The organism is Roseburia hominis (assembly GCA_040702975.1).
GTDB lineage: Bacteria > Bacillota > Clostridia > Lachnospirales > Lachnospiraceae > Allocoprococcus > Allocoprococcus hominis_A.
Window position 1 is genome coordinate 2,710,142 of the sequence record CP159990.1, and the last position, 115,343, is coordinate 2,825,484.

The following is a 115,343-nucleotide window of genomic DNA, read 5'->3' on the forward strand; positions in this document are numbered from 1 at the left end:
TGGTGTGCGTGATATTTTCCATCCAGATTTTAGAATAATTATGTATCTGTGGATATTTGGTGATCAGTTCCCGGGACATCAGGGCAATATCACGGGCCGTCGTCAGATGTCCGTCCGTATCCAGGCCATTGCAGTTCACAAAGTGGGTATTCTCCATACCAAGTCCGGCGGCTCTTTCATTCATCTTTTCCACAAATGCTTCTTCGCTTCCGGCGATCAGTTCCGACATCGCCACACAGGCATCATTCGCGCTTGCAACGGAGATACATTTGATCATGGTATCCACGCTCTGCGTCTCCCCCGGTTCCAAAAAGACCTGGGAACCACCCATGGACGCCGCGTATTCCGAGGTCGTCACCATATCATCCAGCTTGATTTTTCCCTCGTCTAACGCATCGAAGATCAGCAGCAGCGTCATGATCTTCGTCACACTGGCCGGCGGGCGCTTACTGTCCGCTTCCTTCTCATATAGGACCTTGCCGGAGCTGGCCTCCATAATGATCGCCGACTCCGCCGAGATGGCAAGTGCCTCCTTCTCCTCAGTACCCTCCGCCGGTTTCTCTTCCGTTACCGGATCTTCCTGCTCATTGGTTTCTTCAAACAATACCTTTGGCGCCTCAGGCATGGCATGAACTACCTGAGAGACGCAAGCTGCACACAGCAAAATTGCCAGATATTTTCGCATGATCCTGCTCCTCTTTCCAAATTCGTCTACTACTATTTATAAGAGAAGTCCCTCGAAAATATGACCGATTCCGGGCGGATTTCCATATTCTTCCCACCTCAAATGTTCCTGACATTACTTTGCCGTGTTATACCGTTTTCCCTGCTCCTCAAACCATTCCAGCGCCTGGCAGATCCCTTCCTCCGCAAACGCGAACTCTTTCGTCTCCTTTACCTCATCAGGCGTGGCGTCATAGCAATAGGGGCCTTTCCACACCGTTCCCTTAAGGATCGTCTCCGTGTCCTCCCCGGACGTGCGCTCCGCTTTTTCCAACCGGAAATTCATCTTTCCGATACTTCCGTTGAACTTCTCTTTCTTGTAAAAATTTAAGGGAAATAATTGTATTCGTTTTAACATATCATCACCTCTTGTTGATATATGTGCATGCCTGGCAATAAAAACGCCGCATACACCGGGTACACGACGTTCTTGCCATTTAACAATACGAAAAAGAATCCTGCACTGCAGGATTCTCCGCCTGCGGCGGGTCGCTTTAGCGACATAATTCCTCTCCGCCACAGTGCGCTCCCCGCGGAGCGTTTTAATTTCATAGGACGCATTTTCCTATGAAATTAAAAAATCGTTCCGATCCGCTCCTTCACATTCTCGATCCGGCACCTGATCCCTTCCGGCACATCGTCCTTCTTCTCACGATAAAATGCGGTAAGGAAATCGATGCTAAAGACAAACAACAGTACACTTCCCACTACATGTCCGATGGATTCCGGTATCATGGCCACGATCCCTGCCACGATATTCTGCAGGAACATGAACAGGAACACCGTATAGAATCCCCAGGCGATCGAACTTTCCAGACAGATGATCCCTTTGTAATTGAACGGTTTCTCATTGTAATCCCACCAGATTTCCCCGAACACCTTCTTCATCAGAAGTGCCGTCAGAAATTCCAGCGTTGTGGCAAAGAGAGATCCCAGCGCGAACAGCGCAAAGTTATTGCCGCTGTACGGACGCAATACGAAAAACACCATCAGCGCTCCCACTCCGTAAATCGGGCAGAAGGGGCCTCTTGCAAATCCCCGGTTCGTGAGTTTTCGGTTGCAGAACGACATATAGATCGACTCTACCACCCAGCCCATAATGCTGTAAGTCAGGAACCACATTAATACCTCATACCCTCTGAATCCTAAAATCACTTTGTCCCAAAACATCGCAAATCATTCCTCATCTATACACAATCAACAATATCTCAAATCTGACAATTCATATAAAATGGAGTGTTTACCGAGATAAACACTCCATTATTCTGCACATATTAGTTATATTTACGTTTTCTGGCAGCTTCGGATTTCTTTTTACGTCTTACGCTTGGTTTTTCGTAATGCTCTCTCTTACGAATCTCCTGCTGAATTCCTGCCTTTGCGCAGTTTCTTTTGAATCTGCGTAAAGCGCTGTCCAACGTCTCGTTTTCTTTAACGATTACATTTGACATAGTCTCACACCTAACCTCCCCTCCAGTCTGGTATTGTGCATCATACGACTGTTCGGGTATTTTTATTGCACTACATAGATTATAGCATAATTTTGTCTTCCGTCAAGAATTTTCTAGAAATTTCCCGCACTTTTGTGAAATATTTGTGTCCACGGTTCGCAGATCGTCCTAAAAGTCGGCAGATTAACCTTGTTTTACGGCTCCCGCATTCCCGCTTCGTTCCGGATATCAGTGAATCTGAGAAGCCAGTACTTCTTTCACTTTTGCCAGTGCATCCGGGATTCCAGCCGGGTTCTTGCCGCCGGCCTGAGCCATATTCGGGCGTCCGCCGCCGCCACCTCCTACACAGGAAGCGATTGCTTTGATCAGGTTGCCTGCATGCGCTCCTTTCTTCATGGCTCCATCGGTCGCAGTTGCCATCAGGCTGACCTTGCCGCCCGTGCAGGATGCGATCACGACCACGCCGTCGCCCAGCTTCTCCTTAAGCTGATCTCCCAGATCACGCAGTCCGTTCATATCCATCTCTTCCACGCTGACAGCCAGAAGCTTCACGCCGCCAACCTCCTCTACCTGGTTCATCACATCGCCCATGGCATCTTTGGCCAGCTTGCTCTTAAGACTCTCCACCTCGCTGCGCAGCTCTTTATTCTCTGCCTGCAGATGACTGATCTTCTCCGCCAGGTTATCCGGCGTCGCCTTCACAAGCTTCGCTGCCTCATGGAGCTTCATCTCGGGAGTTTGACAGTTAAATAATGGAAAAAGTACTTGCAGGCCCCATAAAGCCTGTATTTTTTTGTCAAATCTTATTCGTTTTGTTGTGGCTATTTGTAGCTATATGTGGTATAATAAGGATTAGGAGGTGTTTGCCATGAAACTTACAGTAAGCAAATCGAAAAATTCTGCATCCTTTTATGTACAGAAAACAATCCGAAAACCAGATGGCCGTGTGACCACTGTCACAGTTGAAAAACTTGGCAACCTGACAGAAGTCACCGCAAAAGCCGGTGGTAAGGATCCCTATGTATGGGCACAGGAGTATGTCAATGAATTAAATCGCAAAGAGTATGATGAGAACAAAGAAATCCTTATCAGCTATTCTCCTTCAAAGCTCCTGAAGAAAAATGAACAGAAGCTTTTTAACTGCGGTTATCTCTTCCTGCAGAACATTTATTATAGTTTGGGGCTGGACAAAATATGCAGGGATATTTCCTCCCGTCATTCTTTTGCTTATGATTTGAATGATGTCCTTTCGAAGCTTATTTATACAAGAATTCTTTATCCATCTTCAAAACTGTCCTCCAACAGACAGGCCACGAAATTTATTGAGCAGCCCACATTCGAACTGCATGACATCTACAGGACCCTTTCTGTCCTTTCGGAAGAAAATGATCTTATACAGGCACAGCTTTATAAAAACAGCCAGAAGGTCTGCGAACGCAGGAAAGATGTCCTTTATTATGACTGTACGAATTACTTCTTTGAGATTGAAGAGGCAGATGATCTGCGCCGCTATGGAAAATCCAAACAGCACCAGCCCCTCCCTATCGTTGGTATGGGACTGTTCATGGATCACGACGGCATTCCGCTGGCCTTCGATATTTATCCCGGAAACAAAAATGAACAGCCCACTTTGAAACCACTGGAGCAAAAAGTACTCCGCGATTACGGACTTGACCAGATCATCGTCTGTACAGATGCAGGGCTTTCTTCCAAGACAAACCGGAAGTTCAATGACAGAAAGATTAATGGTGTACAGCTCCGTAGTTTTATTACCATACAATCCATAAAACAGCTGCCTGACTATCTCAAGGATTTTGCACTTGATCCAGACGGATGGCACCTGCCAGGTTCTGATGAAACCTTTAATCTCAACGAGATCGATGAAGCAAAGAATTATAAAAACATTTTTTATAAGGATCGCTGGATCAAAGAGGACCTCTCCCAACGGAAGATCAAAAAAGGAGCCCAGCCATTAGAACAACATCTGGTCGTTTCTTTTTCTCCAAAATATAAAGCTTATCAGAGGAAGATCCGGAACGGGCAGGTCGAGCGTGCACAGCAGCTTATTAATGATGGGAAGTATAAACAGCGTCCCAAGAACCAGAATGACCCGCACAGATTTATCTCCAGAGAGAAAGCAACCAAAGATGGAGAAGTCTGCTCAGAAGAGATCGTGTATCTTAATACAGATGCAATCCGGGAAGAAGAACGTTATGATGGTTTCTATGCTGTATGCACGAACCTGGATGATATGAGTGTAGAAGAGATCGTAAGAATCAACAAGAAGCGCTGGGAGATTGAAGAATGTTTCCGGGTCATGAAAACGGAATTCAGGGCCCGCCCCGTATACCTTCAGACAGAAGACCATATCCGTGCCCATTTCATCACTTGTTTTATAGCACTTGTTATCTACAGGATTCTGGAAAAGGAACTCAAAGAAGCCTATACATGTGAGGAAATCATAGATACTTTAAAGAACATGATGATGGCCCGCCCCGGTGAGAAACTGGGGTACACACCCGTTTATACAAGGACGGATCTGACGGACAGACTACACGAAACAGCCGGATTCCGTACCGATTATCAAATCATAACTGATGTAAATATGAGGAAAATAATACGAGCCTCAAAGAAGAAAAAGTAATAATATATAGCTACATTTTGAACAACAAAAAAATCCGTAGAAAGCTTGATTTTACAGCAATCTACGGATTTTTACTGTCAAAGATGGGATTATAGCATAATTTTGTCTTCCGTCAAGAATTTTCTAGAAATTTCCCGCACTTTTGTGAAATATTTGTGTCCACGGTTCGCAGATCGTCCTAAAAGTCGGCAGATTAACCTTGTTTTACGGCTCCCGCATTCCCGCTTCGTTCCGGATATCAGTGAATCTGAGAAGCCAGTACTTCTTTCACTTTTGCCAGTGCATCCGGGATTCCAGCCGGGTTCTTGCCGCCGGCCTGAGCCATATTCGGGCGTCCGCCGCCGCCACCTCCTACACAGGAAGCGATTGCTTTGATCAGGTTGCCTGCATGCGCTCCTTTCTTCATGGCTCCATCGGTCGCAGTTGCCATCAGGCTGACCTTGCCGCCCGTGCAGGATGCGATCACGACCACGCCGTCGCCCAGCTTCTCCTTAAGCTGATCTCCCAGATCACGCAGTCCGTTCATATCCATCTCTTCCACGCTGACAGCCAGAAGCTTCACGCCGCCAACCTCCTCTACCTGGTTCATCACATCGCCCATGGCATCTTTGGCCAGCTTGCTCTTAAGACTCTCCACCTCGCTGCGCAGCTCTTTATTCTCTGCCTGCAGATGACTGATCTTCTCCGCCAGGTTATCCGGCGTCGCCTTCACAAGCTTCGCTGCCTCATGGAGCTTCATCTCCAGCTCGCTATAATAGTTCATAAGTCCCTTGGAGGTCAGGGCCTCGATACGGCGCACCCCGGCTGCCACGCCACTTTCGGACAGGATCTTAAACGCACCGATCTCTCCGGTATTGGTAACATGTGTACCGCCACAGAACTCAATGGAGTAATCCCCCATATTGACTACGCGGACGATATCTCCATATTTCTCACCGAACAGGGCCTGAGCGCCTGTCTTTCTCGCTTCCTCGATCGGCATATTCTTTATTACAACGTCAAGGGAACGGGAAATGCTGTCATTTACCAGATCTTCTACTTTTTTCAGTTCCTCCGGCGTCATAGCGGAGAAATGCGAGAAGTCGAAACGCAGCCTGTCCTCATTCACACTGGAGCCTGCCTGCTCTACATGTGTTCCAAGAACTGTTCTGAGGGCCTTCTGCAGCAGATGCGTTGCACTGTGGTTTCTTGCAGAAAGCGCACGCTTTTCACTATTTACCGTCAAGGTCACGGTATCCCCTGTTTTCATCATGCCGCGGGTCATATGGCCGATATGGCCAATCTTGCCGCCCATCAGTTTTACCGTGTCTTCCACTACGAATTCTCCGTCGCCGCAGGAGATCACGCCGGTGTCCGCCTCCTGTCCGCCGCTGGTAGCGTAGAACGGAGTCTTCTCAACGAACAGAGTTCCCTTCTCCCCATCGGCAAGGGCGTCTACCACCTCTTCCTCCGTGGTCAGCACCGTAATCTTAGAATCATATGTCAAATGGTCGTAGCCGACAAATTCAGATGTAATGCTCGGGTCAATGGACTCGTATACCGTCACATCGGCTCCCATATAATTGGTGACCTTGCGCTTATTTCTGGCCATCTCCCTCTGTACGTCCATCGCAGCCTTGAAGCCTTCCTCGTCGATATCCATGCCTTCCTCTTCCAGAATCTCTCTGGTCAGATCAAGTGGGAATCCATAGGTATCATACAGCTTGAATGCATCTGCACCAGGCAGGGTCTTCGTGCCCTCGGAAACCATCTTCTCTTTCATCTCGGAGAGAATGCCAAGTCCCTGATCGATGGTCTTGTCGAACTTCTCCTCTTCCTTGCGGATCACGTTCAGAATGAAATCCTGTTTCTCCTCCAGCTCCGGATATCCGTCCTTGGAGCCTGCGATCACCGTCTTTGCCAGATCCGTGAGGAATCCGCCTTCAATATTCAGAAGTCTTCCATGACGGCAGGCACGTCTGAGCAGACGGCGCAGAACATAGCCGCGTCCTTCGTTGGACGGCATAATACCGTCAGAAATCATAAAGGAAACGGAACGGATATGATCGGTGATCACGCGCAGTGATACGTCCGTGTTCTCATTTTCCTTATACTGCACGCCTGCAATCTCGCACACCTGATCCCGGAGTGCCTTCAGGGTGTCGATATCAAACATGGAATCCACATCCTGCACGATACATGCCAGACGTTCCAGTCCCATACCGGTATCAATATTCTTCTGCTCCAATTCAGAATAATTGCCATGTCCATCGTTGTCAAACTGGGTAAATACATCATTCCAGATCTCCATATACCGGTCGCATTCGCAGCCTACGGTACAATCCGGCTTTCCGCAGCCGTATTTCTCTCCACGGTCATAGTAAATCTCAGAGCAGGGACCACAAGGACCTGAGCCATGCTCCCAGAAGTTGTCCTCTTTTCCAAAACGGAAGATCCGCTCCGGCGCGATACCGATCTCTTTATTCCAAATCTCAAATGCCTCATCATCATCTACATAGACAGACGGATACAGACGATCCGGATCAAGTCCTACTACCTCTGTCAAAAATTCCCAGGACCAGTGGATTGCCTCTCTCTTAAAATAATCTCCAAAGGAGAAGTTACCCAGCATCTCGAAGAACGTGCCGTGGCGGGCCGTCTTACCTACATTCTCAATATCTCCTGTACGGATACACTTCTGGCAGGTGGTCACACGTCTTCTCGGCGGGATCTCCTGTCCGGTAAAATACGGCTTCAGCGGCGCCATACCGGAATTGATCAGCAAAAGACTGTTATCGTTGTGCGGCACCAGGGAAAAGCTCTTCATCTTCAGATGCTCTTTGCTCTCGAAGAACTCAAGAAACATCCGTCTTAATTCATTTACTCCGTATGCTTTCATTGTCTGATTATCCTCCTTGCATATATCGCTCTCACACCTTTATGTTCAAAGTGCTGCTATTTGCTCCTCTCACAGCAAATGTGCTTCGCAAAATCACAGCGTGCGAACAATCACTTTAAGGTCTGTATCTGCTTTCTTTGCCTAATGCTTAATTATAATTAGAAACCGCACATTTGTCAATGAAGCGCAAAAAAAATCCTATGAAATAAAAATTCCTATAAAACAAGAAAAAGAGGTGCTGCCCCATACAGTACCTCTTGTCTCATTTTTTCTTCTCAATGTTATTTTTCTTCCGCTGCCTTCTTCGCATTCTTATTCTCACGGAGCTTTTTGCCCGTCATAATTCCTGCAAATGCAAAAACTGCAACGATCACCATCTTAATGATCATTGAAATGAACGTAGAAATAAATGCCATATCCATCCGCCTCCTAAATTTAGTATTTCCCAACTTTTATAAACTATATCCATGATAACATACTACAGGAATTATTTCAAATTAATTATTTTCAGAAAACAATTCCTGGGCGTAATGGACAGACTGCATTGCATCTTTTCCGTAGAAATCGGCTCCGATCATATCCGCATAATCCTGATTTAACACCGCACCACCCACCATGACCTTGCAGTCCGGCTTTTTTTCTCTTAACTGTCTGATCGTCTCTTCCATACTCACAACCGTCGTGGTCATAAGCGCGCTAAGTCCTACCAGGCGGATATCTTCTGCGATCGCTTTTTCCACGATCAGCTCCGGCGCCACATCCTTTCCCAGATCCAACACCTCAAACCCGTAGTTTTCCAGCAGGACCTTGACAATATTCTTGCCAATATCGTGGATATCGCCCTTCACCGTCGCCAAAATGATCTTTTCTTTCGCTTCCTCCTCCTGGCCACAATCCGCCAGAACATCCTTGATCACGGCAAATGCAATCTTCGCCGCATCCGCACTCATCAGAAGCTGGGGAAGGAAAACAGTTCCCTTCTCAAATCCATCGCCCACCACATTGAGCGCCGGAATCAGTTCTCCCTGAATGATGTCCAGAGGCTCCCTCACCATAATGAGCTCCGTAGTCACCCGATGAGCCTCCTCTTTCAGGCCTTTCTCGATCGCATGTTTTAAAGTCATGGTGCCGCCGTTTTGTCCCGGCGCCGCATTTCCGCTATTTGCAGATTTTGCCGTATTCGGCACACTTACCGGAGCAGGCACAGGCATGGCTGCATATTTTTCAATATAGGCGCTGCAATTCTCATCGTATCCCATCAATGCACAATAGGCATCATAAGATTTCATCATCTCCTCCGAGCCCGGATTGATGATTCCTGCCGAAAGGCCGTTATGCAGGGCCATCGTATAGAAATGACTGTTCACCACCGGTCTTCTCGGCAGGCCAAAGGAAATATTGGATACTCCCAGAACAGTCGCCACGCCATAGAGCTCTCTTACCTTTTTAAGAGCTTCCAGCGTCACCTTTGCCCCGTCTTTTTCTGAACTGATGGTCATCGTGAGCACATCGATCACAATGTCTTTTTTGTCAATTCCGTATTTTGCTGCTTCCTTTATGATCTTCCCGGCGATCGCCGCCCTCTCATCCGCCGTCTGCGGAATTCCCCCTTCATCCAGGGTCAGGCCCACGACCACGCCGCCATACTTCTTAATCAGCGGGAAGACTAAGTCCATGGATTCCTGTTTTCCGCTGACGGAATTCAGCATCGGTTTGCCGTTGTAGATCCGCATAGCCGCCTCCATTGCCCCGGCGTCCACGGTATCAATCTGAAGCGGCAGGCTTAAAACGCTCTGCAATTCTTTCACCACGTCCAGCATGAACGCCTTCTCATCAATGTCCGGCAGTCCTACATTTACGTCAAGAATATGTGCGCCATTCTCCTGCTGCGCTATGCCCTCTTTCAGGATATAATCCATATCATGATTCTTCAGAGCTTCTTTGAATTTCTTCTTCCCGGTGGGATTGATCCGCTCCCCGATGATCACAGGCTTCTCGCCCAGAAGCACCGCCTGGCCGTAGGAGGATACGATGGTATCCTGTTTTTTTGTCACCGGAAGCACTTCTTTTTTCCGGCACCGCTCCGTCATCGCGCGGATATGCGCTGGCGTGGTTCCACAGCACCCGCCAATGACGCAGGCGCCCTCCTCCACAATTTGCTCCATGATACGTGCAAAGGCTTCCGGCTCAACATCATAACAGGTCTGGCCGTCTCTTTGCACCGGAAGTCCTGCGTTCGGCTTCACGATCAGAGGCAAGGAGGAATACCGGCGCAGCTCTTTTAATACCGGCAGCATCTGCTGCGGCCCCATGCCGCAGTTGATTCCCAGCGCGTCCACTCGTAATCCCTCCAGAAGCGCAACGACAGAAGGCACGTCTCCTCCCGTCAGAAGCTTTCCTTTTTCGTCAAAGATCATGGTCGCAAAGACAGGAAGCGCCGTGTTTTCTTTTACTGCCAGAACTGCCGCCTTCACCTCATACGTATCGCTCATCGTCTCAATATGGACGAAATCCACGCCGTATTTTTCTCCCAGAATAGCGGCCTCCCGAAACGCCGCGTAAGCCTCCTCAAAGGCAAGATCCCCGAGGGGCTTAAGAAGCTTGCCGGTCGGTCCCATATCCAGGGCCACATAGGTCTTTCGCCCGTCTTTTACCGCTTTTTCCTGCGCTCTTCTCGCATTTGCCACGGCACTACATATGACCTCCTCCAGCGTATAGTTGGCGTCATGGAACTTACAGGCATTGGCGCCAAAGGTATTGGTGAGTACCATGTCGCTGCCCGCCTCATAATACATACGGTGAATCTCCTCTATCGCCTCCGGGTGCTCGATGTTCCAGACTTCCGGCAGTTCACCCGGCAAAAGTCCTCTTTCCTGCAAAAGTGTCCCCATTCCTCCGTCAAAAAACAGAAGTTCTTTTCCCAACCGTTCTGTCAATTTCATCTCTCTAAAACTCCTTTATTTTCTTCTGTATGGACAATCCTGTTTCCCACAGGCTTCACAGCCCTTAATATGGCAATTCTCCTTCGTGGTACTGATACCGATCAAAGCCGTGACCGATTTGGTCGGGGTCAGCATATAGCTGTCCGTCATAGTCAGCCCGATCTTCTTCGCGGTATCCAGCATGCGAAGGATATCTTCCTGATGGTGAATATCAAAATCGCCATATCCCGGGCTGAACCGGGGACGCAGATATTTTCCTTCTTTTGCCAGCACTTCACCGATTTCTTTCTGAATCTGGTCGCAGTATTCCTCTAAAAATGCAGCGGCACACGCCTGCAGCACCACCGCTCTTGCCATCTCAGTGAGCGAATAACGACGGATCAGAACGTCCACCGCCGGGCCTAATGTGGCACCGAATATGACGACTTCACGGCACCCCAGCAGATTCCGCGTAAGGCTGCGGCTTTCTGCCACCATCGTTCCGATTTGGAGACGTCCTGCGTCCTCTTTTTCAGGCTGATGCGCACCCGTCTCCCTGCGGCAAACTTCCAGATCAAAAATGCGATAGACCGAACGCGCTACGGCGCATCCATCCAGCTCCCGGAAGGAGTCGGCGATCAGCGCCAGAACGTTCTCATCCACCGCACTTCTCCCATAACCCAGGTAGCGGATTGCTTCTCGTGTCCTTAAATCAGTCATGATCCTACCTTCTTTATTATTTCACGATCTCTGACAAATTCCGCATGATCGCAGAGGCAACTTCCGGTTTATTCATAGAGTAAATATGGATATTCTGAATTCCATTTGCGATCAGGTCAATGATCTGGTCTGTCGCATAGGCGACGCCTGCCTGCGTCATGGCCGCCGGATTATCTCCGAAACGATCTACGATATCGAGGAAACGCCGGGGCAGGGCCGTACCGGATAAAGCGCAGATTCTCTCAATCTGCTTGCCGCTCGTCACCGGCATGATTCCCGGAAGGACCGGAACCACGATTCCCTTCTCCCGAATCCGATACAGGAAATTATATAAAATAGAGTTGTCAAAAAACATCTGTGTCGTGAGGAAATCCACTCCGCAGTCCACCTTCTCTTTCAGATGCAGGATGTCCTCGTCCTTGTGCTCCGACTCCACATGCCCCTCCGGATAGCAAGCCGCACCGATGCAGAAATCACCTTGCGCCTTGATATCCTGTATCAGCTCTGACGCATGCCGGTACTGGTCCGGAAGCGGAAACTGGGCATCTTTAGGGATATCGCCTCGCAGCGCGAGAATATTCTCGATTCCATTCTCCTTTAACTGCCCGATGACTGCTGCTACCTCCTCTTTGGTAGAAGACGCACAGGTGAGATGCGCAAGACTTGGAACTCCTAAGTCGTTCTGAATATGCGACGCGATCTTAACCGTATTCTTACTCGTACCGCCGCCGGCCCCGTAGGTCACGCTGATGTAGGACGGCTTTAGCTTGGCAATCTGCTCCGTTGCCTCGAGTACAGATGCATAACCGGCATCCGTCTTCGGCGGAAAGATCTCAAATGAAATATGTACTCCCTCTTCTCTTATTCTGTCAATAATCCGCATAATTCTGCTCCTTCTCTTATGTTATCTTATTGCCGGGCTAACGGTCCACCGAACCTTCACTTAAGTACGCCTGGCAATCAACATAAATCTCCTTTGTACGTTATATGCACGGCAGTCCGCCGGCCCTTCACTTAAGTATGCCTGGTAATATATTACGCGGCATACACTGCTCTTTCAAGCAGTGTACACCGCGCATCCTCGCATGTTCCTTAACATTCACGATGTATAAGAATAAGTATAATCCAATTCCTACTATCCCGCTATACAAAGTATTTACAAAATCTTACATGCTTTCATACAATTCTTCGTACAATTTTGCGGAATTCTTCCAGGAGAAATCCTGCTGCATGCCGCGTTCGACAATCTTGTTCCAATCGCGTTTCTTGTCATAGTAGATCTGCTCCGCATAGCGAATCGTGTTCAGCATCTCATGTGCATTGTAATTGGTGAAGCTGAATCCGGTTCCGGTCTTCTCATACTCATTGTACGGCTCTACCGTATCTTTCAGTCCGCCGGTCTCACGCACGATCGGTACCGTACCATAGCGCAGACTCATCAGCTGGCTAAGTCCGCATGGTTCAAACAGAGACGGCATCAGGAATGCGTCGCAGGATGCATAAATCTTATGCGACATCGGCTCGGAATAATAAATAAGTGCCGCCACCTTATCCGGATACTTCCATGCAAAATAGCGGAAGCTGTTCTCGTACTGTTCTTCTCCTGTACCAAGTACAACAAGCTGTACTGCGTCCTGACACAGTTCATCCATCACATAATTCACAAGATCGAAGCCCTTCTGGTCTGTCAGACGGGAAACAACGCCGATCATCATCTTCTTCGGATCTTTTTCAAGTCCCAACTCTTCCTGAAGCGCGATCTTGTTCTTCACTTTCTCTTTTCGGAAATTCTCTACAGAATAAGTTCTCACAATATGCGGATCGGTCGCCGGGTTAAAGTCTTCGTAGTCGATACCATTTACGATACCGGACAGGCAGTTCGATCTGGCGTTCATAAGGCCGTCAAGTCTCTCTCCATAGAACGGAGTCTTGATCTCTTCCGCATAGCTTGCGCTAACGGTCGTTACACGGTCTGAGTATACAATACCGCCTTTCAGGAAGTTCGCATCTTTATATGCTTCCAGCTTATCCGGTACAAAATAGTATTCCGGAAGTCCTGTAATATCTTTTATGGTCTTCTTATCCCAAACGCCCTGGAACTTCAGGTTATGTATCGTAAATACCGTCTTAATCCCGCGGAAGAATTCATTCCCGTAACGGAAGTTATCCAAAAATACCGGAACGAGTCCTGTCTGCCAGTCATGGCAGTGGATAATATCCGGACGGAAATCCAGAAGCGGCAGAGAACTCAGCGCTGCTTTGGAGAAGAATGCAAATTTCTCGATATCATATGCAATATCACCATACGGTTTTGATCCGTTGAAATAATACTCGTTATCTACGAAATAGAATGTGATTCCTTCATGCTCCAGTTCCAGAATCCCTACATACTGCTGTCTCCAGTTAAGATCCATGTAAAAATGCAGCTTATAGCTGAGCTTATCCTTCCACTCATCCTTCATGCACATGTATTTCGGCAGCATAACGCGCACGTCATACTTCTTACGGTCAAAATACTTCGGCAGGGAACCTGCTACGTCCGCAAGCCCTCCCGTCTTTATAAACGGCACTGCCTCTGATGTTACAAATAAAATCTTTTTCATGATACGGCCCTCCTTGCACATTCATGGCTTTCTCATAATTATACAGCATAAATTGCATTTTGAAAAGAATTATCTGCGTTTTGTCCGTAATCTGATCGTATCGGCCACAAGTGCTATAAATTCTGAATTGGTCGGTTTCCCTTTTCCGTTGCTTACCGTGTAACCAAAAAGCTGTTCCAGCGTATCCAGTTTTCCTCTGCTCCATGCCACCTCAATCGCATGGCGGATCGCGCGCTCCACTCTGCTGGACGTGGTCTGATGTTTTTTGGCTACCGTGGGATAAAGCACCTTCGTAATCGCATTCAGCACGTCCATATCGTCAATGGCCATCAGGATCGCATCCCGCAGATAGTGATATCCTTTGATATGCGCCGGAATCCCGATCTCATGAATCATCTCTGTCACCATGTGTTCCAGGTCTTCTTTTGTTTCCGCCTCCTCATTCATGCTCACCGGTTCCTCGGCCCGCGGCACCGGAGCCTTCGTTCTTCCAATGCTTCGGATTCTCTGCAGCACTGTCTCATTGTTAAATGGTTTTAGTATATAATAAGCTGCTCCCTTTGCAAATGCATCTTCCGTGATTCTCTCCTGTCCGATTGCCGTGACCACAATAAATTCCGGCTGTTTTCTCATCGTTTTATCCGCATGTACTCTCTCCATCACACTAAGCCCGTCCATCTTCGGCATAATCAGATCCAAAAGGACCACATCCGGCTTGGCGTCGCGGATAATATGACACATATCTTCTCCATTCTTCGCTTTTCCAACCAGCTTTAAGTCCTTTTCATTTGCAATGATTTCGCTCAGCAGTTCCAGCATTCGTTCGTTATCGTCGGCAATCGCTACGTTAAGTTGCTCCATAAGCTATACCCTCCTTCATCCAGCCTGCATTCCCGAGTTGTCACGGGCAACATTATAGGCTCTGCAAAATTGTGGATTCAAGGTAACGGTATCGTAACAATTTGACAGCATTTTAGTTCTGATTATTCGACAAGATTCTCCAGCATATTTCCGATAAAAATGCCGTAGCCTTTTGTCGAATCCTGTACAAAAACGTGTGTGACGGCGCCGGCAAGTTTTCCGTCCTGAAGAATCGGGCTCCCGCTCATTCCCTGCACGATCCCCCCGGTTAACGCAAGCAGGTCCGGGTCCGTTACCCGAATCTCGATCCCCTTGTTAACCTCTCTCGGACTTAAGTCAACTTTTGTTATTTCAATTTCATACTCTTCTACCTCCCCGCTGACTGCACAGCGTATGGCAGCTTTTCCTGTGTGTACCTCCTCTCCTTTGGCCGCGGGAACTGCATCCTGGTTTTGAAATACCCGGTCCACCCGGTCTATTTTTCCAAATATGCCACAGTCCGTATTTTTAGAAATACTTCCCAGAACGTTATAGTGATTGTAAACGATAATTCCTTCCATACCGCCCGGATTTCCGCTCTTGCCTTTTTTAATATTCTGGATACTGGTCTCATACAGGGTTCCCTCGGACATTTCCAGCAGATTCCCGGTATCCGTATCGTGGATTCCGTGTCCCAGCGCACCAAAGCGGCTGTTCGCATTTAAAAATGTAACCGTCCCAAGCCCCTGCACATTGTCCCTGACCCAAATCCCCAGCTTGTATGAACCATTCTCATCTCTGGCCGGCCATACTTTAACATCAATATACTCTTCATTTCTTCTCAGGTGCAGAATCACCGTCTTTTTCGACAGATTTTGTACTACTTCGATAAGTTCCTTTTTGTTCTCCACCTTCTCATCATCGACGCCGACAATATAATCTCCATCCTTCACAAGATGCCGGGACGGCGCCCGTCTTTCGCCGCCCGCACTTTCTATCTCTTCGGTTCCCAGAACCATCACACCGTCCGTTTCCATGTAGATTCCAACCGGCATTCCCCCCGGAATCAAAAGAGCGCCGGACGATGTGGCAGCATTTACCTCCTGCTCCAGAGCCTCTTTTTTCAGTTCCAGGAAACAATACCCTCCGCCCAGTGTGATTGTAAGCACTAACAAAATAATAAGCATACGTCTGTACCACCTGACTGCCATAGTATCTCCCCTTTCCCCGTCTAATCAAAAGAAAAAGACAGGAATTCAATTCCTGTCTAGTATGTGAAGATTTCGATTATTTTAAACCGGATGCCAGAATTTTCATTTCTTTCGCATTTTCCAGTACCTTATCGGTAATCTGCGCTCCACCCAATATTCTCGCCAGCTCTCTCACTGAAGCTTCCTCGTCCAGTTTTCGTATGCTGGTCGTCGTTTTTTCTGATTCCGCATGTTTTTCAATCGCAAAATGTGCATCCGCCATCGCTGCGATTTGCGCCAGATGCGTGATGCAGATGACCTGATGACGCTTTCCGATCACTCCCATTTTTTCGGAGACCTTCTGGGCTGTCCGTCCGCTGATTCCCACATCGATCTCATCAAAAATCAGCGTCTCAATCTCATCCTTATCCGCCAGCACCGCTTTGATAGCCAGCATGATCCTGGAAAGTTCTCCGCCGGATGCCACCTCAGCAAGAGGCTTAAGCGGCTGGCCGGGGTTCAGGGAGATCATGAATTCCACCTCATCCGTCCCTTCCGGGGTATATCCCTTCGTGTCTGCGAAAGCGATATCAAACTGTACGTCCAAAAAGTTCAGGTCCATAAGCGCCGCTTTGATCTGCTCTGCCAGCGTTCGGGCGCGTTCTTTCCGCATTCTACTGAGGACGGCGCATTTTTCTGCAAGCTGCCTTTCTGAATCGCGCAGCCTCTTTTTCAGTCCTTCCAGATATTGGTCATAATCCTTCAAGACCTGCAATCTTTGTTCCTTTTGGTCGAGATATGTCAAAATATCTTCGACAGAATTTCCATATTTCGCCTTTAATCGATTTATTTCATTCAGCCGCGTCTCTACTTCATAGAACGTTTCCGGTGAAAAAGAGAAGGAATCCGTGTAATCACGCAGCTCCCGTCCCACATCGCTAAGCAGGCTTTCCACCTCAAGGAGCTGTCCATAGAGTTCGCCTGCTCTTTCATCCAGTCTCTGAATCTCTGCAACCGACCGAACCGCACGCCCCACCGCCTCGGCCGCACTTGCATTTTCCTCCCCTGCAAGATACGCGTAGGCTTCTTCCAGATTCTCCACCATCTGTTTCCCGTTTGTCATTTTACGGTAAGTTTCTTCGATCTCTTCCTCCTCCGCGACGGAAAGTCCGGCGTTTTGAATCTCCTGAATCTCAAATTCCAGAAAATCCATCTCCTTCTGGCGCTCACATTCATCGGTATCCGCTTCTTCCAGTTCCTTTTTATCCGCACGATAAATGCGGTATGCTTCCTTTACTTCCTCACGGATTCGGGCAGCTTCCTGTGCAAATGCGTCCAGGATCGTCAGATGATTCTTCTTGTAGAGCAGGGATTGATGCTCATGCTGTCCGTGAATGTCGATCAGCACCTGTGCCGCCGCTCTCAGCCTTGACGCCGTCACCGTCTCGCCGTTAATGCGGGCCGTACTTCTTCCCTCCATCAACCGTCTGCTGATGATAACCTGCCCATCTTCCGGAAAAATATCCATTGTTTCCAGTTTTTTTCTGGTTTGCTCGCTCTTTACCTCGAAAGTCAGCTCCACAAGACCGCTTTTTTCTCCCTTTCGCAGCAAATCCGCTGTGTACCGCCCTCCCAGGGCAAGGTTCACACTTCCCAGCACGATGGATTTTCCCGCTCCGGTCTCGCCTGTCAGTATATTCAGTCCTTCCGAAAAATCTACTTCCGCCTCATCAATCAGCGCAAGATTTTTTACATGTAAATTCAGTAACATGCTTCCTCCTGCTATTCACCCAATAGCTTCTTCATCTTCTCTATCAAAAGAATCGTATCATCCACAGTACGCACCGCACACATAATGGTATCATCTCCGGCGATGCAGCCCACGATTTCTTCCCACTGCATGGCGTCCAGAGCTGCGGCCACAGCCATAGCCATACCGGAGACCGTCTTGATCACCAGAATATTCTGCGCCATATCCATGGATATAAAACCGTCTTTTAAAATACGGATATATTTTTCCTCCGGTACATTCTTCTCATTTTGAAGCACCGCGTACTTTTGTCTCCCATTTTCAGCAGGTACCTTCGTCAGCTTCAGATCCCGGATGTCCCTGGATACCGTCGCCTGCGTCACCTTGAAGCCTGCCTCCACCAGCCTTTGGGCCAGCTCTTCCTGCGTCTCAATCTGGTACTGATGGATCAACTCTACAATTTTTGCGTGTCGGTTGCCTTTCATCTCTAATTTCCTTTCATCTTTTCACGCAAGGTCTCCAGGAAGCTGATCTTGCTGAGTTTAATGATCTTTGCCGTATCGCGCGATTTCTTGACGCGTACTCTGTCTCCGGTGCGAATCGTGGTAATGTCTGTTCCGTCAAACGTGATAGCCGCTTCCTCCGGCGTCCCGTCTCTCCTTGAACCGATCTCGATTTCGATCTCATCCTGATCCGAAAAAACAATACTGCTGGAGTTCAGTGCGTGAGAACAGATCGGCGTAACCAGAATAAGGGAAGCCGTCGGCTCCACGATCGGTCCCCCCGCCGACAGATTGTACGCCGTAGATCCGGTCGGGGTCGAGATGACCACGCCGTCCGCCTGGTAGGAATTCAAGTATTCTCCATTGACATACAGATTGAAATGTAGGATCTTGAGGGACCCATTCCGCCCCACCACAATATCATTCAGCGCCACATCGCTGGTACCGCCTGCTACAGAACCATACAGCATCATTCTTTCTTCCACGGCGTATCTTCCCTCTATGAGCTGTTCGATCGCACTCTCCACGTTCTGCACTTCCACCTCAGTCAGATACCCCAGCGTCCCCATGTTGATACCAAGCATCGGCACGTCCATTCCCAACAGCTTCCGGGAAGCCTGAATAAAGGTTCCGTCTCCGCCGAGCACCAGCGCGCAATCCATATGTCCGGGCACCTCCCCGCCCTCATACAAAAAACACTTTTTTCCATGCGCTTCCAGACAGGTGATGATCCTGTCCGTAATCGCATAGTCCGTATCCTTCATACTATTTGTAATAATATAAAAATAATTCATCTTGTCCTAGTTCCTTTGCTGCAATCCTATTTTGCCAGTGTCTCAAAAGCGGCATCCGCCACCTTTGACGCACTTACCTCTTCCGCAAGAGCTGCCGAGCCCGTCACACATTTTTTCAAATGTACCAGATATTCGATATTTCCTTCCGGGCCTTTGATCGGCGAAAATTCCAGTGCTTTTACGGAAAAACCAATCGAGAGCGCGTAGTTTATCACCTTTTCGATCACCTCGATATGCGTACTCTTTTCCCACACCACGCCTTTTTTCCCGACCTTCTCTCTTCCCGCTTCGAACTGCGGCTTGATGAGCGCCACCACTTCTCCTTCATCCTTCAGATAATTCCGGATAGGCAACAGCACCTTGGTCAGCGAAATAAAGGACACGTCTATGGAAGAGAAATCGATCGGTTCGCCCAGATCCTCCGGCGTCACATAACGGATATTCGTTTTCTCCATACACACCACACGCTCGTCCTGACGCAGCTTCCAGTCAAGCTGGCCGCGCCCCACATCGATGGCAAACACTTTTCTTGCGCCGTTCTGCAGCATACAATCCGTAAAACCGCCGGTGGAGGAACCCACATCCGTACACACCTTCTGATCGACCGTCAGGTCAAAATTACGGATCGCTTTCTCCAGCTTCAAGCCGCCGCGGCTCACATAGGGAAGCGCATGTCCCCTGACTTCGATCTGCACCGTATCCTCAAAAGCCGTCCCTGCTTTATCCTCTCTCTGACCGTCCACAAATACATTTCCGGACATGATGATTGCCTTCGCCTTTTCCCTTGACGCGGCCAGATTTCTTTTTACCAGTAATACATCTAACCTTTCTTTCATCTTCTATTCCTTCTTTTCCCCAGCTTCTATACATTTGCGGGAAAGATATTCCGTTACGACGCGGGTCGTGATCGAATCCGCATCCAGCATCACTTCCCGGCGAAGCGCCTCCACGCTGCCATGTTCAATATAATCGTCCGGGAGCGCCATATTCAGCACCCGGCAGGACAGACATTTCTTTTCTGCGATCTCCCGGACCTTCTCGCCAAATCCGCCGCTAAGTACGTTCTCCTCCAGGGTGACTATAAGCCGGTGATCCCGCGCGAGACGAAGAAGCATCCCTTCGTCCACCGGCTTTACGAACCGTGCATTGACCAGGGTACAGTTATACCCGATCTCTTTTAGATTTTCTCTGACCTTAACACCGGTCTCAAACATATGACCCACCGTTAAAAGGGCGATTCCCTCCTCGTCAAAGATGACTTCACTCTTCCCGTACTCGACAGACGCCCTGAACTCTTTGAACCCGTCATAGGCCGTTCCCCTCGGATAGCGGACGGCAACCGGAGAGCCCAATCTTACCGCGAACCGCAGCATATCGGCAAATTCCCATTTATTTTTCGGTGACATGACCGTCATGTTCGGAATCATGGACAAATAGGACAGATCGAACACACCCTGGTGCGTCTCTCCGTCGGCACCCACAAGCCCGGCCCTGTCAATGGCAAATACGACCGGCAGCTTCTGAAGACAGACATCATGGATCACCTGATCGAACCCTCTTTGCAGGAACGAGGAATATACTGCAAATACCGGGTGCATTCCCGCCGCCGCAAGTCCGGCTGCAAAGGTCACGCCATGTCCTTCCGCGATTCCCACATCAAAGAACCTCTCCGGGTATACCGCATGGAAGGCGGAAAGTCCCGTTCCGTCCTCCATCGCCGCCGTGATCGCCGTCAGCTTCTCGTCCTTCTTTCCGAGATCCAGCATCACTTTGGAAAATACTTTCGTCCAGGAATCCTTTCCGTCTCCGCCCACCGGCTCGCCTGTTGCAATGTCGTAGGGCCCGGTTCCGTGGAACTTTGCCGGATTGTTCTCTGCGGGGTAATACCCCTTTCCTTTTGTGGTCAGCACATGGAGAAGCACCGGGCCGTGCACACGTTTTGCCTCTTTGAACGCCCGGTTCAGTGCCTTTAGATTATGCCCGTCCACAGGGCCTAAATATTTGATCCCCATGTCTTCAAAGAACATACCCGGCACAAACAACTGCTTGATACTGCTCTTGGTCCGCCGCAGGTGTCTGACCATCTTCTCTCCGCCCAGCGGGATACTGCCCACTGCCAGCTCCACAGCATTTTTCAGATCGGCGTAGGCCTGCGCCGTGCGCAGCCCGTCCAGATACCGCGACATGCCGCCTACATTTCTGGAAATCGACATATTGTTATCATTCAGTACAATAATAAAATTGGTTTTCAAGGTCGCCGCATTGTTCAGCGCCTCATAAGCCATTCCTCCGGTCAGGGAGCCGTCTCCGATCACAGAGACCACATAATAATCGTCCTTCAAAATGTCTCTTGCGCGCACATATCCCAGCCCCGCCGAGATCGACGTGGAACTGTGTCCGGTGTCAAAGGCATCGCAGTCGCTCTCCTTGCGCTTCGGAAATCCGCTCATTCCCCCGTATTTGCGAAGTCTCTCGAAGCCCTCCCGGCGCCCTGTCAAAAGTTTGTGTGTGTAGGACTGATGCCCCACATCCCAGATCATCTTATCCTCCGGTAGTGTAAAGCTTAGGTGCATCGCCATCGTCAGCTCCACCACGCCCAGATTGGAGGCCAGATGCCCCCCTGTCCGACTGATCTTCTCTATCAAAAAATTACGGATCTCCTCCGCCAGATCATCCAGTTCATCTTCATCTAAAAATTTAATATCATTTGCTTTCTGAATCTGTTCCAGATACATATCTGCACCTCTTTATCCCCAAAATCCAAAGACACTTGATACCCCTTCCAATAAAGAATCTTGCTCCGCAGGATTCTCCGCCTTCGGTCGTCACTTTATTTTCTTCTGTGAATCAATTCCCGGATCAGTTCCGTAAGGAATGGATTCTCTCCGGGGAGATCCATCAGCAGCATGAGCGCCTCCTTTGAGAGCTTCTCCACGTCCTTCGCCGCTTCCTCCAGGCCTTTCAGTGTCACATAGGTCGTTTTCTCATTCTTTTCATCACTGTGAACCGGTTTTCCCAGTTCCTCGGTGGTACTGGTCACATCAAGAATATCATCCTGAATCTGGAACGCGATTCCCACATCGGAAGCGATCTTCTCCACCTTACGCACATCCTCTTCCCGGGCGCCCGCAAGTACAGCTCCGACCATCATCGCACATTCGATCAAAGCCCCGGTCTTCAGTTCATAGATAAAATCCAGCATTTTCTGATCAAGACCTGTTCCGCAGGAAGCTACATCCACGACCTGACCGCCGATCATTCCAAAAATGCCCGCCTTTTGGGCCAGGATCTTAAGCGCCGCGCTTATCCTTTGGCCCTCCTTTGGTTCGATCTCAAAAGCCTTAACTGCCGTCTCAAACGCATAGTTAAGGAGCGCGTCTCCCGCCAGAATGCCCATGGCCTCTCCATACACCACGTGCGTCGTTTTTCTGCCGCGGCGGTATTCATCGTTATCCATAGCCGGAAGATCGTCATGCACCAGCGAATAGGTATGAATCATTTCCACCGCCGCCATAAACGGCTCCACGACTCGTCCTTCCCCGCCGAATAAGCGAAAGGTCTCGCGCATCAGCATCGGCCGCAGACGTTTTCCGCCTGCCATCACGCTGTACTCCATCGCCTCCATGATCTCTTTCTGATATCCCTCCGGTTTTGGTAAGTATTCTTTCAGGATTTCTTCTATATTCTGTACCTTCTTCTGCTGTTCTTCTTTAAAATTCATGCGTCTCTCCATTCTCCTCCAGGATCAAAACCTGTTTTTCCACCGCGTCGATCTTCTCGCTGCATTTCTTCAGCATTTCCATTCCTGCCTGATAGAGCCGGAAGGATTCTTCCAGGGAGGTATCCCCCTGCTCCAGTTTCTCCACTACATCATCCAAACCTACAAAAAGGCTCTCCAGACTCTCCTGGTCCTTTGCCTCTTCCCGGGCCCTAACTTTTTCTTCCATACTCTGTCTCCTTTCCTGCCAGGGTATTCTAAACAGACTGCCCTTCCAGGCTTCCTTTCGTCTGCCGCGTTTCCTTCACCTCGGCTATGATCTTGCCGTCTCTTACATAAATTTCAAGTGTATCTTCTTTTTGCACATGGCTGATACTGCTTATATTCCTGCCTTGTTGATCCTGTACATAAGAAAATCCCTGATTCAGCTTTGCGAGCGGAGACAATCCCCGCATTCTTTCTATATAAATAGCAAGCCGATGCCTGTTATCTTCTATCTTTCTATCCATGAGCAGCGAAAGAATCTTTTTGCACTCCTCCTGCTCCTTTTTCTTAAGCTCCAGTTTCTGATCCATCAACTGGGGAAGCCGTTCCTCATAATCGGCCAGCCTTTGGCGATACTCTCTGAGTTTTCCCGAAGGGCTTAAATACGAAAGTTTATCGCGATATTTTTCAAACCGCAGTCTGGAAAAACGAAGCCGTGCATCCATACTGCGCTCCATGCGGTCGGCGTATCCCCGAAGGAGGGAGGCCACTTCCCGGTATTCATATACTGCAAGCTCTGCCGCCGCGGACGGCGTCGGTGCGCGCAGATCCGCCACATAGTCTACGATCGTCGTGTCGGTCTCATGTCCCACGGCGGATATGATCGGAACGGTCGAGTCAAACACGGCTCTTGCCACCGCTTCCTCGTTAAAAGCCCAAAGGTCCTCAATAGAACCGCCGCCTCGTCCCACAATCATCACATCCACGCCCTTTGCTTCCAACGCACGGATGCCGCGGACGATGCTGGCCGCCGCTCCCTCGCCCTGGACCAGAGCCGGATATAAAATAATCTGCACAAAAGGATTTCTCCTGCGCGTAATATTGATAATATCGCGGATCGCAGCTCCGGTAGGCGCCGTGACCACTCCGACCGTTCTTACATAAGCCGGAATCTGTTTTTTATATTCCGGGGCAAACATGCCCATTTCTTCCAGCTCTGCCTTCAGCATCTGAAACTTCTCATACAGAAGTCCGGCCCCGTAGGGGCGGATTTCCTTCGCGTAGAGCTGGTATTTTCCGTCCCTTTCGTAGACGCTGATACTTCCCAGCACGATCACCTGCTGGCCTTCCCGCATACGAAAAGAAAGCCCGCCGCGCTGCCCGGCAAACATAACACAGGCAATCGTTCCGGACTCATCTTTCAAAGAAAAATATATATGTCCCGAAGTGTGATACTTACAATTTGACACTTCGCCTTTTACATAGATTCGATTCAGCATAAAGTCCTGCGCAAACATGTTCTTCACATACGCATTGACCTGCCTTACGGTATATACATTCTGCATCTGCTCTCCTGCCCGGGTGTGGGAACTACACCATCTTTCCCAGAATTCCATTCACAAAAGCCGGACCGCTGTCACCGGAGAATTTCTTCGCAAGCTCCACCGCTTCATTGATGGCAACCTTAACCGGGACATCGTCGTCCCATTTCACCTCGTACACGGCAAGCCGGAGAATGGACAGATCCACCTTATTCATACGGCTGACCTTCCAGCCCTCTGCGTGCTCTGCGATCATCGCGTCGATCTCTTCGATCTTCGCTGCCACAGCCTTCGCCTTGTTCAGAATATAGTTCCTGTCCGTATCCTTAATCTCGTCAAGCTGTTCCAGATAAAGCTCCATCTGCTCCTCGATCTCGCCTTTCTCACTGAACGCCGTGCCGAAAATGATCTTAAAAATGTGTTCTCTAAGTTCGCTTCTTCCCATAATCCTACTTCCTGCGTCTAGTCTTCTTCAGGCATATCCACGCCGGCAACACGGATATTCACGTCCGCAACGGTAAGCCCGGTCATATTCTCAATGGCTGCCTTTACTTTTTCCTGTACTTTTATTGTGGTATCCTTGATGCTCTCCCCGTATTTTAAGTTGAGTGCCAGAGATACGGTAACAATCCCTTCCAGCACATCTACCTTGACACCTTTTGAAAGGCTCTTCATGCCTAATTTGCTGATCAGTTCTCTGGTAGCATTGCCTGCCATGGAGGACACACCATCCACTTCCATTGCCGCAAGCCCTGCAATGATCGCAACGACCTCATCTGCGATCTGTACCTCGCCTAAGTTCTCATCAGTTGCGATTTTATATGTGTTTCTTTCTTCCTTACTCATGATTTCTTCCTCCTTTTTGTTTGGACCTGCCGTCCGCACATTCCTATGAGTATTGTAGCATACTTCTTTTGAGATGGAAAGGAAATAATTCGTTTTGTAAAAAGCCGGAGCAGTTCGATCCCTTACTGTTTTAACGCCCGAACTCACTTAGCCTTAAGCCTTCATTTCGCTCCAGGACCATACGAATACTCCAACTGTTCACGAACAGAAGCAGCGGACGTCCCTTCAGATCTTTGATCTTCTTCATATCAGACGTACCTTTTAGCTTGTCCATGTCGATCTCTTCATTTTCGATCCAGCGGATATGCTCATAGGGCAGGTTGTCCAGCCGGATCTCTACATTATATTCATTCTCCAGACGGTATTTCAGAACGTCAAACTGCAGAACGCCCACCACGCCCACGATAATCTCTTCCATTCCGGTATTGAACTCCTGGAAGATCTGAATCGCACCTTCCTGGGCGATCTGATTGATTCCCTTAATGAACTGTTTCCGCTTCATCGTATCCACCTGACGCACCCTGGCAAAATGCTCCGGCGCAAAGGTGGGAATCCCTTCGTAGGCAAATTTTACCGGTGAGTTCGTGAGGGTGTCTCCAATGGAGAAAATACCCGGGTCAAACACGCCGATAATGTCACCGCCGTACGCCTTATCGATTATCTTCCGCTCGCTCGCCATAAGCTGCTGCGGCTGGGAGAGGCGCACCTTCTTTCCGCCCTGAATATGGAACACGTCCATCCCCGCGTCAAATTCACCGGAACAGATCCGCATAAACGCGATCCTGTCCCGATGTGCCTTGTTCATGTTTGCCTGAATCTTAAAGACAAAGGCAGAGAAATCCTTCTCCTTCATCGGATCAATGAGCCCCTGATCCGACATTCTCGGAAGAGGCGAGGTCGTCATCGCGAGGAAATGCTGAAGGAAGGTCTCCACGCCGAAGTTGGTCAGAGCCGAGCCGAAAAATACCGGTGACAGCTCTCCCTTGCTAACCAGTTCCTGATCGAACTCGGCACTTGCGCCGTCCAGAAGCTCGACTTCTTCCTGAAGCTTTTCATACTGCTCTTCGCTTACGATCTGCCTTGCCATGTCGCTGTCGATGGGAGCCTTCTTCACCTCTCCCACCGCAGTTCCTTTCCTGGTATCAGAGAAAATCTCAAGTTCGCTGGTATTCCGGTCATACACGCCGCGAAACGCCTTACCGGAACCGATCGGCCAGTTGATCGGGCAGGTTGCGATGCCCAGCTCCTTCTCAATATCGTCCAGCAGCTCGAACGTATCCATCGCTTCCCTGTCCATCTTATTAATAAACGTAAAAATAGGAATATGGCGCATGACACAGACCTTGAAAAGTTTCCTGGTCTGCGCCTCCACGCCTTTCGATCCGTCAATGACCATGACAGCCGAATCGGCCGCCATCAAAGTACGGTAGGTATCCTCCGAGAAATCCTGATGTCCCGGAGTATCCAGAATATTGATACAGTATCCGCCATACTCGAACTGCAGCACCGACGAGGTGACGGAAATACCTCTCTCCTTCTCGATCTCCATCCAGTCAGAGACCGCATGCTTTGCCGTCGCTTTCCCTTTGACCGAACCTGCCTGGTTGATCGCGCCTCCGTAAAGCAGAAATTTCTCGGTAAGCGTCGTCTTTCCGGCATCCGGATGGGAAATGATCGCAAATGTTCTTCGTTTTTTTATTTCATTCGTAAAATCTGCCATATTCTTTAGATTCCTTTTCTATCTTTCTTTTATCTTAGTTGCCAAGCATACCTAAGTGAACGTCCGGCGGACGTTCATCTCGGTATTCTCAACAATATTTAAGTTTAACATAGCTTATAGGTATCCTGCAAATGTTTTTAGAAATATTTTCCTCTTTATTTTGCTTCTTCTTCGGTATCGGCCTTCTCTCCTGTATGTATCGGCATGATCACGATATTGGAAGCGTCCACCCCCGCCTTCCTGGTCACGATATCCTCAATCTGCGCTCTCCTTGCGTCGGACAGATCTGCGCTGTTCACCACGACATCCGCCCCCTCTTCGCTTAAACTTACCACCGCCTCCGTGAATCCTTTGCTCGCCAGCATCGTTTCAATGGCGACCTCCTTTTCGGCCATTTCTGTCATTGCTACCATCTGGGCAATAGCGTCGCTTTTCTGCTGTTCACTGATATTCTCATCATCTATGATCGCCTGCAGGGTCTCTTTATTTTTCGCCCGCACCTGCTCGCGGCTCACCTTTGCCTGCGCCACAACTCCGCTTGCCTGACTGCTGGTAAGAACGGCCTCGCCCGGAGTTCCTTCCACTTCCCCGTCAAGGCTTGCGATATCCTGATCTGCTCCGGCTACATCCTCATCAGAAATGTCAAGAAGCTCTTTTCCCGCCAGTTCGGAGCTGGTCTCCTCCGTCCCTTTTTTATCCCCGAAAATCTTTCCCGAGTAATTCAGGTAGCCCGCCACTGCAATCATCACTGCCAGCGCTGCAATAATAATCTGGTTTTTCTTTAAAATTCGTTTCAACGTCCTTCCTCCTGGTTCACATATTTTTAATTGCTCTTCATTACTTTAATCTTATGCGTGTCTACCCCAAATAATGCCTGAACTGCCTCCGTGATATTTTCCACCACCACAGGGTCGTCTCCTCCTTCCGCTACCACCAGCACTCCCTCGATCTTGGGCGAGAGCTGTTTGCTCACATAGGGCGTCTCTTCTCCTGTTCCCCCTGTATATACGGAAGTTTCTGAGGAGGTACTTCTTTTAGAAGTGTCTGTACTTTCCCTCTCTTTTATACTTTCGCTGGTCATTTCGCGATCCTTTTCCACCACATTTTCCGCAGAAGATGACAGCGTGATCATGACAGAATTCTTTCCCACACCTCTCACCTTGGCAAGTGTCTGTTCCAGCCGGGTTTCCAGCTGTTGCTCATAGGAATCCTCCTGCCACTGTCCCTCCAGAGCCAATCTCTCCTCCCCCTCTTCTTTTGTCCCCTCCTCCTTCCTTTCCGAAGTGGGAAGGGCGATCACCACCAGAAGTACGCCTACAAGGAGAAGAATCAGCCAGGAATTCTTCCGTCCTTTGATCTCCCTCCATATCTGCTTCCCATTCCATTTTTCTTCCATCCCGGACTCCCTCCTTACTCCTGAAACGGATTTTCCATATTTTCAATGTACGCGGCGGCTTCCTCCATTTCCCTCTGCAAACGCATATCCTCCGCCTCCTTGTACACCTTTTGAAACTGTGTGCCTGCCCCGAACATGCTGCAAAGCGGGGCCGCCAGAAGAATGACCAGGATCAGGCCGCAGAAGAACCGGATATATTTCTCGTAGCCGCCGCTCGGGATCACATGCATGATTGCGGTGACAAGAATCATATAAAACGCCAGGTTTTGCAGCCATTCATATAGATATTCAAACATAACATTCCTCCTCTAGCGCGCTGCGGCAGCCGCCACCGCGATCGTGATCAGGAACAGAACTCCCGTTGTGAAAACGACCTGTAAAAGCATCTGGCACCCTACCCCGACGCTGTTCACCAGTTCCACGATCCTTTTGTCCGAAATCGGCTGGATTAAAGCTGCCATCCCCCGATATAACAACGTCAGGATTCCCATATTGAGAATTGGGATCAGACAGATTCCCACCACCAGGACGGCGCCTGCCACTCCGATTCCACTTTTCAGCATCACGGCGGTTCCAAGGATAATCTCTGTCACGCCGCTGATGGCGTCCCCCACTCCCGGAATCATCTCCGCCCCTTTGGTGAGCGTACTGCGTTTTACCGCATCTACTGCAGGTCCGATCAGCCCGCGCAGGAAGCCAAGTCCTGTCACAACCGCCAGGAGAGTCTTAAGGCTCCACCCGATCAGGGTCTGCACCAGCTCCGCCAGCTTCGTCAAATACGCCTCCTCCGAAAGGAAATTGATGACCTCAAGCATCAGGTAAACATGGATCAGCGGCAGCAAAAAGTGAAGAATGAACAGTTCCACCAGATAGATCAAAAGCAAGGTAATCTGGTAGAATGAAATCGCGCTCACGCTCCCCACCGCAATGGCCATGGCAAGAAAGTATACCGGGGAAAGCACCTGCATGAAGCCGGTGAGCTGCCCAAGTTCTCTGTCACTTCCTGGACTGTGGCCTTAAATCCCTGGAGACACGTCACAACGAGCAACATATATACAATGTAAAATCCGATCTGTGCCACCTGGCCGCTTCCAAATATGGAAGAAAAATTCGAGAAAACTGCTGCCGCGATCACCAGTAACAACAGGGAGATCATGGCAGATTTATTCGCCTTCAGCACATAGAACATCGCATCGGAAACATATCCAGCCACCATCTCCTTCGGCAGCGTTTCTTCGCCATTTAACAGTGCATCTAAAAGATCCTCGAAGGTAATCCGCTCCTTTGGAAATACTTCTTTGACCGCCCGGTCCAGTTCGCCAAAGTCCAGTTCGCCCAGAATCATTTCTTCCGCCTGCTCCTGTACTTCTGCGGCTTCCTCCTGTTCTGTCTCAACCGTTTCCTTTGCCTCCTTATCCGTTTCTTCCACCCGCTCTTGTTTCTCCTCGACTTCCTCCTTTGCCGTCTGATCCGTTTCCTCTGCCTGAACCTGGTACATGCAACTGCCTATACATCTCCCTCCACAGACGGCCAGAGCCGTCAGAAGAAACACCGCCAGCCATTTTTTTCGCTTTCCGTTCACCCCTCGTCACCTCCCTTCGAACTTCGCTCATCTCTTCACCCGCAACTCTCACTTTTTTACTTTAAAAAATCCTGTATCGTTATCAAGAGCGCCTGAAAAACCGGCATACCCAGCGCGAGGATCGTAAGTTTCGCGAAAATCTCGATCTGCCCGGCGATAGTCTGGTACCCCGCATCCTTGCAGATGTCCGCGGCAAATACCGCAATATAGGTGACTCCCAGCATTTTCAGCATCACGGCAAGATACGCTTGCTCCAAGTGAAGCGTTTTCCCGATCAGGCTTACCGTCTCCAGAATGATTCCCAGCTTCCCGCTCATGGCGAAAAACAGAACCAGGCTGACGGCGATCCCCAGGTACACGCCATATTCACTTTTTGCCGATTTTAATTGCAGGGCAAGCAGCGCCCCCACAATCCCTATTCCCGCTATTTGTAAAATTGTCATTTTTCCCTCCACCTTCTGCCGCTTCGCTTATCCCTTCGCGCATTCCTTTTTCCGCCCGGTTCTGCTTCTTTTTGCATCCCACCGTCATTTCGCACTTTTCTGACTCTTTTCCCTGCCTTAAGTCATGGTCTCAAAGGGCAAACAGTCTCCGTATATTTTCGAACAGTTCATAAATGTAGGGTATGATCCAAAAAAGCACCAGAAGAAGTCCTGCGAAACTGGTCAGAAATGCCTGTTCTTCTCTTCCACTATGCTTCAGCACCTGACTTAGAACTGACACCAGTATCCCGACAGCCGCAATTTTAAATATCAGATTTACACTCATACGCTCCTCCCGCTCATATCAGTAAAATCACAAGAAATGCTCCGCCCATCACGCCCAGATACGCGAAAAGTTTCCTCTTTTGTTCCAGCACCTCCCGCATGGCTGCCTCTCTTCCCTGCATCTGATTCCCGTACCAGTCGAGCGCCATCTCCTGCATCCGTATATCCAGATACCTCATCTGGCCGCCCAGCCGAAGAAGCTCGTCCCATTCGCTCTTTGGCAGCGAAATCCCTCTTAGTTTTTCGCGCGTGACCCGCTCCCATATCTGCTGGAAGTTCTCCTTCCCACAACCTTTTAACTCCTCCGAAAGAACATACAGCCATTCCCTGTATGGATTTTTTAGCCGGCCTCCCACACGCCTGAACACATCGGGAAGCGGCGCCTTCATATAGGTGATTTCTCCCCGAAGCTGCCAGATAATTCTTTCGATCGCGCTCATTTCCTCCACCTGTCTCTTATATTCCAGCCCTTTTGCAAGCCCATACCCGGAAGACGCCGTCAGGATCGCAAGGCAGCCGATTATTTTTAAGAACATATCTGTCTCCCCCGTTCGTCATATATTCCCCGGATCTTTCCGGGACCTCCCCCGCCTCCCAGAAGAACGTACCTTTCAAAATAATGCCCCTTAGCAAGTTCCTTCAAAAACGGTTTTTCCCTGATTTCTTCAAGAGAATCCCCGTGTGCGGTAGCCAGTATGATAACCCCGCAGTGCATGGCACAGGTAACGGCCTCCACATCCCGCTGTGAGCCAATCTCATCTACCGCAAGCACCTGCGGGGACATGGAGCGGATCATCAGCATCATCCCCTCCGCTTTGGGGCAGTTATCCAGGATATCGGTCCTTAAGCCAAGCTGATTCTGCGGCACTCCCTGGTAGCAGCCGCCAAGCTCCGACCTCTCATCTACCACGCCCACATTTTTCCCCTCTATGTAACGGTTCCCATCTGAAATCTGCCTGATCATATCCCGAAGAAGCGTCGTTTTCCCGCACCCCGGCGGGGAGATGATCAAAGTATGACAAATCCTTCCATCTTGAAGAATCCCGGGAAATACCGGGTCTGCGCAGCCCAGAATCTCATGACAGACTCTGATATTTACGGAAGAAATATATTGAAAATTGCGGACCTTTCCCTCCTCCGGTATGATTTTCCCCGCCACGCCGACCCGGTGTCCTCCCTCCACGGTGATAAATCCCTGGCGCAGCTCGTGTTCGTATGCATATAAGGAATATTCCGCAAAATGCTCCAGCGTATCCCTCAATTCCTCTTTCGTCACTCTATGCGGAAGCAGGACCTCCTTCCCTCCCTCGCATACGATAAGAGGCCTGTCTTCCCGCAAACGGATCTCCTGTACCTTGTCCGGGAGAATCCCACCATGTTCCAGCCGCTGCCTGATCGCCTGCGGAAGCATATCCATCATTTGTCGTCTCTTCTTATTAACCATTTTGTCCACCTCTTTAGACAATATATGGGACAGGAAGGCGATTTATTCTAAAAAAAGAACTCCTGCTACAACAGCCTGAGCCGTCATACAGAAGTTCTTGTCCATATTTTCTTATCTAAAACCAAATGCGTTCAAAATTCCAATCCGCTAAAACCACATCGACAACTGGAAGTTAAAAACCTTTTATTAACCTACTCATTTCTTTCATGGCGCGAACTACTGCACGTAATACTTAATAAGCGCCTGGGTCCCCAGATCTCCCATACCTTCCGCCTCCAGCTCTTCATAATTTGCCAGAACCAGACTTAAGACCTCAAGACTCAAGTTGCTCATATTTGCCTCGATCAGCGCCAGACGCATGTCCTTGATAAAATGCTTCATAAAGAATCCCGGCGCATAGTCTTTTGCGAGGATCTTCGGCCCAAAGGTATCAAGCTGTTTGCTCCCCGCGGCGCCGGTAGAAACAGATTTAAGCAGCGTCTCCATATTAAGTCCTTTGGCCTTGCCATAAGCAAGCGCCTCGCACACTCCACTTAAAGTTCCTGCGATCATGATCTGGTTCGCCAGCTTCGCGTGCTGTCCGCAGCCGGCTTTCCCCTGGTAATTGATGTTCGTTCCCATCGCCTCAAAAAGTGGCATACACGCCTCATAGTCTTCCTTTTCCCCGCCGACCAGGATTGAGAGTGTGCCCGCCTTCGCTCCGGTATCTCCGCCGGTCACAGGGGCGTCCAATACGTGAAATCCCTTCTTTACGCCTTCTCTTGCGATCTTCTCGGCAAGCTGCGGGCTGGTGGTCGTCATATCGATCAAATAAGCGCCATCTGCAGCCGTCTCCAGGATTCCGCCCTCATCAAAGTAGATTTCCTCCACATCCTGCGGGAAACCTACGATCGTGATCACCGCCTCGCAGTCCGAGACACAGCTTCCGATGCTCTCGTGGAAAATCGCGCCTTCCTGGGTCACATCTTCCACCTTGGCTTTATTTCGCGCATAAATATGTAACTCATAGCCAGCCTTCATTAAATTGCGGACCATGGATTTTCCCATGATACCAACGCCGATAAATCCTATTTTTTTCATAAAGTCCTCCTTACATCTGGTGCCGTACAACGGCATATTCATCATCACTTGAATAATAAGGGCAATCGTGGTATGTTCCTGTCACGAACCGGTATAATTCGTCCTGGTCTAATTCCATCTGACAGACATAACACTCATACTCCTCGTCATATTCATAATGACCACAAGACTCGCATTTTCCGCTCATCTACGCACTTCCTCTCTTACAAATCAGCTTCCAAAAAGAGCCTCCCATACCATCATACGGGAGACTCTTATATATTTCAATACTTTCTTTTCTATTCCGCAACGTCCTTGATGCTGAAGCTAAGGCGTCCCATCTTGTCCTTGCCAAGGCAGACTACCTTCACATGATCTCCCAGAGTCAGCACGTCCTCCACATGGTTGATCCTGCGCTTTGCGATCTTGGAAATGTGAACCATCCCTTCCTTGCCCGGTGCAAATTCAATGAACGCACCAAACTCTTTGATGCTGACAACGTCGCCTTCCAGAACCATACCAGCCTCAAACTCGGTAACGATGATCTGGATCAGGCGTCTTGCCTCTTCCATACTCTCTGCCTCTACGCCGCAGATGGAAACATTTCCGTCATCGGTAATATCGATCTTCACGCCGGTCTTCTCGATGATCGCGTTGATGGTCTTTCCTCTCTGTCCGACTACATCGCCGATCTTTGCCGGATCAATGCTCATCTGAATGATCTTCGGCGCATATTTGCCAACTTCCGGTCTCGGCTCTGCGATTGCTTTGCTCATGACCTCGTCCATAATGTAGAGTCTTGCTTTTCTGGTACGTGCGATTGCTTCCTCGATGATCGGTCTCGTCAGTCCGTGAATCTTAATATCCATCTGGATTGCCGTGATTCCCTTATGGGTTCCGGCTACCTTGAAGTCCATATCTCCAAAGAAATCTTCCAGGCCCTGGATATCGGTCAGCACCAGATAATCGTCGTCGGTCTCGCCCGTAACAAGACCACAGGAAATACCTGCCACTGCGGACTTGATCGGTACACCTGCAGCCATCAGTGACATAGAAGATGCACATACGCTGGCCTGTGAGGTGGAACCGTTGGACTCAAAGGTCTCAGATACGGTACGGATTGCATACGGGAACTCTGTCTCAGACGGAAGCACCGGAACAAGTGCTCTCTCTGCCAATGCGCCATGTCCGATCTCACGGCGTCCCGGGCCTCTTGAAGGTCTGGTCTCACCTACGGAATATGACGGGAAATTGTAATGGTGCATATATCTCTTGGAGGTCTCCGCCTCATCAAGTCCGTCCACTCTCTGTGCCTCTGATAACGGAGCCAGGGTGGTAACCGTACAGATCTGGGTCTGTCCACGGGTGAACATAGCAGAACCATGTACTCTCGGAAGCAGATCGACTTCCGCTGCCAGCGGACGAATCTCTTCGATCTGCCTGCCATCCGGTCTCTTGTGATCTTTGAGGATCATCTTGCGGACTACCTTCTTCTGATACTGGTAAACAGCCTCACCTAACTTAGCGAGCCATTCTTCGTTATCTGCGAAAGCCTCCTCCATCTTCGCAGTCACCTGACGGATATTCTCCTCACGCGTCTGCTTGTCATCGGTAAATACCGCTACTTCCATCTCTTCCGGAGTCACAACCTGCTTCATAGCCTCGAACAGTTCTTCCGGTACTGCAAAGCTGACATAATCATGTTTCGGCTTGCCGCACTCCGCAACAATCGTCTCAATGAATGCGATCACCTTCTGGTTCACTTCGTGTGCCGCAAAAATAGCCTCGATCATCTTGTCCTCCGGCACTTCATTGGCGCCGGCCTCGATCATGATGACCTTCTCCTTTGTGGAAGCTACCGTAAGAGCAAGGTCAGATTTGCTGCGCTGTTCTGCGGTCGGGTTAAATACAAGCTCTCCGTCCACCAGGCCTACCTGTGTGGAGGCTGTCGGTCCGTCGAACGGGATATCGGAAATCGCAGTAGCGATGGCGGAGCCAAGCATAGCGGTCAGCTCCGGTGCACAATCCTGATCTACAGAAAGCACCAGGTTCTCCAGGGTCACATCATTTCTGTAATCCTTCGGGAACAGCGGTCTCATCGGGCGATCGATGACACGGCAGGTAAGAACCGCATTCTCAGATGCCTTTCCCTCTCTTTTGTTAAATCCTCCCGGGATCTTTCCTACTGCATAAAGTTTCTCGTTATATTCTACGCTGAGCGGGAAGAAATCGATTCCCTCTCTCGGCTTGTCCGATGCGGTCGCTGTAGATAATACCACCGTATCGCCATAATGCATGAGCGCTGCTCCATTCGCCTGCTTGGCCACTCTTCCAACGTCCACGCGAAGAGTCCTTCCGGCAAGCTCCATCTCATATGTCTTATACATATTGTTCTCCTTTTCCTACATGTTATTAAGACGGGCAGCTCTTATTCCGAAACTACTGAAAAATGTATTTGGTCATATCCGCTGTTAAAAGCAAATACACTTTTCAGTGGTCTCGGACAATGCACACTGCCACAATCTAAATAATTATACCATAATACGGAAACGCTTGCAAGACAGAAAAATTCACACGCAACAACAAAATACTTGCAGTACAGAGAAACAATTGCTCCTGACATCGCAATACTTGCAAAACCAAAAAATAATTATGTCCGACAACGCAATGCTTGCGAAACTAAAAAATAACTATGCCTGAAAACATATAAAAAGGCAGCCCCTTCCCAGGACTGCCCTTCGCAAAAAATAAATTACTTTCTCAGACCTAATCTCTCGATCAGTGAACGATATCTCTCGATGTCATTCTTCTTAAGGTAAGCAAGAAGACCTCTTCTCTGTCCTACCATCTTCAGAAGACCTCTTCTGGAGTGATGATCCTTCGGGTTAGCCTTGAAGTGATCGGTCAGGTCGTTGATTCTTGCGGTCAGGATCGCTACCTGCACCTCCGGAGATCCTGTATCGCCAGGTGTTCTTCCGTAATCCTTAATAATCTGTTCTTTCATTTCCTTTGTAATCATGATTCATTACCTCCTGTAAACTTATAAATGCCAGGTATTAAGCAGCGGTTGGAGACTCCGTCTGCCGAACACCGGTTATCACAACTTCTTAAATATATCACGCCTATCTTCGTCTGTCAAGCATTAATCATCTTCATCCGTCATATCGTCCGGCTGAAGGATCGCGAACGCGATATTGGTAGCATGGTCCGCAACTCTCTCCAATCCTGATACCGTGTCGGAGAAGATCATTCCGGCCTCAGGCGTACATTTATTCTTCGTCAGACGCTTCACATGAGACCTCTGCAGCTTCTTCTCACGTTCATCGATGGCGTCCTCCAGATCCAGGATTTCCTGCATGTGCTCCTGATTTTTATTCGAAAACATATCCAGGGAATAATCCAGAATTTTAAGTACCATCTCCGTCATATCCTTAAGCTGCTGCTTCGCCTTGTCACTGAGCTGTACGCTTCCCTCCAGTATCTGCTTCGCGGAATCTGCAAGGTTTTCCGCATGATCGCCGATACGCTCAATATCATTCACTACATGGAAAAGTCCGCCGATAATCTGGGTATCCGAAACAGGCATTTCCATCTCGCTCGCTTTTACAAGATAATCCGTGATCCGATGATTCAGGAAATTAATATAACGCTCTTTACTATAAATCTCCTGAATCTCTTCCTCAGTCGGATCGCACAATACTTTCATACCTTTTGTCAGATTCTCGCTGGCCACCTGACCCATATGTACGATCTCACGGATTGCTCCAACTGTTGCCGTGCTGGGCGTCATGATCTGTTTTTCACCGATATATAACAGCTCAAACTCATCATCCTGTGACGGGTCTTTGCCACGGACAATCTTATACGTTGCCTTTACGATCCAGCCCATGAACGGGAACAGTACAATCACCTGAGCCACCTTAAATATCGTATGTGTATTCGCGACCGCTCTCGCCGGGTTACCGCCTGACATGGCAAGCAGCGCACCGGTGATCGGCCCCTGTGCAGCAAGCATTACAAGATATGTGATTATGGAGCCCACAATATTGAACAGCAGATGAATCAGCGCTGCTCTCTTTGCATCCTTCTTTCCACTAAGGCTCGCAAGCATCGCTGACATACAGGATCCGATATTACAGCCCAGAACGATATACGGACAAATCACAAAATCGATCAGCCCCTGCCCGGCCATCAAAATGACGATACCGACCGTGGCGGATGAACTTTGAAGGACAGCCGTAATTACAATTCCCACAAGAATCCCCATAAGCGGGTTTGTAAGCGAAGTTACAAGGTTAATCATCTGCGGGGAATTCTTAAGAGAAGACATCGCATTTCCCATGGTACTAAGTCCCATGAACAGGATACCAAAGCCAAGGATTACTCCGCCGATTCGCTTCGCATTCGTCTTTTTGCAGAACATCTGCATCACAACACCGCAAATCACGAACAACGGCGCAATATCCGATAGATTAAATGCAATCAACTGTCCTGTCACGGTAGTACCGATGTTGGCTCCCAGAATCACGCCACTTGCCTGAAACAAATCCATAAGGCCGGAGTTTACAAAGCTGACCACCATGACCGTGGTCGCACTCGACGACTGTATGATCGCCGTGAACACCACGCCTACGATCATACCGATAAAGCGGTTCTTTGTAAAAAATTCAAGAATACTGCGCATCCGCGCGCCCGCCGCTTTCTCCAGCCCGTCGCTCATGAGCTGCATTCCGAACAGAAATAGCCCCAATCCGCCAAACAGCAGAAAAATTGTCGTAATACCCATCACTCTTCTCCTCTTCTTTTGTATCGGAAATACTCTTTTCCAAACGCAATATCCGAATCGATCTGCGCTTTCATACACTCCACCGAATCAAACTTCTGTTCCGGCCTGCGAAACTCAAAAAGCTGAATCTCCACATCCTTCCCATAAGCATTTCCTTCATAGTCAAACAGATAGCTTTCGATCAACAGCCGGCGCTCCTCGGTCACCGTAGGCTTCACGCCTAAATTTCCGATTCCATTATACCAGATTCCGTCAATCTTAACACTGTCAATATACACGCCCTTTGGTGGAAGGAGCTTCTCCTTCGCCGGGTGTACGTTGATGGTCGGAAATCCCAGTCTCCGCCCAAGCTGTTTTCCATATTCCACAGTCCCGTTCACTGTATAGGGATACCCCAAAAGGTGCCGGACCGTCTCCATATTTCCTTTTCTCAATTCTTCTTTTATATAGGTACTGCTGATTTCCCTTAAGCCGTACATTTCCTTTTCTTCCACAAAAAGCTCGTATCCATACTGCTTTGCATACTTCGCCAGCATCTTTGCATCTCCGCGTTTATTGTGGCCGAACCGGAAATCCGTTCCCACCACCACGTATTTCGCATGAAAAATGCCACACAATACCTCTTCGATAAACCTCTCTGCTTCCATACTGCTGATTTCTTCCGTAAAAGGGCATTCCAGCAGCACATCCACCTGACCCTCCAGGCGTCTTCTACGCTCCTCATTGCTCATGATCCCTTCTCTGGGAAGCTCAAGTTTTTCAAAAAGCGGAAGCATGTCAAATGCAAACACCACCGAGCGTACATGATACTTTGCTTTCAATCTCTGTACCTGACGGATCAGTTTCTGATGTCCGCGATGCAGACCGTCGAACTTTCCGAGCGTGACCGCCGTCTCGCCCGAACTACAGTACGACTCCAATCCTCTGATATATTCCATCTTGTTTCCTCTTTATACTTTGTGAAATGGCCGAATGGCCATACGGGATACCCTTGGGTATACCTTGTTAAACGGCCGAATGGCCATACGGGGTGCCCTTGGGTAAGCCGTTTGGTGCAGCCTCTTTACATTCCTGTAAATCTACTTGCACCTTATGATTCTATTCTGTCAAAAAACATGCGTACAATTTTGAAATCCTTCTCTTTGCTCCGATAGGCATATACCGCAATAAAATACCGGTTCTCATCATACACTCTGACTTTTTCTCCCTCCTCAAACTCTTTGAGGGAGCCAAGCCATAGAATATCCGAAAGGCCGAACAGTCCACCATTTCGAACCGTCCTGTCCGCCTCCGGTTTCAGGTACACCTGCTCATACCCCGGGAACATGGCATCGACAGCTATCATGTGTTCTTCCAGCTTTCCCTCCCGGAAATACTGTTCTGCCACCGAAAGACGCATACTCTCCGCGATCTTAAATCTCTCAACCTGTGTCCTTCTAAGCTTCTCCATACACCCAAAACAGCCCAATGCTCTTCCAATGTCATGACAGAGTGTCCGGATATAGGTTCCCTTCGAGCACTGCACCTCCATACGCACTCTGGGGAGGGCCATTTCCAGGATCTTAATCCGGTAAATGGTCACATGCCTTGGCTTTCTCTCCACTTCTTTTCCATCGCGCGCAAGCTCATACAGCTTTTTCCCGTTTACCTTGAGCGCGGAAAACATGGGCGGAATCTGATCATATCCGCCTTCAAAAGACCGGATCACTTCTCTTACCTGCTCTTCACTAAGGTTCTTCGTATCCCCTTCTCGTAGCACTTTTCCGGTAATATCCTGTGTATCCGTCTCTTTTCCCAGAAGAAGCACCGTCTCATAGGTCTTATCCTTATCGGTAAGCATATCGCAGAGCCGTGTCGCCTTCCCCAGACACACCGGAAGGACTCCTTCCGCCTCAGGGTCCAGCGTTCCGGTGTGGCCGATCTTCTTCTGACGGGTGATCCCACGCAGCTTTGCGACCACATCGTGGGACGTGTACCCACGCTCTTTATAAATATTCAACACACCGTTTAGCATCCAACCCCCGCTTTCTCATCCGGCTTATTTCTCACTTTGTTCCCCGGCATCCGCCTTAAACTGAAGCTCGATCTGACGGGACAAATTATTGACTACGTCATGCATCGTTCCTGTCATGGTAAAGCCTGCTGCGCGCACATGACCGCCGCCGCCGAAATACTGGGCAATCCGGCTCACGTCAACTTCCTCGCTGGACCGCAGGCTCACTTTAAACGTTCCCGGCTTCAATTCATACATGAAAATAGCCACATCGACGCCCTTCGTAAGCTTTAGCTGACTCACGATTCCGTCCAGATGCTTCGGCGCGACCTGATAAAAATCCATCACCTTTTTCGTAATGGAAGATACGATGCATCTTCCGTCCATGAACAGAAAACTCTCCAAAAGCGCGCGCCCTAAAATATGGTTCTGGGCATAGGTCTTCTCATCAAACGTCCGGGTTATGATTCCCGTGTGATCCACGCCCTTTTCCATCAGCTTCGCCGCGATACGCATAGTAGAAGGATGCGTGCAGGAATACCGGAATACCCCTGTATCGTGTACGATTCCCGTATAAAGACACTCCGCAGTCTCCCTCGATATCTTCTCATCCTCCAAAAGCTCATAAAGCACTTCACAGGTAGAGCTTGCTTCCGGATGGATCACATTCACATCTGCCGTGGCCTGATTGCTGATATGGTGATCCACGCATGCGGTACGCTTTGCCCCCCGGCAAAGCGGCCCGGAAAATCCAAGCCGCCCTTCATCCCCGCAATCCAGAAGCACAAAGAGATCATAGCTTTGCTCCTCAGAAATCTCATGCCTGATCTCTTCGCTGCCCTTCATGAATAGAAAGGTGTTCGGGATATCTTCCAGATAAACATGCACTTCCTTCTGCGGGTAATTCTCACGCACATATCGAAACAGGCCCATACACGAACCTGCACAGTCCCCATCCGGCCGCACATGTCCGCCGATTGCAATCCTGTCTGCCTTTTGAATCTCTTCCATCAAGATATTATTCATTCTTCTTCATCCTCTTTTTTTAGATTTCTGGTCACATCATCGATTTTTTTCGACATCTGCACACCGTACTCTATGGACTCATCCATGATAAATCTGATCTCCGGCGTATTTCTCATATTGAGTCCCCGCGCCAGTTCTCTGCGCACATAACCTTCCGCGCTCTGCAGCCCCTTGATCGTGTCGCTTTTAGCCTTTTCGTCCCCCAGCACACTGATATATACCTTACAGGTCTTAAGGTCCGGCGCCACCTCCACCGCGACCACGGAAGTCATCGGTGCAATGCGGGGGTCTTTAATACCACCCCGCAGGATATTGCTCAGTTCCCTTTGCACCTCTGTATTTACTCTTGTATTCTTAATACTGTTTTTTCTCATATTTTATTTTGCCGCCTTCCTTATTCATAGAAGTCTGACCTGCTATCTCGGGATCTCGACCATCTTGAAGGCCTCGACCTGATCGCCTTCCTTGATATCATTGAAGCGTTCAAATACAAAACCACATTCGTAGCCTGCTCTGACTTCCTTCACATCATCCTTGAACCGCTTCAGGGAAGCCAGCTTGCCGTCATAGATCACGATGCCGTCACGCATAATACGAACGGAGCAGTCACGCTCAAATACACCATCCAGTACATAAGAACCACCGATAGTTCCCACACCGGAAGCCCTGAACGTCTGACGGATCTCTGCATGGCCAAGTACCTTCTCCTCAAATACCGGTTCCAGCATTCCTTTCATAGCTGCTTCTACATCTTCAATCGCATTGTAAATTACGCGATATAATCTTACATCTACGCCCTCGCGCTCTGCGGTTTCCTTCGCCGCCGCGTCAGGACGCACGTTAAATCCGATAATAATGGCGTTCGACGCCGCAGCCAGCGTTACGTCAGATTCATTGATCGCGCCTACGCCGCCGTGGATGATCTTCACTACCACCTCATCGTTGGAAAGTTTCACGAGGCTCTGCTTGATTGCCTCCACGGAGCCCTGTACATCCGCCTTGACAACGATACCCAGCTCTTTCAGATTACCTTCCTGAATCTGCGTAAACAGATCGTCTAATGACATCTTGCTTCTGGTCTCGTCGAGCATCTTCATTCTGCCCTGGCTGATGAAGGTCTCTGCAAAGCTTCTTGCCTCTTTTTCATTACCGCAGCCTACAAATACTTCTCCGGCATTCGGAACATCGTTAAGACCGAGAATCTCTACCGGAGTAGACGGTCCCGCTTCTTTTACGCGCCGTCCCTTGTCATCCATCATCGCGCGGACTTTACCGAACGCAGAGCCTGCCGCGATCGGGTCGCCGATACGGAGCGTACCCTTCTGTACCAGAACTGTAGCGACCGGTCCTTTTCCTTTGTCCAGCTCGGCCTCGATCACAAGACCTCTCGCCCGCCGGTTCGGATTTGCTTTCAGCTCCATCACCTCAGCGGTCAGAAGAAGCATTTCCATCAGCTCATCAAGACCCTCGCCGGTGTGCGCGGATACCGGTACAAAGATAGTGCTTCCGCCCCAATCCTCCGGAATCAGTTCATATTCTGTAAGCTCCTGTTTTACACGTTCAATATTCGCACTTGGCTTATCAATCTTGTTAATGGCAACCACAATCTCAATTCCCGCTGCTTTCGCATGGTTGATTGCTTCCACGGTCTGCGGCATTACTCCGTCATCCGCAGCGACTACCAGAATCGCGATATCAGTAGAATTGGCTCCACGCATACGCATTGCCGTAAACGCCTCATGTCCCGGAGTATCAAGGAAGGTGATCCTCTCACCATTGATCTCTACTACGGACGCACCGATGTGCTGCGTGATTCCGCCTGCCTCACCCTGAATCACATGGGTATTACGGATCGCATCCAGAAGGGAAGTCTTACCGTGGTCTACGTGACCCATTACGCAGACTACCGGAGGACGTTTCTTCATCTTCTTCTCGTCCTCTTCCTCCTCCTTCAGCAGTTCCTCTATCACGTCAACAACTTCTTCTTTTTCGCAGAGAACTTCAAATTCCATTGCGATCTCTTCTGCAGTGGCAAAATCCACTTCCTGATTTACCGTCACGATCTTGCCCTGAAGGAAGAGTTTCTTAACGATGACGGACGGCTGAATCTTCATCTTATCTGCCAGTTCCTGAATGGTCACGCTCTCTGGAATCGTGATCTGTTTGATCTGTTCCTCCTGCGCTTCCTTCTTTGGCTGCGGTTTTGTCATCTTCGGCTGGGTATTATTATTCTTACCCTTTCTGCCTTTTGACATTCTGTCTTCACCGTCATCATTTCTATTATATTCTTTTTTCTTATGTGCATCCTTGGGTTTGGAACGGCTCGGCTTCTGCTCTGCGATGGCCGGTGCCGGAATAGCCGGCCCGCTCTTTCTTCTGTCGTCGCGGTGAGAATCCCTTCTGTCGTCACGGCGGTCCTCTCTCCTGTCATCGCGGCGTGAATCTCTTCTATCGTCGCGGCGCTCATCCTTTCTGTCGTCGCGACGGTCGTCTCTCCTGTCATCACGGCGGCCCTGGAATCCCTCTCTTCTTCCTTCAGAAAAGCGTCCCGTTCTCTGATCCGAACCATTTCTTCTGTTCTCGCCTCTTCCGTCCTGTCCTCTTCTTCCCTGATCACTTCCTGATCTGTCGGACTGGAAGCTGCGGCCTTGGCCGTTATTTTGCTGGCGTCCTCCCTGGCCGGCTCCCTGTGGGCGGTTTCCCTGCGGACGGGCAGTCTGGCCTGCCTGCTGGCGTCCTCCCTGGGTACTCTGTGCATGAACATTCTGACCTGCACTCTGCGGGCGGGACGTATTTTCTGTTCCCTGCACTTTTCCTGCCGGCGTATTTCCCTGTGGGCGGGCAGTCTGGTTACCTGCCTGCGGACGAGACACATTTTCTGCTCCCTGCACTCTTCCTGTCGGCGCATTTCCCTGTGGGCGGGCAGTCGTGCTTCCTGCCGGACGTGTACCTGGCGTGCTCCCCTGCGGGCGAACTCCCGGCGTGCTTCCCTGCGGGCGGGCTCCTGATGCACTCCCCTGCGGACGTACTCCTGATGCGCTACCCTGTGGGCGGCTTCCCTGGCCTGATCCCTGCGGACGTACTCCAACTCCTGCTCCCTGGGTGCGTGCTCCCGGCGTGCTTCCCTGCGTACGGGCTCCTCTCGGCTGTCCCTGGCGCGCTCCCTGCCTTGATCCGTTCTGGGTATTCTGCGGACGGAACACCTGCATAATCTTTTTCTTCTTCGGCGCTTCCGTCGCCTTATCTGCATCCGATGGCGCCGGTGCCTTCTTCTCCTCCGGCTTTCTCGGCGCTGCCAGTCTTCTGACAGATTCAATCTGGTCTTCGGAAAGAACACTCATATGACTTGCCGCGTCAATACCCCTCTCCCGAAGGATCGTCAGCATTTCCTTGTTCGGCATGTTCAGTTCTTTCGCCAGCTCATATACTCTTAATTTCGACATCTTACTACCTCCTCTATGCAATCGTATCCTTTTTCTCTTCTAACTGCTTTTTGATTCCTTTGGCAAATCCTGCATCACTCACCGCAAGAGACGCCCGGAATTCCTTTCCCATTGCATGACCCAAGGTATCTTTATCCCCATAAAAATAAATCGGCACCTCATAAAAATCACACATGTTTTGAAATTTCTTCTTTGTATTGTCAGATGCATCATCTGCAACGATCACCAAATGGGCCCTTCCTTCCTTCACTGCTTTTTCCGTCAGGAATTCCCCACTGTGTGTCTTTCCCGCCTTGGTGGCAAGGCCAAGAAGTGACAAGGCTTTATCCATTCTCAAGTCCCTCCAGTTCCTTTGACAGATTCTCGTAGACTTCTTTTGGAATCGCCTGCTTAAATGAACGCTCCAGCCCTTTATTTTTGATTGCCTCATCGAGACACTCTTTTGAGAAACAAAGGTAGGCGCCGCGCCCGTTCTTCCTTCCTGTGGCATCCAGAACAAATTCATTCTCCGATGTCTTCAAAACACGCAGCATTTCTTTTTTACTCTTCATTTTCTGACATCCCACACATTTACGCATGGGTATTTTCTTGGTCGTGCTCAAACAATCACTCCTAATTTATTCTTCTATTCCTCATAAAGCTCCAGGTCGTCTGCTGTATACTCTTCCCCTTCGTAAGCGCCCTCATCATAGGCTCCTTCCTCATAGGGTTCTTCCTCATAGACTTCTTCCTCATACTCGCCTTCATATTCTCCGACGTATTCTTCACCCATAGCAAGGTCCATATAGTTTGCCGGAAGTTCGCCTGACTCGATTGCCTGCGTCTCGCTCTTGATATCGATCTTGTATCCGGTAAGTCTGGCTGCCAGTCTCGCATTCTGTCCTTCCTTACCGATCGCCAGTGAAAGCTGATAATCCGGTACGATCACGCTCGCACTCTTCTCATCCGGGTCCGCCATAACGGAAATGACCTTCGCCGGACTGAGCGCATTCTCGATTAGAAGCGCCGGGTTCTCATCCCAGTTAATGATATCGATCTTCTCACCGCGGAGTTCATTCACTACCGCGCCGACTCTCGCTCCGTTCATGCCGACGCAGGCACCTACCGGGTCTACGTCCGGATCATTGGACCACACGGCGATCTTGGTACGTGAGCCTGCCTCTCTGGCAATGCTCTTGATCTCCACGATACCGTCACGCACCTCGGTGACCTCCGCCTCAAACAGACGTTTTACCAGCTCCGGATGGGTTCTGGAAACCAGAATCTTCGGTCCCTTGGTCGTATTCTTCACTTCCACTACATAGAGCTTGATTCGCTCGGTAGGCTGGAATTTTTCTCCTTTTACCTGCTCATTCTCGGTGAGCATCGCATCTGCTTTTCCCAGGTTGATGCTGACGTTATTGCCCACATAGCGCTGAACGATACCCGTCACGATATCTTTTTCCTTTTCAAAATACTGATCGTAGATCACCTTACGCTCCTCTTCACGAATCTTCTGAAGAATCAGGTTCTTGGCGTTCTGTGTGGCAATCCGGCCGAACGACTTGGATTCCACGGGTATCTGCACGATATCTCCCAACTCATACTTGGCATCCTTCATCTTCGCCTCCGCAAGGCTGATCTGCTCTACCGCATCTTCCACCTCTTCCACTACGGTCTTTTCCTGGTACAAGGCGTAATCGCATGTCTCCCGGTCCATCACAACCTTGATGTTGTCTGCTTTGCCGAAATGGTTCTTGCAGGCATTGATCAGGGAATTCTCAATGGCATCCATCATGACATCCTTGCTGATGTCCTTCTCCTGCTCAAGAATCGTAAGTGCTTCTAATAATTCGGTATTCATTTTCCTTTCTTCCTCCTGTCACTAAAAGTCGAATGCAAGACGAACAAGTGCAATATCGCTTCTGTCAAATGTCTTTGTCTCTTCGTCTTCATATGCAATGGTAACTGTATCTTTATCATAATCCTTTAAGATTCCAATAAATTCTTTCTGTTTATCGATGGGCCGATATGTGCGGATCTCCACCTCTTCCCCCAGGCTTCTTGCGAAATCCTTCTCTTTTTTAAGTGGTCTTCCAAGCCCCGGCGAGCTCACCTCAAGGATATACGCTTCATCGATGTAATCCTTCTCGTCCAGAATATCGGAAAGCTCCCTGCTCACCACTTCGCAGTCATCGATCATGATGCCGCCCGGCTTATCAATGTATGCCCGCAGATACCAGGTGCCGGCTTCCTTTACATATTCTACATCCCACAATTCAAAACCATGCTTTTCCACAATGGGGAGCAGAATCTCCTCTGTTTTTTGTTCATAAATTTCTTTTTTAGACAATCCATTACTTCCTTTCTACTACTTTATAAAATATAATTAAACGCTGACTTAAGTACGCAGGCAACAGAGATAAAAGTCCACTGAGCCTTCACTTAGATATGCTAGGCAACCGAGATGAACGTCCACTGGACGTTCACTTAGGCATGCTAGGCAACAAAGAAGAGTGAACTTTCGTCCACTCTTCTGCCGCTTCCTATGTTACTATAGGCTACTATAGCACTTTTATCAGATGAAATCAAGCACTTTCTCAAGTTTTCCATGTTTTTTTCCTTACATTTCCTACATTTTTCTACCACTTTCAGACAAATTCTACAATTCTCTTTGTCAAAAAACTATTTATATTGTGTATTTTTTAATTATCCTTGCATTTCTTCCCGATACCCAGTATCATTATGTATGACAGAGAAAATTTATAGGGAGGTATTTCAAATGAACTTATTCTCACCGGCTGATGTAGCAAAGAACTACATCGCCATCGGAAAATCAAAGGTAAACACGCCCGTGCCTAAGATGTTCTTACTGGCTGTACTGGCAGGCATGTTTATCGGACTTGGAGGCGTCGGCGCCACTACGGCCGCTGTATCCGTGCCGCTCGCTTCCGTAGGGAAATTCCTGGGAGCCTGCATTTTCCCGGGAGGACTCACCATGGTTCTTCTTGCCGGAAGCGAACTGTTTACCGGCAACAACCTGCTGACCATTCCACTTCTTGAAAAAGAAATCACGCTTGGGGGCATGCTCAGGAACTGGATCGTTGTGTATATCGGGAACTTTGTCGGTTCCATGATCGTCGCAGCAGGGGCTGTATTTTCCCATCAGCTCAGCTTATTTGGAAACGGAATGGCAACAAGCGTCATCTCCACAGCGGCTTCCAAATGCACCTTATCCTTCGGCGACGCATTCCTTCGCGGAATCTTCTGCAACTTCCTGGTATGTATCGCTGTATGGATCTCTTTTGCAGCCAAGGACGTTGCAGGCAAGATCATCGGGCTTTTCTTCCCGATCATGATCTTTGTACTTTGCGGTTTTGAACACAGCGTTGCCAACATGTACTACATATCCGCAGGCTTATTTGCAAAGAGTGTACCGGCCTATGCCGAAGCTGCCACCGCGGCAGGCGTTGATTTAAGTGTCATTAATTGGGGAAGCTTCTTTGGCACAAATCTTCTTCCGGTCACACTGGGCAACATCGTAGGCGGCGCCATCTGTGTCGGCTGCGTATACTGGTTTATTTATCTTCGCAAGACGGACGGAAAATAAACCCGAAAAATGATTACCATTTATGTGAGGGCAGACAGGCGATCCGGCCTGGGGCCAAACGTATATGATAATAAAAAGAGGCCGTTTGGGGCGGTCTCGCAAGAAAGTTTAGAAGGGAGAAACAAAATGAGTAAGATTTACCTTGCAAACAGCAAGCTCAGCGACGCTAAGATCGGACCGCTGCTTACAAAGTTTTCCAATAAGGTAAACGTGTATCCGCCAGGGACCTGTCCGCTTACGGTTCAGCTCTCACTTCTGCAGGCTTCCAGAAACCAGACCTGCGGCAAGTGTGTGCCCTGCCGTGACGGATTAAGACAGCTTGAGAAGATGCTGATCTCTGTGATCCGCGGAAATGCGACTATGGAAACTTTGGTTGAGATGAAGGAGCTTGCGATCATGATCCGCGATACTGCGGATTGTGCGATCGGCTACCAGTCAGCCATTGAAGTGCTGGAAGGATTGGAAACCTTTAAGGAGGATTATATCAGTCATATCCGCAGACAGGAATGTACCGGTATCAGCGGGCAGAAGATCCCGTGCGTAACACTGTGTCCGGCACACGTGGATATCCCGGGTTACATCGCCCATGTATATGAGGGGAACTATGCTGAGGCGATCAACCTGATCCGTCGTGATAATCCGCTCCCGACAGCCTGCGCAATGATCTGTGAACACCCATGCGAGGAACGCTGCCGCAGGAACCTGATCGACAGCTCCATCAACATCCGTGGCGTGAAAAAATATGCGGTAGACCAGATTCCGGCAGACAAGGTCGAGGTACCAAAAGCGAACCCCTGCACGGGCAAAAAAGTCGCTGTCATCGGAGGCGGCCCAAGCGGAATGACGGCAGCGTATTTCCTGTCTCTTATGGGCCATAAGGTAACGGTATTTGAAGCAAAGGAACGCCTCGGCGGTATGCTGATGTACGGAATTCCCAACTACCGTTTCCCGAAAGACAGATTGGATGAAGACATAAGAGCAATCCTCTCCACAGGCAATATCGAAGTCAAATACAATACAACTGTCGGAAAAGACATTTCCATAGAGGAAGTACATAATTCTTACGATGCCATGTATGTGGCGATTGGGGCTCAGGTGGGCAAGAAGCTCCGCCTGGACGGAATCGACGCAAACAATGTATTCTCAGCCGTTGAGATGTTAGACGAGATCGGTCATGACAGGAAACCGGATTACACCGGCAAGACCGTCGCTGTTATCGGAGGCGGAAACGTTGCCATGGATGCGGCGAGAAGTGCGCTCCGCTGTGGTGCTGCCGATGTCCGGATCGTTTACAGACGTCGCCAGGAGGATATGACAGCTCTGGATACCGAGATTGAATCCGCGATCATGGAAGGCATCGAACTGATGCTCCTTCAGGCTCCGAAGAGCATCGAGAAGGATGAGAACGGAGACTGCACCGCACTTTGGGTACAGCCGCAGATGATCGGACCTTACCGCGGCGATCGTCCTTCTCCTGTAGACGCCGTTTCTAAAGAACCCGTGCGCATTCCCTGCGATGTGATTTTGATCGCTGTAGGCCAGGATATTGTCAGCGCACCATTTGAAGAGTATGGACTGCCGGCACAGCGAGGCGTCTTCCAGGCAGGACTTGACACTGCCATCGCCAATATGCCCGGCATCTTCGTGGGCGGCGACTGTGCGACCGGACCTTCCACCGCGATCCGCGCGATTGCAGCGGGCAAGGTCGCAGCACGCAATATTGACGAATACCTTGGCTACCATCACAAGCTGGACTGTGGCGTGACCGCACCGGAAGCAAGACCGAACAATCGCGTTCCCACCGGACGTGTTAACATTCAGGAGAGACCGGCTTACATCCGTAAGCACGACTTCGAGCATGTGGAATGCCCCATGACTCCTGAAGAGATTCAGCAGGAATGCAGCAGATGTCTTCGTTGTGACGTCTTTGGCTGTGGCAAGCTGGATGGCGCTGTGGACAAATAGGCAGACTATTATTGGAGGAAAACTATGCAGATTATAATAAATGGAATGGCTGTTGAGGCGCTGGAAGGCTCTACCATCCTTCAGACGGCCCGCGCGGCTGGAATCGATATTCCTACCCTCTGCTATCTGGAAGGAGTCAATGACATCGGCTCCTGCCGGTTATGTGTAGTAGAGCTGGAAGGTTCCGATGTACTGGTTCCCGCCTGCAACACCAAAGTAAAAGAAAACATGGTAGTCCACACACATAGCGAACGTGTCGTGGAAGCAAGAAAGACTGTTTTAAGACTTCTGCTCTCTGAGCATTACGGCGACTGTTTCAGCTGTGAGAAAAACGGTGACTGTGAATTACAGAAGTACTGTATCGAGTACGGCGTAGATACCACCGAATATGCCGGAGCAAGAAAAGAAAGAAGTTTCAAGAAAAAAGACGATCACCCCTTCTTAAGCTATGACCCGGATCGCTGTATCCAGTGTCAGCGCTGCGTAATGACCTGTTCTCATGTAACAGGAAGAAAGGCCATCGCTCTCGGAAAGACCGGTATGTTCTCCATCATTGACGCACCGTTCGGTCCGGACTGGAAGGAAACCCTCTGTGAATCCTGCGGAAACTGTGCCCAGGCATGTCCTACCGGCGCTCTTACCGTAAAACGCAGGAAGAACTACCGCGCATGGGAAGTGAAGAAAGTCCGCACTACCTGTCCGCACTGTGCAACAGGATGCCAGATGGATCTGATCGTGAAAAACGGAAAAATCGTGGATGTAGTCGGCGCAGACGGCCCGTCCAACCATGGACTTCTTTGTGTCAAAGGACGCAGCGGCTCCTTCGACTTTGTTGATTCTCCCGAGAGAATCCGTTTCCCACTGATCAAGAATAAAGAAACCGGCGAATTTGAGAGAGCCACCTGGGATGAAGCTCTTGATCTGGTCGCTTCCAAATTCACAGAAATCAGAGATAATTACGGAGGTGAGGCACTGGCGGGATTTGCCTGCTCACGTTCAGCCAATGAAGATATTTATATGCTTCAGAAAATGGTCAGAACGGCATTTGGCAGCAACAATACCGATAACTGTGCGCGCGTTTGACATGCTCCTACTGTTGCCGGGCTGGCAACCACATTAGGCTCAGGAGCCATGACAAACACCATCTATGATATTACCCATGAATCCGATGTGATCATGCTGGTAGGTTCCAACCCCGAACATGCACATCCGGTCATCGGAATGCAGGTTCGGCAGGCTGTGGCAAAAGGCACCAAACTCATCGTCGTTGACCCAAGAGACATCGACCTTGCAAAGAGTGCTGATATTCATCTGAAACTCCGACCAGGTACCAACGTTGCATTTGCAAACGGTATGATGCACGTATTCATCGAAGAGGACCTGATCGACCATAAATTCATCGAGGAACGTACTGAGAACTTTGAAGCGATCAGGGAAGTGGTTAAAGACTATACTCCGGAAAAGGTTGCCGAAATTTGCGGTATCGACCCGGCTAAGCTTCGCGAGGCAGCAAGACTTTATGCGACCGCTGACAAAGCTCCCATCATGTATTGTCTGGGCGTGACCGAACACCACACCGGAACAGAGGGCGTTATGTCTCTTTCCAACATGGCTATGATGGTCGGAAAACTGGGACGTCCGGGCTGTGGCGTAAACCCGATTCGCGGACAGAACAATGTACAGGGCGCTTGTGATATGGGCGCTGCCCCGAATCAGTTCCCGGGTTACCAGAACATTACCAAACCGGGTGTCCGCACCAAGTTTGAGACCGCATGGGGAACCAAGCTGAACCCGAATGAAGGAATCAAAGCTACCGACTGCTTCCCGAAGATGATCTCCGGCGAAATCAAAGGCCTCTTCATCTTTGGAGAGGACCCGGTAAGAACCGACCCGAATACACACCATGTAATCAAGGCTCTTGAGTCTTTGGATTTCTTCGTAGTAGATGAACTGTTCATGACGGAAACCGCAAAATATGCTGATGTCATTCTTCCGGGTGTCTCCTTCGCAGAAAAAGAAGGAACCTTCACCAACACGGAACGCCGCGTGCAGAGAATCCGAAAAGCAGTGACCATCGCAGGCGAGGCAAAACAGGATACCTGGATCTTCACCGAGATCATGAATCGTATGGGATATCCGCAGCCGCATCTTTCGGCCGCTCAGATCATGGATGAGATTGCATCTGTCACTCCATCCTTCGGCGGCATCAGTCATACACGGCTTGACAGCGAGGAAGTGGGCGGTAGAGGTCTTCAGTGGCCATGTCCGTCCCCGCACCATCCGGGCACTCCGATCATGCATGTGGGCAAATTTGCAAGAGGACTGGGCTATTTCCGTCCCGCTGAGTATGTACCGTCCATGGAGCTTCCGGATGAGGAATATCCGCTTACCATGATGACCGGACGTATCCTTTATCACTATAACGCGTGTGCCATGACAGATAAGACCGCTGGTCTCAATGAGATCGCAGGTGAATCCTTCATCGAGCTGAATACTGCAGATGCTGAGAAGCATGGCATTGAAGACGGTGAGATGATCTCCATCTCCTCCCGCCGCGGAACGATTCAGGCCAAGGCTGTCGTGTCAGGCAAAACACGTGAAGGTGAATGCTGGATGCCCTTCCATTATCTGGAAGGCGGTGCGAACTGGCTGACCAGTGACGCTCTTGACTCGATCTCCAGTACACCGGAGTATAAAGTTTGCGCAGTAAAGGTTGAGAAAATATAGGAACGCTATGTATATTAACGAACAATATGAAAATCTGGAATTAACCGAAAACGAAGATACAACATGCATATTCCGTGACAAGCATGCCGAGGCTTCCAAAGAAACCGTTTTAGCAGAACATCTCCTGGAGGTGTATCTCAATGAGCGATTGACCATGAAGCTTGTCTGCACTCCCGAGCACCTGACGGAGCTAGTTCTCGGGCGTCTGTTTTCCGAGGGAATGATCAACGACACAGACGAGGTGGAATCCATTTACATTTGCAAGTATGGAACTCGCGCAAAAGTGATGCTGAGAAACACTTCCCCGGCTTTACAGGTACAGCAGGTGGAAACTACTCCGACCTGCTGTACCGGCAATCGGGTTTTATATGAACCCGTCAGCGACAATCCTCTTCATGTAATGGACTTTGCTTCCTGGCAGGCAGAGTGGATCTTTATGCTGGCAGACAAATTCAGCGAAGGAACCCCTCTGCACCGAAAGACATGGGCAACCCATAGCTGTTTTCTCGCCAGGCGCGACCGGCTGCTCTTTCAGTGCGAGGATATCGGGCGCCACAATGCACTCGATAAAGTAATTGGATATGCGCTTCGCCACCGGATTCCTCTTTCCGAATGCTTCGTATATTCCAGCGGACGGATTCCCGTGGATATGGTCTCAAAAGCGATTCGGGCCCGGCTCCCTCTTCTGGTCAGCAAGGCGGTCCCTACAAACGAGGCAGTTCGATTGGCAAAGCAGTATCACCTTACTTTGATCTGCTCCGCAAGGCGTGACCTGATGAAGGTATATTCCGGACAATTGCCCTCTTAAATGCTGATTTTCTACACACAGCTTCGGAAATGCATATCGTTACGGACAGCATTCATTTTCCAATTACGTTTACAAGGGGTCCGTGTGACTTGTATATGCCACACAGACCCCTTGTCATACTTCTCTTTTATTAATTTTCCTGAATTTACAGCATCTCAATGAACGCCGCAAGACGGGTCTCGATCTGACCACTGTCGGATTCCGAATAGTCGGTCTCAATCTTCATATAAGGAATGCCCTCTTCTTCCAACATCTTAGACACCCTTGCAGATTCCACATTAAAGGTATGGCATGCGTGAAGCACCACATCGACCACGCCATCCACTTTATATTTTTTGATCATCTCTTTCATATGCTCCAGACGACCATTGTTCGTAGTCATAACAGAGCAGTTAATCTGCAGGTAACGATCTGAGATTGCTCTTAAGATATCATCTGCCTCCTCGTCAACCAGAAGCGACTGCGTTCTCTCACCGCCGCAATCATCCTGGCATACAATTACGCCTCCATTATTCTCGATCACCATACCGACCTTGCGGATAACACCGGAAGAAGGGCAGCCTGTAAGAAGAATTCGTTTTGCTGAAATATCTACCGGCCGTTCACCGTTTTCATATGCCGTTCTTGCTTTCTCCACTTTTGCCTTAAAGTTCGCAAGCTGTTGATGCACATCAAACGTAAAGGTTCCCTGCTGCATCGCCAGCATCGACTCCGTTGATTTGATCATCGGCGGTTCCGCAATCTGAAGTTCAGCCAGTTCCTTCTGAGCCTTCCTGATCTCATTTCGTATATGGGCAGCCTCGCGGAGCTTTTCATCTGTAATCTCGACTCCATACTTTTCTTCCAGTCTCTCTTTCAGAAGTTTTACTTCCTCATACCATATATCACCGGCATAGGCGCGTTCCTGGCTCTGGGGAAGATGAAGTACGTACGTCTCCTTCAGCTCATTTAAAAGCTCATACATCTTCTTCTTCCCATCGCAAGTCGTCTCACCGATAATCATATCTGCAAAATATGTATAGGGACATTTCTGCGTATAGGCAAACCCATATGTTCCCTTAATCAACGGACACAGATTCTTTGGAAGAACCTTCTCCGCATCTGCAACGGTCTCATTGCTCATTCCGCAGAGAGCCACACTCGCAACACCTGCCGCGTCTATGACTTCCAGCGGAGTATAGGAACATAAAAAACCTGCCAGGTGTCCGCCGTTCTCCACAAACTCCTTTACGCGAAGGAATCCCTGTTTCCGTGTCTCCATAAAATCATCAAAATTTGCAGGTAAATCAAATACTTCAGCCATTTTTTCTCCTTTCCTGAAGCTCTTATTTTCTTTCTTCTTTAAACACATACCTGTCCAGACGCTCAAATGCCTCCTGGACTCTGGTAAATGGAAGCGCCAGATTCATTCGAATACTATGCTCCCCATGGAATGGTCTTCCGTCCTGCCAGCCGACTCCTACCCGGTGCCCGGCTTTCAAAAGCTCGTCCAACGGCCGCCCTGTCTTTTCACACCAGCCGGTACAGTCGAGGAATAGCATATAAGTCCCCTGCGGTTTACTGAGCTCAACCCCGTCAAAATGCTCCTGTATAAAATCATAAGCATAGTTTACATTGTTTGACAGCACTTCTCTCAGCTCATCTACCCATTCCATTCCTTCTGCACTATATGCCCCCATCAAAGCATACATAGAAAGAACATTCATGGAATTGTAGTGTGATTTACTTGAACAAGCCCTCACACGGTCACGCAGATATGAGTTATAAATAATATGGTAGCTCCCGATCAGCCCTGCAAGATTGAATGTCTTGCTTGGCGCATAAAGCGCAACGGTGCGGTTTCTTGCGTCCTCACTGATAGACTGCATCGGAATATGCCGGTTCCCATTCAATATAATGTCTGACCAGATTTCATCTGTGATGACAATGCAGTCGTTTTTCCGGTACACTTCCATCGCTTTTTCCAGCTCTTCCCGCTCCCATACTCTTCCGGTCGGATTGTGCGGATTACAGAAAACTGCAACATGAATCTTATTCTTCTTGATCTTTGCATCCATATCCTCATAATCCATACGCCAGACTCCTTCGTCATCCTGCTTAAGTTCACTGAGGACGATCCTATAACCGGCTCCGGTAATACTTCCCGTAAAACCAATATACGTCGGGCTGTGCACGAGAACACTGTCCCCCGGCGCTGCGAAAGCATTCAGGGCTGAAACAAGACCGCCCAGCACACCATTTTCATAACCAATACATTCTTTTGTAAGGCCGGTTACATGGTTGCGCGTCTCCTGCCAGTTTATAATCGCCTGATAATACTCGTCTCTTGTCGCAAAATACCCAAACGCCGGATGCGCGAGCCTTTCACTGATCGCAGCCTGCACGGTCGGAACCGTCGCGAAATTCATATCCGCAATCCACATCGGTATAAAATCAAATCCATCTTCAGGCACTGCAAACCCCGGGCCTTTTCCCACCACATCAACTGCGATGGCATCCTTTCCCCGGCGATCCATAATTGTTGTAAAATCGTACTTCATACTTTAATCTCCTTCTTCCTGTTTATCATATAAATGACAGGCCACAAAATGACCATCACTTACTTCGCAAAGCTCTGGCTCTATTATCTTACATTTTTCCATACATTGCAAGCACCGGCTGACAAATCGGCAGCCTGCCGGCGGATTTACAGGACTGGGGACATCTCCATTTAGCATAATGCGCTCTCTTTTCTCTGCCACATCCGGATCTGCGATCGGTACTGCCGACAAAAGCGCTTTGGTATATGGATGTTTCGGCTCCACATACAATTCATCCGATTTTGTAAGCTCTACCATTCTCCCCAGATACATAACGCCGATTCTATCCGAAATATGTCTGACAATGGAAAGATCATGGGCGATAAAAAGCATAGTAAGTCCTTTTTCTCTCTGAAGCTTCATCAAAAGATTCGTAATCTGCGCCTGAATCGACACATCAAGAGCGGAAATAGGCTCATCACAGAACAAAAACTCTGGATTCACTGACAGTGCCCTTGCTATACCGATTCTTTGTCTCTGACCTCCCGAGAATTCATGCACATTCCGCAAAGCATGCTCCGCATTCAGCCCGACCAGTTCCAACAGATGTGCAACCATCTGATTCTCTTCTTTTCTGCTATCTGCCATTTTATGAATCCGTATCCCCTCTGCAATAATGTTATAAACTTTTTGATGCGGATCCAGAGATGCATAGGGGTCCTGAAAAATCATCTGCACTCTTTTTGTAAACTCAAAATGCTCTTTCTTTGTCATCGAATGGACATTCTTTCCATGGAACAATACTTCGCCGCCACTTTTATCGATCATTCCCAGACAAGCCTTTCCACAAGTCGTTTTTCCGCAGCCGGATTCACCTACGATTCCCAGTGTCTCTCCTTTATATATCTCGAATGACACATCATCAACTGCTTTTAATTGCTGCTTTTGCGGTGCAGGATAGTATTTTTTCAGATTCTTTACTTCAAGAACAATCTCACGTTTATCCATTTTCTGTTCCTCTCCTTCCCGCACGCTCATCCATCAGCCAACATGCGGCTCTATGAGTGTCCGACACATATTTTTCTTCCGGCATATACTGTTCGCAGATTCTCATTGCATACGGACAGCGCTCACAAAATGCGCAGCCTTTTGGCGGATTTGTCATATCCGGAATACTTCCTTCGATAGCTTGCAGCATATGCTTTCCCACCCCGTCAAGCCTTGGAACAGAGCCCAGAAGTGCTTTTGTATATGGATGTGCAGGATGATAAAAAATGTCCTTTCTCAATCCCTCCTCCACGATTTTTCCCGCATACATGACAATAATTTTGTCCGCCGTATCTGCCACAATCCCCAAATCATGCGTGATCAGCAATATCGCCATATTCATCTGCTTCTGCAGAGTTTTCATCTGTGACAGAATTTGCGCCTGAATCGTCACATCAAGCGAGGTGGTCGGTTCATCGGCAATCAGGAGCTTGGGATGGGTGATCAGTGCAATCGCGATCATAACTCTCTGACGCATTCCACCGGACAACTCATGTGGATATTTTTTAAGACAATTTTCTGCATCGGCAATTCCCGTCAGCTCCAGCATCTTAACTGCGCGTTTTCTTTTATCCTCTTTTGATGCAGAAGAATCATGATTATCCAGGCTTTCTATAATCTGTTTTCCAATCTGCATAGTGGGGTTTAGGGATACCAGCGCATCCTGAAAAATCATGGAGCACTCTTTTCCCCGAAATTTCTCCCATTCTCTGTCAGAATAGCCGGACACATCCACTCCGTTAAACAGAATCTGACTTTCCTTTAGCACCTTTCCCGGCTTTTTGACCAGGCCCATGATACTTTTGGCCGTGACGGATTTTCCACAACCGGATTCTCCGACCAGTGCGACCGTCTGACCTTCTTCCATGGAAAATGAAATATCCCGTACTGCCTGCACGGTGCTGTCATATGTAAAGAAAGACACTGTAACATGCCTCATTTCTAATAAACTGTTCATTCTCTCTTTTCCTTTCAACGAGAATATATCTATATCCCGTGCTACTCTACAATCTTAGGCTCCAACGCATTTCTTAAAATGTCTCCCAGCAAATTAAAACTCAGAACGGTAATCAGAATCATAAGTCCCGGAAAAATGGCCAGCAATGGACGGTCCAGAATATGAGCCTGCGCTCCCTGAAGCATACTTCCCCATGAAGCCCGGGGGATTTGTATCCCCAGCCCCAGAAAGCTCAAGGAAGATTCTGTCAGAATCGCATTTGCCACACTAAGACTGGCCGCAACGATAACAGGTCCCATAATGTTAGGAACAATATGAAAAATAATCACGCGTGCTTTTGAGGCCCCCAGATTTTGTGTAGCTATCACAAAATCTCTCTCTTTCAGCGACATCGTCTCCGCTCTGGTAATTCGAGCAACGGTCGCCCACGAAAACAGGCTCAGAACTGCCACAAGCGTTAAAAGTCCCGGCTTAAGAAAGGTATTTAATATTACCATTAACAGCATGCTGGGAAGCGCCAAAAAAATATCAGTAAAACTCATCAGCAGTGCGTCAATCCGTCCACCCACATATCCGGAAAAGACTCCGATTGTTGTCCCGAGCACAACGGTCATAAGCATCGACATAAAGCCAACCGCCAGCGATACCCGTCCCCCATACAAGGTACGGGTAAAATAGTCTCTCCCATATTCATCGGTTCCAAACCAATGGGCCTTAGAAATTCCCTGCAGCTTTTGTGTTACATCTAATGCATACGGGTCATACGGGCTAAGCGGGGCAAGAAGTACGACTATAATAAGAATCATCAGTAAAACTAAACTGACCATTGCAACCTTGTTGGAACGAAGTTCTTTCCAAATCTCAAACCATACATTCTGAGTTCCTACGGAGAATCCGGCCGCCTGCTTTTTTTCCAGCTTTTCAAAAGAGTCCTCTCTGATCTCCATCTTATTTTCCACTTTCTGTACCTCCCCGCTTAATTCTCGGATCCACAAACGCATACAGCAAATCTGCCAGGAAATTTCCCAAAACCAGGAGAAATCCCGAGAGCATGACATAAGCCATGATGACCGGATAATCTCTCGATCCGATCGCGGACATGGCAAGCGTCCCCACTCCCGGCCAGCCAAACACACTTTCCACGATAAAAGACCCACAGACCAGAGAAGCCAGGTTCATGCCCATCAAAGTGATGATCGGAAGCAAAGTATTTTTCAAGACATGTTTCTTCAAAATCTTTACTTTTGAATCCCCTTTTGCCTCCGCCGTAACTACATACTCTTCGCCAAGCTGCCCTATGGTATTCGCACGTATATAACGAATATAAGTAGCCACCGTTCCTACACTGAGCGTGATGCAAGGCAAAATCATATGCCTTACTGTGTCAAACGCAGACGTCTCTCCTACTGTATGCATACCTGATGAGGGTAAAATTCCCAGAATTGAAGAAAATAAAATGATCAAAAGCATTCCAAACCAAAATGAAGGAATTGACATTCCCATATATGCAATAGAACTAATGATGTTGTCGACCCATGTATTCTTTTTATATCCCGACCATAGACCAAGCGGAATCGCAAGCACCAATGATAGAATCATAGCACTGCCCATAAGCAATATCGTCGCCGGCAGCCGCCCCTTGATCTGAGGCCAGACCGATGCTTTATTGGACATGGAGACCCCGAGATCTCCCCGCACAGCGCGCCCTGCCCATGCCATATATTGCTCTGTCATGCTTTTATCCAATCCCAGTTCGGCCATAATGTTTGCCTTCTGCTCATCACTCATATCTGCAGTAACATACATTGACGAAATATCTCCCGGTGCAAAATAAATTACCGCAAAAGACAAAAAGGATATCAGTATCATTACAATCACGACCCGAATCGCTTTTTTTAAACAATATTTCCACATATATGAACCCTTTCTGTAAAATGCGAAAAAGGGGACGAATGTGGCCTGTCTCTTCAAACATGCCACATTTCATATCCCTATTTTCAGCAGACTCTGTTATCCAGAAATACTATTACTCTACATGAATAGACAGATAATCGATAAATTCCGGAATAACCGGCGATCCATCGAGCCCCGTTACATTCCACTGAGATACCATAACATAATTGGTGTAAGTCAAAGGATATTCCCAATACTCAGCAAGAGCCTTGTCCTGAATCTCATTCCAGATTTCCTGCTTCTTGGCAGCATCGGCGGTTCCCATTGCTGTCGTCGCAAGTCCTGAAACCTCTTCACTGAATCCGCAGTCGCAAAGGCGATTGGTAAGGTAACTGATTGTCTGTCCGCAGTTCGATCCACGCTGAGAATCCCAGCCATTGGTTCCCAAATCCCAGGTTGCTGCCTGTTCGCTGTCCTTCTTTGTAAAGAAACGCGGGAAGAATGTGGCGGAGTCACAACCCTCAAGCACTACGTTAACTCCGATAGCTGCCAGCTGCTGCTGCACAACCGTAGCCACTGCCTCCATATTGGAACGGTCAGAATTATAAATATATGTAAGAGTCTTTCCTTCAAGTCCTGAAGACTTAGCAAGTGCCTTCGCCTCTTCCAGATCATATTTGTATCCCGCACAGTCTTTGTTGTAAATAGACTGATCCGGGGTCAAAAGGCTGTTTGCCGGAACTGCAAGTTCATCAGAACCCCATGCGAAATCAATAATTTCCTCCTGATTTAGCGCAATAAAAATTGCTTTTCTGGCATCCGCCGATAAAGTGGACATCACAGCTCCATTTGGATTCAACTGAAGATAATTTAAACGAGCCTCAGAGACCGTATACAGATTATACTTGTCGCTTGCTGCCTTATATTTCTCCAGATCTTCCGCAGATGTCACACGCATGTAATCAATCCCGCCATTTTCGAATTCAAGCTGCTTAGTGCTTCCACTTCCGATAGTCTTCATGACAACAGTTTCAACGGATGGTATTCCCCTGTAATAGTCATCTCTTGCTTTAAATACAAGGCTGTCCTCATTAATCTCACTTACCACATATGCACCTGATGTAACCATGTCCGTTGAATTAAAGTAACCGCTGTCATCAATCTTAGAAGCATCATCATCAAACGCATGAGACGGCATCAGATAGAACTGTGAAAGTGTTCTGACATAATTATCATAAACTGACGGCAGTACGATCTCCAATGTCTTTTCGTCTACTTCGTTGAATTTTACTTCACCACCATTTACCAATGTGAAAGATGTCGGTCCACCATAGGAGAGTACGCCGTAGTCAATTGTAAACAGAATGTCCTGCACTGTGACTGGCTCGCCATCACTCCAGGTCGCTTTATCGTTGATATGAACCGTATAGGTCAAACCATCCTCTGAGATGTCAAGGCTGTCTGCCAGATAATATTCCAGCCCATCCCGCGTCTCAGCGAACAATGGCTCATAAATCGGACGAATCGCGCTTACCAGATCGTCACTGCTCTGCGCACTCGGTTGAAGCGATGATGGCATATGTCCCATCGCAACTGTAAATGTGCTGTCAGTCGTCTTCTCTTCCTTGGTTCCTTCCTGACTCTTCTGTGTCTTCTCGTCACTGTTTCCACAACCGGCAAGCAGTCCAACCGCCATAGCGGAAATGAGAAGAAGAGTTAAAAGTTTTCTTTTCATAGATACTTCCTCCTTTTCTTTCCTGTTTTGTATTGTTCTTTTTTTAACAGGCTCTTGCTTTACCAATAATTATAAAAAAGTGACTTAATTAACGGAATTTACACAAACTATTTTTTGTCATTCTGATTTACATTTTCAACAAATTGTAAACCTATCGACCAGTGAAATATTATATAATAAAAGGTTATAAAAAAACTTTTGCCTGGGTTTTCTGACCCATGCAAAAGTTCTTATACACATTATTGATAATACTGACTAATCGGTTCCGGTATACAATCACATACCAAACGCGTGATTTCTTTCGGGCTCCGACTGTCCTTAGAGCAAATCCACCTGAAAACCACGGCTGTCCTCGACAAATTCCACATATACAAAGAAGTCTCTACATTTTCCGGCAATTCCTCTACTCCCAATTCCCTCTTTAAGCGATGTACCATACAGGCCAACGTGTAATTTACTATGTAATCCTGTATGCAATTCTGTCCTTGATAAGAAGAAATATTTATATAATAATTCCTTTCTTTTCGCATATACTCCAGAACTTTGGAATGAAACTCCCTCCACTGGCTGTTGGTAAATCCTTTACAAATCTGATCAGACTCCGTTTTGTAAATCCAACTGACAAGATCATATTTATCTCTAAAATGATTATAAAACGTAGTTCTTGATATGTCGCTATACTTAGAAATATCCTGAACACTAATACTTTCATATGGGTTTTCCTTTAGAAGTTCTTTTAGCGAATCAGCCAACACTCCTTTTATGTCAATTTTCAGCATAAAATCACATCCAATCCTGATGTTAACATTTTACTTTTTTTGACACAAAAAGTCCAATCGTTTATGGGAATATCACGCCTCATTTATTTGCTTTTTCTATAAGTCTACGTATTATATAAAGAATATGTGAAATATGTAACGTCATAAAAACTTTCGTTTTCATAACTCAAAAAGAACACCCCGCAAGATTCACGACTTTAGACACTTGGTATTATGTGGAATGTTCTCTATCATATTTTATTTATATTTTTCAATCATACAGGTATGTTTCTTACTTTTCACATCATAATTAATTCCAACAAGAAGTATGTCACTCCCAAATCCTTCCAACACCTGCGGATAATTCTTTTTCTTTATCTGGGAAATCGCTCCCTCTTCTGTCCTATTCCATTTTAACTCAATTAACAAAATCGGCAATTCGGATCCCCGCTTTGGCAGAAATACTACATCCGCATATCCCTTTCCAGTCGGCAACTCTTCTATTCGCAAATACTCGTCAACACAACTAATATATGCAAATCTGATCACACTTCTAAGGGCCTGCTCATCATTATAAAATAATGGTGATGTCCCTGCACTATGCGCTTCTTCAATCGCTCTTGCAACTGCCTCACTATCCATATCCAAAGTTTTTCTAAGTAACTCTTCTGAGTTTTTAATTAAGGTTGCTGCTTCAATATGTTTCCCCATAGTCACAGCTCGTATAAATTCCTGCCTGATTTCCTCATTCGGGATAAACACTGTTTTCTCATCTGCATCATATACAAGATATCCCAGGTGAGCTAAGAGAGTCAGAACATCATCTTTCCGCTTGATATTTGTCATATCATTTTGAAATGTGCCAATATCAACAGGATAGTGTGCACCGCCTAACATTTGAACAATAGCCTCTTTTAACCCTTCCTCGTTCATATCTATATAAATCTTTAAGGATTCATAAGTCTCTGTTTGAGTCCAATAACTTCCTAACCGATTACGCCTGATTGCATCAAGAACCGATTTCGGACTGTAAATATGAACACGGTTTCCCAGAATATATCCATCATACCAGCTTTGAATTTCAGAAAAATCCAACTTTGATTTCTCGCATAAAGAACGTACTTCACTCTCAGTAAAACCTACATACTCCTCCAATGGTTCCGGCTGGAGCATCGTATACTCTTCAAAATCTGTAAGTGCCGACTGTGTACCATATTTTTTAATCGGCAATATCCCCGTCATATAAGCAGCTTCAATCATCCTGTCAGTCAGACTACTTTTAAATAAACCGCGCAGTAACTGTATATATTCCTTCTGCAGCTCTGTGTCCTCGGGAGCCTCGCGAAAAAGTGCATCCCATTCATCTATAATAATGATAAATTTACTTCCTGTCTCTATTGCAACATTTGCTAACATCTTCGGAAACGTTGCTTCTTTATTCACATTCGGATAAGTGTCATATAACTCCTTAAGCACTTCTTTCTGTATGGCCTTTACTACATTTTTCACATCTGCCGCATTGGAAGTAAACCATGTAATATCGAGATAAATTACATCATATTTATTCAAATGCTCCTCAAAAGACTTTTCTTCTGAAATTTTCAAACCTTCAAATAATTCTCTGGAATCACAGCTTTTATCATAATACGCACATAACATTTTAGCTGCAAACGATTTTCCAAAACGCCTGGGCCGGCTTACACAAGTGAGTTTCTGCATCGTGCCTAATGTTTCGTTGATGTATGAAATCATCTTGGTCTTATCTATATATTGTCCTCTTTTGATTGCACGAAACCCCTCATTTCCAGTATTCAAATAATTTCCCACAACCTAGCACCTCATTTCTATACACAACGATATCCCGCATATTCCTGACCTAATCCTATTCAATAACTTTTCACATAATCCTTACTACTATTTTTACAGTATTCACTCTAATCCCTACATATTTATCCTAACATACAGATCTCCTTTATTCAAGATATGCCTTATTTTCTTCGTAAAGTAGAGTGTACTTCTCCTCAAATGCTTTCTTATACTGAGCGACCTTCAGCGCTTCCGCCCACTCATCACACCAGGTCTCGTATTCGGTGCCATATACCCGAATGCGCTCCATAATATACTCCTCCGGGTCATGGACCAAATCGCCCAATCGCCCATAAGCCTCCTCATTCAACTTTCTCAGGCTCTCCTTTCGCGGTTCCGCAATTTCCTTCCCCGCCGCAGCAGACTCCTTCAATTCTTCATTACAATCTCTTAGCACAAGCACCTGCTCCTGGTACCGTTCCAGATACTCCTCTAAAATCTTGAGTTCCACCTTGCCGTCACTGCCTCTTGCCACCTGCCCGAGCCGAATCGGTTCCTCAAGCTCCACTCTGGAGAGTTCTTTACGAATACGCGTATCATCATTAATCGACACACCTGAGCTGTATCCCAGCGCAAATCCCAGGACAGTCGGAACTAAAACACCTGCCACTGCCAGTATCGTACGTCCTTTCTTTTTCATTCCTCCACCTTCCTTTGAACGCTCTCTACCGTTCCACCTTGTCGGAAATCTTCCTCACATACTAACCAAAAATCAATCCTACGATCAGACCAAAAATTGTTCCGCCGATTGCTCCGGCTACACATACTGCTATATACAATACCATTTTCAGCCAACCTGGAAATTTCTTTTTAATTACAGACCCATATTCCTTCCTATTCTCGCGCTCCGTCTCAGTTTTTCTTGCCGAATAGCCCCGTTGTTCAGGCGTATCCTCCACACATTCTTCTTCATCTTCCTGCTGCCTGTTTTCCCCCTGCACCGGCGTGGACTCCTGCTGCCACCCTATTGCCCGTTCCATGCTCTGCACCTGTTCAATATAGACATGATAGGGGAAACGCGGAATTCCATATTGCTCACTGTTAAAGCGATATCCGTCAATCGATGCAAAATACTGCCAGATCTGCATTGTGAAAATGTGATGGCTGCCCAGAAAATGGTACCACGCCTCCACAAATTCCCGCGACGCAAATACCTCCGGCATTCGCGGATTATCGAAAGGCTCATCAAAATAATCCCGCCACTTATATAGCTTAGAACGCCACTCCTCATTCATATACAGAATGTGGAACTCCTCCATAAGCCGGCGCACCAGACAATTGATCCCCGCATTCTGCCCTCCGGCGTTCGCGAGACGTTCAAACTGCTCCTGCCACGGCCCGGCTTCCCCCGTCTCACTGGCGCTTGGAGCTTCCTCTGACGAAGTCCAATCCACTTTACCGGCGCTTGAGAACTCCACTTCCGAATTGTTCTCGCTTTCCCAACCATTCGAACCCTGTTCCGTAAAAGTTCTGCCTGCCTCCTCCACGTTCGAAGCCTCTTCCTTCGAAAAAGCCTCCTCTACTTCCTCTCTATCCCTGCCGTTCTCATTTTCCCTCGCCGCAGCTTCCACTTCCGCCTTCGCCTTTTCCCATTTTGCCCGCGCAATCGCTTCCTCATACGCAGCGTGAAGCACCTGGAACTCCTCTGGGTGGTCCTCCGGGTGATATTCCCTGGACTTTGCCGCATATGCCTTCTTTATTCTTTTAATCTCATAAGTCTCCTCAATTCCAAGGACTTCATAGCAATTCATACCTGCCTCCCGCCGGCCTCTTTTTACTGTTTCCGTCTCCACTCATCATAAAGATACTTTTCCACACGCACTCCTACCGAATTCTTCGGTGAATTCTCAATGATATCCAAAAGTTCCTCCGTCCTGGTATACGATTTTTCAATCGTTTTTGCGTCCTGAGTCGCAAGCGCCGCAGTGAACTCCTCCAGGAATCTTCCTACATATTTGCGGATATCTCCCGTATTTTCCTCGAATAACCGGTCTCCTTTCGCCAGCAAAAGCCGGTTCTTCTCCTGATCTCTGGGGTGAATCTTAAGTTTCTGAAGTTCTTCCCTTCTCTTTTCAATCTCTTCCTTGGAAAGCTGGATCTCTTTATTAACAATCACCTTGCTGAAGGTCTCCTGCGTGCTGACTACTGTCACGTCGATCTCCAGAATTCCGTTAATGTCATACGTATATCTGACATCAATGGCCTCCCTGTCTTTATCCGTTTTTCCCGCAGGGACCGGAACCTCCAGCTTCCCAAGGCATAGATTCTGCCTGGCAATCCGGTGCTCTCCCTGCAAAATAGTGACGGTGCACTGCGTCTGAAATGGATTCGCCGTATAGTACCGGGATACCCGGCTGATCGGGAGCACGGAATTCCGTTCAATGATCGGCGCCATAATCTCCGGCGCATTCCGGTCCTCCTGCACCACCTCCGTCCCCAGCGTAAAGGGACAGATATCCGTCAGCATCATATCCTTGACCGCTTCCATACGCTCCTTGATCCCCGCGTACATTCCCACACCGACCGCCACAGCCACGTCCGGATCGATACTGCAAAGCGGCTTCTTCCCGCTCAGAAACTGCAGATAATTCTGAATCAGCGGCATCTTGCTTGAACCGCCCACCAGAATCACCTCATCGATATCCTCCCAGCCATATCCACTGTCATGCAGTGCCGTCTGAAGCGGCAGACCGATACTCTCAAGAACCCGCGAAGACACCTCCAGAAGCCCCTTGGTATCCAGTTCCATACGATACAGCCTTCCGCCTGCATTTACCTCCATCTCGGCTTTATCCTGCCCGGTAAGCTGCTGTTTCAGCCGTTCTGCCGCCTTCAGGATAGCGGCCCACTCTTCCTTCGTCACCCGGCCCATATCCAGATAATTGACCGCCAGGAATTTCTCCGCAATAAGCCGGTTCAGATCGTCCCCGCCCAGGTGATTATCACCCGCCACCGCCGTAATCTCGATCACGCTCTCAAATGCGTCCACAATCGAAATATCCAGCGTGCCGCCGCCGAAATCAAATACCAGATAGGTCTGATCCTCCTCCGTTTTTCCGAATCGGTATGCCAATGCCGCCGCGGACGGTTCATTTACGATTCTCTCCACCTTAAGTCCCGCCAGCTCCCCGGCAATCTTTGTGGCATTCCTCTGTAGATCATTAAAATAAGCCGGCACGCTGATCACTGCCTCTTCCACCGCTTCTCCAAGGAAACGCTCCGCATCGGCCTTGAGCTGCTTTAGCACAAAAGCTGACAGATCAGAAGGGGAAAATGCCTTCCCTCCCAGCACAAAGCTATGGTCCGTCCCCATAAAACGCTTGAAGCTGGCCGCCGTATACTCTGGGTGGGAGATCAGCCGTTCTTTTGCCGTCCGTCCCACCAGGATTTCACCGTTATCATCTACTCCCACAACCGAGGGAGTCAGATACTCCCCCAGGTTATTGGGAATCAAAGTACATTTATCCTCCTGCCATACACTGACAAGACTGTTCGTAGTCCCTAAATCAATTCCAACAATCGCCATCGTCCCATCTACTTTCTCATCTTTGAACCCGCGCCGTCCCGTTTTGCCTGTTTCAGACGGTTCAAGGTAATTTCCTTCTCATGGAACAGAACCTTACATTCCGTTCCTTCCTCAAATAAAAATGCCGTTTCCACAGCGTCCTTCTTCTGCAATTTCATTCCCCGCACGCCCACAGCGCCCTTCTTCTTCTCGGACACCTCTTCTGCCGAAAACCGCAGTAGATACTCATTCTCCGTGGCAAGGACCACCTGCTGGTTGTCCGTAATAATCTGGATACTGACCACCGCGTCCTCCGGTTGCAGCTTCGTCGCCGCTATAGTCCGTTTGCTCACCTGAAACTCGCTGCCTTCCACCTTCTTGATCATACCCTGCCTGGTGACGAACAAAAATTTTGCAAAATACAGCTGGCGCTCATCACAGATGAAAATGATCTCCTCCTTCGTGCTGTCATAATTGCTCACATTATCGATCGGCTGCCCCTTATCCCTGAATTTTCCATAGGGCAGATCCTGCACCTTCACCTGGTGCATCTTGCCGTCTGCCGTAAAAAGCAGAAGCTTTCCGGTATTCATGCAGGGCACCAGATATTTATTCTCCTTATCTGCGGCCTCCTTGTTCCGGTCATACACGGACAGATCCACCGTCTTCGCGTACCCGAACCGGTCCATCAGAAGCATGACCTCCTGCTCCTCGACCTTCTTCTCCTCGAATACCGCTTCCTCGGCATTTTCAATCTTCGTTTTCCGCTTTGCAGTATACTCCTTTTTAAACGCCTCCAGATCGGAGATGATCACCTCCGCCATGGAATCATAATTATTTAAAATGTCCTCGTATCTGGCAATATTTGCCAGGGTCGTCTCATGCTCCCGCATCAGAGCCTCGATCTCCAGGCCGATCAGCTTATAGAGCCGCATTTCCAGAATCGCAGTCGCCTGACGCTCTGTAAAACGAAGCATCGAAGCCATTTTCTGGGAAATCCTGGACTTGAACTTAATTCCGACCGTCTCCCCCCTGGTCAGACACGCTTTTGCGTCCTTCACCGAGGTACTTCCCCGCAGAATCTCAATGATCAGATCAATCACGTCACAGGCTTTTATGAGCCCCTCCTGGATCTCTTTTTTCTCCTCCTCTTTTCGAAGCAGCGTCTGGTACTTCCGCGTGGCAAGCTCGAACTGAAAATCCACATGGTGCTCAATGATCTTTTTCAGTCCCAGGACCTCCGGACGGCCGTCCGCCACCGCCAGCATATTGACCCCGAAGGTATCCTCCAGACGGGTCTTCTTGTACAGCATATTGATCAGATTGTCCACGTCCGTGTCACGCTTTACCTCGATCACGATGCGGATTCCCTCCTTCGAGGACTGGTTGGAGATGTCCACGATATCCGAGGTCTTCTTACTTTCCACCAGGGCGCACACATCATTCAGGAATTTCCCGATTCCCGCTCCGATCATGGTGTACGGAATCTCGGAAATGACGATCTTCTTTTTCCCGCCTTTTGCTTCCTCCACATCTACCTTTCCACGGATCTTGATCTTTCCGGTTCCGGTCTCATAGATCTCCGGCAGGTCGTCTTTGTTGACCACGATCCCTCCCGTGGGGAAATCCGGTCCTTTGATATATTTCATAAGCTGGCGGGTGGTGATCTCGCCATTCTTCATATACGCCTTCACCGCGTCAATGATCTCCCCCAGATTGTGGGTCGGAATACTGGTCGCCATACCGACCGCGATTCCCTCCGCTCCATTGAGCAGAAGATTCGGCACCCGCACCGGCAGCACGGCCGGCTCTTTTTCCGTCTCGTCAAAATTGGGGACAAAATCAATGATATCTTTATCCAGATCCGCAAGAAACGCTTCCTGCGTGATCTTCGCAAGCCTGGCCTCCGTATAACGCATGGCGGCGGCTCCGTCCCCTTCAATGGAGCCAAAATTCCCATGCCCGTCCACCAGAACCATGCCTTTTTTGAACTCCTGGGCCATCACCACCAGCGCCTCATAGATCGAACTGTCCCCGTGAGGGTGATATTTACCCATGGTATCTCCCACAATACGGGCACATTTCCTGTACGGCCTGTCGTAGCGGATCCCCAGCTCATACATATCGTAAAGTGTTCTTCTTTGCACCGGCTTTAAGCCGTCCCTGACATCGGGCAGGGCACGGGCAATGATCACACTCATTGCATAATCAATATAAGATTTTTTCATAAGCTCCGAATATTCTGTCCGGATAATCTGACTCTCTTCCATCTGTCCGTACCTCCCTTATATATCCAGTTCCGCTTCCGTGGCATTCTCATAGATAAATGCCCTTCTTGGCGGAACCTCCGTTCCCATCAGCATCTCGGTCACACTGGACGCCATGCGGGCGTCTTCGATCTCGATCCGTTTGAGCAGCCGCCTCCCCGGATCCAGCGTCGTCTCCCAGAGCTGCTCTGCGTCCATCTCGCCAAGGCCCTTGTACCTTTGCAGGGTAAACGGCCCGTCGTGCATCTTTCGGTAGTCCTCCAGCGCTTTATCGTCGTAGAGATACTCCTCCTCCCCTTTTTTCGGCATCGCCTTGTAAAGAGGCGGCATCGCCACATAGACATGTCCTTCATAGATCAACTCCGGCATGAACCGGTAAAACAGCGTCAGAAGCAGCGTGGAAATATGTGCTCCGTCCACGTCCGCATCTGCCATGATGATGATCTTATCATATCTCAGCTTTGTGATGTCAAAATCATTTCCATATCCTTCGGAAAATCCGCAGCCAAATGCATTGATCATCGTCTTGATCTCCGCATTTGCCAGCACCTTATCGATGCTTGCCTTCTCCACATTCAGGATCTTGCCCCGAATAGGAAGGATTGCCTGATACATGCGGTCTCTGGCCGTCTTCGCGGACCCTCCCGCAGAGTCTCCCTCCACGATAAAAATCTCGCATTTCGACGCGTCTCGGCTCTCGCAGTTTGCCAGCTTTCCGTTGCTGTCGAAGGAATACTTCTGCTTGCTCAGAAGATTGGTCTTGGCTTTCTCCTCCGTTTTCCGAATCTTCGCCGCCTTTTCCGCGCAGGAAAGCACCTTTTTTAAGGTCTCCAGATTCCGGTCAAAGAACCGGGGCACCTCCTCATTTGTCACCTTTCCGGTAGCTTTCGCGGCGTCCTGATTGTCCAGCTTCGTCTTCGTCTGCCCCTCGAACCGCGGGTCCGGGTGCTTGATGGAAACGATCGCCGTCATACCATTACGCACATCGGCTCCGGTAAAATTATTATCCTTCTCCTTCAGGATTCCAAGCTCCCTGGCGTACTGATTCATGATCGTGGTAAATGTGGTCTTAAACCCTGTCAGATGCGTGCCGCCCTCCGCATTGTAAATATTATTACAGAATCCCAGCACGTTCTCATGGAACTCGTTCACATACTGGAACGCCACTTCCACCTCCACGCCCTCGGCTTCCCCTTTGTAATACACCGGCTCATGGATCACTTCTTTCTTGGAATTCAGATCCTTGATAAACCCGATGATCCCATCCGGCTCATGAAATTCCTGCCGGTCCACAGGGTCTTTTCGTTTATCCTCGAATATGATCGTGAGCGTCGGGTTCAGATATGCAGTCTCATGAAGACGACTGATGATCTCCTCCTCCTTAAACCTTGTCTTCTCGAAAATCGTGGGGTCCGGCAGGAAATTCACACAGGTCCCCGTCTTCCTCGTCTTTCCGATCACCGGGAGAAGTCCATTTTCCAGCTCAATCACCGGAACGCCCCGCTCATACCGGTCATGATGGATCCCGCCATCTTTACTAATCTTTACGTCCATATAAGTAGAAAGCGCATTCACGACAGAAGAACCTACACCGTGAAGTCCGCCGCTGGTCTTGTAGGCACTGTCATCAAATTTGCCGCCTGCATGAAGCGTCGTATAGACGATTCGCGCCGCCGACACCCCTTTCGCGTGCATGTCCACCGGAACGCCCCGCCCGTTGTCCGTGACGGTGGCAGAGCCGTCCTTTTCCAATGTCACCTGAATGAGATCACAGAAACCAGCCAGATGTTCGTCCACAGCATTATCCACGATCTCATATACCAGATGATTGAGTCCCTTGGTACTCACACTTCCGATATACATACCGGGACGCTTTCTGACCGCCTCCAGTCCTTCCAATATGGAAATACTATCCGCATCGTATGTAGATTGTTTTGCCATCGTTTCCTACCCTTCTCTTTCTATTAAATAAAATGAATTTTCATTTTCATGTAGACTGAACCATATTGAATTGTATCCCAAATTTTTGCGACTTGTCAATAGATAGAAGCCATATTTATGAAATACTCCGCCTCCCCACACGATATCTTGTGCATTCATATAACATTTTCACTATTGTGATATATTCTGCTGTTCTCAGGGACAAATCTTAATCTACAAGCAGTTTAAATACCATTTTCGCTATTCTGACGTATCCTTCTCCCCCATCAATACATCATTTAGCAAGTCAGCCAGTGGCTCCATGGCGTTCTTCATTTCCTGAAAAGTGTTGGTCTGCGCCCCCGCCTCAATGATCAGCATCTTCGGCATCAGATCCATATTGTACTTATACCCTTTCAAATAATTCCGCCGTGTAAAGCCCGGATATTTTTCTTCCGCCGCGATCTTCATCTGCATGGAAAATGCAAGATTATCCTGAATATACGGATTGGTCATTCCCGTCAAATTCCCGTTGGTCCTGGTCCTGCACATTCCGTTAAAGAACATGATCTGCGCCGTAGGTTTCCCTCCGATATCAGTGACCAGATGTGTGGACGAACCCACGCCGTCCCTATGTAAATCGATCACCACCTCCACCGTAGGATTTTCCTTCAGAATCTGCTCGATCTTTGGCTTCGCCAGTTCGTAAGCCTCACTTCGATCCAGCTTCCCTCCGATCAAATCATAGACCCCTTCGTGGTGAAGCGTGGAAATCCCATATTTGTCATTTAAAAGCTCCGTAAGATATCGTCCCACTCCCACAATACTGGTGGACGGATCGCCGTCGGAGTCCGCAAACGCCTCCTGGGAATGCGTATGGAAAATGAGGACCTTCGGTCCTTCTTTCTCCTGATTGATCCGCATATCCTGCGCCATTAATGTTTTGGCATTCAAATCTTCCGCATTGATATATGTCACACTGTCCACTGTGTAAAAATGGCTCACAAGATAGTCAAAATCACACAGTTTATCCATCGAGATCTCTACCTTCGCCTGCTTAGTTTCACTGCTCTTATCTTCTCCGATCAGCTCCCCGTTTTCATTCACTGCATTCTCATCTTCCGCCTGCCGTTTCGTCAGCAGCTCATAGGTTGCCTCGTCTTCCACCGCCAGCTCCTCTTCCTTACTTTCGGCAATATAAGTTCCCAGCGGAATCAGGCTTTGCGCCATCTGGAAGATCCGCTGGGTCAGGGGCAGCTTCTCTGTTTTCTTTTCATGATACGCAACTCCCGGGAGGAACATCTGCTCTGCCTGCTCCTGTACTCTTTGGATCAGTTCCGGTTTCTGCCCCTCCCAAAAACCGTTCCCGGAATCAGCAAACAAATAAACTCCTAATATGCAGATGATCATTCCGGCCAATATACCGGTAAAACGTCGTCTCTTCATTCATTTTCCCCTTGCTGTCTGTGATCGAACCTGTTTTTAGCACCCACATAACAGCATATGCCGGAGTTTGCTATGATATTTCTTCCTGGCCGGAAAACAGGATATTCAGTCCCTCGGAAATCGTGTAGCTGATCCGTTTTACCGTATCATCAATGTCTTTCGGGGTTACGAACATGCCATTTAGATGCGGGGCGATCAGTTCCTTGACAAGTTCATATTTTTCGGCAGCATTGTAGCCCTGCAGCACCAGACCCACTCCTTTTAAAGCCTCGCTTCTCTCCAGCGCTTTGATCAGGTTCTCCATGGTATCTCCGGCAATGGTAGCTGCATCTACCACCGTAGGAACGCCGATCGCAATCACCGGAATTCCCACCGTTTCCTCCGTGATTCCGTTCCGGTGGTTTCCCACGCCGGAGCCGGGGTTGATTCCCGTATCTGCAATCTGAATGGTCCGATTAAGCCGCTTCGTGTTGCGGGCCGCAAGTGCATCGATCGCAATGAGAAAATCCGGTTTCGTCTCCGCCACCACGCCGCGGATAATTTCCACCGTCTCCATACCGGTCTGCCCCATCACTCCCGGAACGATCGCGCTGACGCTTTTCGCATGTTCCTCGCCCATGGCATATTTCCCATACTCGCGGATAATATGGCGGGTCACATTCAGGTTATCTGCCACAAAAGGTCCCAGCGCGTCCGGCGTCACCTGTCTGTTTCCAAGCCCCACCACCAGGGCGCTGTAATCCTTTTCCTTCCGGATTGGAAGCATTCCTTTAATAAAGGAAGCGATCTCTTTGGAAATCTCCCGATGATAATCCTCGTCTGGAACTGCCATGTTGGGCGCTTCCATCGTAATATAGGTCCCCACCGGCTTTCCCATGGCCTTCGCACCATTTTCCGTCTCGATCTTCACCGTAGTGATCCGTATTTCCCGCTCTTCATCGTATTCCTCGGTCAGAATGACCCCCTGAACTTCCACATTATCCGACTCAAACCGCTCTTTCTGCTCTAATGCAAGGTCTGTCCTGATACTGTATTTCTCCAGCATGCTATTACCCCCTGAATCAACATTTCGTCTTTGCCTTTTTGCGCTTTTACGCCATGCGCACCTCGATTTCGCTTCGCTCCATCTCGGTGAGGGCGTGCGCCCTATGCAAAAAGCCAAAGCCGGCTCTTTGCAGGCAAGCCTGCACGTTCCGCCTTTGCCTTTTTGCGCATGGCTTACTAATCATATTTTTCTCACATTTTTGGAAAATATGTATTGACAAGCCATATTAATTCGCCTAAAATAAATAAGTGTGTTCGTCGGATATTTCGTGTCTCATTCGGCGATTTGAAATGAAAATGATCAAGATTTGGAGGTGTCAAAATTGGCTAACATTAAATCTGCTAAGAAAAGAATTTTAGTAACTGAGACTAAGACAGCAAGAAATAAAGCAATCAAATCTAAAGTGAAAACTTACGTAAAGAAAGTGGAAACTGCTGTTGCTAAAAAAGATGCAGAGACTGCTAAGGCTGCTCTTGCTGAAGCAATTTCTGTAATCAACAAAGCTGGAAGCAAAGGTGTTTATCACAAGAACACATGTGCCAGAAAGATTTCCCGTTTAACAAAAGCTGTTAACGGTATTGCTTAATTTCGTCTTGAAATACATGCATAAAAGGACAACCATACCGTCATGTGGTTGTCCTTTTTATTACTATAACATCTCGATAAATGCTGCCAATCTTGTTTCAATCTGTCCACTATCAGTAGTAGAATAATCTGTTTCCAGCTTCATGTAGGGAATTCCTTCCTCATCACACATTTTCTGCATCCGATTTGCTTCAACGTTAAATGTGTGGCATGCCTGAAGTACCATTTCAACAACACCGTCTACTTTGTATTTCTTACACATTTCTCTGGTATTTTCAATACGTCCTTCATTTGTTGTCATAACGGAGCAGTGAATCTCAAGATAACGATCGGAGATTGCTCTTAAAATATCGTCTGCATTCTCATCAACTAGCATTTTCTGTGTTCTCTCACCGCCGCAGTCGTCAAGACATACAATTACACCGCCGTTCTTTTCGATGGTCGCTCCAACTTTCTGGATAACGCCTGTGGATGGACATCCCGTAAGGAGGATTCTCTTTGCTTTCGGGGAAACCGGCTGTTCACCATTTGCCAATGCTTTCTTCGCAGCATCGACCTTTGCCTTGTAACTTGCGTGCTGTGCCTCTACACCAAAGTTGAACACTCCCTGTGCAAGTGTTGCCATAACTTCCGTTGCTTTCATCGCCGGCGGAACAGACCCCTGTAAAGTGTATAATTCCATCTGAGTTTTTCTGAGTGCATTTCTCTTTCTTGCAGCTTCTCTTAACTTCTCATCCGTAATTTCAATGCCATATTTTTCTTCCAATTTCTCTTTTAAAAGTTTGATCTCCTGATACCAGATTTCCTTCGCATAAGATCTCTGCTGGCTCTGCGGAAGGTGAAGTACATAAGTTTCTTTAATATCGTTGAGTAATTCAAACATCTTTTTCTTTCCGTCACAAGTTGTCTCTCCAACGATAAAATCACAGAAATATGTATATGGACATTTTTCTGTATATGCGAAACCATAGCTTGATTTGATCAATGGACACAGGTTCTTCGGAAGAACTTTTTCTGCGTCAGCGATTGGTTCATTACTTGTTCCACAAAGCCCGACTACTGCAACTCCTGCCGCATCAAAAAGCTCTAATGGAGTGTAGGAACAGAACATTCCAACCAGATGTCCGCCATTTTCAACATACTCTTTTACATGCATGAAACTTGCTTTTCTTGCATCTACAAATTCGTCAAATGACTTTGGTAATTCTAATGTGCTCATTTTCATTTTATCCTTTCTTTTTCGGGGCAAATTTGTTACTCACTGCTTACAGAAATGAGAGTCATCTCGCATCTCATAGCTCTTTTCTATCAGAATACATCTTTTACACAAAACTGTCCAATTGATAAAGAAAATGGAAATAGCCTATATATTGATGTTGTCAATATGTCAGACTGTAGACAAAACTTTGCGTTCTGAAATAAAGGACATTTAAAAAGAAGACCACCCTGTACAGATTCAAGGCTTTGAAAAAGCCTGAACTTTACAGGACGGTCTCTATTTTTAATGTAAGGAGTCAAAAATCGGTATTAACCGACTGCCCCTTTATCCAACTCATTTTCTTATGTACCTAAAATACTCCAACATCTTATCTCTATATCTTGGAATACCCAAAACTATTCACAATCGCTTCCAGGCGCTTTCCTTCCTTGCACATCGGGCAATCCCCCGGCGGGTATGCACGATAATTCGGAAGATCGGCACTGGTAAAGATCGTCTTGACCTCGATTCCGTGAATCTTGTTGATTGAGCTGAAAATCGAGCAGATTCCGCATACAGATCCTCCATAATACAGTATGGACTCAATCGCCTGTTTTACAGATTTTCCGGTAGTGATAGAAGCTGCCAGGATCAGAACCTGCATGTTTTTTATCATTCTCTGTTTATTGTCTCTGAAAAGAATCTGGCCGCTCTGGTGATATTCCGGCGTTACAAGCGAAATGTTGTTGCCTTTGCTCAGAGAATACTGGTTGACATCTGCAAGCTGCTCTGCCATAAAGGTTCCGATGGTATCTGTCTCCTCCAGACACACGATCGTGTCTATCATCGTATTGTTAACATACTCTCCTGCAAGCACTTTTGCCGTCTCACGACAGTTATTATGACGAACTTTTACGGTCGACATATCAATATACGTATTGATGTGGGAATGGCTGGTGGCAAAATGCCCCTGCATAATCTTAATTCGAGCTTTGGGGTTCTTCGTTGATCGAAGATCTACTAATCTGGCGTCCATGGTTGTCCTCCCTTAATCCGTGATTTTGGTACTTTTTACTGTTTTTAGTATAGCATGGTATGATTTCTTATGCAATATTTATATGTTTGGTGAGCGAACGGATTTTCCATTTCACCGGCAGCTTTGCTACCTTCCGGTACCATATTTTTCGATAAATTCCCGCAGCCCCATAACATAATTTCCCCGAATACCGGTCATGGAATCCGCATGGTAAAGCGAACTGACAATCGCCTCCTCCACTGCTTCCACCGCCGCCTCAAAGACCATATCTATCTTTTCATCGTAAAACATTTTCAAGTCTATAATGTCTCTATCACTGTAATGCATCAGCTTGTTTGCCGTGCTAAATGCAATCGCAATATCTCCGCTGCCATTTCCGCTGTACGATCCTGTCCTTCCAAGAGCGATCATGGACCGCCTTGCCACACGTTTTAACTGACGCTCACTGAGCGGAAGATCCGTTGCAATGATCATAATGATCGACCCTTTGTCTTTGGCGTCCGCCCCGCATTTTCCGCCGTCAATACTCTGTGTTTTCTCCTTGCTGCATTCCTGGCGATACCTTCTCGTATCATAATGCGTTCCGCCGATGACAAGATTCCCTGCCGCACCGAAATTGGACATGACAAGAGCCCCAACCGTGTAACTTGTTCCATCTGCCTGGATTACTTTGGACGCGGAGCCGATTCCGCCTTTCAGGCCGAGACACACCATTCCGGTACCTCCGCCTACACTTCCCTCCTCAAACTCTGCCTCTGCTCTTGCAAGAGCTTCTCTTACATGTTCTTCCTTTATATGCATGCCCCGGATATCATTCAAATGACCGTCGTTGCACTCTGTGATCACACAATTTACCGTACCGGTAGTCACCCCAATTTCCTCGTTCTGTTCCAGCATATACCTGGTAAGTGCCTCGCACGCAGTCCCAGCACTCAAAGTATTCGTCAGAATGATCGGTGTCTCAATCGTGCCCAGCTCTTCGACCTGGATAAGCCCCATACTCTTTCCAAAGCCGTTGATCACCGACACCCCCGCCATGACCTTCTCCCGGAACAGATTTCCCTCATGAGGCAGTACAGCCGTGACCCCAGTATGGATATCCCCCTCATTGATCGTTACATTTCCCACACGGACCCCAGGAACATCTGTGATCAGATTCCGCCTGCCGCTTGAGTATTTTGCATATAGTTGAAATTGATTTCCTTCTGGTAACCCCATTGTCTAAACCTCCTCAAACTTTAAAAGACCTATAACCGAGATGAACATACACCGGCCGTTCACTTAGGCATGCCTGGCAATCAAAACAAGGTCCACTGGACCTTATTTCAGGTATACATGGCAACGCAAAAAAAGAGAAGACACTTCATCATAAAGTATATGATTCGATGCCTCCTCTTCTTCTATTCTATACGGCTGCTATCCGCCGCATTCCTACCGCTTAGTTGTTGATCAGCTTATCCTCATCACTCCAGCTGTAAAGTTTTCTGACTTCTGCACCTGTTACCTCTGCCGGATGCTCTGCTGCTTTCTTTCTCATTGCCTTGAAGTGTACCTGGCGTCCTGCCGGGGACATATCCAATAAGAATTCTTTTGCGAAAGTACCATCCTGGATATCGGAAAGGATCTTCTTCATTGCTTTCTTGGTATCTTCGGTAATAATCTTCGGTCCGGTAATGTAATCGCCGTATTCTGCCGTATTGGAGATAGAGTATCTCATGCCTGCGAAACCGCTCTGGTAAATCAGATCTACGATCAGTTTCATCTCATGGATACATTCAAAGTAAGCATTTCTCGGATCATATCCAGCTTCTACAAGTGTCTCGAAACCTGCCTGCATAAGTGCACATACGCCACCGCAAAGTACAGCCTGCTCACCAAAGAGGTCTGTCTCAGTCTCTGTTCTGAATGTTGTCTCCAGAACGCCGGCTCTTGCTCCGCCGATTCCCAGCGCGTACGCAAGCGCTTTATCAAGAGCTTTTCCGGTTGCATCCTGCTCAACTGCTACCAGACACGGTACGCCTTTTCCTACCTGGTACTCGCTTCTTACAGTATGTCCCGGTCCTTTCGGTGCGATCATGGTTACGTCTACATCCTTCGGAGGAGTGATGCAGCCAAAATGAATATTGAACCCGTGCGCGAACATCAGCATATTGCCTGCTTCCAGATTCGGCTCGATATCCTTCTTGTACATATCAGCCTGCAGCTCATCATTAATAAGGATCATGATGATATCTGCCTGTTTTGCAGCCTCCGCTGCCGTAAATACCTGAAATCCCTGCTCTTCCGCTCTCTTCCAGGACTTACTTCCCTCATAAAGACCGATGATTACGTCACAACCAGACTCTTTTAAGTTCAGAGCATGTGCATGTCCCTGACTTCCGTAGCCAATAATAGCGATTTTCTGTCCTTCCAATACAGACAGATTACAGTCTTCCTGATAATAAATCTTTGCCATTGTAATGACCTCCTGTACTTTTCTTTTCTATTAGAGTTAAAGGCTCATGGCCCCTAGCTTCCCGAATATTCTTTCTGCCGTACAAATGCTATCACAACAGAATCTTTGAATCACCTTGTAGAATCCTATCGTAATTCTACAAATATACAACATCTGCACTTCCTCTTGTCAGACCTGTGATTCCGGTTCTCGCAAGCTCCAGAATCTCATATCCTTCCAGAAGTTCCAGAAATGCATCTAATTTGGACTGCGCTCCGGTAAGCTCGATGGTAAGGCAATCCTTCTCCACATCGACGATCTTAGCTCTGAAAATATCCGCAACAGACACAATATCTGCACGCTGCGATGCATTGGCACGAACCTTGATCATGATCAGCTCACGACATACGGCATTGGTATCGTTGAGCAGCTTAATATCAATGACATCTTCCATCTTTCGTACCTGTTTTTCAATCTGGGAGAGGATCAACTCATCTCCGCTCGCCACGATCGTAATTCTGGTAAAACGCGGGTCCGCCGTCGTTCCGGCCGTGATACTCTCAATGTTATATCCACGGCGGCTGAAAAGCCCTGCCATTCGGCTCAAAAGACCCGGATTATTATGTACTAAGATTGAATACGCTTGTTTTCTCATACCATTCCCCTTTTCTTTCAAAAACAGAGTGCGTTCTGTTTTTTTATTGTAACAACTTCATATTTCTTTGTCAAGTAGCTTTATAGAATTTTACAGATTATTCTCACGATATCTCTGAAATTCTAAAGCTATTTTAGCATACTTCCGGTTTTGCTTCCACCGCAATCATAAAAAAGAACCACTGAAAGAAAGCTCAGCAGTTCCTTTTATCAATCCTTACATTGCAAATTCATTTACCCGGAGCACTTCGCAGACTTCGGAGCGGGCCTATTCTTCTGCCAGAATCGCCGCCCCGATCGCTCCGGCATATCTGGCAAGCGGTACACTTGTGACCGTAGACTTCAGCGCTTTAGATAATCTCTCCAGAATATACTGGTCCTCGCAAAGGCCTCCCGTAAGAAAATATTTTTCCCCCGGAACCTGCGAGATCAACTGCACGACCTTCGTCACTACGGATTCAATGACTCCATACGCGATATCTTCCCGCGGAGTTCCTTTTCCGATCAGGCTGATCACTTCCGATTCGGCAAATACCGTACACATGGAACTGATCGTGATTGGACTCCCTTGCCTTGCAAGCGTGGATAACTCGTCCTGGGTAAGTCCGAGCCGATTTGTCATAACCTCCAAAAACTTTCCGGTCCCGGCAGAACATTTATCATTCATGATAAACTTCATAACTCTGCCGTTTTTCAGGGAAATGCCTTTGGTATCCTGCCCTCCAATATCAATGACCGTTCCGTTATCTTTAAACAAATAATTTGCACCTTTTCCGTGGCAGGTAATCTCCGTCACCGTATCATCGGCGTAAGGAACCGAGATTCTTCCATACCCTGTAGCCACATATCTGGCATTTTCTTTGTTGATTCCTTCCGCTTCAAACGCCTGGTAAATCTCTTCCGCCGTCTTTTTGCTGCTGAAACCTGTATTCAGCAAAATTGTCTTAACTACTTCCCCATTTTCCATTGCCACCGCCTTCGCAGCGCTGGAGCCAATGTCAATTCCTACCTGGTACATCTTTTCCTCCCAATTGTTACCTCTGTACTTTGTAATACGACAGATTCCTGTCAAAATGAACCCGTCACAAAACAATTCATATATTCAGTTTATTCTCCATTTATCAATCCGTCAAATCATTATATTCTATGAATCATGCCGGCTTATAGAAGGCATCTATCTATATAATGTGCATGCTGAAAAGCCGGCAGATGTGATCTGCCGGCTCCCATACGCTCTTCTTATCCATCTTATTTCTATCTTCTCTTAATCAGCACAACACTCTCATACGGTTTCAACTGCATCGTACCATCTGCCGCTTCTCTGCCATAGTTGGAAATCAGCACCTGGCTTCCCTCCACGAATTCTTCCGGCTCCTCATACTTTGTCTCTTTGTCCGTAAAGTTACAGATCACCAGAAGCTTTTCGCTGTCCAGACTTCGGGTATATACATATAACTCCTCACTGTCCGGAAGCAATAACTCATAACTTCCATATACAATGATCGGATACTCTTTTCTCAATGCAATCAGTTTCTTATAGTAATGGAATACCGAATCTTCCCTTTCCATCTGCTCCTTCGCATTGATCTTCGTATAATTCGGATTCACATTAATCCACGGCGTTCCTGTCGTGAAACCTGCCTGCTTGCTGTCGTCCCACTGCATCGGAGTCCTTGCATTATCACGTCCTTTGTAGCTGATGTAATCGAACATCCTTTCCGGACTTAAGATTCCTTTTTCCGTAAGCTCCTTGTAAGCATTAATGCTCTCAATATCGCGGAACTCGTCCAAAGAGGTAAACGGATAGTTCGTCATGCCAAGCTCTTCGCCCTGAAACACATAGGGGGTACCCTGCATCATATGCAGACAGGTCGCAAGCATCTTTGCCGAAACCTCACGATACTGGCTGCTGTCGTTCCCCAAACGGGATACGATACGCGGCTGATCATGATTGTCCCAGAACAGGCTGTTCCAGGCCTTTCCCTCCAGCTCGGTCTGCCATTTGGAAAGCACCTCTTTTAGCCCTGTCAGCCGAATCTTTTTGCGATTCCACTTAAAGCTCTCTCCTCCGTCCAGATCCATATGCTCGAACTGGAACACCATGCTCAGCTCTTTCCCGGAAGCAGAAGCATATTTCTTCGCCTCCTCTATGGTCACGCCGGAACACTCGCCTACCGTAATCAGATCATACTTAGACAAGACTTCCTTGTTCATTTCCTGCAAATACTCATGCACTCTGGGGCCATTCACAGAATAAGGTCCAAAACTGCCGTACCCATTCTTATCCACCGGTCCGTCCGGAAGTCCCGGCACCTTGGAGATCATACTGATCACATCCATACGGAAACCATCGATTCCTTTCTCACACCACCAGTTCATCATATCAAACACAGCTTTTCGCACCTTAGGATTATCCCAGTTCAGATCCGGCTGCTTCGGCGAGAACAGATGCAGGTAATACATTCCGGTCTCTTCGTCATATTTCCATGCAGGACCGCTAAAACAGGATCCCCAGTTATTCGGCTCTTTCCCGTCCTTCCCCTCTCTCCAGAAATAGAAATCACGATACGGATTCTCTCTGGACTTGCGGCTCTCCACAAACCATCTATGTTCATCAGAAGTATGATTAACGACCAGATCCATCATGATCCGTATCCCCATATCATGCGCTGCCTGAAGCATCCGGTCAAAATCCTCCATAGTTCCGAATTCTTCCATGATCGCCTGATAGTCACTGATATCATAGCCATTGTCATCGTTGGGCGACTGATAAACCGGAGATAACCAGATCACATTAATCCCCAGTTCTTTCAGATACGGGAGCTTTGATGTAATTCCATTCAAATCACCGATTCCATCTCCGTTACTGTCACAAAAACTTCTCGGATAAATCTGATATACAACGCTTTCTTTCCACCATGTTTTTTCCATTGCCTGTTCACCTCTGCTCAAATCTTTTATCTGCTCTGATTATAGAGCACCCCCTGCCAAAGAGCAAATGGTTTTGCACAAAACGTCCGCTTGCACAAAAACAGGCACCCTTTTTATGCATTTTTACCTGACGCTTCCTCTGCCCCGCTGTCCTTTAGGCGCAGGATTCCTTCCTCTGCCACAGAATCGCGGATCACGAGATGCACCGGCAGCTTTTCCGCCATGGAGACCGGTCCGGTTCCCTGAATAAACGCCAGGAGCTTCTCAACAGCCGCCTGCGCCTTTGCAGGAGCATCCTGGTGGATCGTGGTGAGCCGCGGCCTCGCCAGAACTGCATATTCATTGTTGTCGTATCCCGCCACAGAGATTTCGTCAGGCACACGGATTCCCATATCATGCAGATAACTCAGCGCTTCCATCGCATAATAATCCGAAGCAAAAAATAAAACATCATGTGAAAATGCCAGCTGTGCCAGATTCTTTTTATAGAATTCCGCTCTCTTCTTCTGCTCCTGCGGAATCATCACATGTGCATCTTCCCCCAGGAACACTCCCGTATCCATACAGGCCCTCTTAAGCCCCTTCCACCGGAAATGATCGACCCCGACATCGTTATCCGCCAAGAAACAGATCTTCTCATGCCCCGCATCCAAAAGATACGTTCCCATAAGATAGCCTCCGCCAAAATCATCAAGCCCCACATTCGCCACCGGCTGGCCACTCTCATAGTACGTGTCCACCGATACCACCGGCATCTTCCCATTGGCCTGAATCTTCTGATTCTCAGCGGCTCCCATGCCAAGCGTAATCAGCCCTTCCACTCTCCAGATAGCCGCAAACTGCATATTCTCCTCGGGTGAATCCGAGACATGGAGCATCATATAATAATTTCTGCGATACAGTTCTTCCTCCAGCGCGCGGATCAGAATATTATAAAACGCCTGCTGCGCCACGCTTCCGGTGCCGCTCCCGATCAATACTCCGATGATTCTTGAACCGCTGCCGGCAAGAAGCCGGGGTGCCATATTCGCCACATACCCCGATTCCTCCAGCAGCTTCCGTACCTTCCGCACCGTTTCAGCCGACACCTTCCCTGTATTTCCATGTATGACGTTGGAAACAGTTGTCGGACTAACCCCTGCCTTCGCTGCCAGATCCTTCACCCTGATAGCCGCATCCGGCGTCCTTTGATATTTTACGGGATCCTGTTTCAAAATACACCCCTCCTCCTGCATGTTCCAAACTACATTTATAGCCTCTCCATAGCTTTCTTAACAAAAGCATCTCATCGACCAGTTTCACTGATTTTCCATTTAGCAGCTATCCACTTATTTAGCTTTCAGAACATAGATCCGTGACTCAAAATCTGTACTGGTCATCTCATCTGCCGGAAATTGTCCCGCCGTATCGTCAGACGTAATCAGTCCCAAATTCATAAGTTCATCTCCGTAATGCTCCGTGCCGCTAAGCTCATTTACATAACAAAGCTCCGCCGACAACCCCTTTAGCTTCAAGCGGCTGTATGACGCATTCACTTCATTAAGCACTCTGTAATAGCCCACCAATGCCGTACGCCTGTCCTCGCTTACCACCATCCAGGCCGTCACGTTCTTTTCAAAAGGACTAGACAGTCTGTAAAACGTTCCAAACTGCAGAAGCTCCCGATACTGCTTCATGAACGCGACCTGTTCCTTGACCTCTTCCCTCTCCTCGCGGGTCAGACGGTTCAGATCCAGCTCATATCCAAACGTTCCGAAATACGCCACATTTGCCCTGGTGTGAAGCGGTGTATTTCTGAGAAGCTGATGGTTCGGCGTCACCGAAACATGGCTTCCCATACTGCTGATCGGATAGCAAAGAGACGTACCATACTGAATCTTCAAACGTTCTACCGCATCCGTATCATCGCTGGTCCATGCCTGCGGTGCATAATACAGCATTCCCGGATCAAAACGTGCCCCTCCGCTCGCGCAGGATTCAAACAAGATCTCCGGGAATTCGCTCGTCAATCTCTCATAGAGATCGTACACCCCCAGAATATATCGGTGAAATACCTCCCCCTGCTGGTCAGCCGGAAGCACGCCGGAGTAGCATTCTGTAATGCTCCGATTCATATCCCACTTAATATAAGAAATCCTGGACACGCGCAAAATCTTCGCCATCATCTCATAAATATAGTCCACTACCTCTTTTCGTGAGAAATCCAATACATACTGATATCTGCCGTGACTGTCTCTTCTTCCCGGTGTGTGGAGGATATAATCCGGATGCTCTCTGTAAAGTCTGGAATTCTTATTTGCCATCTCCGGTTCGAACCACAGGCCGAATTTCAGCCCCAGGGCTTCGATCTGCTCTGAAATAGCCTGAATTCCTCCCGGAAGCAGCTCTTCATTCGCCACCCAGTCTCCCAATCCGGCCGTATCATCACGCCTATCACCGAACCATCCATCGTCCAGAACAAAAAGCTCCACTCCGCATTCCTTTGCTGTTTTCGCAATTTCGACCAGCTTATTGGCGTCAAAATCAAAATACGTCGCTTCCCAATTATTGATCAGAATCGGTCTGGCTTTATCTCTCCAGTATCCCCGGGCCAGCCGTTTCTGATACAACCGGTGAAAAGTCTGGCTCATATCATTCAGCCCTGCATTCGTATAGACCATCACTGCCTCAGGAGTCTGAAACTTAGCCCCTGCCTCCAGCTTCCAGTCAAACCCAAAGGGACTGATTCCCATCAGCATCCGGAGGGTATCATGCGTATCCACCTCTGCCTGTGCGAGGAAATTACCACTGTATACCAAACTGAAGCCTATCGCCTCCCCGGTATGCTCCGTCGTATGAGGCCGTTTTAATACCACGAACGGATTCTGTTCATGAGAGGAATGTCCCCGCTTACTGTCCACCGCCTGAAGCCCATACTCCAATTTCCTGGTACAGATATGTCTCTCTCTTGCCCAGGCTCCGCTAAGCTGTATCCATTCATATTCAAAATCCGGAAGATCCATGCAAAGACTCATGACACGGGTCAGATGCACCGACTCCTCCCCTTCATTGCAAACCTTCACACTTCTTGCCAGCGCTGCTCTTCCATCAAAAATAGTATAGAAAAGTTCCAGTGCCACTTTCGTCAGCGGGTCTTTTACAAAAATCGTAAGCGTAAGAGCCTCATCCTCCGATTCCGTATAGGTAGCCGGAAGCCCTGCAAGTTTCGGCTTTCCTTTACGGATCTCATATCCCTGGTACTGAAAATCCGAGATTCTGCTTCCGTTCTTCTGCAGCACCTCGATGGCCGGCTCCCGGTAATCCGAGGTTCCATATACCGGATATTCCTGCTTAATATGTTCCAGAGAGAACCGCTTGGAACCCTCGTACACACACGAAGCCATACAGCGGGCTGCATCTTCCATCAGATAGGAGAAATCCTCCTTGTCCCGAATATGCTCTCCAAAATATAACTGCCCCATATTCCCATTCTTCAAAACAGTCATAATGTAACTAATCTTGTCATTAAACAGATGAAATGTTCTTGTACTCTCATGAAAAAGAATCTGTACCATCTTCGCTTCCTCCATCATTTTTCGTATTTTGACGTTTCTTCCTGCGCCGAGATGAACGTCCACAATATTATATACATATTTTCCGGATATCTTCCAGTAAATATGTTTAAAAAAGCAGTCAAAATGTTAACTCTTTTTTTCGTCCTCCTCAGCCTCTTCTACATCATACATCTTCCTAATCAGTTCCCTTCGATAATTCTTACGAAACTTAAGAGGCGGAACTCCCATTCTCGATTTATAGGCTTTGGAGAATACCAGCGCATCCCGGTAACCGCAGGAATATGCCACGCTTTCAATGGAAAGATCCGTCAGCGTCAGCAGTTCCCTGGCCCGGGATACCCGGTAGTTTGTGAGATATTCCTGTGGAGACATGCCAAGTGTCTCCCGGAACAGCAGATACAGATAACTTCTGTTTATATTGACATAATCCGCAATCTGTGATACCTTGATCGGATTATAATAGTTATTTTGAATAAATTCCACCGCCGCACCCACATATTTATTCTCATCCATCCTCTCCTGCGAAGTCTCCAGTTCAATATCCTCTGCGATTATATGGAAAAATTCGTACAGAAGGCTCTCTCTGCGGAATTGATTCGCCATCGTACAGGGCCTGCACTCCAGCATCTCATTCACGATCTGCGTAAACTCCTCTCTCTTATCCGACCGAAATACCGGCATCTCAGTTCCAAGGCCGATCTTAGACAAATACTGGGCCGCTGCCTCTCCCGCAAATCCAATCCACAGATAGGACCATGGTGTCTCCTTATCAGCCTGGTAAAATGTTACCTTTTCCGGCACGATCAGAAACCCCTCTCCCGGGTTCAGCTCATATCTCTGCTCCCCGGTCTTAAAGATTCCTTTCCCTTCCAAAATATAGTGTATGATATAGTTCGGCCTTACTGCCGGTCCAAAACTATGCAAAGGTTTGCAGTTTTCAAATCCACAAAAGCAGAAATATAACTCATGTGATGTCATTTCCGATAGCTGAACCGCAAGAATCTCTTCCACCTGCGCCACCTCCTGTCCTTCTTTTCTCACACTATAAACGGAATAAAAACGAATGTCAACAGATTCGATGAACTTAGGTATTTGTCGGAAAACGTCGGTAATCTCCGGCAAATACCAACGTATTTCGTCGCAGTGTTGCGCTTTTCATTTAAATATGATATGCTGATTTTCATATAAAAGAGAATCTTGCCAGGCAGGATTCTCTGCCTGTGGCAGGCGCTTTAGCGCCATTATTTTCTCCGCTGCAGTGCATTTTCACTCTGTTCCAGAAGGAGGCACTATTATGGACGGAATTATTTTTGATGTAGATGGCACTTTGTGGGACGCGACCGACACGATCGCCAAGGCATGGAATCAGACCATCGCCGAGAATTCCACGCTTAAGATGCAGGTGAGTGGCAGCGACCTAAGAGCCGTTTTCGGCAAGACTATGGACGAGATCACAGAGATTTTTTTCCCGTCACTTCCCTACGAAGAGCGCACCCGGCTTGGATACCTCTGCTTCGACTCTGAGAACCAGCTCCTGGAAAAAGAACCAGCGCCCTTATACCCCGGCGTAGAAGAGACTTTTCAAAAGCTTTCGAAAAAAACGGATTTATTCATCGTAAGCAACTGTCAAAAAGGCTATATCGAAATCCTGCTTCAGACGACCGGTCTTAGCCGCTATGTAAAAGACCATCTCTGTTTTGGCGATACCCAGGTTCCCAAACATGAGACCATTCGTCTCCTCATGAAGAAAAATCAACTAAATGATGTAATCTACGTCGGTGATACCCAGGGAGACTTTCATGCGTGCAAGCTGGCAGGCGTTCCTTTTATTTTCGCTGAATATGGTTTCGGAGCGGTACCAGATGCTCCCAGGAAAATTACCGATATCACGCAACTTATAGACTTGATTTAGCTGAATACAGGTTCTTCTTGGCATCCGGCACTAAACATTCACTTAAATACACAGGATAACATGTGATAGTATTCCATATGGTAGCAAGTGCGCGTTCCTATCCTTTACATTCTACGCATGATAACATGTCATAGCATTCCATCGGGCCTTCACTTAGGTATACCGCGCGCCAAGATGAACGTCCACTGGAGTTCACTCGGGTATGCTTGGCAACCAAAATAAGGTCCACTGAATCTAATTTCAGGTATGCATGGCAAACAAAAGTCCGGATTTCCCGTCTTGCTATCTGCAATGACAAAAATCCGGACTCAAGTTTCACTCTTAACTTTTCACGTAACTCTCACTGTCTTACTATTTTTATAAAGCAGCCAAAAGTATCAGTACAACATTTCACAAATAACTATACCAAATTGCTTGCCTGCTTTCCTTTCTGATTATTCAGAAAACCGTACCTTAATATAAGCCTTGATCTCTTCCACACATTTTTCAAAGCCCAGCTTACCGCTGTTCAGGCACAAATCGTAATTTCGCGCATCCGTCCATTCCCGCCCTGTATAGTGCTTATAAAAATCTGCACGATACCGGTCTGTCTTTGCGATAAACTTCTCCATCTCAGCAGTCGTCATGCTGTTTCTCTCCATCGCCCGGGCAAGATTGAACTCAGCCGAAGCATGAACAAACACACTGACAACATTCTGATAATCCTTCAAGACAAAGTCCGCCGCACGTCCTATGATAACACAACTCTCCGTTTCCGCAAGATGTTTGATGATCTTCGCCTGATAATTGAACAGATTCTTCGCCGATACAAAATCCTTACTCTCCGGCGGAATCAGATCTCCTGTATACACATCCGTGGTCATTCTGAGCAGGGGGCTGTTTCTGAGCTTCTCGTCGACCTGTCTGAAAAGCTGCTCACTGATTCCACTCTCCTCCGACGCCATTTTAAGAAGATTGCTGCCGTAACACGGGATTCCAAGATCCTTCGCCAGCATCTCACCTACTGTCTTACCGCCGCTCCCATACTGTCTTGCAACTGTAATCACAATATTTTTCATCACAATCTCCTCCTATTCCCCCAGATATGCTTTCTTAATCGAATCATCATTCATCAGTTCTTTTGCATCACCTTCCAGCACGATCTTTCCGGTTTCCAGGACATAAGCCCTGTCTGCAATAGAAAGTGCTTTCTTTGCATTCTGCTCCACCAGAAGAACTGTAGTTCCTCCCTCGCTCACTTCGCGGATAATATCAAAAATCTCGTTGACAAAAATCGGAGAAAGTCCCATGGACGGCTCATCCATCACGATGATCTTCGGGTGCGACATCAGTGCGCGCCCCATGGCAAGCATCTGCTGTTCTCCTCCGCTAAGCGTACCCGCGAGCTGATTCTTTCTTTCCTTCAGACGTGGGAATCTCTTATAAACCATCTCCAGCGTCTTTGCAATCTCATCTTTGTCTTTTCTGGTATATGCGCCCATTTTCAGATTCTCATATACCGTAAGCTCCGCAAATACCCGTCGTCCTTCCGGCACATGTGCCATTCCCAAAGAAACAATCTTATGCGCCGGAACCTTGGTAATATCTTTTCCTTCAAACAGCACGGTACCTTTCTTAGGTGAAAGCAGCCCGGTAATCGTGTGCAAAGTAGTGGTCTTTCCGGCTCCGTTGGCTCCAATCAGGGCAATAACCTCCCCTTCATTTACTTCAAAAGAGATTCCTTTGATTGCCTGAATCATACCGTAAAATACTTCAATATCCTTTACTTCAAGCATTGCCATTTTCCCATTCCTCCTATTCGCCCAGATATGCCTTGATTACTTCCGGATTATTCAGAACATCCGCTGTATCCCCTTCGGCCAGAACCTCACCGAAATTCAGCACGGTAAGCTTCTCGCAAATACCGGATACCAGCTTCATATCATGCTCGATCAGAAGAATCGTCATGTCGAATTTGTCCCGCACAAAACGTATGGTCTTCATCAGTTCCTGGGTTTCATTCGGATTCATGCCGGCAGCAGGCTCATCTAAAAGCAAAAGTTTGGGCTTCGTCGCCAGTGCACGGGTAATCTCCAACTCCCTTTGTTTTCCATAGGGAAGGTTCGACGCCAATGTCTGCGCATCATTATGGAGATCAAACACTTCCAGAAGCTCCATGGCCTTCTCATTCATTTCTTTTTCGACTTTATAATATTTCGGAAGGCGGAAAATTCCTTCCAGAGTAGAGTATGGATAATGATTATGCAGACCTGCTTTTACATTATCCAGTACTGTAAGATCCTTAAACAACCGAATATTCTGGAATGTACGGGCAATCCCTGCCTTATTAATATCAATCGTCTTCTTTCCTACAATACTCTCCCCGTCCAGCTTTATGATTCCCTCATCCGGACGGTATACTCCGGTAAGCAGGTTAAAAATTGTCGTCTTTCCTGCACCGTTCGGTCCGATCAGCCCGTAGAGGCAGCCTTTTTCAATCTCCAAATGAAATTCATTTACAGCTCGCAGACCGCCAAAGGAGATTCCTAAGTTCTTCACTTCCAATAATGCCATAACCTATGCCGCCTCCTTCGTATTTTTCTTTCTGCTGCTTCTTAACTTCGCCGTATATTTTTCCCGCCACTCAACGGCCTTCGGACTCCAGTTAAAGAGCATCATAATGATAAGGACCACTGCGTAAATCAACATACGATAATCGTTGAGGCCACGCAGAAGCTCCGGCAGCAGGGTCAGAACGATCGCTGCCAGAATAGAGCCGCGAATATTTCCGATTCCGCCAAGCACCACGAATACCAGAATCATAATAGACATATTATATCCAAAGTTCTTCGGCTGTGCCGTCAGAGTCGCCAGATTATGTGCATAAATGACTCCTGCAACTCCTGCAAGCGCCGCTGAAATCGAAAACGCCATCAACTTATACTTGGTAATATTAATTCCAATAGACTCCGCCGCGATACGATTGTCACGTATCGCCATAATCGCACGTCCGCTCCGTGAATAAATCAGATTCTGCACGATAAACAGTGTGATCAGGATCAGGATTACTCCCACCGTAAAGGTGGAATCCTTCGGTGTTCCCGTGATTCCCTGCGGTCCGTTAATGATAATCTTTCCTCCCTCTTCAAGTCCAAGAGAAAGAGAGTCCTTCGTGGAAAAATGAAAACCGGCCGAATCCTTCCCGATAAATAATATATTTACCACGTTCTTAATAATTTCTCCAAATGCCAGAGTAACGATCGCCAGGTAATCGCCCTTCAGGCGCAGAACCGGAATTCCGATCAGTATACCGCATATTCCCGCACAGACCGCGCCAATCAGAAGTGCAAGAAAATACCTTACGCCTGCTGTCGGAATTACTTCGACCATGCATTTTGAGAAAAACGCACTGGTAAACGCTCCCACACACATAAATCCGGCGTGTCCAAGGCTGAGTTCTCCTAAAATCCCGACCGTGAGATTTAAGGATACTGCCAGGATTACATAGGCGCAAAGCGGCACCAAAAGTCCTTTCAGAAGACTGGAAATGCTGCCCGTCATCACCAGGACCTGTGCAACTATATAAATTCCAATCACCATCAAATATGTAATCAGATTATTCCGTGTTATTTTATTCATCTTCTTCATGCCGTCCACCTACACTTTCTCCTGAATGTTCTTACCAAAAATTCCAGTAGGCTTCACGATCAATACCACGATCAACACACCGAATACAATGGCGTCCGCAATCTGCGATGAAATATAGGCTTTTCCAAAAATCTCGATCACGCCCAGGAGAATTCCTCCAATCATCGCCCCCGGAATAGAACCGATTCCGCCAAATACCGCCGCAACGAATGCCTTGATACCAGGCATAGCTCCTGTATAAGGGGTCAGTGTCGGGTAAGCTGAACATAAAAGTGCTCCCGCAACTGCCGCCAGCGCAGAGCCAATGGCAAATGTAAGCGCGATCGTCGCATTCACATTGATTCCCATAAGCTGCGCCGCCCCCTTATCCTCGGATACCGCGCGCATCGCCTGTCCTGCCTTAGTCTTCCTGATAAAAAGCGTCAGCCCCACCATGATCACAATACAGGAAATAATCGTTACGATCGTCTCTCCGGAAATAGTAAGCTGACCATCAGCCAGCTTAATGGCCGGCACCGAAACAACCGACGTAAAAGACTTTGTGTTTGCCCCAAAAATCAAAAGCGCCACGTTCTGAAGCAAATAGCTCACGCCAATAGCTGTAATAAGAACCGCCAGAGATGAAGATGCATTTCTAAGCGGTCTGTATGCAATCCTCTCAATCGCAACTCCAAGTATGGTACAAAAAACAACTGCGATTAGCACCGCCACTACTGGTGGCATACCTGCCCCGGTAACCGCCAGCAGCACTACATATGCACCAATCATAATCACATCTCCGTGTGCGAAATTCAGCATCTTGGCAATTCCATAAACCATAGTATAGCCAAGTGCAATGATCGCATAGACGCTTCCCAGACTGATACCATTAATCAAATAAGATACAAAGCTCATTCCTATCCCCCAATTCCTTTTATATTGATGTCATCCCCCGCATTTTCACTTCAAACTCCGAATCAAAAACTTCTTTACCTGCGGACTATTATGAATATTATACCTCAATGTATCATGTATTCCAACTACTTATTAAGTATATATCAAAATCAAGGTCTGCCGCATCTTATTTCAAGTATGCATGGCAACAAAAACAGAAGGCTATCCGACACAGATAACCTCCTGTTTAAATAAACCTACTCTACAACTGCATAGTCACCATCAGCAATCTTAACAACCATCGGTGCCTTGCTCGGCTCTCCGCTTGCTTCCCATTTCAGGCCTTTTGCGGTCACACCGTCAATTGTAATCTCAACCATAGCGCCCTTCAGTGCGTCACATACATCAGACGATTCCATATCTGCTTTTACATCAGCTTTCTCCATTGCTGCTTTAATTGCGTAAACTCCATCATACGCATCTGCTGCAAACTGGTTCGGAGTATGTCCATATTTATCCTGGAAGTCTTTAACGAACTTCTGTATCGTCTCATCTGTTGAGGTCGGTGTAAACGGGCTCAGGAATAACAGATTGTTTGCCAGGTCTGCTTCAAATCCTTCTACACCCAGAATACCGTCCATACCGTCACATCCGAAGAAAATCGGGCTAAAGCTCATACCTGCAGCCTGCTTAAGTACCAGAGCCGCCTCTGAATAATAGAACGGAAGGAATACCAGCTCAGCTCCTGCATCTTTTGCCTTCTGAAGCTGTACGGAGAAATCCGTCTTGCTCTCGCCTGTGAACTGCTCTGCCGCTACGATCTCGATATTCTGATTCTTTGCTTCCTTTACAAAAGCTTCGTAAATGCCGCTTGAATATACATCTGAGCTATCGTAAATGACAGCAACCTTTTTTGCGATTCCATTCTCACCAATATATTTTGCAGACTCAAGTCCCTGCATCGGGTCTGAGAAACATACACGGAATGCATTATCATACTGTACGCACTCTACTGCAGTTCCTGACGGTGTCAAAAGGAACATATTATCTGACTGGGCAACCTCGCCTACCGCTACACACGGTGCAGACGTTACTGTTCCGAGAAGTGCCTGCATTCCCCAGTCCTTCAGAGTATTATAGGCGTTGACTGCTTTCTCAGCGTCATTCTCGTCATCCTGAAAATCAAATTCAACCTGACAGCCATTGATTCCGCCTGCCTCATTAATTTCAGCAACTGCAAGCTCTGCTCCATCTTTTACTGCCTGTCCGTAAACAGCCGCGCCACCAGTCACAGGACCGATTCCGCCAATCTTGATCTTATCACTGCCACCTTCACTTTTTTCCTTGGAGCCGCAACCGGCAACAAGGGTCACTGCCATAGCTGCCACTAAAGCAACTGACAATATTTTTTTCATCTTTCTCATTGTTTTAACCTCCCGAAAAAACAGATTGCGCTCTGTTATTTATATACTTAGCAATATTACACGAATTTTTGATATATGTCAAGCAATTCTTTCATTTCTTTGCAATTTAGTTACTTGTAATCCGAAATTCCACCTTGGGGTGGAATTTAATCCTTCCATTCGAATAGTGGAATTTACTTTTTCAATTCACCAATTTAATCTTATTATACTTCACGTCCACTCACATTAAATTTTGCATTAGATTTTTGCACTGTATATTGCAAACTATTTTTGCATATGCTATAATGCCAGCAGGCAAAAAGAAGTCAGTAGTCCATACAGGACGACAACGAAAAGCCCCAGTGTGCCAGCACTGGGGCTTTTCTATTCCCTGTTTTGGAATGGTAGGGCTTAAGACCATAGGTCAGTTACCGACTACTTATCGCCATCTAACCATTTGCTAATGAGGTGGCAAACCACACCAGCCACAACAGCGACAATAAAAGAAGTCAACATATCCATACAGAACACCTCCTTCCCGTACCTGGTATCGGAGGCGGTAACACACATATTTAATCACGTTCTCTTCCATACTTCTACAAATTTTGCATAAAAAAGAGGCCTCGGCATCATCGCCAGAGCCTATACTTGTTCCTCAGAACTAATAAGATCCTTACAGTCCAATTTCTGATATACGTTCTCCAAAAAATACTGTAGAAGTGTGAGTGTAACAATAATGTAGCAGTGCGGGTGTAGCAGTAATGTAGCAATGTGCCACATTTTGATACGTTTTACTACTTTCACCCGCACTTCAAATGCCCATTTTAAGCCATTTCTTAGAACTTGCCAGCCTTAGCAGCTTCCTCGATGGAAACTGCAACAGCAACAGTCATACCAACCATCGGGTTGTTACCTGCGCCGATCAGACCCATCATCTCAACGTGAGCCGGTACGGAAGATGATCCTGCAAACTGAGCGTCAGAATGCATACGTCCCAGAGTATCGGTCATACCGTAAGAAGCCGGACCAGCCGCCATGTTGTCCGGATGAAGAGTACGTCCTGTACCACCGCCGGATGCAACTGAGAAATACTTCTTACCAGCCTCAATACACTCTTTCTTATAAGTACCTGCAACCGGATGCTGGAAACGGGTCGGGTTAGTAGAGTTACCAGTAATGGAAACATCAACGCCCTCTTTCCACATAATAGCAACGCCCTCACGAACGTCGTTAGCGCCGTAGCAGTTTACTTTAGAACGAAGTCCATCAGAGTAAGCAGTTCTCTGAACTTCTTTCAGTTCTCCTGTATAGTAATCATATTCTGTTTGAACATACGTGAAACCGTTAATTCTGGAAATAATCTTTGCTGCATCTTTTCCAAGACCGTTCAGGATAACACGAAGCGGTTTCTGACGTACTTTGTTTGCTTTCTCTGCGATACCGATCGCACCTTCTGCTGCTGCAAAGGATTCATGTCCGGCAAGGAATGCGAAACAATCTGTATCTTCTTCCAGAAGCATCTTTCCAAGGTTACCATGTCCAAGACCTACTTTTCTCTGGTCTGCAACGGAACCCGGGATACAGAAAGCCTGAAGGCCTTCTCCGATTGCTGCTGCTGCATCTGCTGCTCTTGTACAGCCTTTCTTGATCGCGATTGCTGCACCTGTGATATATGCCCAGCATGCGTTCTCAAAACAAATCGGCTGAATACCTTTTACCTGATTGTAAACATCAAGGCCTGCGTCTTTTGTAATCTTCTCAGCCTCTTCCAAAGAAGCAATGCCATAGCTGTTTAATACTTCATTGATTTTATCAATTCTTCTCTCATATGATTCAAATAAAGCCATTTACTTGTCCTCCTGATATATGAAACGTTACCTTACTATGTACTCGTCCTATAAGCCAGCTCTCTACTCATACTTCCGATAATCGGACACATAATGAACTTCGTTCATTATGGCGCGTTGCGCCTTCAATCTGTCCTATATGCCGGTCTTCATGCAAGCATGAGCCCGTCCTATAAGCCAGCTCTCTTCCCTTGCTTCCGATAATCGGACTCATAATGAACTTCGTTCATTATGGCGCGTTGCGCCTTCAATCTGTCTTATACGCCGGCTCTCATGCCAGCATGAGCCCGTCCTATAAGCCAGCTCTCAGTCCGCTTATCTCGACTATTCCTTACGCGGGTCGATGATCTTAACGGCGTCAGCTACACGTCCGTACTGTCCCTGAGCCTTCTCCCATGCTACGTTCGGCTCATCGCCGGCTTTGATGAAGTCAGTGAACTTGCCAAGGCTTACGAACTTGTATCCGATAATCTCGTTCTGCTCATCGAGAGCGATTCCTGTAACATATCCTTCAGCCATCTCAAGATAACGCGGTCCCTTTGCAAGTGTTCCGTACATGGTACCAACCTGAGAACGAAGGCCCTTTCCAAGGTCTTCAAGACCAGCGCCGATCGGAAGTCCGTCTTCAGAGAATGCACTCTGTGTTCTTCCGTAAACGATCTGTAAGAATAATTCTCTCATTGCTGTATTAATAGCATCACATACAAGGTCTGTATTGAGCGCTTCTAAAATGGTCTTTCCCGGAAGGATTTCTGAAGCCATCGCTGCGGAATGAGTCATTCCTGAACATCCGATGGTCTCTACCAAAGCTTCCTGGATGATACCGTCTTTAACATTCAAAGTCAGTTTGCAGGTTCCCTGCTGAGGAGCACACCAGCCAATGCCGTGTGTTAATCCGGAAATATCCTTTACTTCTTTAGCCTTTACCCATTTTGCTTCTTCCGGAATCGGAGCCGGTCCGTGATTTGCACCCTGAGCCACCGGACACATCATTTCTACTTCATGTGAATAAATCATGTTAAAACTCCTTTCAAATGTGTATGATTTTCTTCCTATAGGGTGTTCGTTATTTAATTAACACCATATACTGATATTTTCGCATAATTTTCTACATTCGTCAATCGTTACTTTGTACAAGATTCCAAAATTCGCTATCCGTTTTATAGGCACGAACCTCCTCCTGCGTGTACGGCGCTGTTATCCATCCACGCGCGATCGTGGGGTTCTCTCCTTCGCTTCGATAATGGTATGTGAGGCCGATCTCAAGACCCTCGGCATCCACAAAAAAGTTGTCATAATACCGGTTTTCCAGTATTTCCCCGCTCAGAATCCGCTTGAACTGCCCCTGCTTCAATCCACTAAGCACCTCCGCACCGGGGGCTTCCTCTTTCATTCTCACCATCCAGTCGTCCATAAACTCATCGCCAAGCTCAACGATATCGGCAGTCCGGAATTCCTGCCCGTCCGACAGACGGATATTTCTTGTCCGTAGGTCTACATAACTCGCATAAATATTTCCCGCGAAATAATAATCATTGAACGCCACACTGATAAAATCTTCACTGGCATAGGTCACCTTGTAGGTCACCTGACTTGCCAGCATGAGATTCTCCTCTTTCAGCAGAGATTCTTTCATCTCATTGCTCGGATTCAGATACAGCGTGTTCACTGTACTCATCGCACATTCCTTCAGCATCTCGTTGACCTTGTCCACATTTTTCCCGTCTTTCCATTCCAGCTGCGGATATTTCACATCAAATTCTGCCCGATAACTACTACTGTTTCCGGAACTGTACGTGTAGGTCTCTTCTTTGATCGTATAAGGCAGCTCATCAGCTGCATAGCAGGAAATCGACTCGATTCCCTCGCCCTCTTCCTCAGAATCGCCTTCCTCATTTCCAGAAAACTCTTCCTCTCCCTGATCCGTCTTAGGCTCAGCCTCTCCCCAAGCGTCGCCAAACGCACTCCTCGGGTCGAAATACTCTTCCTTATGGCTGTCAGCCTGCTTAATGATCGTATTTACCATCTTTCCGAACAAAAATCCCAAAAGGATCAGCAACGCCAGAATTCCTATAATGACTCCCGCGATCAATCCTTTGTGACTCTTCCCCTTTTGCTGCGGCCGAATATCAGCCGGAGAAGCCCTCCTTATCATAGGAACAAACCGAATCCCGTCCTGCTCCTGCTCCATACCCGCTTCCATAAATCCCATATGCCGGTACGCTTCCACGGCATTTGGCGAAGCGTTCACTGTAAGCTGGAAAAGAGACAGCCCCAGCACGCCATACTCATACATCGCCTGGACTAAAAGGCGCGCGGCTCCTTTCCTCTGCCACTTCTTTCTCACGAACAGCAGCAAAATGTGACCGTTCCTCCCTATCGCCGAAGCCCCTACAAGCTGATTTTCCTCCAGCACGCCGAATACGACCGTCTCCCCGCTTTGCACACGCGGCATGAACTGTTCCAGCTTAATGAACTGCTGAAATTGTTCTACTCCCTGTCTGCTGTAAAGGGGTGCCACCTCTTCTGCAAATACCTCCCACACTAAATGGAGCGCATCTAATATTTCTTCATTCTGTAATCGTCTAACAATCATACATTCTTACCTCTTCCGTCTATGCTTCCCCCTGCAAATCCTCTGATATGAACTACTCATTATCAAAAAGTCAATGGGATTGCGACAGCCTTATTTCAAAAGCTCTTCCCTTAAAAGTGTCAGCGCGCGCACCACTGCATAATCCCGGTTCTTTTCCCGGTTTCCTGTAAAATGATACTCCCGCACCGTCGTCTTCCCACGCACCGTACAGCCAATATACACAAGGCCCACCGGTTTTTCCGGCGTTCCGCCGCCCGGTCCTGCGATCCCGGTCACGGAAAGAGCCGCGTCCGCTTCCGCCGCCTTTGCCGCTCCTTCGGCCATCTCCTTTGCCGTCTGCGGACTGACTGCCCCGTAGGTCTCAAGCGTCTCATGCCGTACGCTAAGCAGCTTCTCCTTAGCCGCATTGGCGTAGGTGATATACCCCTCGTTATACACCTCCGAAGCGCCGGAGACATTTAACAGCCTCCCGGAAAGCTTTCCTCCCGTGCAGGACTCTGCCGTGGTCAGGGTCATTCCCCTCTTCTTAAGTTCCTCCACGATTGCTTCTTCCAGCGTCACCTTCTCATCTATCGTATAAATAGCAGCTCCAAACCGGCGATGCAGCTCATCGATCATCGGCTTCATCAAATCCTCCGCCGCCTCCTGGCTTCTGGCCTTGGCCGTCACCCGGAAATGCACCTCCCCGGTCTTCGCGTAAGGTGCCAGCGTCGGATTCGTCTGCGCGTCCATCAGATCCGCGACCTTCGTCTCCGCCTGACTCTCGCCAATACCGCAGATCTTGACCATATGAGAATAGATTCCTTCCGGCTGCAGGCGATTCAGATACGGTGCGATCGCCCCTTCAAACATCGGCTTCATCTCATTCGGAGGCCCCGGAATCAAAATCGCGGTCCTGCCCTTCTCTCTATCCTCAATAATAATCCCCGGAGCGGTACCGTTATCATTGTCGATCACGATCGCCCCTTCGGGAATCATCGCCTGTTTCCAGTTGTTCTCCGTGACCTTCTGACTACCGAGCTTATCAAAAAATTCCTGTATCCGCCCGCGCGAATGCTCATCTAAGTAAAGCTCGCGGCCAAAGACCTTCGCGGTCACTTCCTTTGTCAGATCGTCCTTGGTAGGTCCAAGTCCTCCTGTCAGTATTACGATATCCGAACGCGTAAGCGCCTGCCGAATCGCCTCTTCCATGCGCGCTTCATTGTCCCCTACCACCGTCTGATGGTATAAAGAACAACCTAGCAGAGCACATTTCTCTGCTAGGTATGCTGCGTTCGTATTCACAATATTACCAAGTAAAATTTCAGTACCAACGGAAATAAGTTCTACTACCATTTTACATGCCTCCTTGTGTCAACACCTGTTTATTCTTCATAACATAATCAAACAAAGATATCAAAGTCAAAATCAGCGCCACCCATGTAAGCACCATCTCGATTGTTGCCGCAACTGATCCGTCAATATTCATAATCAAAAGTATGATCAGCGCCATGTGGGAGACCGTCTTGAATTTGCCCCAATAGCTTGCCGCAATCACGATTCCGTTATCGGACGCCACCAGACGGAATCCGCTAATAATAAATTCACGCGCAATGATGATCAGTACCACGATCACATTCAGCCGTCCCATCGTCGTAAGACATATAAACGCCGTACACACCAGGAGTTTATCCGCAAGCGGATCCATGAACTTTCCGAAATTCGTCACCAGATTGTTCTTTCTTGCAATCTTTCCGTCCAGCATATCCGTAAGACTTGCAATACAGAAAATCACAAGTGCGATCCATTTATCTGCCGCCCCGGTAATATCAAACAGCAGAAACGCCACAAAAAACGGAATCAAAAGCACTCTTAAAATCGTAAGTTTGTTTGGTAAATTCATAACAATCCTCCTATTAAATCATATTCCAATGCCCCGGTCACCTTCACTTTCGCAAAATCCCCCGACATTAGTTCCTCATCTGTGTTGACAAAAATCAGTCCGTCCACATTCGGCGCATCCCGATAAGTCCTTCCCACATAGGCGTTCTCATCGGCCACTTTGCCTTCTATCATTACCAGAAGTTCTTCCCCGATCCTGTCCTGCGCCGCGTCAAACGCAATATCCTGCTGCAGTTCCATAAGCTCCGCCTGACGTTCCTCCTTGACCTCCTCCGGAATCTGATCCGGCATAGCTGCCGCCGGCGTATCCTCCTCACGTGAATAGGTAAAGACTCCCAGACGGTCAAATTCCATCGTGTCCACGAACTCCATCAGTTCTTCATGCTGTTCCTTCGTCTCTCCCGGAAATCCAGTGATCAGAGTCGTCCGAAGCGCAATATCCGGAATCTCCTCCCGCAGACGTCCTATAATGGAAATCAACTGCTCCTTTGAAGTTCTTCTTCCCATTCTCTTAAGGATCGCGTCGCTTGCGTGCTGAATCGGAAGGTCCAGATAATGACAGATCTTCGGCTCCTCCTTCATCACCTGAATGAGTTCTTCCGTGATCTCCTCCGGATAACAGTACAGGATCCGAATCCAGGCAAGGCCGCTAATCTGGCAAAGCTCCCGCAAAAGCTGTGGCAGCCTCTTCTCTCCATACAGATCCACGCCGTATACCGTAGTCTCCTGCGCCACCAGGATCAGTTCTTTGACCCCGCTTCTTGCAAGTTCCTCGGCCTCTCTTATCAACTTCTCCATCGGCACGCTGCGATAATCCCCCCGTACCTTGGGGATCACACAGTATGTACAGTGCTTGTCGCACCCTTCTGCAATCTTAAGATAGGCGAAATGCCCTCCCGTGGTCACCAGACGTCCGTCAATCTTCTCCGGCAGATAATCCACATCCCGAAGCGTAATTCTCGCATCTGCGCGCTCCTTCGGGCTGTCCCCCGTCACCTTATCGATCACATCTGCGATCTCTTCGTAAGATGTGGTGCCCAAAATCGCGTCCACCTCCGGAATCTCTTCCAATATCTCCTCCTGATACCGCTGTGCCAGACAACCAGTCACGATCAACGCCTTAAGCCGTCCATTCTCCTTGAGCGCCCCCATCTCCAGAATATTCTGAATGCTCTCTTCCTTGGCGTCATGGATAAAACAACAGGTGTTCACCACCGCCACATCCGCCAAAGACTCGTCATCCACCATCTGATGCCCGCGCTCTGCCAGAATCCCCAGCATCACCTCGGTATCCACCAGGTTCTTATCACACCCCAGCGAAATAAACAATATATTCATACATATTCTCCATATACTCGCAAGGCAGATACAGTCCCCTGCACCTGCCTCCCTTTTTACTCTTCCGCGTCTTCCGCGATAATCTTGATCTTTGCGTTATTCAATTCATCGATTGCGACAGAAAGCGGCTTCTCGCCGTCCTTTACTGCAACTAACGGCAGTTCGCCATCGATCAACTGTCTTGCACGCTTCGCCGTAGCCAGCACGATAGAATAACGGCTGTTGACGATCTTGGTCGCCCCCTCTTCTACGTCCTGGTTCACTACCTTCATCAAATCACTATAAGATGGATGTAACATATAATCCTGCTCCTTTCAAATCTTCCCTACAATTCTTCCAGTTCTCTTCGTATCCGTCCGATAAACTCGGCATTGCGGTTCACCCGCTCATGCTCGGACTGGATAATATGATGCATCTCTTTCACACAGATCTCCAGGTCATCATTGATCACCAGATAATCATAATGATCCATTCCCTGAGACTCTTCCACTGCGCGCTTCATCCTGGACTCGATCACTTCCATGGTCTCCGTTCCCCGTCCGACCAGCCGTTCCTTCAGCACCTTCGCGCTGGGCGGCGTCACGAACAGGAGCAAGGTATCAGGATATCTCTCCTTCACCTTAAGCGCACCTTGTATCTCGATCTCCAGCACCACATCTTTTCCGGATGCCAGCTGGTTTACGACATACTCCTTGGGAGTACCATAGTAATTATTCACGTATCTAGCATACTCTATTAGTTCGTCCTGCGCAATCATTTTTTCAAATTCCTCAGTCGATTTGAAAAAATATTCTCTTCCGTCCTCCTCACCCGGCCTCGGGCTTCTGGTCGTAGCCGAAATCGATAACGCATAATTGTCGTATTCCTCCAGGAGCCGCTTCATAAGCGTCCCTTTTCCTGCCCCCGAAAATCCGGATACGACGATAAGAATTCCCTTGTTCTTACTCATAGCAAGCACTCCTGACTCTTTAAAATAAATGTGTACCGCTTACTGGTCCCACATCAAAACTGAACATAGATTATACCACAAAGTCCCGTAGTTTTCAAAGGGTTATTCGATATTTTGTATCTGTTCACGCACCTTTTCAATCTCCGTCTTCAGATCGATAGCGTGATTGGAAACTTCAAGGTCATTCGCCTTGGAAAGGATCGTATTCGCCTCACGGTTCATCTCCTGAGCGATGAAATCCAGCTTACGCCCGATTCCGTCCGCAGTCTCCAGCGTATCCTTCATATGCTTGATATGGCTCTTCAGCCGCACGATCTCCTCATCTGTACAGATCTTGTCCGCGAAGATCACGACCTCCGCCGCGAGTCTTCCCTCCTCAATCTGTGCATCTCCGAGAAGCTCCTTTACCTTCGTCTCCAGTTTCTCGCGGTACTCCGCCACGATCTGCGGGGAACGCTCCTCGATATATGCCACCTTCTCCAGCATCCCGTCCAGTTTCGTAATAATATCGTGCTTCAGGTTCTCCCCCTCAGCCGTCCTGGTCTCCACGAACTGGGCAAATGCTCCCTCCAGCGCTTTCTTTAAGCTGTTCCAGAGTTCTTCCTCATTCACGGTCCGCTCTTCCATAGTCACGACCTCCGGGCACCGCGACACGGTGGATACCCGGATATCATTATCCAGCCCGAAATCCTCCTGAATCTTCTTAAAGCAAGCCATATATTCGGCCGCCAGAGTCTGATTATATTTCAGTGAGACCTGCGCCTCCGATAAATCCTCGTAAGAAATGAAAATGTCGACCTTACCCCTTTGCGCATAGCCCTTCAGCAAATTGCGGATCGCAGTCTCAAAATAATTCAATTTCTTCGGCATGCGGATTCCTACGTCCAGATACCGGTGATTCACTCCTTTGATCTCAACTGTAAACTTTCTCTGCGCCTCGGACACTTCACACCGTCCAAAGCCTGTCATACTTTTTATCATCTGATTGTCCTCTTTTTCACGGCTGTCTGTGCAGCCAAATTTCGCTAGAATATATTATAATTTATTTGCCAGGGTGAGTCAATAAAAAGCAGGGAAAGAATCAATAAAGAGCTGCTAATTTCCAATAAAAAGCAGAATTTTCTATTTTACCACTTTTGCCTTTTTGAATCTCATGCTATACTAAAGAACGTCCACCGGACATTTTTTGCATAGCACGTCAACTTAATTTTTGTGCATGCAGTTTACCCTTGCGCATAGGTTACAAATTTAACATATCCATGTGCAGAACCAGATAGCGAACATTATTTACATTTTTCAGACAGGAGTTTAACCATATGGCTTTCGACGGAATTACAATCGCCAATATCGTAAAAGAATTAAATGATACTATATTAAATGGAAGAATCAATAAAATAGCGCAGCCGGAGACGGACGAACTTTTGCTGACCATCAAGACCCCAAATGGTCTGAAAAGACTCAGCATTTCAGCCAGCGCCTCCCTGCCGCTCATTTTCCTGACAGAGGAGAATAAGCCCAGTCCCATGACCGCGCCCAATTTCTGCATGCTACTGCGCAAATACGTGGGCAGCGGCCGGATCACGGCAATCACACAGCCCAGCCTTGAGCGGATCATTCAGATTGATATCGAGCATCTGGATGAATTGGGAGATTTGTGCCAGAAACGCCTGATCGTAGAGATCATGGGAAAACACAGCAACATTATTTTCTGCAACGAAAACGGAATGATCCTGGACAGCATCAAGCACGTTTCCGCTCAGATGAGTTCCTTCCGGGAGGTTCTTCCAGGCAGGACTTATTTCATACCGGAAACGACGCAAAAAGCCTGCCCTCTCACCGTAGAGGAGTCCGACTTTGTCCGCCTTCTCTCAGAGAAGCCGATGCCGCTTAGCAAGGCTATCTACAACAGCTTTACCGGCATCAGCCCTGTTGCGGCGGAGGAGATCTGCTATCTCTCCGGCGTCGATTCCGATATCACGCCAAAAGAACTTTCCGCAGATATCCTCTCCCACCTGTACCGCCAGTTCACCTACTATTTTGAACAGGTAAAAGAGGGAGAATTTAAGCCCGGCATCTACTATTACGGCAAAGAACCAAAGGAATTTTCCTCCCTGCCGCTCACACATTTTTCTAACTGCCGCGTGGAGGAATATGATTCTATTTCCCAGCTGATCCGCAGCTATTATTCCGCCAAGGACCGCATCACCCGGATTCGTCAGAAATCGGCAGACCTTCGCAAGGTCGTCCAGACTGCGCTGGAGCGGAACCGCAAAAAGTACGAATTGCAGCTAAAACAGCTACGCGACACCCGGTCCCGCGAGAAATATAAGGTATATGGGGAATTGATCAACACCTACGGCTATAACCTGGAAGAAGGCGCCCGCTATCTGGAAGCCCTGAATTACTACACCAACGAGACTGTCCGCATTCCGCTGGACCCCCAAAAGACTCCGCAGGAGAACGCCGTGCGGTATTTTGAAAAATACAATAAACAGAAACGTACCTTCGAGGCCCTCAGCACCCTGATCCAGGAGACGCACGATGAGATCACCTATCTGGAATCCATCGTAAACGCCCTGGATATCGCCCGCGGTGAGGAGGATCTCACCCAACTCAAGGAGGAACTTACGGACAGCGGTTATATCCGCCGGAAATTTGCGAAGAAAAAGGTGAAAATCACCAGCAAGCCTCTTCACTATCTTTCATCAGACGGTTTTCATATGTATGTCGGGAAGAATAACCTTCAAAATGATGAGTTGACCTTCCATTTTGCAAACGGAAATGACTGGTGGTTCCATGCGAAAGGCGCGCCGGGATCGCATGTCATCGTAAAAACGGAGGGACAGGAGCTTCCGGACCGGACCTTTGAGGAGGCCGGACGTCTTGCGGCTCACTACTCCAAGAATTCCGGGGCCGAAAAGGTAGAGATCGATTACGTGGAGAAAAAACATGTAAAGAAGCCCAACGGCAGCAAGCCGGGATTCGTTGTGTACTATACGAATTATTCCCTTGTGATCGACTCAAACATTGACGGGATTAAAGAAATATAGTTTTCCTGCCCTGTTATAAACTAAAAAAATGTCCCTTCCATTTTTTAGGTGGAAATTATTTTCAAACTAGGATATACTAAGAATGATTATAAGATAAGGAGGACTTGGAACATGCAGAAGTATATGTGCGAACCATGTGGTTACATTTATGACCCGGCAGAGGGTGATCCGGATGGCGGAATCGCTCCGGGAACCGCTTTCGAGGATATTCCGGAAGACTGGGTATGCCCGGTATGCGGACTTGGCAAAGATGCTTTTATTCCGGCGTAAGGTGTCGGAGCATTCATTTTCAAAAGGGAAATCCTGCTTTTCTTGTTAGGGTTTCCCTTTATTTATTTTTGGTCATTTTTCTGAAACTTTTTCCCAAAACAAGTAGTATATATTTACACACACCAACAATCTGATGGACCAAAGCTGAAAGGGGGACAAAACGTGACCGACAAACTTGCAGTAGAACAAATTAAACAAGGCGACTACCAGGCACTTGAATTTTTAATAAACAAATATAATCATTATATTTCCGTCATCCTTCTGAATATTCTGGGAGGATTGATGGAAAAAGAGGATGTTCAGGAAGCACTAAATGATGTCTTTTTACTATTGTGGCGAAATATAGACAAAATCGACACACAGAATTATCCCGATATCAAAAGCTACCTGGCTCAAATCGCAAAAAACACAGCAAAAACGAAACTGCGATCACTCAAACAAACGCTTCCCCTAAAGGAAGAAATCCTGACAAACAAAGACGATGAGATTGAACGAAGCAACACCCGGGAGTGGCTTACAAGCTGTATAAAACAACTGGGAAAACCGGAGCAGATCGTACTTGTGAAATACTACTATCAGGGCAAATCAATAAAAGAAATTTCACAAGAGGAGCAGATTCCCGAGGCCACCGTCAAGACAAGATTGCGTCGTGGCAAAGCCCACCTCAAATCATTACTTGCGAAAGGAGAATAGCAATGGATTATAATTCTATTTTTGAAATAATCGAGGACGAATGTCTGGATATTTTGCAAAACAGTAATTATGGCAAGCGGGAAAGTGCCACGTTTACCGCAGATACCACTATAAAACTGGTCATGAAAGAGCTTCGTGCTCCTGTCAATAAACGCAGCCGAAAAAAGATTTCAAAAAAAATACTCATTATCGCAATCGCCGCCACATTACTGTTTTCTACCGCCGTATGCGGTAATTCCTACTGGAAAATCTGGAGAGAAGGTGGTGCAGAAAGAATAACAAATGATAACCGGGATATTGTCGGAAAAGAAGTGATTCACAGCGGATATTACCCTGAGCACCCCAATGACCGCAAAGATATTCCGCCCACCAGCCTATCGCCTAACGAGATCGTCAAAACTGCGGAAGAAGGTGCACATATCCCACTTAGCATGGATATCTTCACAACCACGCAGGACAAAGACACTTTTATCACACCTGAAATCATCGCAGCAAATAATGCTATGGCAATTTTCACCACACCGGACAAAAAAGGCTGGAAACTGGAAAAAGGTGATATTCTGAATTTTGAAGTGCTTTTGTATCCATGCGAAATCATCGCCAACCAGCATTCCGCTTTTATGTACATTCTGAACGGGGAGTTGAAAGAAGAATTGACCGGATTCCATCAAAAGGATATCAAGTATCAGCTCTGTGCGAAAGAAGACGGATATTACCATATCGCTTTCATCGGCGCCAGTTCAGAGACGACCAGTCTGCATGAAGGAAAGATTTATATCACCAAGAGTAAAGGCTCATCGAACCTTCCGTAACAACACTAACGCTTGGGTAAAGCGCTCCTTAACTTCACCCAAGCGTTCCTTTTTCATGATATCTCCGCCATTTTATCCAACTGATGCAGATACTCCTCCACTTTCTTCCTTTCCGCTTCCGTTACCGGAATACCGGAAAAATAATATGTGATTTTCCTAACGCGCGCCTCTTCTTCCTGTGCATCCACCTGCCCCAGAACACGCATAAGCTGCCGGATTGTCCCCTCATTTCCATCAACAAAATGCACCGTGACCGGAAAGACTCTCCTGAAATTTTCTTTAAAATAATTAAAATGCGTACAGCCCAGCACGACCGCTTCATACTGTGCAAGATCAAATCGTCTCAACTCCGCCTGCAAATACGCGTCAATCTCGCTTGTCTCAAAATCGCCTTTTTCCGCAAACCGCACCAGCTTCGGCAGCGATACCAGATCCGCCTCATGATTCTTGTCTACCCGCTCCAGTAAAAGATGAAGCTTGTCCCCTGCGATGGTCACCGGAGTTGCCGCCACGAGAATCCGTTTACCTTTTTCATGCTGATGCTCCACCGCCATCTTGACCGCAGGCTCCATTCCCACGATTGGAACCGGGAACTTTTCCCTGAACTCTTTATTTGCCACGCTGGTCGCCGTATTACAAGCAATCACGATCGCGTCGACCTTCTGTTCAATCAAAAAATACAGGATCTCCTCCACAAATCCCCGAATCGCTTCCACCGTTTTTTCGCCGTAAGGCACATGCTTTTCATCTGCATAATACACAAACTCGGCATGGGGCATCATCTTCCTTGCCAGATGCAATACGGACAAGCCGCCGATTCCCGAATCAAAAATACCAATCTTCATTCGTAACTCCCTAACTATACATTTTCTAACAAATAGGCAATGGTTGCCTTTCCTACAATCTTGTCACATTTTACACCAAATAGCCGGTCAAATCAAGGAGTCTGGCATATTTTAGCAGCTGCAAAATATAAAACAGCAGCACCGCAAGGCTGATCCGCGCATAGCCAACACAGTCGTCCAGCAATTTCCCCTCTGCGCCGAAAAAGATTCAGATTGACCGTCACGATCTGATAACTGAATTTTCATAACTTTTCCACCTGCTTCCGAAGAGAATCCGCATATTTTTCCAACTTGCGGACCACTGAGTTGATCGTCTGTTTACTCACTCCGGATGCTTTATAAATACTGCTCGGTGAACAGCTCTCTCCACTATCGTAAATCGCATACAGCACCCGCATCGCGCTGTCAGATATGCCAAGCTTTAGAGACGCCTGATGGTAAAGTGCATCTGTCTCAGCCATCAAATAATTGATTCGATGTAATTTGTCAAATAATTTTTCTCCATCTAAAACCTCCAAAAGTATGAAATCGTACCATTTTAGCTTGGTACGATTTCATACTTTTGTCAATAGGCTTCATATTTCTGCTTTCCACTTATTTCTTCCATAATCCGTGCTGATTACAGTAAGCATACACCGCCGATACTTTCTCGCCTTCTGAAAGAAGGAATTTCACCACCGGATCTTTGCCCGGCTCCAGCTTTTTCCGGTACACGCCCTCGTTGGTGTAGAGCGCCACCCAGCCGATATTGTGTTCCTCCGTCATCGGGTGCAGGACACTCCCCACTTTCACGATCGCCATATTCCCCTTCACCTCTACCTCCGGAATGTGCTTCTCCCCGGCTCCCTCACTGGTGTTGGCTTTCATCTCTTTTAATTTGCCTCCGCAGCTCTCAAGCGGCGCACTCTCCCCCTCCAAAAGTTCTACAACGCTGCCGCACTCTTCACATTTGTAAAATTTTGTTCCCTGTTCCATATCTGTTCGCCTCCTGTTTTTATTCCAGTATTCACCAATCTATTTTCCACAATTTTTCTCAAAATATACGGCTCAGTAGAAATCCTATACCTTATGAAACGGCCGAATGGCCATACGGGATGCCCTTTGGGTATGCCTTACAAAACTCTATAAAAATCCAAAGTAAAATTTCGTTTTTGACATATGTACCAATTTAGGATAAACTATCTCCATAAGACCCATGAATTGCGGAACATTTTATGTGCCTGTCAGAAAGGAGTTTTCATATGGAATTGAAACAACAATTAATCCGGGAAATGATTCAATACGAAACAGGAGCCCCCGGCCGGATCCAGCATTTTCTCAAGGTCCACAGCTTTGCCGAGCTGATTGGGAAGGGCGAGCACTTAGAGGAGGACGTACAATCCACCTTAGAAATTGCCTCTATCGTCCACGACATCGGCATCAAACCGGCTATGGAAAAATACGCCTCCGGTGCCGGAAATCTTCAGGAGCTGGAAGGCCCGCCCGTAGCCGAAGAAATGCTTACAAAACTTGGCTGCCCGCAGGACGTTATTTCCCGCGTTTCTTATCTGGTCGGCCATCATCATACTTACTCTCATATTGAAGGAATCGATTATCAGATTCTCGTGGAAGCAGACTTTCTTGTAAATCTGCATGAGAATCAGGCGACGGAGGAGACGATCCTGAATACTTACCATAATATTTTCAAAACGGAGACGGGGAAATATATCTGCAAGACCATGTTTGGCTTGGAGGAAAAATAAACCTCTGTCCGTTCCCACATTACACCAGTTCTGCTTGACACATAACCGAGATGAACGTCCACTGACTGTTCACTTAGGTATGCCTGGCAACAAAATGAGGCTATCGCACAAAACACATTGTTTTATGCAAATAGCCTCATACTTCTTATTATTTAGTCATTTCTTACGGCAACCAATTAGCAAATCCCGTCCATATCAAATTCGCCAAGCCATTTATCAGCCGCCTCACATACACCCTTCAAGCAGCTTTCTTCAAACGGGCTGTCCAGATCTGCATGCTTCAAAAGCTCGGTAAATACCCGGCTTCCGCCCTGCTTGGTGTATGCCATATAGTGCTTCCAAGCTTCCTTCGGGTCCTTCTGAATCCGAGCCCAGAACTGAAGCGCCACCGTCTGCGCCAGACAGTAATCAATATAATAGAACGGTGAAGAATAAATATGGTGCTGTCTCTGCCAGCCTTCTCCCTCGCTGTAGAACGGAATGTCGCCGTCCAGCTTAAGCCACGGCATATACACGCCAAGAAGCTCTTTCCAAACGCCATGACGCTCCTTCGGAGTCATATCCGGTTTTTCAAATACGATATGCTGGAAATGATCCACCATAGTTCCATACGGAATAAAGGTCAGCGCGCCAGCTAAATGGCTGTAGTAGAATTTCCGGGTATCTTCTCCGAAAAATCCTTCCGCCCAGGGCCATGCAAAGAATTCCATAGACATAGAATGTACTTCACACGCCTCAAGACTCGGCCACACATAAGACATCGGCACCCGCTTCCGGTTCGTCCACATCGCAAACGCATGTCCTGCCTCATGCGTAATAACCTCTACATCATGCTTTGTCCCATTAAAGTTCGCGAAAATAAACGGCACCTCATAATCTGAAATACTGGTACAGTATCCGCCGCCTGCCTTTCCTTCGGTAGAAAGCACGTCCAGAAGCTCATTATCCAGCATCGTACGGAAGAACTCGCTGGTCTGTGGCGACAGCTCGTCATAAAATTTCCTTCCCTGCTCCAGGATCTCATCCGGCGTACCGAACGGTTTCGGATTACCGGAACGGAACTCCAGAGCATTATCCGCAAAACTCATCGGATACTCCGTACCCAGACGTTTCGCCTGCTCCCTGCAAATCTTATCCGCTACCGGAACCATATATTTCACAACAGCCTTACGGAACTTCTCCACGTCCTCTTTCGTATAACAATTCCGCTGCATACGATAGTACCCCAGCTCCGTATATCCGTCATATCCTAATTTTCTTCCAATCTCGTCGCGCACATGAACCAGCTTGTCATAAAGATCGTCAAACTCAGCCTGATTGTCCTTATACCACTGTCCCTCCGCCTTCCATGCTGCCAGACGACGCGCATCGTCCGCATCATTCTTAAGCGGCGTAATCTGAGAAAGCGTATAAACCTTTCCCTCAAACGGAATCTGCGCGGACGCCAGGAGCTTCTCATAAGCCGTTTTCAGCTCATTCTCCTTCTGGAGATCCGGAATAATCTCCGGTGAAAATGTTTTCAGTTCCATCTCCGCACCCACGAACATCAAATTACCGTATTCTTTCTCGAAATCCGGGCGGAACGGACTTTCCAGCATCGCCTTCGTCCATGCCTGACTATACTCTGCCAGCACCGGATTCGATGTGTCCCAGAATCTCATCTCTTCATCATAAAATGTATCCCGGGTATCGATCGTATGTCGCACCTCAGCCAGTGTCCCTAACGTGCTGATGTGCTTCTCCAGCGTCTCCTTTTCCAGAAAAACCGCTTTCGCACTCTCATAATCCTTCGCTTCCTTCAGTCTCTTTGTAAGACTCGTAAGCTGTTCTTTCAGCGCCTCCAGATCCGGGCGCTCATACACCATTTCTGAAAACTTCATATTGACCTGTTTCTCCTCTCCTTACCAATGAATTGCCGGGGCCGGTACGCCTGTGAAAATCGGGGCGCGTCTGCCCTTAGCCTCTTCTTATCTTAACACATTACGAAGCAAAAAGCACCAGCTATTTCTAACTGATGCTTTCAAAGACATACTATTGAATTTTATTCTTGAAATCATTCTTTTCTCTTTACTCTTCCGCCCGCATTTTGTGAACTGCCTTATTATTATCTATATTCATGCCTTTCACTTTTCCAGCACTACCCTACATCTCTTTTTATAAAAAGCAATTCCATATTTGACAATTTTTTCTATGCCATCTTTTCGGAGAGCGGCATCATATCTCTTTTCTTCAATCTGCCTAAGCGCATCCGAACAACCTTTTTTCAAATTACCATCCTCTGCATACTTAATCTCAATCACCACGCCGATATCTTCCTGCGTTCTGATCAAAATATCACTGTATCCCTCTCCCGATTCTACGTTAGACTCTACATCCCAATTATCCTCATACTGCAAAAGCCCAAGCAGCATACCATGATAGAAACTCTCTTTTCTATCTCTCCTTACGGCAGTATCACGGATACTAATGGTATTCCACAAATACTCTTTCAACAATGTTTCTATTATCGCTGCATCACCACTCGGAAACGCCTCGCAGAGTTGCTCCAGCTTCTTTGTATCAGTCCTGGTCTCTTCTTTAAACCATTCCTGAATCTGCTTCACAAATAGCTCCTGAATCTCTCGATTGGGAATCATAAGTTCAAATTTCCCCCCGAACTCTGCCCCCTCTGCGTTAAATACCCCGTGGTAAACAGTACGCTCCAAAGATTCTCTATAGATTGCTCTAATTCACTATACGTCAACTCCTGATTCACTGACTTCACAATACTTTCACCGGCAATCAGGCGTTCTATCTCCCCTTTGGTCTGCCGGTTTGCTTTTCCGATAAAACGCCGCACCATAACATTTCCACTGGTATTTGCCCAGTAATTCTCCGGTTTTGCAGTAGGCAAGTCCAGCAGCACGTCGCAATAATTTATCACATCCCATGGACAATATACCGATACATTACCAAAATGATATCCGTCATACCATTCCCGTATCACATCCGCATGCGCTGCCAGACCATAGGACTTCAACATCTCCCTGACCTCCGCATCCGTAAAACCAAAGAATTCGTCATATCTGCTGTCTGTAATCGTATGTGTTTTCAGATTATTCAACCCCGTAAATATACTTTCCTTAGAAATCCGAAGACACCCCGTCAGAACTGCAAAATATAAATATTCATTCGTCTTCAAAGCGCTACTGAACAGATTACGAATTAAACTGACCATTTCTTCATAATATCCTGACTGGAATGCCTTATCAAGCGGTACATCATATTCATCAATCAAAAGGATTACCTTGCTGTCATAATGTTTGAAAAGAAGCTGCGACAAAGTCTTAAGGCTCGTCAAAAGGTTCGCTTCATTCATGGTAAAAAAACCATCCTTGCCAACATTGACCAATGAGCGATATCTATTTTTATCATCTTCCGTCAGTTTACTACTCTCCTCCAAAAATGAAAACCTTGACGCTTCCATGCCAATCACATAACGCAATCCATCACTTGCGGCCTGATAACTTAGTCCCTCCACATTCTTAAGCGTAATGGACACCACCGGGAATTTTCCCATGTATGCCTCACATATTTCCTTTTCCTGCGATATCTTCAACCCATCAAACAGCTTCTTGTCCGTACCAAATTCAAAAAAAGTCTTCAGCATACTCATATTCAGGGATTTTCCAAATCGCCTGGGACGAGTAAACAGATTTACTTTGCCCCAATTACGGAGAAGCTGCGCAATCAGCATGGTCTTATCTACGTAATAAAAGCTCTCTTGCGAAAACTCTTCAAAATTCTCAATCCCGATTGGAAGCTTTTTTCTCATATATACGTTCACTCCTTCCCATCCACCATCACAATACCACCCTATTCTTTTCTGTTATTTAACTACATAATGCCATGATATCATCAAGCCCTACAAGAATAATTTTATCATCTTTTTGTGCCGCTTCAATAACCGCGTCCGTGAACCCGCCTTTAGAGAAAAGCACAAACCACGTCTTATTCCGGTTCTTGGAAAATATATCCGCCTTCTCCATCAGCTTTTTTACCACGCCCAAATCTAGCTTTTCATTTCGCCATTTGCACTCGCAAATGAGATAATCCGCACCGTCATTCGCAATTAGGTCAATTTCAACCTGTGAATGACTTACCGGATTGGTTCCCCACCATCTGCCAATTGCTGTAAACAAAATTGGCAAATCACCAACTGCGTTTTTAGCCAAAAGATACTCCCGGCATATTCTTTCAAATACAATTCCCATGTAATCGTTGTAGTTCGGCTCGATTCTCCTTTGCATCACCGCGTCCACAGCACCTGTCTCCACAAGAGAACGATTTGCATAAACATAACGGTACCAGAATCGGAACATGAAGTCTGAGATGCCATATAAGGTTCTTCTTGAGGTTTCCTTCTCTCCGAACGGGATTTCTTTATACAAAATCCCAAGCTCGCACAGCACTCCGATATACTTCAGACATTTCGCTGTCTCTTCTCCGATTTTCGTGGCAATCTCATTGGACTTTGACGCGCCTCCGGCAATCGCTTCAATAATCGCGCTATAGATTCCCGGCTCCTGAACCTCCTGCCGAAGCAGTAACAGCGGCTCTTCATACAGATATGCCGTCACTCGCAAAAAGGCATTTTTAATATTGTATTCAAAATCTTTATCAGGCACAACCTGCTGCAAATAGAGTGCTGTACCGCCAAATGCGCCGTACAGCTTCAATTTATCCTCAGTATCAAATCCTTC

At 47.7% G+C, this 115,343-nt stretch carries 102 protein-coding genes and 3 pseudogenes (2 of these 105 running past the window's edge); 12 read left to right on the forward strand and 93 right to left on the reverse strand.

The genetic code is table 11. From position 1 onward, the window contains the following. The 5 genes and pseudogenes from ABXS75_12545 to ABXS75_12565 all read right to left on the reverse strand — a co-directional run. Positions 1–685, reverse strand: partial view of a D-alanyl-D-alanine carboxypeptidase family protein gene (locus ABXS75_12545; protein XCP83897.1) — the 5' portion only. It extends 554 nt beyond the left edge of the window; only the first 685 of its 1,239 coding nucleotides appear in the window; it begins with the start codon at positions 683–685; its stop codon lies off the left edge, out of view. Between the two features lie 114 nt (positions 686–799). Then, a complete protein-coding gene (locus ABXS75_12550; protein XCP83898.1) occupies positions 800–1,081 on the reverse strand; it encodes a hypothetical protein in 282 nt (93 codons plus the stop codon). A gap of 215 nt (positions 1,082–1,296) precedes the next feature. Continuing rightward, complete coding sequence (locus ABXS75_12555) at positions 1,297–1,893, reverse strand: putative ABC transporter permease (GenBank protein ID XCP83899.1); 597 nt, start codon at positions 1,891–1,893, stop codon at positions 1,297–1,299. A 104-nt stretch (positions 1,894–1,997) separates the two neighbouring features. Next, positions 1,998–2,174, reverse strand: a complete 177-nt coding sequence (rpsU, locus tag ABXS75_12560; protein ID XCP83900.1) for a 30S ribosomal protein S21 — start codon at positions 2,172–2,174, stop codon at positions 1,998–2,000. Between the two features lie 228 nt (positions 2,175–2,402). Then, positions 2,403–2,906: pseudogene (locus ABXS75_12565) on the reverse strand (DHHA1 domain-containing protein). 136 nt (positions 2,907–3,042) lie between these two features. On the opposite strand from ABXS75_12565, the gene ABXS75_12570 reads away from it, so the two are divergent. After that, a complete protein-coding gene (locus ABXS75_12570; protein XCP83901.1) occupies positions 3,043–4,818 on the forward strand; it encodes an IS1634 family transposase in 1,776 nt (591 codons plus the stop codon). 238 nt (positions 4,819–5,056) lie between these two features. Here the strand turns inward: ABXS75_12570 and alaS are convergent, their stop codons facing one another. The 41 genes and pseudogenes from alaS to rimP all read right to left on the reverse strand — a co-directional run bounded on the left by alaS (position 5,057) and on the right by rimP (position 46,655). After that, positions 5,057–7,696 (reverse strand): alanine--tRNA ligase, encoded by a 2,640-nt coding sequence (alaS, locus tag ABXS75_12575; GenBank protein XCP83902.1) that lies wholly within the window; start codon positions 7,694–7,696, stop codon positions 5,057–5,059. 281 nt (positions 7,697–7,977) lie between these two features. Next, a complete protein-coding gene (locus ABXS75_12580) occupies positions 7,978–8,112 on the reverse strand; it encodes a hypothetical protein (protein XCP83903.1) in 135 nt (44 codons plus the stop codon). A gap of 81 nt (positions 8,113–8,193) precedes the next feature. After that, entirely contained in the window at positions 8,194–10,638 is a 2,445-nt protein-coding gene (locus ABXS75_12585) for a homocysteine S-methyltransferase family protein (GenBank protein ID XCP83904.1), read from the reverse strand. Between the two features lie 15 nt (positions 10,639–10,653). Beyond that, the gene (locus ABXS75_12590) at positions 10,654–11,337 is read right to left on the reverse strand and encodes a vitamin B12 dependent-methionine synthase activation domain-containing protein (GenBank protein ID XCP83905.1); all 684 of its coding nucleotides are present in this window, start codon (positions 11,335–11,337) and stop codon (positions 10,654–10,656) included. Positions 11,338–11,353: 16 nt separating this feature from the next. Continuing rightward, positions 11,354–12,220: a methylenetetrahydrofolate reductase [NAD(P)H] gene (gene metF, locus ABXS75_12595; protein ID XCP83906.1), complete on the reverse strand. Its 867-nt coding sequence runs from the start codon at positions 12,218–12,220 to the stop codon at positions 11,354–11,356. Between the two features lie 283 nt (positions 12,221–12,503). Next, entirely contained in the window at positions 12,504–13,940 is a 1,437-nt protein-coding gene (glgA, locus tag ABXS75_12600) for a glycogen synthase GlgA (protein XCP83907.1), read from the reverse strand. Positions 13,941–14,009: 69 nt separating this feature from the next. After that, positions 14,010–14,801: a sporulation transcription factor Spo0A gene (spo0A, locus tag ABXS75_12605; protein XCP83908.1), complete on the reverse strand. Its 792-nt coding sequence runs from the start codon at positions 14,799–14,801 to the stop codon at positions 14,010–14,012. Positions 14,802–14,923: 122 nt separating this feature from the next. Further along, positions 14,924–15,991 carry a SpoIVB peptidase gene (spoIVB, locus tag ABXS75_12610; protein ID XCP83909.1) on the reverse strand — a complete coding sequence of 356 codons (1,068 nt, stop codon included), beginning with the start codon at positions 15,989–15,991 and terminating at the stop codon, positions 14,924–14,926. A 76-nt stretch (positions 15,992–16,067) separates the two neighbouring features. Continuing rightward, positions 16,068–17,741 carry a DNA repair protein RecN gene (recN, locus tag ABXS75_12615; GenBank protein ID XCP83910.1) on the reverse strand — a complete coding sequence of 558 codons (1,674 nt, stop codon included), beginning with the start codon at positions 17,739–17,741 and terminating at the stop codon, positions 16,068–16,070. Between the two features lie 11 nt (positions 17,742–17,752). After that, positions 17,753–18,205, reverse strand: coding sequence for an arginine repressor (gene argR, locus ABXS75_12620; protein ID XCP83911.1), 453 nt, complete (start codon positions 18,203–18,205; stop codon positions 17,753–17,755). 2 nt (positions 18,206–18,207) lie between these two features. Beyond that, positions 18,208–19,017 carry an NAD(+)/NADH kinase gene (locus ABXS75_12625; GenBank protein ID XCP83912.1) on the reverse strand — a complete coding sequence of 270 codons (810 nt, stop codon included), beginning with the start codon at positions 19,015–19,017 and terminating at the stop codon, positions 18,208–18,210. Positions 19,018–19,043: 26 nt separating this feature from the next. Beyond that, positions 19,044–19,853: a TlyA family RNA methyltransferase gene (locus ABXS75_12630; protein XCP83913.1), complete on the reverse strand. Its 810-nt coding sequence runs from the start codon at positions 19,851–19,853 to the stop codon at positions 19,044–19,046. 3 nt (positions 19,854–19,856) lie between these two features. Beyond that, entirely contained in the window at positions 19,857–21,752 is a 1,896-nt protein-coding gene (dxs, locus tag ABXS75_12635; GenBank protein XCP83914.1) for a 1-deoxy-D-xylulose-5-phosphate synthase, read from the reverse strand. A gap of 95 nt (positions 21,753–21,847) precedes the next feature. Next, positions 21,848–22,738, reverse strand: coding sequence for a polyprenyl synthetase family protein (locus ABXS75_12640; GenBank protein XCP83915.1), 891 nt, complete (start codon positions 22,736–22,738; stop codon positions 21,848–21,850). Continuing rightward, positions 22,728–22,964, reverse strand: coding sequence for an exodeoxyribonuclease VII small subunit (xseB, locus tag ABXS75_12645; GenBank protein XCP83916.1), 237 nt, complete (start codon positions 22,962–22,964; stop codon positions 22,728–22,730). Before xseB ends, ABXS75_12640 begins: the two co-directional genes overlap by 11 nt. Positions 22,965–22,992: 28 nt before the next feature. Next, positions 22,993–24,285: an exodeoxyribonuclease VII large subunit gene (xseA, locus tag ABXS75_12650; protein XCP83917.1), complete on the reverse strand. Its 1,293-nt coding sequence runs from the start codon at positions 24,283–24,285 to the stop codon at positions 22,993–22,995. A gap of 25 nt (positions 24,286–24,310) precedes the next feature. Beyond that, positions 24,311–24,706 (reverse strand): transcription antitermination factor NusB, encoded by a 396-nt coding sequence (nusB, locus tag ABXS75_12655; GenBank protein ID XCP83918.1) that lies wholly within the window; start codon positions 24,704–24,706, stop codon positions 24,311–24,313. Between the two features lie 17 nt (positions 24,707–24,723). After that, positions 24,724–25,107 (reverse strand): Asp23/Gls24 family envelope stress response protein, encoded by a 384-nt coding sequence (locus ABXS75_12660; GenBank protein ID XCP83919.1) that lies wholly within the window; start codon positions 25,105–25,107, stop codon positions 24,724–24,726. A 130-nt stretch (positions 25,108–25,237) separates the two neighbouring features. After that, complete coding sequence (locus ABXS75_12665; GenBank protein XCP83920.1) at positions 25,238–26,827, reverse strand: peptide chain release factor 3; 1,590 nt, start codon at positions 26,825–26,827, stop codon at positions 25,238–25,240. Between the two features lie 155 nt (positions 26,828–26,982). Further along, positions 26,983–27,624, reverse strand: a complete 642-nt coding sequence (locus tag ABXS75_12670; protein XCP83921.1) for a SpoIIIAH-like family protein — start codon at positions 27,622–27,624, stop codon at positions 26,983–26,985. 26 nt (positions 27,625–27,650) lie between these two features. Further along, complete coding sequence (locus ABXS75_12675) at positions 27,651–28,223, reverse strand: stage III sporulation protein AG (protein ID XCP83922.1); 573 nt, start codon at positions 28,221–28,223, stop codon at positions 27,651–27,653. Positions 28,224–28,237: 14 nt separating this feature from the next. Continuing rightward, positions 28,238–28,519: a stage III sporulation protein AF gene (locus ABXS75_12680; GenBank protein XCP83923.1), complete on the reverse strand. Its 282-nt coding sequence runs from the start codon at positions 28,517–28,519 to the stop codon at positions 28,238–28,240. A 12-nt stretch (positions 28,520–28,531) separates the two neighbouring features. Then, positions 28,532–29,721: pseudogene (locus ABXS75_12685) on the reverse strand (stage III sporulation protein AE). Positions 29,722–29,861: 140 nt separating this feature from the next. After that, positions 29,862–30,248, reverse strand: coding sequence for a SpoIIIAC/SpoIIIAD family protein (locus ABXS75_12690; protein ID XCP83924.1), 387 nt, complete (start codon positions 30,246–30,248; stop codon positions 29,862–29,864). A 130-nt stretch (positions 30,249–30,378) separates the two neighbouring features. After that, positions 30,379–30,573, reverse strand: coding sequence for a stage III sporulation protein AC (gene spoIIIAC / locus ABXS75_12695; protein XCP83925.1), 195 nt, complete (start codon positions 30,571–30,573; stop codon positions 30,379–30,381). A gap of 13 nt (positions 30,574–30,586) precedes the next feature. After that, on the reverse strand, positions 30,587–31,108 hold the full coding sequence (locus tag ABXS75_12700; protein ID XCP83926.1) for a stage III sporulation protein AB: 522 nt from the start codon (positions 31,106–31,108) through the stop codon (positions 30,587–30,589). Next, positions 31,099–32,016, reverse strand: a complete 918-nt coding sequence (spoIIIAA, locus tag ABXS75_12705; protein ID XCP83927.1) for a stage III sporulation protein AA — start codon at positions 32,014–32,016, stop codon at positions 31,099–31,101. Before spoIIIAA ends, ABXS75_12700 begins: the two co-directional genes overlap by 10 nt. A 216-nt stretch (positions 32,017–32,232) precedes the next feature. Beyond that, the gene (locus ABXS75_12710; protein XCP83928.1) at positions 32,233–33,096 is read right to left on the reverse strand and encodes an NAD(P)-dependent oxidoreductase; all 864 of its coding nucleotides are present in this window, start codon (positions 33,094–33,096) and stop codon (positions 32,233–32,235) included. 10 nt (positions 33,097–33,106) lie between these two features. Then, a complete protein-coding gene (locus tag ABXS75_12715) occupies positions 33,107–33,283 on the reverse strand; it encodes a DUF6472 family protein (GenBank protein ID XCP83929.1) in 177 nt (58 codons plus the stop codon). Positions 33,284–33,374: 91 nt separating this feature from the next. Further along, the gene (locus ABXS75_12720) at positions 33,375–35,462 is read right to left on the reverse strand and encodes a polyribonucleotide nucleotidyltransferase (protein XCP83930.1); all 2,088 of its coding nucleotides are present in this window, start codon (positions 35,460–35,462) and stop codon (positions 33,375–33,377) included. A gap of 365 nt (positions 35,463–35,827) precedes the next feature. Continuing rightward, the gene (gene rpsO, locus ABXS75_12725; GenBank protein ID XCP83931.1) at positions 35,828–36,094 is read right to left on the reverse strand and encodes a 30S ribosomal protein S15; all 267 of its coding nucleotides are present in this window, start codon (positions 36,092–36,094) and stop codon (positions 35,828–35,830) included. Positions 36,095–36,217: 123 nt separating this feature from the next. Further along, on the reverse strand, positions 36,218–37,861 hold the full coding sequence (locus tag ABXS75_12730) for a Na/Pi cotransporter family protein (GenBank protein XCP83932.1): 1,644 nt from the start codon (positions 37,859–37,861) through the stop codon (positions 36,218–36,220). Then, entirely contained in the window at positions 37,861–38,799 is a 939-nt protein-coding gene (locus ABXS75_12735; GenBank protein ID XCP83933.1) for a bifunctional riboflavin kinase/FAD synthetase, read from the reverse strand. Before ABXS75_12735 ends, ABXS75_12730 begins: the two co-directional genes overlap by 1 nt. Positions 38,800–38,951: 152 nt before the next feature. Then, entirely contained in the window at positions 38,952–39,875 is a 924-nt protein-coding gene (truB, locus tag ABXS75_12740; protein ID XCP83934.1) for a tRNA pseudouridine(55) synthase TruB, read from the reverse strand. Positions 39,876–39,899: 24 nt separating this feature from the next. Next, positions 39,900–40,880, reverse strand: coding sequence for a bifunctional oligoribonuclease/PAP phosphatase NrnA (locus ABXS75_12745; protein XCP83935.1), 981 nt, complete (start codon positions 40,878–40,880; stop codon positions 39,900–39,902). Further along, positions 40,877–41,254, reverse strand: a complete 378-nt coding sequence (gene rbfA, locus ABXS75_12750) for a 30S ribosome-binding factor RbfA (GenBank protein XCP83936.1) — start codon at positions 41,252–41,254, stop codon at positions 40,877–40,879. Before rbfA ends, ABXS75_12745 begins: the two co-directional genes overlap by 4 nt. A 42-nt stretch (positions 41,255–41,296) precedes the next feature. Further along, complete coding sequence (gene infB / locus ABXS75_12755; protein ID XCP83937.1) at positions 41,297–44,323, reverse strand: translation initiation factor IF-2; 3,027 nt, start codon at positions 44,321–44,323, stop codon at positions 41,297–41,299. 13 nt (positions 44,324–44,336) lie between these two features. Next, positions 44,337–44,660, reverse strand: a complete 324-nt coding sequence (locus ABXS75_12760; protein XCP83938.1) for a ribosomal L7Ae/L30e/S12e/Gadd45 family protein — start codon at positions 44,658–44,660, stop codon at positions 44,337–44,339. Then, a complete protein-coding gene (locus tag ABXS75_12765) occupies positions 44,647–44,925 on the reverse strand; it encodes a YlxR family protein (GenBank protein ID XCP83939.1) in 279 nt (92 codons plus the stop codon). Before ABXS75_12765 ends, ABXS75_12760 begins: the two co-directional genes overlap by 14 nt. A gap of 23 nt (positions 44,926–44,948) precedes the next feature. Next, positions 44,949–46,166 carry a transcription termination factor NusA gene (nusA, locus tag ABXS75_12770; GenBank protein XCP83940.1) on the reverse strand — a complete coding sequence of 406 codons (1,218 nt, stop codon included), beginning with the start codon at positions 46,164–46,166 and terminating at the stop codon, positions 44,949–44,951. 21 nt (positions 46,167–46,187) lie between these two features. Then, complete coding sequence (gene rimP, locus ABXS75_12775; GenBank protein XCP83941.1) at positions 46,188–46,655, reverse strand: ribosome maturation factor RimP; 468 nt, start codon at positions 46,653–46,655, stop codon at positions 46,188–46,190. Positions 46,656–47,084: 429 nt separating this feature from the next. Here rimP and ABXS75_12780 point away from each other — a divergent pair, with 429 nt between their 5' ends. The 4 genes from ABXS75_12780 to fdhD all read left to right on the forward strand — a co-directional run bounded on the left by ABXS75_12780 (position 47,085) and on the right by fdhD (position 53,412). Beyond that, a complete protein-coding gene (locus ABXS75_12780) occupies positions 47,085–47,912 on the forward strand; it encodes a formate/nitrite transporter family protein (protein XCP83942.1) in 828 nt (275 codons plus the stop codon). A 126-nt stretch (positions 47,913–48,038) separates the two neighbouring features. Beyond that, positions 48,039–49,877: an NAD(P)-binding protein gene (locus ABXS75_12785; GenBank protein ID XCP83943.1), complete on the forward strand. Its 1,839-nt coding sequence runs from the start codon at positions 48,039–48,041 to the stop codon at positions 49,875–49,877. A gap of 24 nt (positions 49,878–49,901) precedes the next feature. Continuing rightward, the gene (gene fdhF, locus ABXS75_12790) at positions 49,902–52,604 is read left to right on the forward strand and encodes a formate dehydrogenase subunit alpha (GenBank protein XCP83944.1); all 2,703 of its coding nucleotides are present in this window, start codon (positions 49,902–49,904) and stop codon (positions 52,602–52,604) included. 7 nt (positions 52,605–52,611) lie between these two features. After that, positions 52,612–53,412 (forward strand): formate dehydrogenase accessory sulfurtransferase FdhD, encoded by an 801-nt coding sequence (fdhD, locus tag ABXS75_12795; GenBank protein XCP83945.1) that lies wholly within the window; start codon positions 52,612–52,614, stop codon positions 53,410–53,412. 145 nt (positions 53,413–53,557) lie between these two features. Here the strand turns inward: fdhD and ABXS75_12800 are convergent, their stop codons facing one another. The 16 genes from ABXS75_12800 to gpr all read right to left on the reverse strand — a co-directional run bounded on the left by ABXS75_12800 (position 53,558) and on the right by gpr (position 74,371). After that, positions 53,558–54,715 (reverse strand): double-cubane-cluster-containing anaerobic reductase, encoded by a 1,158-nt coding sequence (locus tag ABXS75_12800; GenBank protein XCP83946.1) that lies wholly within the window; start codon positions 54,713–54,715, stop codon positions 53,558–53,560. 22 nt (positions 54,716–54,737) lie between these two features. Next, the gene (locus ABXS75_12805) at positions 54,738–55,952 is read right to left on the reverse strand and encodes an aminotransferase class I/II-fold pyridoxal phosphate-dependent enzyme (GenBank protein ID XCP83947.1); all 1,215 of its coding nucleotides are present in this window, start codon (positions 55,950–55,952) and stop codon (positions 54,738–54,740) included. A gap of 3 nt (positions 55,953–55,955) precedes the next feature. Further along, positions 55,956–56,939 carry an oligopeptide/dipeptide ABC transporter ATP-binding protein gene (locus ABXS75_12810; protein ID XCP83948.1) on the reverse strand — a complete coding sequence of 328 codons (984 nt, stop codon included), beginning with the start codon at positions 56,937–56,939 and terminating at the stop codon, positions 55,956–55,958. Then, positions 56,932–57,936 (reverse strand): ABC transporter ATP-binding protein, encoded by a 1,005-nt coding sequence (locus tag ABXS75_12815; protein XCP83949.1) that lies wholly within the window; start codon positions 57,934–57,936, stop codon positions 56,932–56,934. Before ABXS75_12815 ends, ABXS75_12810 begins: the two co-directional genes overlap by 8 nt. A 41-nt stretch (positions 57,937–57,977) precedes the next feature. Further along, positions 57,978–58,895 carry an ABC transporter permease gene (locus ABXS75_12820; protein XCP83950.1) on the reverse strand — a complete coding sequence of 306 codons (918 nt, stop codon included), beginning with the start codon at positions 58,893–58,895 and terminating at the stop codon, positions 57,978–57,980. Next, positions 58,885–59,850 carry an ABC transporter permease gene (locus tag ABXS75_12825; protein ID XCP83951.1) on the reverse strand — a complete coding sequence of 322 codons (966 nt, stop codon included), beginning with the start codon at positions 59,848–59,850 and terminating at the stop codon, positions 58,885–58,887. The genes ABXS75_12820 and ABXS75_12825 overlap by 11 nt, the downstream gene beginning before the upstream one ends. A gap of 112 nt (positions 59,851–59,962) precedes the next feature. Further along, positions 59,963–61,564 carry an ABC transporter substrate-binding protein gene (locus ABXS75_12830; GenBank protein XCP83952.1) on the reverse strand — a complete coding sequence of 534 codons (1,602 nt, stop codon included), beginning with the start codon at positions 61,562–61,564 and terminating at the stop codon, positions 59,963–59,965. A 239-nt stretch (positions 61,565–61,803) separates the two neighbouring features. Then, a complete protein-coding gene (locus ABXS75_12835) occupies positions 61,804–62,343 on the reverse strand; it encodes a TetR/AcrR family transcriptional regulator C-terminal domain-containing protein (protein ID XCP83953.1) in 540 nt (179 codons plus the stop codon). Between the two features lie 237 nt (positions 62,344–62,580). Beyond that, positions 62,581–64,149 carry an AAA family ATPase gene (locus tag ABXS75_12840; GenBank protein XCP83954.1) on the reverse strand — a complete coding sequence of 523 codons (1,569 nt, stop codon included), beginning with the start codon at positions 64,147–64,149 and terminating at the stop codon, positions 62,581–62,583. A 145-nt stretch (positions 64,150–64,294) separates the two neighbouring features. Then, a complete protein-coding gene (locus ABXS75_12845) occupies positions 64,295–64,828 on the reverse strand; it encodes a hypothetical protein (protein ID XCP83955.1) in 534 nt (177 codons plus the stop codon). A gap of 61 nt (positions 64,829–64,889) precedes the next feature. After that, entirely contained in the window at positions 64,890–65,939 is a 1,050-nt protein-coding gene (locus ABXS75_12850) for a J domain-containing protein (protein ID XCP83956.1), read from the reverse strand. Between the two features lie 23 nt (positions 65,940–65,962). Next, positions 65,963–67,714: a molecular chaperone HscC gene (locus ABXS75_12855; GenBank protein ID XCP83957.1), complete on the reverse strand. Its 1,752-nt coding sequence runs from the start codon at positions 67,712–67,714 to the stop codon at positions 65,963–65,965. 8 nt (positions 67,715–67,722) lie between these two features. After that, on the reverse strand, positions 67,723–69,963 hold the full coding sequence (locus ABXS75_12860) for a DNA topoisomerase (ATP-hydrolyzing) (protein ID XCP83958.1): 2,241 nt from the start codon (positions 69,961–69,963) through the stop codon (positions 67,723–67,725). Positions 69,964–69,978: 15 nt separating this feature from the next. Beyond that, complete coding sequence (locus ABXS75_12865) at positions 69,979–71,901, reverse strand: DNA gyrase subunit B (GenBank protein ID XCP83959.1); 1,923 nt, start codon at positions 71,899–71,901, stop codon at positions 69,979–69,981. A gap of 240 nt (positions 71,902–72,141) precedes the next feature. Then, positions 72,142–73,326 carry a stage II sporulation protein P gene (locus ABXS75_12870; GenBank protein XCP83960.1) on the reverse strand — a complete coding sequence of 395 codons (1,185 nt, stop codon included), beginning with the start codon at positions 73,324–73,326 and terminating at the stop codon, positions 72,142–72,144. Positions 73,327–73,396: 70 nt separating this feature from the next. After that, positions 73,397–74,371 carry a GPR endopeptidase gene (gene gpr / locus ABXS75_12875; protein ID XCP83961.1) on the reverse strand — a complete coding sequence of 325 codons (975 nt, stop codon included), beginning with the start codon at positions 74,369–74,371 and terminating at the stop codon, positions 73,397–73,399. Positions 74,372–74,693: 322 nt separating this feature from the next. Here gpr and rpsT point away from each other — a divergent pair, with 322 nt between their 5' ends. Further along, positions 74,694–74,957: a 30S ribosomal protein S20 gene (rpsT, locus tag ABXS75_12880; protein XCP83962.1), complete on the forward strand. Its 264-nt coding sequence runs from the start codon at positions 74,694–74,696 to the stop codon at positions 74,955–74,957. Positions 74,958–75,020: 63 nt separating this feature from the next. On the opposite strand, the gene ABXS75_12885 is transcribed toward rpsT, so the two are convergent. The 10 genes from ABXS75_12885 to ABXS75_12930 form a co-directional block, all read right to left on the reverse strand. Then, positions 75,021–76,175 (reverse strand): double-cubane-cluster-containing anaerobic reductase, encoded by a 1,155-nt coding sequence (locus tag ABXS75_12885; protein ID XCP83963.1) that lies wholly within the window; start codon positions 76,173–76,175, stop codon positions 75,021–75,023. A 373-nt stretch (positions 76,176–76,548) separates the two neighbouring features. Continuing rightward, on the reverse strand, positions 76,549–77,190 hold the full coding sequence (locus ABXS75_12890) for an orotate phosphoribosyltransferase (protein XCP83964.1): 642 nt from the start codon (positions 77,188–77,190) through the stop codon (positions 76,549–76,551). A 126-nt stretch (positions 77,191–77,316) separates the two neighbouring features. Beyond that, complete coding sequence (locus ABXS75_12895) at positions 77,317–78,408, reverse strand: P1 family peptidase (protein XCP83965.1); 1,092 nt, start codon at positions 78,406–78,408, stop codon at positions 77,317–77,319. Positions 78,409–78,628: 220 nt separating this feature from the next. Continuing rightward, the gene (gene ilvC / locus ABXS75_12900) at positions 78,629–79,645 is read right to left on the reverse strand and encodes a ketol-acid reductoisomerase (GenBank protein ID XCP83966.1); all 1,017 of its coding nucleotides are present in this window, start codon (positions 79,643–79,645) and stop codon (positions 78,629–78,631) included. Positions 79,646–79,781: 136 nt separating this feature from the next. Beyond that, positions 79,782–80,279 carry an acetolactate synthase small subunit gene (gene ilvN, locus ABXS75_12905; GenBank protein ID XCP83967.1) on the reverse strand — a complete coding sequence of 166 codons (498 nt, stop codon included), beginning with the start codon at positions 80,277–80,279 and terminating at the stop codon, positions 79,782–79,784. A 267-nt stretch (positions 80,280–80,546) separates the two neighbouring features. Further along, the gene (locus ABXS75_12910) at positions 80,547–81,296 is read right to left on the reverse strand and encodes an acyl-CoA dehydratase activase (GenBank protein XCP83968.1); all 750 of its coding nucleotides are present in this window, start codon (positions 81,294–81,296) and stop codon (positions 80,547–80,549) included. A gap of 236 nt (positions 81,297–81,532) precedes the next feature. Beyond that, positions 81,533–83,209: an alpha-glucosidase gene (locus ABXS75_12915; GenBank protein ID XCP83969.1), complete on the reverse strand. Its 1,677-nt coding sequence runs from the start codon at positions 83,207–83,209 to the stop codon at positions 81,533–81,535. Positions 83,210–83,322: 113 nt separating this feature from the next. Then, the gene (locus ABXS75_12920; protein XCP83970.1) at positions 83,323–84,423 is read right to left on the reverse strand and encodes a LacI family DNA-binding transcriptional regulator; all 1,101 of its coding nucleotides are present in this window, start codon (positions 84,421–84,423) and stop codon (positions 83,323–83,325) included. 114 nt (positions 84,424–84,537) lie between these two features. Further along, positions 84,538–86,763: an alpha-galactosidase gene (locus ABXS75_12925; protein XCP83971.1), complete on the reverse strand. Its 2,226-nt coding sequence runs from the start codon at positions 86,761–86,763 to the stop codon at positions 84,538–84,540. 126 nt (positions 86,764–86,889) lie between these two features. Then, positions 86,890–87,774 (reverse strand): AraC family transcriptional regulator, encoded by an 885-nt coding sequence (locus ABXS75_12930; protein XCP83972.1) that lies wholly within the window; start codon positions 87,772–87,774, stop codon positions 86,890–86,892. A gap of 283 nt (positions 87,775–88,057) precedes the next feature. On the opposite strand from ABXS75_12930, the gene ABXS75_12935 reads away from it, so the two are divergent. After that, positions 88,058–88,675 (forward strand): HAD family hydrolase, encoded by a 618-nt coding sequence (locus ABXS75_12935; GenBank protein XCP83973.1) that lies wholly within the window; start codon positions 88,058–88,060, stop codon positions 88,673–88,675. Between the two features lie 434 nt (positions 88,676–89,109). On the opposite strand, the gene ABXS75_12940 is transcribed toward ABXS75_12935, so the two are convergent. The 15 genes from ABXS75_12940 to ABXS75_13010 form a co-directional block, all read right to left on the reverse strand. Beyond that, positions 89,110–89,733 (reverse strand): cytidylate kinase-like family protein, encoded by a 624-nt coding sequence (locus ABXS75_12940; protein XCP83974.1) that lies wholly within the window; start codon positions 89,731–89,733, stop codon positions 89,110–89,112. A gap of 12 nt (positions 89,734–89,745) precedes the next feature. Next, on the reverse strand, positions 89,746–90,456 hold the full coding sequence (locus tag ABXS75_12945) for an ABC transporter ATP-binding protein (protein XCP83975.1): 711 nt from the start codon (positions 90,454–90,456) through the stop codon (positions 89,746–89,748). 13 nt (positions 90,457–90,469) lie between these two features. Beyond that, on the reverse strand, positions 90,470–91,228 hold the full coding sequence (locus ABXS75_12950) for an ABC transporter ATP-binding protein (GenBank protein ID XCP83976.1): 759 nt from the start codon (positions 91,226–91,228) through the stop codon (positions 90,470–90,472). Positions 91,229–91,231: 3 nt separating this feature from the next. After that, on the reverse strand, positions 91,232–92,302 hold the full coding sequence (locus tag ABXS75_12955) for a branched-chain amino acid ABC transporter permease (GenBank protein XCP83977.1): 1,071 nt from the start codon (positions 92,300–92,302) through the stop codon (positions 91,232–91,234). A 9-nt stretch (positions 92,303–92,311) separates the two neighbouring features. Then, complete coding sequence (locus ABXS75_12960) at positions 92,312–93,196, reverse strand: branched-chain amino acid ABC transporter permease (GenBank protein XCP83978.1); 885 nt, start codon at positions 93,194–93,196, stop codon at positions 92,312–92,314. 236 nt (positions 93,197–93,432) lie between these two features. Continuing rightward, a complete protein-coding gene (locus tag ABXS75_12965) occupies positions 93,433–94,599 on the reverse strand; it encodes an ABC transporter substrate-binding protein (protein XCP83979.1) in 1,167 nt (388 codons plus the stop codon). Positions 94,600–95,414: 815 nt separating this feature from the next. After that, a complete protein-coding gene (locus tag ABXS75_12970; GenBank protein ID XCP83980.1) occupies positions 95,415–96,425 on the reverse strand; it encodes a GGGtGRT protein in 1,011 nt (336 codons plus the stop codon). Between the two features lie 324 nt (positions 96,426–96,749). Beyond that, positions 96,750–97,442, reverse strand: coding sequence for a hypothetical protein (locus ABXS75_12975; GenBank protein ID XCP83981.1), 693 nt, complete (start codon positions 97,440–97,442; stop codon positions 96,750–96,752). 100 nt (positions 97,443–97,542) lie between these two features. Beyond that, positions 97,543–99,021, reverse strand: a complete 1,479-nt coding sequence (locus ABXS75_12980) for a GNAT family N-acetyltransferase (protein XCP83982.1) — start codon at positions 99,019–99,021, stop codon at positions 97,543–97,545. A 90-nt stretch (positions 99,022–99,111) separates the two neighbouring features. Then, positions 99,112–100,356, reverse strand: coding sequence for a competence/damage-inducible protein A (locus ABXS75_12985; GenBank protein XCP83983.1), 1,245 nt, complete (start codon positions 100,354–100,356; stop codon positions 99,112–99,114). 1 nt (position 100,357) lies between these two features. Then, complete coding sequence (gene pgsA / locus ABXS75_12990; GenBank protein XCP83984.1) at positions 100,358–100,903, reverse strand: CDP-diacylglycerol--glycerol-3-phosphate 3-phosphatidyltransferase; 546 nt, start codon at positions 100,901–100,903, stop codon at positions 100,358–100,360. Next, a complete protein-coding gene (gene rimO, locus ABXS75_12995) occupies positions 100,900–102,240 on the reverse strand; it encodes a 30S ribosomal protein S12 methylthiotransferase RimO (protein ID XCP83985.1) in 1,341 nt (446 codons plus the stop codon). The genes pgsA and rimO overlap by 4 nt, the downstream gene beginning before the upstream one ends. A 56-nt stretch (positions 102,241–102,296) precedes the next feature. Next, complete coding sequence (rpoZ, locus tag ABXS75_13000; protein ID XCP83986.1) at positions 102,297–102,539, reverse strand: DNA-directed RNA polymerase subunit omega; 243 nt, start codon at positions 102,537–102,539, stop codon at positions 102,297–102,299. A 26-nt stretch (positions 102,540–102,565) separates the two neighbouring features. Then, entirely contained in the window at positions 102,566–103,189 is a 624-nt protein-coding gene (gene gmk, locus ABXS75_13005; GenBank protein ID XCP83987.1) for a guanylate kinase, read from the reverse strand. Positions 103,190–103,291: 102 nt separating this feature from the next. Beyond that, a complete protein-coding gene (locus ABXS75_13010; GenBank protein XCP83988.1) occupies positions 103,292–104,170 on the reverse strand; it encodes a YicC/YloC family endoribonuclease in 879 nt (292 codons plus the stop codon). A 335-nt stretch (positions 104,171–104,505) separates the two neighbouring features. Between ABXS75_13010 and ABXS75_13015 the strand changes: the two genes are divergently transcribed. The 4 genes from ABXS75_13015 to ABXS75_13030 all read left to right on the forward strand — a co-directional run bounded on the left by ABXS75_13015 (position 104,506) and on the right by ABXS75_13030 (position 108,014). Continuing rightward, positions 104,506–106,239, forward strand: a complete 1,734-nt coding sequence (locus ABXS75_13015; protein XCP83989.1) for an NFACT RNA binding domain-containing protein — start codon at positions 104,506–104,508, stop codon at positions 106,237–106,239. A 111-nt stretch (positions 106,240–106,350) separates the two neighbouring features. After that, on the forward strand, positions 106,351–106,509 hold the full coding sequence (gene rd, locus ABXS75_13020) for a rubredoxin (GenBank protein ID XCP83990.1): 159 nt from the start codon (positions 106,351–106,353) through the stop codon (positions 106,507–106,509). A 162-nt stretch (positions 106,510–106,671) separates the two neighbouring features. Then, the gene (locus ABXS75_13025; GenBank protein XCP83991.1) at positions 106,672–107,202 is read left to right on the forward strand and encodes an RNA polymerase sigma factor; all 531 of its coding nucleotides are present in this window, start codon (positions 106,672–106,674) and stop codon (positions 107,200–107,202) included. A 2-nt stretch (positions 107,203–107,204) separates the two neighbouring features. After that, entirely contained in the window at positions 107,205–108,014 is an 810-nt protein-coding gene (locus tag ABXS75_13030; GenBank protein XCP83992.1) for a hypothetical protein, read from the forward strand. 53 nt (positions 108,015–108,067) lie between these two features. On the opposite strand, the gene murI is transcribed toward ABXS75_13030, so the two are convergent. The 3 genes from murI to ABXS75_13045 form a co-directional block, all read right to left on the reverse strand. After that, complete coding sequence (gene murI, locus ABXS75_13035) at positions 108,068–108,859, reverse strand: glutamate racemase (protein XCP83993.1); 792 nt, start codon at positions 108,857–108,859, stop codon at positions 108,068–108,070. A 242-nt stretch (positions 108,860–109,101) separates the two neighbouring features. After that, entirely contained in the window at positions 109,102–109,377 is a 276-nt protein-coding gene (locus ABXS75_13040) for a helix-turn-helix domain-containing protein (protein ID XCP83994.1), read from the reverse strand. Between the two features lie 76 nt (positions 109,378–109,453). Then, positions 109,454–109,834 carry a desulfoferrodoxin family protein gene (locus ABXS75_13045; GenBank protein XCP83995.1) on the reverse strand — a complete coding sequence of 127 codons (381 nt, stop codon included), beginning with the start codon at positions 109,832–109,834 and terminating at the stop codon, positions 109,454–109,456. 266 nt (positions 109,835–110,100) lie between these two features. Here ABXS75_13045 and ABXS75_13050 point away from each other — a divergent pair, with 266 nt between their 5' ends. Then, complete coding sequence (locus ABXS75_13050; protein XCP83996.1) at positions 110,101–110,601, forward strand: HD domain-containing protein; 501 nt, start codon at positions 110,101–110,103, stop codon at positions 110,599–110,601. A 176-nt stretch (positions 110,602–110,777) separates the two neighbouring features. On the opposite strand, the gene ABXS75_13055 is transcribed toward ABXS75_13050, so the two are convergent. The 3 genes and pseudogenes from ABXS75_13055 to ABXS75_13065 all read right to left on the reverse strand — a co-directional run. Further along, positions 110,778–112,481, reverse strand: a complete 1,704-nt coding sequence (locus ABXS75_13055; protein XCP83997.1) for a M3 family oligoendopeptidase — start codon at positions 112,479–112,481, stop codon at positions 110,778–110,780. 243 nt (positions 112,482–112,724) lie between these two features. Further along, a pseudogene (locus tag ABXS75_13060) lies at positions 112,725–114,415 on the reverse strand (AAA family ATPase). A gap of 58 nt (positions 114,416–114,473) precedes the next feature. Further along, a protein-coding gene (locus ABXS75_13065; GenBank protein ID XCP83998.1) for an ATP-binding protein crosses the window boundary here: on the reverse strand, positions 114,474–115,343 show its 3' portion. Its footprint extends 534 nt past the window's final position; 870 of the gene's 1,404 nt are visible here — the last part of the coding sequence; the start codon falls outside the window, past its right edge; it ends in the stop codon at positions 114,474–114,476.

Bases quoted from the DNA above. Each gene is read 5' to 3' on its own strand.
- ABXS75_12550 (XCP83898.1), bottom strand. From the start codon at position 1,081: ATGTTAAAACGAATACAATTATTTCCCTTAAATTTTTACAAGAAAGAG.
- ABXS75_12555 (XCP83899.1), bottom strand. From the start codon at position 1,893: ATGTTTTGGGACAAAGTGATTTTAGGATTCAGAGGGTATGAGGTATTA.
- rpsU (XCP83900.1), bottom strand. From the start codon at position 2,174: ATGTCAAATGTAATCGTTAAAGAAAACGAGACGTTGGACAGCGCTTTA.
- ABXS75_12570 (XCP83901.1), top strand. From the start codon at position 3,043: ATGAAACTTACAGTAAGCAAATCGAAAAATTCTGCATCCTTTTATGTA.
- alaS (XCP83902.1), bottom strand. From the start codon at position 7,696: ATGAAAGCATACGGAGTAAATGAATTAAGACGGATGTTTCTTGAGTTC.
- ABXS75_12580 (XCP83903.1), bottom strand. From the start codon at position 8,112: ATGGCATTTATTTCTACGTTCATTTCAATGATCATTAAGATGGTGATC.
- ABXS75_12585 (XCP83904.1), bottom strand. From the start codon at position 10,638: ATGAAATTGACAGAACGGTTGGGAAAAGAACTTCTGTTTTTTGACGGA.
- ABXS75_12590 (XCP83905.1), bottom strand. From the start codon at position 11,337: ATGACTGATTTAAGGACACGAGAAGCAATCCGCTACCTGGGTTATGGG.
- metF (XCP83906.1), bottom strand. From the start codon at position 12,220: ATGCGGATTATTGACAGAATAAGAGAAGAGGGAGTACATATTTCATTT.
- glgA (XCP83907.1), bottom strand. From the start codon at position 13,940: ATGAAAAAGATTTTATTTGTAACATCAGAGGCAGTGCCGTTTATAAAG.
- spo0A (XCP83908.1), bottom strand. From the start codon at position 14,801: ATGGAGCAACTTAACGTAGCGATTGCCGACGATAACGAACGAATGCTG.
- spoIVB (XCP83909.1), bottom strand. From the start codon at position 15,991: ATGGCAGTCAGGTGGTACAGACGTATGCTTATTATTTTGTTAGTGCTT.
- recN (XCP83910.1), bottom strand. From the start codon at position 17,741: ATGTTACTGAATTTACATGTAAAAAATCTTGCGCTGATTGATGAGGCG.
- argR (XCP83911.1), bottom strand. From the start codon at position 18,205: ATGAAAGGCAACCGACACGCAAAAATTGTAGAGTTGATCCATCAGTAC.
- ABXS75_12625 (XCP83912.1), bottom strand. From the start codon at position 19,017: ATGAATTATTTTTATATTATTACAAATAGTATGAAGGATACGGACTAT.
- ABXS75_12630 (XCP83913.1), bottom strand. From the start codon at position 19,853: ATGAAAGAAAGGTTAGATGTATTACTGGTAAAAAGAAATCTGGCCGCG.
- dxs (XCP83914.1), bottom strand. From the start codon at position 21,752: ATGTATCTGGAACAGATTCAGAAAGCAAATGATATTAAATTTTTAGAT.
- ABXS75_12640 (XCP83915.1), bottom strand. From the start codon at position 22,738: ATGAATTTTAAAGAAGAACAGCAGAAGAAGGTACAGAATATAGAAGAA.
- xseB (XCP83916.1), bottom strand. From the start codon at position 22,964: ATGGAAGAAAAAGTTAGGGCCCGGGAAGAGGCAAAGGACCAGGAGAGT.
- xseA (XCP83917.1), bottom strand. From the start codon at position 24,285: ATGCAGAATGTATATACCGTAAGGCAGGTCAATGCGTATGTGAAGAAC.
- nusB (XCP83918.1), bottom strand. From the start codon at position 24,706: ATGGGAAGAAGCGAACTTAGAGAACACATTTTTAAGATCATTTTCGGC.
- ABXS75_12660 (XCP83919.1), bottom strand. From the start codon at position 25,107: ATGAGTAAGGAAGAAAGAAACACATATAAAATCGCAACTGATGAGAAC.
- ABXS75_12665 (XCP83920.1), bottom strand. From the start codon at position 26,827: ATGGCAGATTTTACGAATGAAATAAAAAAACGAAGAACATTTGCGATC.
- ABXS75_12675 (XCP83922.1), bottom strand. From the start codon at position 28,223: ATGGAAGAAAAATGGAATGGGAAGCAGATATGGAGGGAGATCAAAGGA.
- ABXS75_12680 (XCP83923.1), bottom strand. From the start codon at position 28,519: ATGTTTGAATATCTATATGAATGGCTGCAAAACCTGGCGTTTTATATG.
- ABXS75_12690 (XCP83924.1), bottom strand. From the start codon at position 30,248: ATGACAATTTTACAAATAGCGGGAATAGGGATTGTGGGGGCGCTGCTT.
- spoIIIAC (XCP83925.1), bottom strand. From the start codon at position 30,573: ATGAGTGTAAATCTGATATTTAAAATTGCGGCTGTCGGGATACTGGTG.
- ABXS75_12700 (XCP83926.1), bottom strand. From the start codon at position 31,108: ATGTTCTTAAAAATAATCGGCTGCCTTGCGATCCTGACGGCGTCTTCC.
- spoIIIAA (XCP83927.1), bottom strand. From the start codon at position 32,016: ATGGTTAATAAGAAGAGACGACAAATGATGGATATGCTTCCGCAGGCG.
- ABXS75_12710 (XCP83928.1), bottom strand. From the start codon at position 33,096: ATGAAAAAAATAGGATTTATCGGCGTTGGTATCATGGGAAAATCCATG.
- ABXS75_12715 (XCP83929.1), bottom strand. From the start codon at position 33,283: ATGAGCGGAAAATGCGAGTCTTGTGGTCATTATGAATATGACGAGGAG.
- ABXS75_12720 (XCP83930.1), bottom strand. From the start codon at position 35,462: ATGTATAAGACATATGAGATGGAGCTTGCCGGAAGGACTCTTCGCGTG.
- rpsO (XCP83931.1), bottom strand. From the start codon at position 36,094: ATGATTACAAAGGAAATGAAAGAACAGATTATTAAGGATTACGGAAGA.
- ABXS75_12730 (XCP83932.1), bottom strand. From the start codon at position 37,861: ATGGGTATTACGACAATTTTTCTGCTGTTTGGCGGATTGGGGCTATTT.
- ABXS75_12735 (XCP83933.1), bottom strand. From the start codon at position 38,799: ATGGAATATATCAGAGGATTGGAGTCGTACTGTAGTTCGGGCGAGACG.
- truB (XCP83934.1), bottom strand. From the start codon at position 39,875: ATGCTAAACGGTGTGTTGAATATTTATAAAGAGCGTGGGTACACGTCC.
- ABXS75_12745 (XCP83935.1), bottom strand. From the start codon at position 40,880: ATGAATAATATCTTGATGGAAGAGATTCAAAAGGCAGACAGGATTGCA.
- rbfA (XCP83936.1), bottom strand. From the start codon at position 41,254: ATGAGAAAAAACAGTATTAAGAATACAAGAGTAAATACAGAGGTGCAA.
- infB (XCP83937.1), bottom strand. From the start codon at position 44,323: ATGTCGAAATTAAGAGTATATGAGCTGGCGAAAGAACTGAACATGCCG.
- nusA (XCP83940.1), bottom strand. From the start codon at position 46,166: ATGAATACCGAATTATTAGAAGCACTTACGATTCTTGAGCAGGAGAAG.
- ABXS75_12780 (XCP83942.1), top strand. From the start codon at position 47,085: ATGAACTTATTCTCACCGGCTGATGTAGCAAAGAACTACATCGCCATC.
- ABXS75_12785 (XCP83943.1), top strand. From the start codon at position 48,039: ATGAGTAAGATTTACCTTGCAAACAGCAAGCTCAGCGACGCTAAGATC.
- fdhD (XCP83945.1), top strand. From the start codon at position 52,612: ATGTATATTAACGAACAATATGAAAATCTGGAATTAACCGAAAACGAA.
- ABXS75_12800 (XCP83946.1), bottom strand. From the start codon at position 54,715: ATGGCTGAAGTATTTGATTTACCTGCAAATTTTGATGATTTTATGGAG.
- ABXS75_12805 (XCP83947.1), bottom strand. From the start codon at position 55,952: ATGAAGTACGATTTTACAACAATTATGGATCGCCGGGGAAAGGATGCC.
- ABXS75_12810 (XCP83948.1), bottom strand. From the start codon at position 56,939: ATGGATAAACGTGAGATTGTTCTTGAAGTAAAGAATCTGAAAAAATAC.
- ABXS75_12815 (XCP83949.1), bottom strand. From the start codon at position 57,936: ATGAACAGTTTATTAGAAATGAGGCATGTTACAGTGTCTTTCTTTACA.
- ABXS75_12825 (XCP83951.1), bottom strand. From the start codon at position 59,850: ATGTGGAAATATTGTTTAAAAAAAGCGATTCGGGTCGTGATTGTAATG.
- ABXS75_12830 (XCP83952.1), bottom strand. From the start codon at position 61,564: ATGAAAAGAAAACTTTTAACTCTTCTTCTCATTTCCGCTATGGCGGTT.
- ABXS75_12835 (XCP83953.1), bottom strand. From the start codon at position 62,343: ATGCTGAAAATTGACATAAAAGGAGTGTTGGCTGATTCGCTAAAAGAA.
- ABXS75_12845 (XCP83955.1), bottom strand. From the start codon at position 64,828: ATGAAAAAGAAAGGACGTACGATACTGGCAGTGGCAGGTGTTTTAGTT.
- ABXS75_12850 (XCP83956.1), bottom strand. From the start codon at position 65,939: ATGAATTGCTATGAAGTCCTTGGAATTGAGGAGACTTATGAGATTAAA.
- ABXS75_12855 (XCP83957.1), bottom strand. From the start codon at position 67,714: ATGGCGATTGTTGGAATTGATTTAGGGACTACGAACAGTCTTGTCAGT.
- ABXS75_12860 (XCP83958.1), bottom strand. From the start codon at position 69,963: ATGGAAGAGAGTCAGATTATCCGGACAGAATATTCGGAGCTTATGAAA.
- ABXS75_12865 (XCP83959.1), bottom strand. From the start codon at position 71,901: ATGGCAAAACAATCTACATACGATGCGGATAGTATTTCCATATTGGAA.
- ABXS75_12870 (XCP83960.1), bottom strand. From the start codon at position 73,326: ATGAAGAGACGACGTTTTACCGGTATATTGGCCGGAATGATCATCTGC.
- gpr (XCP83961.1), bottom strand. From the start codon at position 74,371: ATGCTGGAGAAATACAGTATCAGGACAGACCTTGCATTAGAGCAGAAA.
- ABXS75_12885 (XCP83963.1), bottom strand. From the start codon at position 76,175: ATGAGCACATTAGAATTACCAAAGTCATTTGACGAATTTGTAGATGCA.
- ABXS75_12890 (XCP83964.1), bottom strand. From the start codon at position 77,190: ATGGACGCCAGATTAGTAGATCTTCGATCAACGAAGAACCCCAAAGCT.
- ABXS75_12895 (XCP83965.1), bottom strand. From the start codon at position 78,408: ATGGGGTTACCAGAAGGAAATCAATTTCAACTATATGCAAAATACTCA.
- ilvC (XCP83966.1), bottom strand. From the start codon at position 79,645: ATGGCAAAGATTTATTATCAGGAAGACTGTAATCTGTCTGTATTGGAA.
- ilvN (XCP83967.1), bottom strand. From the start codon at position 80,279: ATGAGAAAACAAGCGTATTCAATCTTAGTACATAATAATCCGGGTCTT.
- ABXS75_12910 (XCP83968.1), bottom strand. From the start codon at position 81,296: ATGTACCAGGTAGGAATTGACATTGGCTCCAGCGCTGCGAAGGCGGTG.
- ABXS75_12915 (XCP83969.1), bottom strand. From the start codon at position 83,209: ATGGAAAAAACATGGTGGAAAGAAAGCGTTGTATATCAGATTTATCCG.
- ABXS75_12925 (XCP83971.1), bottom strand. From the start codon at position 86,763: ATGGTACAGATTCTTTTTCATGAGAGTACAAGAACATTTCATCTGTTT.
- ABXS75_12935 (XCP83973.1), top strand. From the start codon at position 88,058: ATGGACGGAATTATTTTTGATGTAGATGGCACTTTGTGGGACGCGACC.
- ABXS75_12940 (XCP83974.1), bottom strand. From the start codon at position 89,733: ATGAAAAATATTGTGATTACAGTTGCAAGACAGTATGGGAGCGGCGGT.
- ABXS75_12945 (XCP83975.1), bottom strand. From the start codon at position 90,456: ATGGCAATGCTTGAAGTAAAGGATATTGAAGTATTTTACGGTATGATT.
- ABXS75_12950 (XCP83976.1), bottom strand. From the start codon at position 91,228: ATGGCATTATTGGAAGTGAAGAACTTAGGAATCTCCTTTGGCGGTCTG.
- ABXS75_12955 (XCP83977.1), bottom strand. From the start codon at position 92,302: ATGAAGAAGATGAATAAAATAACACGGAATAATCTGATTACATATTTG.
- ABXS75_12960 (XCP83978.1), bottom strand. From the start codon at position 93,196: ATGAGCTTTGTATCTTATTTGATTAATGGTATCAGTCTGGGAAGCGTC.
- ABXS75_12965 (XCP83979.1), bottom strand. From the start codon at position 94,599: ATGAGAAAGATGAAAAAAATATTGTCAGTTGCTTTAGTGGCAGCTATG.
- ABXS75_12970 (XCP83980.1), bottom strand. From the start codon at position 96,425: ATGGCTTTATTTGAATCATATGAGAGAAGAATTGATAAAATCAATGAA.
- ABXS75_12975 (XCP83981.1), bottom strand. From the start codon at position 97,442: ATGATTTATTCACATGAAGTAGAAATGATGTGTCCGGTGGCTCAGGGT.
- ABXS75_12980 (XCP83982.1), bottom strand. From the start codon at position 99,021: ATGATTGTTAGACGATTACAGAATGAAGAAATATTAGATGCGCTCCAT.
- ABXS75_12985 (XCP83983.1), bottom strand. From the start codon at position 100,356: ATGGTAGTAGAACTTATTTCCGTTGGTACTGAAATTTTACTTGGTAAT.
- pgsA (XCP83984.1), bottom strand. From the start codon at position 100,903: ATGAATTTACCAAACAAACTTACGATTTTAAGAGTGCTTTTGATTCCG.
- rimO (XCP83985.1), bottom strand. From the start codon at position 102,240: ATGAATATATTGTTTATTTCGCTGGGGTGTGATAAGAACCTGGTGGAT.
- rpoZ (XCP83986.1), bottom strand. From the start codon at position 102,539: ATGTTACATCCATCTTATAGTGATTTGATGAAGGTAGTGAACCAGGAC.
- gmk (XCP83987.1), bottom strand. From the start codon at position 103,189: ATGAGTAAGAACAAGGGAATTCTTATCGTCGTATCCGGATTTTCGGGG.
- ABXS75_13010 (XCP83988.1), bottom strand. From the start codon at position 104,170: ATGATAAAAAGTATGACAGGCTTTGGACGGTGTGAAGTGTCCGAGGCG.
- ABXS75_13015 (XCP83989.1), top strand. From the start codon at position 104,506: ATGGCTTTCGACGGAATTACAATCGCCAATATCGTAAAAGAATTAAAT.
- rd (XCP83990.1), top strand. From the start codon at position 106,351: ATGCAGAAGTATATGTGCGAACCATGTGGTTACATTTATGACCCGGCA.
- ABXS75_13030 (XCP83992.1), top strand. From the start codon at position 107,205: ATGGATTATAATTCTATTTTTGAAATAATCGAGGACGAATGTCTGGAT.
- murI (XCP83993.1), bottom strand. From the start codon at position 108,859: ATGAAGATTGGTATTTTTGATTCGGGAATCGGCGGCTTGTCCGTATTG.
- ABXS75_13045 (XCP83995.1), bottom strand. From the start codon at position 109,834: ATGGAACAGGGAACAAAATTTTACAAATGTGAAGAGTGCGGCAGCGTT.
- ABXS75_13050 (XCP83996.1), top strand. From the start codon at position 110,101: ATGGAATTGAAACAACAATTAATCCGGGAAATGATTCAATACGAAACA.
- ABXS75_13055 (XCP83997.1), bottom strand. From the start codon at position 112,481: ATGAAGTTTTCAGAAATGGTGTATGAGCGCCCGGATCTGGAGGCGCTG.